Genomic DNA, 112478 nt, shown 5'->3' with positions numbered 1-112478 from the left:
GTCGAGGTCGTCGCCCTGCCGCTGGACGCGCGTGACGTCGCGGGTCATCCGCGGCGGCTTGCCGAGCAGCGTCTCCATCGGCATGTCGATGGCGCGGTCCTCACCGGGCACGTCGTCCGGGCCCTCGGCGAGGACGAGCTGCCCGTCGTCGCGCGCGACGCCGACGACGGCGTGCGGGCAGCGCTCGCGCTCGCACAGGGCGGCGAAGGCCGGCAGCGACTCCGGGGCGATGGCGACGACGTACCGCTCCTGGGACTCGTTGCACCACACCTCCTTCGGCGCGAGACCTGACTCCTCGAGCGGCACGGCCGAGAGGTCGAAGCGCGCGCCGAGGCCGGCGCCGTCGACGAGCTCGGGGAAGGCGTTCGAGAGCCCGCCGGCGCCGACGTCGTGGATCGCGAGGATGGGGTTGCCCTCGGCGCCGAGGCTGCGGCAGTGGTTGACGACCTCCTGCGCGCGCCGCTCGATCTCGGGGTTGCCGCGCTGCACGGAGTCGAAGTCGAGGTCGGCCGCGTTCGAGCCGGCGGCCATCGACGACGCCGCGCCGCCACCCATCCCGATGCGCATGCCCGGGCCGCCGAGCTGCACGAGCAGCGTGCCGGCCGGGAAGACGACCTTCTCGGTGAGGTCGGCGTCGATGGTGCCCATCCCGCCGGCGCTCATGATCGGCTTGTGGAACCCGCGGCGCACGCCGTCGACGGTCTGCTCGTAGACGCGGAAGAAGCCGCCCAGCCCGGGGCGGCCGAACTCGTTGTTGAACGCCGCCGCGCCGATCGGGCCCTCGAGCATGATGTCGAGCGGGCTCGCGATGTGCGAGGGCGCGCCGTACTCCGCACCCTCCCAGGGCTCGTGGGTCCCGGGCAGGTTGAGGTTGGAGACCGCGAAGCCGGTGAGGCCGGCCTTCGGCGCCGAGCCGCGGCCGGTCGCGCCCTCGTCGCGGATCTCGCCGCCGGCACCGGTCGCCGCGCCCGGGAAGGGGCTGATGGCGGTCGGGTGGTTGTGCGTCTCGACCTTCATGAGGACGTGCACCTCGCCGTCGCGGCCGCGGTAGGCGCTCGGGCCGTCGGGGCGCTCGGGCAGCCAGCGGGTGCGCGGGCCGCCCTCCATCACGGACGCGTTGTCCTTGTAGGCGATCACGGTGCCGGCGCCCGCGACCTCCTCGGTGTGCCGGATCATCCCGAACAGCGAGCGCGGCTGGGCCTCGCCGTCGATGACGAAGTCGGCGTTGAAGATCTTGTGCCGGCAGTGCTCCGAGTTCGCCTGCGCGAACATCATCAGCTCGACGTCGGTCGGGTTGCGGCGCAGGCCCGTGAAGGCCTCGGCGAGGTAGTCGACCTCGTCGTCGGACAGGGCGAGGCCGAACTCGCGGTCGGCCTCCTCGAGGGCCTCGCGACCCCGGCCGAGGACGTCGACGTGCGCGACCGGCTCGGCCTCGCGCTCGTCGAAGAGCGCCGCGGCGGCCTCGCGCGAGGGCAGGGCCGACTCCGTCATCCGGTCGTGGAGGACGTCGGCGCAGCGGGCCCACTGCTCGTCGGTCAGGGGCTCGTCGGCGGCGAGGTGGTACTCCGTGACCCGCTCGACGCGGCGCACGTCGACCCCGCAGCTGTGCGCGATGTCGGTCGCCTTCGAGGCCCACGGCGAGAGGGTGCCGAGGCGGGGGGCGACGACGACCAGCGCGGTGTGCGGGGCCTGCGCGACGCCCCCGAAGGGCTCGCCGTAGGTGAGCAGCCGGGCCACCGTGGCGTGGGTGGCGTCGTCGAGCGGCGCGGCGCTCGCGACCCAGTGCACGTGCTGCGCGGAGACCGCGCGGATCTGCGGCGCGGACACCCTCAGCCGGGCGAGCACCCCCGCGGCGCGGAAGGTCGAGAGCGCGGCGCCCCCGGGGACGGTGGTCAGCACGGGGGCGTGCGACGAGGACATGGCGGGTGTCTCCCGAGGGGGTGCGACGCGGTGTGGGCCCTGCCGGGTCAGGGTACCGGCGGGGGGCCCGCCGGCCCCCATCGCGCCGGGTGCCGGGCCTCGACACCTCGGCGACCGCGGTTGTACCGTCTGGTACATGATCGTCGTCGAGCGCGTCGTCGCCCTCCCGCCGGAGCGCCTCTGGCCGGTGCTCTCCGACGTCCGGCGCTGGCCGTCGTGGCTGCCGACCGTCGACGCCGTGACCCCGCACGAGCCCGACCGACCCTTCGGCCCGGGCGCCGCGTACCTCGTCGACCAGCCCGGCCTGCCCCGCGCGACGTGGACCGTCACCGCCTGGGAGCCGGGGCGCTCGTTCACCTGGGAGGCGCGCAGCCCCGGCGTCCGCACGACCGGGACGCACGAGCTCCTCCCCCACGCCGACGGGACGACGGTCCGGCTCGGCATCGCCTGGACCGGACCGCTCGCGCCGCTCGTCCGCATCGTCGCGGGGCGGCGCTCCCGCGGCTACGTCGAGCGCGAGGCCGCCGCCCTCGAGGCCACCGTCCGCGAGCGCGGGGCGTGAGCGCCCGCGAGGAGCTGCTGTCCCGGGCGGTCGCCTGGTTCGCCGAGCACGGTGTCGGTGACACCAGCCTGCGGACGCTCGCCACCGGGATCGGCACGAGCCACCGGATGCTCAACTACCACTTCGGGTCGCGCGAGGGGCTGCTCGCGGCCGTCGTCGAGGCCGTCGAGCGCGCCGAGCAGGAGACCCTCCGCGCACTGCTCGCCGAGGGCGGGGACCCCTTCGAGGCCGGCGCCCGCTTCTGGACGCACGTCGCCGACCGGGCGGCCGTCTTCGCGCCGCTGTTCTTCGAGCTGTCGACCCACGCGATGCGGGGTGCGCCGCACGCCGACCCGCTGCGGGCCTGGCTGCGCGAGGGATGGCGCGAGGCCCTGGCCGCCGGCTACCGCGACCTCGGCGTCGACGACGCGCAGGCGCGCGACCTCGCGCTGCGCTCGCTGGCGATGGCCCGCGGGCTGCTCTTCGAGGTCGCGGCCACCGGCGACCGCGCCGCGGCGGACGCGGCGATGGCGGCCTGGACGGCGCAGGTGCGGCGGGAGGTCGGGGCGGGCTGACGACGTCCGCCGGAAGGAGCCGGGCGGGTCAGGGGCGGCGGGCGCCCACGACGACGGCCGTGCCGTAGCAGTGGATCTCGATGATCTGGCCCTGTCCGACCTCGTTGGAGTCGAAGCGCACCGCGAGGAGGGCGTTGCCGCCGTGCCGCTGCGCCTCGCCGACGACCCGCTCCAGCGCGTGGTGGCGGGCCTCGGCGAGGAGGCGCGTCATCTCGACGACCTCGCCGCGGGCGAGCGCGGAGAACGACGCCGTGACGCCGCGCGCGAGGCCGAGGCTCGTCGCGTAGACACCGGAGACCGCCCCGATGGTCGTGCGCACCTCGAGGTCGGGGAAGTCGAAGGCCGTCGTGACGGGGATCGGCCAGCCGGCCGTGCGCCAGTCGGGCCCCTGCTGCGGTGCGGGCCGGTCGCTCATCGGTCCCCACCGGCGGGTCGGAAGGTCTCTCCGGTCAGGCGCTCGTAGGCCTCGACGTACTTGGCCCGGGTGCGCTCGATAACCTCGGCCGGCAGCGGCGGCGGCGCCTCGCCGGACGCCTTGTCCCACCCGCTGGCCGGCGAGAGCAGCCACTCGCGGACGAACTCCTTGTCGAAGCTCGGCTGGGGGTGGCCGGGCTCCCACTGGTCGGCCGGCCAGAAGCGCGAGGAGTCGGGCGTGAGGACCTCGTCGGCGAGGACGAGCTCGCCGCCCTCGACCCCGAACTCGACCTTGGTGTCGGCGACGATGATGCCGCGCTCCTGCGCCAGCTCGTTGCCGCGGGCGAGGATGCGGGTCGTGAGGTCCCGGGCCTTCGCCGCGAGGTCCGGGCCGACGAGGGCCTCGACCTCGGCGTAGGTCATCGGCTCGTCGTGCTGCCCGGTGGGCGCCTTCGTCGACGGCGTGAAGAGCGGCTCGGGGAAGCGCGAGCCGTCGGTCAGGCCCTCGGGCAGGCGCAGGCCGCTCACCGTGCCGTCGGAGCGGTACTCGCGCAGGCCGCCGCCGGTGAGGTAGGCGCGGGCCACGCACTCGACGGGCAGCATCCCGAGGCGGCGCACGAGCACCGCGCGGCCGCGGACGGCGTCCGGCACGTCGGGCGAGACGACGTGGCTGGGGACGAGGTCGGCCAGCTGCTCGAACCACCAGAGCGACATCCGGGTGAGGACCTCGCCCTTGTCCGGAACCGGGGTCTCGAGGACGAAGTCGAAGGCCGAGATGCGGTCCGAGGCGACGAGGAGCAGGAGGTCCTCGCGCGGGGCGCCGGCGTCGTCGAGCGGCGCGTAGAGGTCGCGCACCTTGCCCGAGTACACGTGGGCGTATCCGTCGAGGACGGGGGCGGCGTCGGGCGTGGGCGTCGAGGCGTCGGCCATGGGCCCATCCTTCCAGCCCCCGGCGCCCCGGGCCGCCGCCCGTCCGGGAACCACCGGAGCGAGACCCGGTCCCACGGGTCCCGCGCGTATCGGGTCACCCGATACGGCCGCGCTCTCCCCCGGAACCGTTCCGGGGTGGAGCGCGCCGTTGTCGGGGGAAGCGGGTCGCCGGCCGCCGGCGACCCGACCATGAAGAGCCAACGGACCCCCGGCTTGATTTGAATAGGTTACCTATGTAAAGTGGAGCGGGTGCACACGGACGACCTCGCCATCGAGCTGCTGCGCTCGGCCGCCGGACTCTCCCGGTGGGCCAGCCGGCACGCCGACCTCGAGATCCCGTGGGCCCAGGCCCGGGTCCTGTCCCTGCTCGACGAGCTCGGCCCGGCGCGCATCACGACGCTCGCCGAGGCCGACGCCACGAGCCAGCCGACGATGACGACCCAGGTGCAGCGGCTCGAGGCCGCCGGCTGGACCGCCCGCACCCCCGACCCGGCCGACGGCCGGGCCACCCTCGTGTCCCTCACCGCCGCGGGTCACGACGCCCTGGCCACCGCCCGGCGCGCCCGCGCCGCGGCCCTGCGCCCGGTCCTCGAGCAGCTGGCCGCCGACCCCGAGCGGCTCCGGGCGGCGACCGCCGTCCTCACCGAGCTGCTCGAGGCGACCCGCACCACCCCCGCCCGGGAGCCCGGCCGCACCGGCTCCTGAGCACCCCGACACCACCCCGACCGAGAGGAACCCCTGCCCATGTGGCGCCAACCGAAGACCGTCTGGAGCGTGGCGTTCGCCTGCGTCGTCGCGTTCATGGGGATCGGCCTCGTCGACCCCATCCTCAAGCCGATCGCCGACGACCTCGGCGCGACCCCGTCCCAGGTCTCGCTGCTCTTCACCAGCTACATGGCCGTCATGGGCGTCGCGATGCTCATCACCGGCTTCATCTCCAGCCGTATCGGCGCCAAGCGCACCCTGCTCATCGGCCTCGCGATCATCATCGTCGGCGCGGGCCTCGCCGGGATGCAGGACTCCGTCAACGGCATCGTCGGCTTCCGCGCCGTCTGGGGCCTCGGCAACGCCCTGTTCATCGCCACCGCCCTCGCGACGATCGTCAACGCCGCCCGCGGCTCGGTCGCGCAGGCGATCATCCTCTACGAGGCCGCACTGGGCCTCGGCATCGCCGCCGGCCCGCTCGTCGGCGGTGTGCTCGGCGGGATCTCCTGGCGCGGACCGTTCTTCGGCGTCAGCGCGCTGATGCTCATCGCCCTCGTCGCCACGTGGGTCACCCTCCCCGCGGCCACCGAGAAGCCGCACCCGACGCCGCTCAGCGCCCCGCTGCGCGCCCTCGGCCACCGCGGCCTCCTGACCGTCGGCGTCACCGCGCTGCTCTACAACTTCGGCTTCTTCACGCTGCTGGCCTTCACGCCGTTCCCGCTCGACATGTCGGCGCACGGCACCGGCCTCGTGTTCTTCGGCTGGGGCCTGCTGCTCGCGCTGACCTCCGTGGTCGTCGCCCCCTGGGTGCAGCGCCACGTCGGCACCTTCACCGGCATCGTCGGCGCGCTGCTCGGCTTCGCGGTCATCCTCGCCGTCATGGCGGTCTTCACCGAGAACAAGACCGTCCTCGTCGTCATGGTCGTCCTCGCCGGTGGCTTCCTCGGCGTCAACAACACGCTCATCACCGAGACCGTCATGAAGGTCTCGCCCGTCGAGCGCAGCGTCGCCTCGGCCGCCTACAGCTTCGTCCGGTTCGCCGGCGGCGCCGTGGCCCCGTGGCTGGCCGGCACCCTCGGCGAGCGCTCGGTCCACATCCCGTTCTGGGTCGGCGCGGGCGCGGTCGTGCTCGCCGTCGCGGTGCTGAGCACCGGGCACTCCTTCGTCCGGGGCATCGACGCCGAGCCCGAGCACGGCGCGGAGCGGATCGACTCCGAGGAGGAGGCGCAGGCCGTGACGATGGGCGCCTGACGCCCCTCGCCCGCACCTCGAGGACGGGCCGCGTGACCACCGGGTCGCGCGGGCCGTCCTCGTCGTCCGTCCGGCGTCGTTCGCCGGCGCGTCGTCAGTCGCCGCGGGCGGCCGCCGGCCAGCGCCGGGCCCCCGGCCCCTCGGTCCCCAGCTCGTCGTCGTGGTTGTAGACGGGGCACGCGCGCAGCGACAGGCACCCGCAGCCGATGCACGACGACAGCCCGTCACGCACCCGCTCCATCGCCTCGATGCGCGCCGTCAGGTCGGCGTGCCAGCGCCGCGAGAGGCGCTCCCAGTCGCGCTTGGTCGGCGCCCGGTCGACGGGCAGGGCGGCGAGCGCCTCGCCGATCTCGCCCAGCCCCAGCCCGAACCGCTGCCCGGCCCGCACGACGGCGATGCGCCGCAGCACGTGCCGCTCGAAGCGCCGCCGGTTCGCGCTGTCGCGCACCGAGGTCAGCAGCCCCTTCTCCTCGTAGAAGCGCACGGTCGGGACGCTGACGCCGGAGCGCTCCGCCACCTCGCCGATGGCCAGCAGGTCCCGTCCGTCCATGCCGGGAGCCTACGCCTTGACCTCAAGCGCACTTGAGGTGTGAGGCTCCCCCCGTGACCACGACCGACCACACCGCCCCGCCCCCCACCGCTCCCGACCGGCTCCTCGACCGCCGGTACCTGCCGCTCGTCGTCGGGGTGGTCGCGCTCGTCACCCTCGCGGCCTTCGAGAACCGGGCCGTGCAGACGGTGCTCCCCGTCGTCGTGCGCGAGCTCGACGGCTGGGCGCTGTTCGGCGCCTCGACCGGCGCATCGCTCGTGACGTTCACGGTCGGGATGGCCCTCTCCGGCGGGTGGACCGACCGCTTCGGGCCCCGCCCGGTGCTCCTGGCTGGCATCGGCGTCTTCGGCGTCGCCCAGGTCGTCTCCGCGACCGCCCCGACGATGGCCCTGTTCGTCGGGGGTCGCGCTCTCTCCGGCGTCGCGGAGGCGCTCATCGACACCGCGCTCATGGTGCTCGTCGCCCAGGCCCTGCCGGAGTCGTTGCGCGCCAAGGTCTTCGCGTCCTTCGCGGCCGCGTGGATCCTGCCGTCGCTCCTCGGGCCGGGGTTCGCCGGCGGCGTCGAGTCGCTCGCGGGGTGGCGCTGGGTGTTCGCCGGCCCCCTGCTGGTCGTCCCGTTCGCCCTCTGGCTCGTGCGCCCGGCGCTGCGCGGCGAGCACCCCTCCCCGGCGGCCGTGGCCGACGACGGCGCCGGGGCCCGGCTGGCGGCGTCGTTCGCCCTCGCCGTCGGGCTGGCCGTGACGACCTTCTCGGCGCCGCTGCTCGACGCCCCGGACACGCGGCCGGCGGGCCTCGCGGCCGTCCTCGCCGGGGGCCTCGTCGTCGTCCTCTCGGCGGCCCGGGCCCTGCCCCGCGGCACGGCCCGCCTGCGCGCCGGCGTCCCGGCCGTCGTCGGCCTGCGGATGCTCACGGCCGCCGCGTTCACCGGCGTCGGGTCGGTCATCCCCCTCATGCTCGTGACGACCCACCACGTCAGCACCGCGGTCGCCGGCGTTTCGCTCTCGGTGACCGGCGTGCTCTGGGCGCTCGGGTCGTGGCTCAACAGCACCGCGTGGGCCCAGGCGCGCACGAGCGCGGCGGCGCGCATCCGCACCGGCGGCCTGCTCATCGCGCTCGGGTCGGTGGGGCCGCTGCTCCTCGCGCTCGACGTGGTCGACCTCCCCGTCGGGATGGTCGGCTGGGCGGCCGCCGCGACGGGGATGGGCATCCTCTCGCCGGTCCTGTCGACCGAGCTGCTCGCCCTCGCGCCCGAGGCGGAGCGCGGCCGGGCCAGCGCCACGCAGGGGCTGGGGTCGTCGACCGGCGTCGCCCTCCAGACCGCGCTCGTCGGCGGCGTCGTCGCCTGGTTCGGGCCGGAGATGGACGGGCCACGCTTCGCCGCGCTCATGGGCGTCGGGGCGCTCGTCGCGCTCCTCGTCGCGCTGGGGGCCGGGCGGGTGCGCCCCGCCCGCGGTGACGCGGCGCCGCGGCCTGCGTAGCGTGGGCCCATGGACCTGCGCATCTTCACCGAGCCCCAGCAGGGCGCCACGTACGACGACCTCCTGGCGGTGGCCCGCGCGGCCGAGGACCTCGGGTACGACGCATTCTTCCGGTCCGACCACTACCTGCGGATGTCCGGTGACGGGCTCCCCGGCCCGACCGACGCGTGGACGACGCTCGCCGGCCTGGCCCGCGACACCACGCGCATCCGCCTCGGGACGCTCGTCACCTCGGCGACCTTCCGGCTGCCCGGCCCGCTGGCCGTCACGGTCGCCGGGGTCGACCAGATGAGCGGCGGCCGGGTCGAGCTCGGGCTCGGCGCCGGCTGGTTCGAGGCCGAGCACCGCGCGTTCGGCATCCCCTTCCCGCCGCTGAAGGAGCGCTTCGACCGGCTCGAGGAGCAGCTGGCCCTCATCACCGGGATGTGGTCGGCGCCGGAGGGCTCCGAGTACGACCACGACGGCTCGAACTACCCGGTGAGCGGGCAGCCGGCCCTCGTGCGCACGACGCAGCCCGGCGGGGTGCCGATCATCGTCGGCGGGGCCGGCAGACGACGCACCCCGTCGCTCGCCGCCCGCTACGCCGCCGAGTTCAACGTCCCGTTCTCGTCCGTCGACGAGACCGCGCAGCTCTTCGCCCGGGTCGACGCGGTCTGCGAGGAGCACGGCCGCGACCCGCTGAGCCTCGGCCACAGCGCCGCGCAGGTCCTGTGCGTCGGCAAGGACGAGGCCACGCTGCGCCGGCGCGCCGAGGCCATCGGTCGCGACGTCGCCGAGCTGCGCGCCAACGGGCTCGCCGGGACGCCCGAGGAGGTCCGCGAGCGCGTCGGGCGCCTCGCCGAGGCCGGCGCGAGCCGGGTGTACCTGCAGGTCCTCGACCTGCACGACCTGGACCACCTCGCCGACGCGCACGCGGCGCTCACCGCCTGAGAGCGGCGTCCACCGGGCGTCCACCGGGCGGCCCCGGACCTGCCCGGTCGCCGCGGTCAGGCGGGGACGGTGACCTCGCCGCGCTGCGCCTTCTCGGCGATGTCGAGCCGGTGCTGCGAGCCCTCGAGCCCGACCGCGTCGACGGCGGCGTAGACCCGCTCACGGGCCTGCGCGAGGTCGGCGCCCCGGGCGACGACCGACAGCACGCGCCCGCCGGCCGAGACGAGCACCCCGTCGGCGTCGCGGGCGGTGCCGGCGTGCAGGACGTAGGCGTCGGGGTCGCCCGGGACGGCGCCGAGGCCGTCGATGGGGTCGCCGGTGCGCGGCGTGCCGGGGTAGCCCTGCGCCGCGACGACGACGGTGACGGCGTGCTCGTCGGACCAGCGCAGCGGCTCGGCCTGCGCCAGCCGGCCCTCGGCCGCGGCGAGCAGCACCTGGGCCAGCGGCGTGCGCAGCCGGTCGAGGACGACCTGCGTCTCGGGGTCGCCGAACCGGACGTTGAACTCGATGACGCGCGGCCCGCGGCGGGTCAGCGCGAGGCCGACGTAGAGGACCCCGACGAACGGCGCGCCGCGGCGGGCCATCTCGTCGACGACCGGCTGCGCGATGCGGGCGACGACGTCGTCGACGAGGCCGTCCGGCGCCCAGTCGAGCGGGCTGTAGGCGCCCATCCCGCCGGTGTTCGGGCCGGTGTCGCCGTCGCCGATGCGCTTGAAGTCCTGCGCGGGGCTGAGCGGCACGACGGTCTCGCCGTCGCAGAGGCAGAAGAGGGAGACCTCCGGGCCGTCGAGGAACTCCTCGACGACGACGCGGCCGTCGTCCTTGGCCAGGCAGGCGAGCCCGTGCGCGAGGGCCTCGGCGCGGTCGTCGGTGACGACGACCCCCTTGCCCGCCGCGAGCCCGTCGTCCTTGACGACGTGGGGGGCGCCGAGCGCGTCGAGGGCGTCGGCGAGCTCGGCCTCGGTCGTGCAGACGTGGGCCATCGCGGTCGGGACGTCGGCGGCCGACATCACCTCCTTGGCGTACGCCTTGCTGCCCTCGAGGCGGGCGGCGGCCGCCGACGGTCCGAAGCAGGGGGTGCCCGCGGCGCGCACCGCGTCGGCGACGCCAGCGACGAGCGGCGCCTCGGGGCCGACGACGACGAGGTCGACCCCGTGCCGGCGGGCGACCTCGAGGATCCCGTCGGCGTCGGCGACGCCCCCGGGCAGCGGCTCGCACGGGGCCACCGCCTCGATGCCCGGGTTGCCCGGGGCGGCGATGACCGCGTCGAGGGCGGGGTCGAGCGCCAGGGCGCGGACGATGGCGTGCTCGCGGGCACCGGAGCCGATGACGAGGACCTTCACGGGCAGCCACCCTAGGGGCCGCGGGCTCCCCCGTGCACGGTCGACCGGCGCCCGAACGGAGTGCCCCGCCCCCGCTGATGACGCGGCTAGACTGGTGAGTTCCGTGTCCAGCCGATCCTGCGAGGAGACCGCGGCTCCGTGACCACGCACCACCCGGGCCAGCCCGAGGCCTCCCCCGACGTCGAGCGCGAGATCGCCGTCGAGCAGGCGCACGTCGACCGCGTCTACGCCGAGCTCGAGAAGGCGAGCGGGCGCGCCCGCGACGTCGAGGCCGACGGGATGGCCCGCGGCCGCACCGACCGCACCGGCGACGTCCGCGACGAGGAGATGACCGGGCTCTTCGAGCGCGACGCCCTCGTCTTCGCGGCCGCCCGGCGCCGCGCGGCGATCGACACCCAGTACGAGGGCCTCGTCTTCGGCCGGCTCGACCTCGGCACCGAGGACTCGACCGCCGCCCAGCGCGAGGTCCGCCACATCGGCCGCCTCGGCGTGCGCGACGACGAGTACGAGCCGCTCGTCGTCGACTGGCGCGCCCCGGCGGCCACCGCCTTCTACCGCGCGACCCCGGTCGACCCGATGGGCGTCGTGCGACGGCGGGTCCTGCGCTGCCGCGGCGCGCAGGTCGTCGGGGTCGAGGACGACCTCATGGTCCCCGAGGCGCCGGACGACATCGTGGTCGTCGGCGACGGCGCGCTGATGGCCGCCCTGACCCGCAGCCGCGGCACGCAGATGCGCGACATCGTCGCGACCATCCAGCGCCACCAGGACGAGGCCATCCGCGCCCCCTCCCGCGGCGTCACCGAGATCACCGGCGGCCCGGGCACCGGCAAGACGGTCGTCGCGCTGCACCGCGCGGCCTACCTGCTCTACGCCGAGCGCCGGCGCTTCGAGCACGGCGGCATCCTCGTCATCGGGCCGTCGTCCGCCTACACCGCGTACATCGAGCGGGTCCTGCCCTCCCTCGGCGAGGAGTCGGTGGCGCTGCGCGCGCTCGGCGACGTCGTCGACGGCGTGACGGCGGTGCGCCTCGACACCCCCGAGGTCGCGGCGGTCAAGGGCTCGCTCCGCATCCGGCAGGTGCTCGGGCGGCTCGCGTCCCGACCGCCGGTCGGGGCACCGACCACGTTCCGCGCCTTCGTCGCCGGGCACGCCGTCCGGCTCGACGAGGAGGTGCTGCGGCGCGTCCGCTCGGACGTGCTGCGCACCCACCAGCACAACCTCGGCGCCGCGGCCGCGCGGGCCGCGCTGGCCGAGGCCGCGTGGCGCTCGGTGCGCCAGGGCGAGCGCTCGGACTTCCTCGGCGCCTTCGAGGACTCGCGCTCCGTCGACCAGTTCATGTCGTCGTGGTGGCGGCCGCTCGACCCGCGCGAGCTGCTGCTGACGCTCACCGACACCGAGCACGCCTACCGGGTCGGGCGCGGCGTGCTGTCGCACGGGGACGCGGCCGCGCTCGCGGCGTCGTACCGGGAGGCGGTGGCGACCGGCGAGTGGTCGGTGGCCGACGTGCCGCTCGTCGACGACCTGCTCGCCCGCCTCGGGTCGCTGCCCGAGGTCACGCGCGAGGAGAAGGGGTTCTACGACATCGAGGAGCTCGACGACCTGTCGTCCTACGGGGTGCAGGACGTGCGGGCCGGGCTCGGGCGGGCACCGCGTGCCGACACCCGGGCGGTCCTCGCGCCGGGGGATGCCCGGGCACGCCTGATGGCCGGCCGCATCGAGCGGGCCGCGGCGTACGCGCACGTGCTCGTCGACGAGGCGCAGGACCTCTCGCCGATGCAGTGGCGGATGGTCGCGCGGCGGGGTCGGACGGCGTCGTGGACGGTCGTCGGCGACGCGGCGCAGGCGTCGTGGCCGGACCTCGCCGAGGCCGGTCGGGCCCGCGAGGAGGCCTTCGCCGGGCTCGAGCGCCGGCTGTTCCACATGGACACCAACTACCGCAACGCCCGCGAGATCTTCGACCACGCGCGCGACGTCATCCTGCCGCTCGTGCCGGACGCCGACATCCCCGACGCCGTGCGCGAGACCGGGGTGCACCCGGTCGACCGTGCGGCCCCCGAGGGGCTCGTCGACGCGGCGCGCGGCTCGGTCGAGGCGCTGCTCGGCGAGGTCGACGGCTCGATCGCCGTCATCACGCCGCGGCGCTGGGCCGAGCGGGCGTCCGTGCTCGACGGGGCCGGCGACGGGCGGGTGCAGGTCATCGACCCCCTGTCGACCAAGGGCCTGGAGTGGGACGCGACGGTCGTGCTCGACCCGGACGCCATCACCGAGGAGTCCCCCGGCGGGGTGCGCGTGCTCTACGTCGTCCTCACCCGGGCGGCGCACCGGATGCACGTCCTGCGTCCCGCCTGACGCAGCCCGCCCCCGCCGGCCCGCCCCGACATCGCCCGGCCGGGCCGATCTCGCCCGGCCGGCCCCATCTGGTCCGGCTGTGCTCACATGGCCGCGCCGCCCTCATCTCACCCCGCCGCCCTGTCCTGGCACACCGGCACGGCGAGGTCGGGTCGGCACGACGACGTCACGCCGACCCCGCACGTCCGGCCCCGGCGAGAGTGTTCTCTCCCAGCCTCCACCCGCCCGGGGACGTTTACCTGCCACTTCGCAACCATCCGGTCGCACGCCGGGAGGGAAACCTCCCGCGGTGTGAGGACGACCTGCCGTCCCGGGAGGGAGACCTCCCAGGGCGGGAGGGAAACTTCCCGAGGGGGAGGGAAACCTCCCGCGGCGGGAGGGAAACCTCCCGAGGTGCGTGGAGGCTGGGAGCACACACCATCCGGCCGGGCCGATCTCGCCCTGCCGCCCCCACCTCGTCCGGCCGCCCCGTCATGGCACACCGGCATGGCGAGGTCGGGTCGGCACGACGAGGTCACGCCGACCCCGGACGCACGACGCCCCCTCCGGCCGGGTCGGCGGGAGGGGGCGACGTGCAAGCCGACGCGGGGGTCGCTCAGTCGAGCAGAGCGTGCCGCTGGATGATCTCGTGCCGCCCGGGGCCGACGCCGATGGCCGACACACGGGCCCCGATGAGCTCCTCGACGCGCAGCACGTAGCGCTGCGCCGCCGCCGGCAGGTCCTCGAAGGTCCGGCACTCCGACAGGTCCTCCCACCACCCGTCGAGCATCTCGTACACGGGCTTCGCGTGGTGGAAGTCGCTCTGTGACACCGGCATCTCGTCGTGGCGCACGCCGTCGACCTCGTAGGCCACGCACACCGGCACCTGCTCGAAGCCGGTGAGGACGTCGAGCTTGGTGATGACGAAGTCGGTGACCCCGTTGACCCGCGTGGCGTAGCGCCCGATGACGGTGTCGACCCAGCCGCAGCGGCGCGGGCGGCCGGTCGTCGTGCCGTACTCGGCGCCCGTCTTGCGCAGCGTCTCGCCGTCGTCGTCGAACAGCTCGGTCGGGAAGGGACCCTCCCCGACGCGCGTCGTGTACGCCTTGAGGATCGCGATGACCCGCGACACCCGCGTCGGCGGGATGCCGGAGCCGGTGCACGCCCCGCCGGCGGTGGCCGACGACGAGGTGACGAACGGGTAGGTGCCGTGGTCGACGTCGAGCAGCGTGGCCTGGCCGGCCTCGAGCAGCACGTTCGCCCCGGCGTCGAGCGCCTGCTCGAGCACGAGCGCGGTGTCCGCGACCATCGGCCGCAGCCGCTCGGCGTACCCGAGCAGCTCCTCGACGACGAGGTCGACGTCGACGGCGCGGGTGTTGTAGATCTTCACGAGCACCTGGTTCTTGAACCCCAGGGCGGCCTCGACCTTCTGCCGCAGGATGCCCTCGTCGAAGAGGTCCTGCACGCGGATGCCGACGCGGTTCATCTTGTCGGCGTACGTCGGGCCGATGCCGCGCCCGGTCGTGCCGATCTTGCGCTTGCCGAGGAAGCGCTCGGTCACCTTGTCGAGCGTCCGGTTGTACGGCGCGATGACGTGGGCGTTCGACGACACGACGAGCTTCGAGGTGTCGACCCCGCGCGCCTCGAGCCCGTCGAGCTCCTGGAAGAGCACCTCGAGGTCGATGACGACCCCGTTGCCGATGACCGGGGTCACCGTCGGGGTGAGGATGCCCGAGGGCAGCAGGTGCAGCGCGTACTTCTCGCGCGTCCCGTCCTCACCGGCGATGACCACCGTGTGGCCCGCGTTGTTGCCCCCGTTGAACTTGACGACGTAGTCGACGTCGGTGCCCATGAGGTCGGTCGCCTTGCCCTTGCCCTCGTCGCCCCACTGGGCTCCGACCAGCACGATCGCCGGCATCCCGGCTCCTTCCGACACGTGGTGCGCCCGGGACGGCCGTGCCCCGGCGCGGAGAAGGCCCCTCGCGGATCGCGCCGGGGCCTCGTCCACCCCACCCTACCGCGACCGGGCGCCGACCCGGTCAGCGGCGCCGCGCCGCGAGCACCCAGCCCAGCTGGAAGCGGGAGTCGACCCCGTTGACGGCCATGAGCCGCGAGACCCGACGGCGCACCGTCCGCAGGCTCACCCCGAGGTGACGGGCGATCGCCTCGTCCTTGATGCCCAGGCCCAGGAGCTCGACGAGCCGGGGGTCGTCGTCGCCCGCCCCCTCCCCGCCGCGGGGCACCGGCGCCGCGTAGCGCCAGGCGAGGTCGAAGTAGTCGGTGTAGAGGCGCACGACGAGCGGGTCGCGCAGCAGCACGTACGCCGACCCCGGGTCGTCCCAGCCGCCGAGGGCCACGACCGCGGACTCCCCGAACACGGCGAACTCCGTCGAGGTCGCGGGCAGCATCCGCTGGTCCTCGCCGGCCTCGGCCCACACCCCGAGCCAGCGCTGCCCGGCGAGGGTGGTCAGCACGTCGGCGGGGTAGATCGCCCGCTGCGCGTCACCCCGCTCGATGCGCTCGCGGTTGGCCCGCACGGTGGAGTCGTCGAGCGCCGGCCCCCGCTCGACCGTGAGGACGAAGTTGCGCACCATCCCGCGGCTCTCGCGCAGGAGGTGGTTGACGACCGCCGGCGAGACCGACCCCGCGAGCGGCTCGGTGCGCAGGTCGAGGGCCCCGAGGGTGCGGGAGGTCACCTCGGCGAGCAGCCCGGCCGCCTCGTCGAGCTCGCGCTGGCGCGACTCCGTCCGTTCCCGCTCGCGGCGCACGTGCTCCTCGAGCAGCAGCATGACCCTGCCGTCCTCGTGGTCCACCATCGTGCCCCCCGGTCACTCCGCGCACACCCCTGCACGCCCCTGGCGTGGCCGTTACCGGCCAGTGGCCGCCTAGTGTCGCACGTCACAGGAGGGGGCGGGCACGATGGACGGACGCAGCCGAGGACGCAGGGGACCACCGGGCGACGCGCGTTCCGTGCGAGAGCGGAGCGAGAGGCACCCGGTGGTGCGGATCGGCGGCGGGCAGGGCCCGGATGTCGACGACAGCCGGGCCCTCGCCCGGTCCCGACGCCCGGGGATGCCGCCCGCCGGGCCCCGCCTACAGGCCGAGCTCGCGGGCCCCGGTCGCGCTCGCCGCGCGGAGGAACTCGGCGCACCGGTGGCGCTCCTCCTCCTCGCCGATCGCGTCGGCGGCCTTGGCCAGCGCGGCGAGCGCGCGCAGGAAGCCGCGGTTGGGCTCGTGCTCCCACGGCACCGGCCCCTGCCCGCGCCACCCGCTGCGGCGCAGGGCGTCGAGGCCGCGGTGGTAGCCGGTGCGGGCGTACGCGTAGGCCTCGACGGGCCGGTCGTCGGCGAGGGCGTCCTCGGCGAGCACCGCCCACGCGAGGGAGGAGGCGGGCTGGGCGGCCGCGACCTGGTCGGCGGCGACCCCGTCGGCCAGCGGGCGGGCCGCCGGGTCGTCGGGCAGGTGCGTGGGCGGGATGCCGAGGAGGTCGCTGGTGCTCATGGCCCCACGCTAGCCGCCCCGGCCCCCACGACATCCGGGCCCGCCCCCACCCGTCGGAGGGACCCCACCCCCACCCGTCGAGGGAACAGGACACGCCGCCCGGACGAGGGTCCGGACGGCGTGTCCTGTTCGCTCGACGGGGTGGACGGGGTCCGCCCGTCCGCCCCGTCGAGCGAGGGGGCTCGGCGTGATCGGGCTCAGCCCTGGTGGGTCCCGGCGGAACGCAGGTTCTGGCAGGCCTCGACGACGCGCTGCGCCATCCCGGCCTCGGCCTCCTTGCCCCACGCGCGCGGGTCGTACTGCTTCTTGTTGCCGACCTCGCCGTCGATCTTGAGGACGCCGCTGTAGTTCTTGAGCATCCAGTCGGCCACCGGGCGGGTGTACGCGTACTGGGTGTCGGTGTCGACGTTCATCTTGACGACGCCGTAGTCGACCGCGTCCGAGATCTCCTGCGGGAGGGAGCCCGAGCCGCCGTGGAAGACGAGGTGGAAGGGCTTGCTGTCGGCGGCGAGCCCGAGCTCGGCGGCGGCGGCCTCCTGGGCGGCCTGGAGGACCTCGGGGCGCAGCTTGACGTTGCCCGGCTTGTAGACGCCGTGCACGTTCCCGAAGGTCAGCGCGGTCATGTAGTAGCCGTTCTCGCCGGAGCCGAGCGCGCGCACGGTCGCGACCGCGTCGTCCGGGGTGGAGTACAGCTTGTCGTTGATGGCGTTCTCGACGCCGTCCTCCTCGCCACCGACGACGCCGACCTCGATCTCGAGGATGACCCGCGCGGCCTTGCACTGCGCGAGGAGGTCCTCGGCGATGCGCAGGTTCTCGTCGAGCGGCACGGCGGAGCCGTCCCACATGTGCGACTGGAAGATCGGCAGGCCGCCGGCCTTGACGCGCTCGGCCGACGCGGCGAGCAGCGGGCGCACGAAGGTGTCGAGCTTGTCCTTGGGGCAGTGGTCGGTGTGGAGCGCGATGTTGACGGAGTAGTTCTTCGCGACCTCCTCGGCGTAGGCGGCGAGCGCCTTCGCGCCGGTGACCATGTCCTTGACCGTCGAGCCGGACGCGTACTCGCCGCCACCGGTGGAGACCTGGATGATGCCGTCGGAGCCCGCCTCCGCGAAGCCGCGGATGGCGGCCGTGATCGTCGAGCTCGACGTGATGTTGATGGCCGGGTAGGCGAACGAGCCGTTCTTGGCCCGGTCGAGCATGTCGGCGTAGACCTCGGGCGTTGCGATGGGCACGGTGTTCTCCTCGTGACGTGGTGGTGGCCCTACGCCCCCGATCCTTCCACCATCCGCCGTGCGCCGCGCGGGCCTGTCCGTACCTGCGGGTAGGTGGGCGGCCCGGCGCCCGGGGACGACGAACGGGGCGGCACCTGTGCGGTGTCGCCCCGTCGAACGGTCGCCCCCGGTCCCTGCACCGGAGCCGCCCGCCAGCAGGCCTGAGGCCCTCTGTCGTTGGGTGGAACCCCCTGCGGTTTCCGTCCCTGCGTGGGCCCAGTGTGCGCCGTTCCGCAGCCGTTGTCCACGCCTTCGTCGAGGATTCGTCATTCCGGGCGCGGAATCCGCACATCCGTGGGACGGGTGGTGCGCACGGGGTCCGCGGGGCGTCGGAGGCACCTCCGGACCGACCCTTGCGCGCTTCTTGACCGAATCTTCGTCAAACCGGGGCCCCGTCCGGTCGATGCGTCGGGTGACAGATCCCGGCACCCCGCCGGGACGACCACGCACGGAGGTGGGTCGTGGACGACGGGATGGACGAGATCATCCATGAGTTCCTCGTGGAGTCCCACGAGAACCTGGACCAGATCGACGTGGACCTGGTGGCCCTCGAGAAGGACCCCGAGGCCCGCGACCGGCTCGCGCGCGTCTTCCGGGCGGTGCACACGATCAAGGGCACCTCGGGCTTCCTCGGCCTGCCCGTGCTCGAGCACGTCGCGCACGCCGGCGAGACCCTCCTCGCCTCGCTGCGCGACGGCGACCTGTCCCTGACGACCGACCGCGCGAGCCTCCTGCTCGCGACCGTCGACGCCATCCGCGACGTGCTCGCCTCCGTCGAGGCGGGGCACGGCGAGGGAGGCAGCGACTTCTCCGAGCTCGTCGAGGCGCTGCACCAGTCGGTGCTCGACGACACCCCCCTGACCCTCCCCGGCCACGCCGGGGACGGGGTCCCGGGGGCCGGCCAGGCTCTCCCCCCCGCCGGCCACGCCCCCGAGACCGCCGGTGCCGTCGCCACACCCCCCTCCTCGGCGACGGCGCCGGCACCTCCCCCCGCAGCGGCGCCCGCGCCCCCCCCGGCGCCCACCCCGGCGCTCGCCCCCGCGGCGCCTGCCCCCGCGGCGCCTGCCCCCGTCGCCGTCGTCGAGGACGACCGCGACACCGGCGGCCGGCGCGGCGCGGCCGAGTCCTCGGTGCGCGTCGACGTCGCCGTCCTCGACTCGCTCATGCGTCTCGTCGGCGAGCTCGTCCTCACCCGCAACCAGCTCTCCGCCCACGACGGCGCCCCCGGCGCCGGTGTCCAGGGCCGCTCCGCGGCGGCGGCCACCGAGGACGGCCGCATCGCGATGGGCTCGATGATGCAGCGCCTCAACGTCGTGACGAGCGACCTCCAGGACGCCGTCATGAAGGCCCGGATGCAGCCCGTCGACACCGTGTGGGCCAAGTTCCCCCGCGTCGTGCGCGACCTGGCCACGGCCTGCCGCAAGGAGGTCGCCCTGACGATGCTCGGCCGCGAGACCGAGCTCGACCGCGGTCTCGTCGAGGCCATCCGCGACCCCCTGACCCACCTCGTCCGCAACGCCGTCGACCACGGCATCGAGACGCCGGAGGTCCGCACGATGGCGGGCAAGCCGGCCACCGGCACCCTCGTCCTGCGCGCCTCGCACGAGTCGGGCCGCGTCGTCATCGAGCTCGAGGACGACGGCGCCGGCATGGACCCGGACGTCATCCTCGCCAAGGCCCTCGAGCGCGGCATCGTCTCGCCCGCGCAGGCCGCCGCGATGGCGCCGCACGAGGCCTACGCCCTCGTCTTCCGTCCCGGTTTCTCGACCGCCGCGGCCGTCACCAACGTCTCCGGGCGCGGGGTCGGGATGGACGTCGTCAAGACCAACATCGAGGCCATCGGCGGCACCGTCGAGCTCACCTCGGCCGTCGGGCGCGGCACGACCTGCCGCCTCACCCTCCCGCTCACCCTCGCCATCGTCCCCGCGCTCATCGTCGTCGTCGGCGAGCAGCGCTACGCCGTGCCGCAGACCCTCGTGCGCGAGCTCGTCGTCGTCCACGACGGCGGGCACGTCGTCGAGAACGTCGCCGGCGTCCAGGTCCTGCGCCTGCGCGAGCGCCTCCTCACCCTCGTCGACGGCCGCACCGTGCTCGAGGGCCCCGCGGGCCCGCCCGGTGCGATCGTCGTCCTCGACGTCGACGGCAAGGTCTTCGGGCTCGTCGTCGACGAGGTCCGCGACACCGAGGAGATCGTCGTCTCCTCGCTCGGCGAGCACCTCGCCGGGACCGAGGTCTTCTCGGGCGGGACGATCCTGGGCGACGGGGCCGTCGCCCTCATCCTCGACGGGGCCGGCCTGGCCTCGCTCGCCCTGACCGGCGAGCTGCGCGAGGAGCTGCGCGACACCGGGGCCGGCGTCCTCACGAACACCCACGAGGGCGCCCGCCGCCTCGTCGTCGTGCGCGCCGACGGCGAGCGCAACATCGCGATCCCGCTCGACGTCGTCACCCGGCTCGAGGACCTCGACGACGAGAGCGTCGAGCGCCTCGGCGAGGGCTGGGCCGCCCGGTACCGCGGCGGCATCATGCCGCTCGTCGAGGTCTCCGCCCTCGTCAGCGGCCTGCGCGTCGCCGGCCGCGGCTCGCGCGGCACGACCCACGGGGACGGCCGCCGCTCGGTCGTCGTCGTCCACCACGGCGAGCACCCCGTCGGCCTCGTCGTCGACGCGATCCTCGACATCAACGTCGAGGACGGCGACGTCGCCGCCCAGGAGGGCCGGCGCGGACCCGGGGTCGTCGGCGGCGCCGTCGTCGGTGGCCGGCTCGTCGAGATCCTCGACCTCGACGCGGCCGTCCGGGCCGCCGGCACGGCCCTCGCCACCCCCGTCCACCTCGAGGAGGTCCCGGCGTGAGCGCCTCCACCTACGTCACCTTCAGCCTGGGCGAGCACCTCGTCGGCCTCCCGGTCGAGCGGGTCCAGGAGGTCCTCGGCGCCCTGCCGATGACCCCCGTCCCGCGCGCGGACCGCCGCGTCGCCGGCCTGCTCAACCTCCGCGGCCAGGTCGTCACCGGGCTGGACCTGCGGGCCCGCTTCGCGCTGCCCCCGGCGCAGGAGGACGAGAGCGCCGGCACCGTCGTCGTGCGGACGCCGGGCGGCCCCGTCGCCCTCGTCGTCGACCGGATCGGCGACGTCATCCAGGTCGACGGGATGCAACCGCCGCCGGCCACGCTGACCGGCCCGATCCGCGACCTCGTCCGCGGGGCCTACGTCCTCGCCGACTCCCTCCTGCTCGACGTCCGCCTCGACGCTGTCCTCGCCCTCGACCGATGACCGCCACCCAGCCCACCGCGCTCCGGCACCGCCCGGGCACGACCACCCGCCCGCTCCCCGGAGGACACGCCATGTCATCCCGCTCCTTCCCACCCGTCGCCTGGTTCTCGAACCTGCGACTCACCACGAAGATGCTCGTCACCCTCGGCTCGTTCCTCGTGGCCTCCGCCTTCGTCGCGACCGTGGCCATCGGCGGGCTCGGGGCGGCCTCCGCCGCCGCCGCCGGGATCCGCGTGGACGGTGTCCTCGCCACGGTCGCCCTCGGTCGGGTCCACCAGGAGGAGATCAAGTCCCGCCTGCGCCTCACCGAGCTCGCGCTCACCGCGCCCGGTTCGGCCGCGCAGAAGTCGGCCTCCGACGCGCTCGCCGAGACCGACGCCGACCTCACTCGGTGGCGCGCCGAGTACCAGAAGCTCGAGGAGGCCGGTGGCGACGCCGGGAGCACGGGCTGGCGGGACTTCACCGCGAAGTGGGACGCGTTCACGAGCCTGCGCGACACCACGCTCGTCCCCGCCCTGCAGCGCGGTGACGTCGACACCTTCCGCACGCTCATGGCCTCGCAGGGCCAGCCGCTCATCTCGGCCGCGGCCGACGCGCTCGACGCGGAGGAGGCCACCCGGCTCGCGACCGCGAAGCGCGAGGTCGACGCCACCCAGGAGCAGAGCTCCGGCACGGGCCGCACCATCTGGGTCGTGCTCCTGGCCGGCGGGCTCCTCTCCGCCGCCCTGGGCTTCGGGATGATGCGCTCCGTCGGCCGGTCGGTCCGTTCCGTCTCGCGCGGCCTCGAGGCCCTGCGCGACGGTGACCTCACCGTCCGGGCCGAGGTGCTGAGCGGCGACGACCTCGGCGTCATGGCCACCACCTACAACGAGGCCGCGGCCGGTGTCCGGACGATGATCACCGAGATCGCCCGCAACGCCAGCGCGCTCAGCCACGCCTCCTCGACGATGGCGACGGTGACCCAGGGCATGGCCAAGGGCGCCGACAGCAAGGCGAAGACCTCCCGGGACACCGCCGCCGCGGCCCACCAGGTGAGCGCCAACGTCCAGACGGTCGCCGCGGCGACCGAGCAGATGGCCGCCTCGGTGGGCGAGATCGCCCACTCCGCGAACGCCGCCGCCCGCGTCGGCCAGGAGGCGGTCGCCCTCGCGGCGCAGACCAGCCAGACCGTCGCGAGCCTCGGCGAGTCCTCGACCCAGATCGGCACGGTCGTCGAGACGATCGAGAAGATCGCCGAGCAGACGAACATGCTCGCGCTCAACGCCACGATCGAGGCCGCCCGGGCCGGCGAGCACGGCCGCGGGTTCGCGGTCGTCGCCAACGAGGTCAAGGAGCTCGCCCGCGAGACACGCCGCGCGACCGCCGAGATCCAGGTCCGCGTCTCCTCCATCCAGTCCGACGCCGAGGCCGCCGTCGCGGCGATCAGCCGGATCGACGGGGTCGTCGCCCAGATCAACGACCACCAGACGACGATCGCCTCCGCCGTGGAGGAACAGACGGCCACGACCTCGGAGATGTCGCGCAACGTCGCCGACGCCGCGACCGGGACCGGCAGCATCGCCACGAGCATCGCCGACGACGCCGAGGCCCAGTCCCGCGCCGCCGACGGTGTCGCCACCGTGCGGAGCACCGCGAGCGAGGTCGAGTCCATCTCGATGACGCTCCGCGCCGCCGTCGACCGGTTCGCCGTCTGATGCGCGCGCTCGTCGTCGACGACAGCCGCACGATGCGGACGCTGCTCTCGCGCATCCTCGTCGGGATGGGGTTCGAGGTGAGCCAGGCCGGTGACGGCCAGGAGGCCCTCGACGTCGTCGCCGCCGCGGACGCCGCGGGGACGCTGCCGGACGTGTGCCTCATCGACTGGAACATGCCGGTGATGACCGGGCTCGAGTTCGTCGTCGCGGTCCGGGCCAACCCGGCCTGGCGCGACATCAACCTCATGATGGTGACGACCGAGTCCGAGCACGGGCAGATCGTCCGGGCCCTGGCGGCCGGGGCCCACGAGTACCTCATCAAGCCCTTCCCGCCGGAGGCGATCGAGGAGAAGCTCCAGCTCCTCGGCCTCGTGCCCGTGTCATGACCATCCGTGTCGTCCACGTGGACGACTCCCCCACCGTCCGGCGGATCGTCGGCGAGGCGCTGCGCGCCCTGCCCGGCATCGAGCTCGGCGGCCAGGCGGTCAACGGTCGCGAGGGGCTCGCGCTCATCGACGAGGTGCGCCCGGACGCGGTGGTCCTCGACATCGAGATGCCCGTCATGGACGGCATCGAGACGATGCGGGCGCTGCACCGCAGCCACCCGACCCTGCCGGTCATCATGTTCTCGACGCTCACCGAGCGCGGCGCCCGGGCGACCTTCGACGCCCTCGCCGCCGGGGCGCGCGACTACGTGACCAAGCCGAGCAGCGCCGGCGGCCTCCTGGAGTCGGTCGCGACGATCCGTCGCGAGCTCGGGGAGCGCCTCGTCGCCCTCTGCCCCCCGAAGCCGGCCATCCCGGCCGTCCCCGCCGCCCGCGTCCGGGCCCTCGCCGAGCACCCGGCCCGGGGGCGCCAGGCCCCGACCCCGATCGCCCCCGGCTCGCTCCTCACCGAGCACGCCCAGCGCATCGACGTCCTCGCCATCGGCTCCTCGACCGGGGGCCCGGAGGCCCTCGCGGTCGTCCTCGACGGTCTCCCCCGCAACCTCCCCGTGCCCGTCCTCGTCGTCCAGCACATGCCGCCGGTCTTCACCCGGCTGCTCGCCGAGCGCCTCGACCGGTCCGGCGCCCTGCGCGTCGTCGAGGCCACCGACGGCGAGCGGCTGCGGCCGGGGGTCGTCCACATCGCCCCGGGCGACCGCCACCTCACGGTCGTCGGCTCCGCCGGCGCCGCGTCCGTCGCCCTGTCCGACGGCGAGAAGGAGAACCACTGCCGCCCCGCGGTCGACGTGCTCTTCCGCTCGCTGGCCCGGGTCTACGGTTCGCGCACCCTGGCCGTCGTCCTCACCGGGATGGGCGCCGACGGCGCCGCGTCCGCGGGGGACGTCGTGCGCGCCGGCGGCGTCGTCTACGCCCAGGACGAGGCGACCTCCGTCGTCTGGGGGATGCCGGGGCAGGTCGTCGCCCAGGGCCACGCCTCGCGCGTCCTCCCCCTCGGTGCCATCGCCCACACCATCGCCGGCCGCCTCGCCGTCGGCCGGTCCACCCAGGGAGGTGCGGCATGACCGCACTCGACACCGCCGACTTCGACCTCTTCGCCCGGATCGTCATGCAGGACAGCGCGATCGTGCTCGAACGGGGCAAGGAGTACCTCGTGAGCGCCCGGCTGACCCCGGTCGCGACGAAGGCCGGCCTGCCCAACCTCGCCGCGCTCGCCAGCCGCCTGCGCTCGCGCCCCACCGACCCGATCCGCTCCAGCGTCGTCGAGGCGATGACGACGAACGAGACGTCGTTCTTCCGCGACATCCACCCGTTCGACGCCCTCGGCCGGATCGTCATCCCCGAGATCACCTCGACGCCGCGCCCGGACCGGGCCCTCAACATCTGGGCGGCCGCGTGCAGCTCCGGGCAGGAGCCCTACTCGCTCGGCATGACCGCGCTGGAGACGCTGCCGGTCGGCTGGCAGGCCCGCATCACCGCCACCGACCTCTCGCCGCAGATGGTCGAGCGGACCCGGGCCGGGCGCTTCAGCCAGCTCGAGGTCGGTCGCGGCCTGTCGGCGCCCCGGCTCGTCCAGCACTTCCAGCGGGTCGGGACCGAGTGGGAGGCCTCCCCCCAGCTGCGCTCGATGATCCTCGCGCGCACGCTCAACCTCGCGGCGCCGCTCCCGCTGCTGCCCCGCTTCGACGTCGTGTTCCTGCGCAACGTGCTCATCTACTTCGACGTCGCCACGAAGGCCGCCGTGCTCGGGGCCATCCGTGGTGTCCTCCGGCCCGGGGGCTACCTGTTCCTCGGCGCCGCCGAGACGACCCTCGGGCTGGACGCCGGGTTCGAGCGCAAGGCGCTCGGCCGGGCCATGGCCTACCAGCTCACCCAGAGAGGCGGTCCCCGATGACCGACGCCAGCCCCATCGAGGCCGAGTACCTCGACAGCATCGTCTCGACCGTGTGGGAGTCGCTCTTCGGCGAGCCCACGGTCGCGACCCCGGCCACGCCGGCGCCCCCCGACTCGGTCCGGGCGCGGGTCGACATCCACGGCACGTGGAGCGGCTCGGTCGTCGTCAGCTGCACGCGCGACGTCGCGTCCGACCTGACCCGCGACCTCCTGGCCCTGCCCGCGGGCCTGCCGCCGGACGCCGACGAGGTGCGTGACGCGCTCGGCGAGATCGCCAACATCGTCGCCGGCAACGTCAAGTCCCTCCTGCCCGACCACGCGACGCTCGGCCTGCCCGAGGTCCACCAGGACGGCTCCGCCGAGCCGTCCGGACCGGACACCGTCGCCGCCACCTACCTCGCGACCGCCGGCAACCTGCGCGTCGCCGTCACCCCCCTGGAGGCCACCCGATGAGGATCCTCGTCGTCGACGACTCCCGCGTCATGCGCCAGATCGTCACCCGCACCCTGCGCCAGGCCGGCCACGGCGGGCACGAGATCGTCGAGGCCGAGAACGGCCGCGCCGGGCTGGAGGTCGTCGCGTCCCACCGCCCCGACCTCGTCCTGTCCGACTGGAACATGCCGGAGATGTCGGGCATCGAGTTCCTCGAGGCGCTGCGCGCGGCCGGGGACGCGACGCCGTTCGGCTTCATCACCTCCGAGGGCTCCTCGCTCATGCGGGTCCAGGCCCTCCAGGCCGGGGCGCTCTTCCTCATCGGCAAGCCCTTCACGGCCGAGTCCTTCGCCCTGCACCTCGACCCCGTCCTCGGGCGCGGCGTGCACGCCCCCGTCGCGACCGTCAAGGTCGAGGAGCGGGTCGCCGGCCACACCGGGCTGCCCGAGCGCAAGGAGTCGCGCGACCTGCTCGAGCGGCTGCTCGGGCGCGACTGCGCGGTCGACTCCGCCGTCGGCGCCCCGGCCCCCGGCGACGGCCGGACGACGACCGCCGAGCTCGTCGGCGACGACGGCCACCTGGCCGCGCTGTTCGTCGCCGACCACGAGCTGGTCGTCCGCCTGGGCGCGTGCCTCTCCCTCACCCCCGCCCCCGCGGCCGAGGGGCTGGTCAAGGACGGCGAGACGACGCCGCCCGTCGAGTCCGCGTTCTCGGAGGCGCTCAACGTCTTCTCCTCCCTCTTCAACGGTGGCGGCGGCCCCCACGTCCGGCTCGGCCGGGTGTGGTTCGGCCGCTCGACGCCCCCGGCGGAGGTGCTCGCCCCGATGGCGGGCTCGCTGACCCGCGACGACATGGTCGTCACGGTCTCGGGGTACGGGGCCGGCCGGCTCTCGGTCGTGCTCCCGGCCACGGCCGTCGCGACGAGCGGCGCTGCCTGACGCTCGTCCACCCCGACGCAGGCCCGTCGGGACCGGGGCACCCTCCGCGGCGTGGGTAGCGGTGCTCAGGTCCCGGCGGGTCCTCGCGCGTCACGCTGGGGTCGTGCCGACCACGACCGCGCGCGACATCGCCGCCGCCACCCCCGCCTCCCGCCATCGCGTCGTCGACCTGCTGCGCGTCGCCGCCCTCACCGTCGTCGTCCTCGGGCACTGGCTGATGGCGGCCGTCGTCGTGCGCGACGGCCGGCTCGTCACCGGGGCGGTGCTCGACCTCGCCCCGTGGACGCACCCGCTGACGTGGGTCTTCCAGGTGATGCCGGTGTTCTTCCTCGTCGGCGGCTACGCGAACGCGCTGTCCTGGAGGCGGTCCCGTGCGCGCGGGGCCGGGGCGCCGGAGTGGCTCCGGGGGCGCCTGCGCCGGCTGCTCGTGCCCGTCGTGCCGCTGCTCCTCACGTGGGTGGTCCTGCTCGTCGTCGCCGACCTCGCCGGGGCCGACCGGGCCGCGCTGCGCACCGCGTCGCAGGTCGCGCTCGTCCCGACGTGGTTCCTCGCGGCGTACGTCGTCGTCTGCTCGCTGGCCCCGCTGACCCTGCGCCTCTGGGAGCGGTGGGGCTGGGCGTCGGTCGTCGTCGGGCTGGCCGTCGGGGGCCTCGTCGACCTCGTGAGCCTGACGACCGACCTGTGGTGGGTCGGCTTCGCCAACTACGTGCTCGTCTGGGGCGCGGTCCACCAGCTCGGGTACGCCTGGTTCGACGGGCGGCTCGCGGGCACCGGCCGGCGGCTGGCCCTCGCGGCGGTCGGGGGCGTCGGCCTCGTGGCCCTCGTCGCGCTCGGCCCGTACCCGGTCTCGATGATCGGCCTCGACACCGCCGTCGTGAACAACAGCTACCCGACGCGCGTGACGCTCGGGTTCCTCGGGCTGCTGCAGGCCGGGCTCGTCCTGGCCGTCGAGCCCCTCCTCGCCCGGTGGATGGCGCGCGAGCGCCCGTGGGCCGCCACCGTGCGGCTCGGCAGCCGGATGATGAGCGTCTACCTGTGGCACCTCACGGTCATGGCCCTCGTCGTCGCGGGGTCGCTGCTCCTGGGCGGGTTCGGCCTCGGGGCCGAGCCGCTGTCGACGGGGTGGTGGCTGGGTCGGCCGCTCTGGTGGGCGGTGCTGACGGTCCTGACGCTCGGGGTGGTCGCGGTCGTCGGGCGGTTCGAGTCCGTGCGGCCGGTCGCCGGCCCGGTCGATGCGTGGCGCCCCCTGCTCGCGACCGCCCTGGGCTGCGGCGGTCTCGGGCTGATGGCGGCGCAGGGCCTCGTGGCCCGCGACGGCCTGCGGTGGTGGTGGGCGCTGCTCCCGGTCGCCGGGGTCGCGCTCCTGCGCGGCCGGCGGGACGGGTCATCCGGCGGCGAGGGACTGCCGGCGGGCCAGCAGGTGGGCGCGCTCGACGTCGTTGCCGCACAGCCGGATCGCCTCGTCGAAGGCGGCGACGGCGGCGGGGTCGTCGGCACGGGCCAGGAGCTCGGCGCGGACCGCCGCGAGCCGGTGGCTCGCCGGGAGGGCCTCGTCGAGACCGTCGAGCGCGGCGAGGCCGGCGGCGGGGCCGTCGCGCTCGGCCAGGGCCACGGCAGCGGCCAGTCGGGCGCTCGGTGACGGGTTGACCTGCAGCAGAGCCGCGTACGCGTCGCAGATGCGGTCCCAGCGGGTCTCGTCGGCGCTCGGCGCGAGGGCGTGCTCGGCGGCGACGAGCGCCTGGAGCCGGTAGGACTCCACGAGCGGGTCCCCCGACGGCACCACCCCGGCGAGCAGCGCGACGGCCTCGGCGACCTCGTCGTGGTGCCAGCGGCCACGGTCCTGGTCGGGCAGGAGCACGAGCGAGCCGTCCGGCCCGACCCGGGCGTCGCGCCGCGAGTGCTGGAGCAGGACGAGGGCGAGGAGCGCCCGCAGCACCGGCTCCTGCGGCACGAGGGCGTGCGTCACCCGCACGAGCCGGACCGCCTCCCCGGCGAGGTCCGCGCGCAGCAGGTCCGGGCCCGAGCCGGGCGCGTACCCGGCGGTGAACGCGAGGTAGGCGACCTGGGCGACGACCCGCAGCCGGCCCGGGAGCTCGGCCCGCCCGGGCACGGCGTAGGGGATGCCGGCCGCGACGATCTTCTTCTTGCCGCGGGTGATCCGCGCGGCCATCGTCGGCTCCGGCACGAGGAAGAGGCGGGCGATGTCGGCCGTCGTCACGCCGACGACGAGCCGCAGCGCGAGCGCGCTCGCGACCTCCGGCCCGAGCGCCGGGTGGCAGCACAGGAGGACGAGCCGGAGCCGGTCGTCCTCGACGAGACCTCCGGGGTCGACCATGGCCCCTCCTCCTGCCGGCCGCTCCGCCTCGACGACGAGCAGCGGCTCCTTGCGCGCGGCCATCGCCTCGCCGCGCAGCCGGTCGATGACCCGTCGGCGGGCCGCCGTGAGCAGCCAGGCGGCCGGCCGGTCCGGGGCGCCGTCGGCCGGCCAGCGGCGGGCGGCCGACTCGACGGCGTCCCCGAGGGCGTCCTCGACGAGGTCGAGGCGGCGGAACTGGCCGAGCAGGAGCGCGACGAGCCGCCCCCACTCGTCCCGGACCGTCGCCGCGAGGACCTCGTCGGCCGTCACAGCGGGGCGTGGTCGGGGATCTCGACGACGGGGCGGATCTCGACCGTGTAGGTGCTCGGCAGCAGCCGCGCGGCCGCGATCACCGCGTCGAGGTCGGGCAGCTCGACGTCGTAGTAGCCGCCGACCTGCTCGGTCAGCTCGACGAACGGGCCGTCGGTGACGGTGCGCGCGGCGCCCGCACCGGGGCCGAGCGTCGTCGCGGTGTCGGCGTCGGCCAGCGGGGCGCCCGAGATGCGTCGGCCGTGCTCGTCGACGTACCGCTCGAAGGCGTGGTGCGCGTCGGAGTACCCCCGCTGCACCTCAGGCGAGGCCTCGGACCACACGGCGGGCTCGTAGGCGACGAGGACGACGTAGCGGGTCACGACGCACCGCCGTGGTCGTGCTCGCCGTCCTCGACGAGGTCCCGGAACTCGAGGTGCTCACCGCGGGCGGCGAACTCGGTGCACAGGCGCACGAGGTCGGCGCGGTCGTCGGTCTCGAGGAGGTAGAAGCCGACGACCTGCTCGGCCGACTCCGTGAACGGCCCGTCGGTGACGAGCACCCCGCCGGCGTCGTCCGGCCGCATCGACAACGCCCGCTCCGACGGCGTGAGCGGCGAGACCGCGAGGATGCGGTGGCCGCCGGCCGCGAGGTCGCGGTGGAACCGCTCGTGCGAGCGCATCCCCTTCTCGTGCTCCTCGGCCGGCAGCTGCGCCCACTCCGCCTCGGGCGCGGGCAGGAGGACCAGGTGGCGGCTCACGCGGGCCGGTCCTGCGGCTGCACGGTGCGGCGCACCTCGACGGTGTCGCCGAGCGCGGCGATGATGCGGCAGCAGTCCACGAGGTCGTCGAGGTCGTCGGACTCGACCTGGTAGAAGCCGCCGACCTGCTCGGCGGTCTCGGTGAACGGGCCGTCGGTCACAGGCCCCCCGCCCCCGGGGACGCGCTTGGCCTCGCTCGTGGCGTGCAGCTCGGCGCCGCCGGTGATGCGGTGGCCGCGGCGGTGCAGCTCCTCGGCGAAGCGGGTGTACTCGGCGTAGCCGGCGGTGCGCTGCTCGGGGTCCATGGTGGTCCACCAGCGGTCGGCGTCACCGACGATGAGGACGACGTACTCGGGCATCCGGGTCTCCTGGGATCAGGGGCCGCCGTGGTGCGGCCTCACCCCGATGACGCACGGGGCCGGGCGACCTCGACAGGTCTACCGGACTTTCTCGCTCCGCGCGCCGGATGCCGCGCCGTCGCTCCTCAGGCGAGGGCGCCGGCGAGCAGCCGGAGGGTCTCCTCGCGGGCCGGGGCCCGGTCGGCCGGCGTCCCGGCGACGGCGCCCGCGACCGGGTGGACCATCACCTCGTCGACCCCGAAGGTCTGCGCCAGCTCGCGCACCTGCGCGGCGGCCTCGTCCGGCGCACCGACGACCCAGCGGCCGACCATCTCGGCGGCCAGCGCCTCGTGGGCGGCGGGGACCTCCACGGCCTCGGCCTCCTCGACGAGCAGCTGGGCCGCGAGGCGCTGCCCGGTGCGCAGCGCGACCATCGAGCGGACGTTGGGCAGCGCGAGGCGCTGCGCCTCCTGCGTGGTCGACGCGACGACGACGTTGACCGTCAGCAGCGTCCGCGGCTCGGGGTGGGCCTCGGAGGGCTGGTACTGCGAGCGGTAGAGGGCGAGCGCCTCGGCCGTGCCGCGGCCCGAGAAGTGGTGGGCGAAGACGTAGGGCAGGCCGCGCGAGGCGGCGAGGCGGGCCGAGAAGTCGGAGGAGCCGAGGAGCCACACGGTCGGGACCGAGGTGGCGCGCGGGGTCGCCCTGAGGACGTGGTCGCCGCCGGCCAGGCGCAGGCCGACGCCGTCGGGCGACATCATCGCGAGGACGGTGTCGACGTGGTCGGGGAAGCGCTCGGCGGCATCGGCCTCGACGCCGCCCCCACCGCTGCGCAGCGCCCACGCGGTGACCGGGTCGGTGCCCGGGGCACGGCCGAGGCCGAGGTCGACGCGGCCCGGGAAGGCGGCCTCGAGCAGCGCGAACTGCTCGGCGACGACGAGCGGGGCGTGGTTGGGCAGCATGACGCCGCCCGAGCCGACCCGGATGCGCTCGGTGGCGGCGGCGACCATCGCGGCGAGGACCGGCGGGTTGGTCGCGGCGACGGCCGGCATGTTGTGGTGCTCGGCCAGCCAGTAGCGGAGGTAGCCGTGCTCGTCGGCGACCCGGGCGAGGGAGCGGGTGGCGGCGAGCGCGTCGGCGGTGCTCTGGTCGGAGCGGACCGGCGCGAGGTCGAGGACGGAGAGCGTGGGGGTGGTCACCGAGGAGTCAGCGACCTCCGGCCCGGCACTATTCCGTCGGGCCCGCCGCCCGCCCGTGCCCAAACTGACGAAAGTGACGATTGATGCACACCCCGACCCCCGGCGCCGTGCACGAACTGACGAAAGCGACGATTGATGCACACCGCGACCTTCGACTGCGTGCACGAACTGACGAAAGCGACGATTTCTGCACACCGGCCGGCGGGCTACGCCGGCGGGCCGGGGGTCGGGTGCTGGTCGAAGACGTGCCGGCGCACCCAGGCGTGCATCGCGACGGCCGCGGCGGCGCCGGCGTTGACCGACCGGGTCGAGCCGAACTGGGCGATGTGCAGGACGACGTCGCACACCTGCTGCATCTCCTGCGTCAGGCCGGACCCCTCCTGGCCGAGCACGAGGACGCAGGCCCGCGGCAGGTCGTAGGTCTCGAGCGGCACCGACCCGGGCACGTTGTCGACGCCGACGAGCGGCAGCGGCGCCCCGCCCTCCCCCGCGGTCGCCGCCCACGCCGCGAGCGCCGCGGCGTCGGGGTGGTGCACCTCGTGCTGGTAGCGGTCGGTGACCATCGCCCCGCGCCGGTTCCAGCGGCGCTTGCCGACGACGTGGAAGGCCGCGACGTTCGTGGCGTTCGCGGTGCGCACGACCGAGCCGATGTTCAGGTCGTGCCGCCAGTTCTCGATGGCCACGTGCAGCGAGTGCCGGCGCGTGTCGAGGTCGGCGACGACGGCGTCCATCCGCCAGTAGCGGTAGCGGTCGACGACGTTGCGGCGGTCGCCGTCGCGCAGCAGCTCGGGGTCCCAGTGCCCGCCCTCCGGCCACGGCCCCTCCCAGGGCCCGACCCCGACCTCGCGCTCGTCCTCCACGCGCAGCAGGCTAGGCGTGCACGCGGGCGAGGAAGCGACGGGTCCGCTCCTCGCGCGGGTCGCCGAGCACCTGCTCGGGCGGGCCCTGCTCGTGGACGACGCCGCCGTGGAGGAAGCAGACGGTGTCGGCGACCTGCCGGGCGAACCCCATCTCGTGGGTGTTGAGGACCATCGTCATGCCCTCGTCCTTGAGCTCGCGCAGGAGGTCGAGGACCTCGCCGACGAGCTCGGGGTCGAGGGCCGAGGTGACCTCGTCGAGGAGCATCAGCCGCGGCTGGTTGACGAGCGCCCGGGCGATGGCGACGCGCTGCTGCTGGCCGCCGGAGAGGTCGTCGGGGCGGGCGGAGGCCTTCTCCGGCAGCCCGACCCGCTCGAGCATCGCCATCGCGCGCTCCCTCGCCTCGGCCTTCGCGACCTTGTGGACCCGGACGGGCGCCAGCGTGATGTTGTCGAGGACCGACAGGTGGGGGAAGAGGTTGTACGCCTGGAAGACGACCCCCATCCGGGCGCGGACGGCGTCGGCGTCGGCGCGGGGGTCGGTGACGTCCTCGCCGTCGAGGGTGATGCGACCGTCGTCGACGACCTCGAGGAGGTTGACGCACCGCAGCGCCGTCGACTTGCCGGAGCCGCTCGCACCGATGAGGACGACGACCTGACCCTCGTGGACCGAGAGGTCCAGGCCGCGCAGGACCTCGGTCTCGCCGAACGACTTCCGCACGCCCTCGAGCCGCAGCACCTCGCTCACAGCATCCCTCCCGCGCCGTGGAACCCCTGCTTGCGCGCGACGTGGTCGGTCAGCCGCGCCATCGGGATGGTCAGGCACACGAACAGCGCGCCCGCGACGACGTAGGGGGTGAAGTTGAAGTCGAGCGCGGTCTCGATCTGGGCGGCGCGGATGGCGTCGATGACGCCGAGCACCGCGATGAGGCCGGAGTCCTTCTGGAGCGAGACGAGGTCGTTCATCAGCGGCGGTACGACCCGGCGCACGGCCTGCGGGAGGACGACGTGGCGCATCGTCTGCCCGTAGGACAGGCCCAGCGAGCGGGCGGCGGCGCGCTGCGACGGGTGCACCGACTCGATGCCGGCGCGGAAGACCTCGGCGACGTAGGCCGAGTACGACAGCACGAGGGCGCACGCGCCCCAGAACAGGGCCGACGACGGCAGCCCCGACAGCCGCAGCGCGGGCGCCCCGAAGCCGAGGACGAAGATGACGAGCAGCAGCGGCAGGCCGCGGAAGAGGTCGACGTACGCGGTGGCGAAGAGCCTCAGCGGGAAGGCGACCGGGCCGCGGACGGTGCGCATCACGGCCAGCGTCAGGCCGAGGACGGCGATGACGACACCGCAGGCGAGCATCACCCGGATGTTGAGCCACAGGCCGTCGACGACCGCCGGGAAGGACTCGACCGCCTTGTCCCAGTCCAGGAAGGTGGCGCGGACCCGGGGCCAGCCGGGGGAGGTGACGACGAGGGCGACGACGACGCCGACGAGCAGCAGCGTGGAGGCCGCCGAGATGCCGGCCGAGCGCACGGCCCGGCCGCGGCGGTAGCGCCGTCGCTCCAGCTCGAGGGCGGACGGCTGCCCGTCGCCCTCGGTGCTCGGCGCTGCCGGGACGGTCACGACAGCTCGGGGGCGCCCTGGGTCGAGAGCCACTCGCCGACGAGCTTCTCGAGCGTGCCGTCCTCGCGCAGGGCGTCGACGGCGGCGGTGACGCACGGGGTGAGCGGGCTGCCCTGGTCGAGGACGGCGCCGAACTGCTCGGGGGTGCCCTGCGCCGGCAGCTGGCCGACGATGACGCCGTCGTCGAGCTGGGCGGCCGTCATGTAGAAGCCCGTGGGCAGGTCGACGACGATGCCGTCGATCTGCTGGTTCTTGAGGGCCTGGACGGCGAGGTCGTTGGTGTCGAAGACGGCGACCTGCTCGGTGGGGGCGATCTGCTGCGTCGCGGCGGTGTAGGACGTCGTCCCGACCTGCGCGCCGAGCTTGGCGCCCTTGAGGTTGGCGACGGAGGTCTTGCCGTCGATCGGGCTGCCCTTGTAGGTGATGACCGTCTGGCGCACGTCGTAGTAGCCGGAGGAGAAGTCGACGGCCTTGCGGCGGTCCTCGCTGATCGAGACCTGGTTGAGGTCGAGGTCGAAGGTCTTCGGGCCCGGGGCGATGGCCGTGTTGAACGGCACGACCGCCCAGGTCACCTCGTCCCTGGCGTACCCGAGCTTGTCGGCGATCGCGTAGGCGACGGCCGACTCGTAGCCCTTCCCGTTCGCGGGGTCGTCGTCGACGAACCAGGGGCCGTAGGCCGGCTTGTCGGTGCCGACGGTCAGCGTGCCGGCGGTCAGGGTCTTCAGCGCGTCGGGGGTGCAGCCGGCGAGCGGGTCGGACGAGGTGCCGCTCGGCGTCGCGGAGGCGGCGGGCTGCTCGTCGACGGGGGCGCCGCACCCGGCGAGCGCGAGGGCGGCCGCCGCGAGGACGGGGACGACGAAGCGAGGACGTCGGGTCATGCTGGGCTCTCTTCCGGGGGGCGCGGGCGGGGACCTGCGCGTTCACGCGCGAGAGTAGCCGTGGGGGACGGATCGCGTCGCGGTCGTCCACGGATGCGGGGCGATCCGCACGACGAGGCGGCGGCCGCCGGGTGGGACGCCGGGCGAACCCACAGGTCGCGCACAGCGTCGTGCGCCCTCGGGGCCGGGCCGCAGCACCTACCCTTGGGGCCGTGATGCACTCGCTCGGGCCCAACTGGATGGACCCCCAGTACCTCCTCGCCACCTACGGGCAGGCGTTCTTCTGGATCTCGCTGGCCATCGTGTTCGTCGAGTGCGGGCTGTTCTTCCCGATCCTCCCCGGCGACTCGCTCCTGTTCGCGGTCGGGCTGTTCGTCGCGAGCGGTCAGCTCCAGGTCAACCTCTTCGTCGCGATGGGCGCGCTGTTCGCGGCGGCCTTCCTCGGCAACGTCGTCGGCTACGAGCTCGGGCGCGGGCTCGGGGCGCCGCTGCGCAACCGGGACGGGCGGATCATCAAGCGGCAGTACTTCGACAAGACCGAGGAGTTCTTCGACCGCTACGGCGCGAAGGCGCTCGTGCTCGGGCGGTTCGTGCCCATCGTGCGCACCTACATCACCGTCGTCGCCGGCATCGGCCGGATGGAGCGCCGCCACTTCTTCACCTGGTCCGCCGTCGGCGCCGCGCTCTGGGTGGGGGTCGTGACCCTCGCCGGGCACTTCCTCGGCAACGTGGCGTTCGTCAAGGACAACCTCGAGGTCGTCATCCTCGCGATCGTCCTCGTCTCGGTCGTGCCGGTCGTCATCGAGTGGCTGCGCCACCGCCGCTCGGCCGCGATGTCGCCCGCCGAGGCGCGCTCGGAGTCCGACGAGGTCGTCGACGAGCTCGAGCAGCGCCCCTGACCCCGGGTCGAGGTGAGACCCGACCCCCTGACGGTCTGCTTTCACCTCCACCCGGGAGCCGTCGCGCGGTCGAGGTGAAAAGCGACCCTCTGACGGTCGTCTTTCACCTCCACCCAGGAGCCGTCACGCGCGGTCGAGGTGAAATGCGACCCCCTGACGGTCTGCTTTCACCTCCACCCAGGAGCCGTGGCGCGCGTTCGAGGTCAAACCCGACCTTGTGACGGTCGTCTTTCACCTCGACTCGTGACGCCCGACCAGGCTGCATGTCCCCCGCACGCCCGCTGTTGTTCGCTCCTGATCGCGAAACGACCGGGATGACCGGCACTCCTCCACCGCTCGTCCTGGTTGCTCCAGCATCGGACGCGAACGACAGCGGTCGGCAGGGAGCTCTCCCCCCGAGCCCGACGCGTGAGCCCGGCCCCCTGACCCCGGGTTCGAGGTGAAACCCGACCTGCTGACGGTCTCCTTTCACCTCGAACCGCGCGTCAGCCGAGGTCGATGAGCCCGCGGCGGTGGGCCTCGGTGACGGCCGCCGTGCGGTCCTGGACCCCCAGCTTGGCGAAGGCGCGCAGCAGGTGGGTCTTGACCGTCGCCTCGCCGATGAAGAGCTGCCGGCCGACCGCGGCGTTCGAGTGGCCGCGGGCGACGAGCCCGAGCACCTCGACCTCGCGGGCGGTCAGCTCCGGGGCGGCCGGCGCCCGCAGCCGGTCGGCCAGCCGCGCGGCGACCGGCGGCGCGAGCACCGTCTCGCCGCGCGCGGCCCGGCGGATGGCGTCGGTGAGCAGCGACGTCGGGGCGTCCTTGAGCAGGTACCCGCGTGCCCCCGCCTCCACCGCCCGGACGATGTCGGCGTCCGTGTCGTACGTCGTGAGGACGAGCACCTGGGGCGCCGACGGCATCGACCGCAGCCGGGCGGTGGCCTCGGCGCCGTCCATGACCGGCATCCGCAGGTCCATGAGGACGACGTCGGGCGTCAGCCGCGGCACGAGCGCCAGCGCCTCGGCGCCGTTGCCGGCCTCGCCGACCACGTCGAGGTCGGGCTCCTCGCCCAGCACGGCCACCATCCCGGCCCGGACGACGGGGTGGTCGTCGACCACGAGCAGGCGGATCATCGCGGCACCTCCAGGCGCAGGGTCGTCCCCGACCCGGGCACGCTCGTCAGGTCGACCTCGCCGCCGACCTGCGCGGCCCGCGCCCGCACGCCGTCGAGCCCGAAGCCGCCGCGGTCCTCCCCCGTCTCGAACCCGCGCCCGTCGTCGCAGACGGTGAGGACGACGCGCTCGGGCTCGTAGGCCAGCGAGACCGCGACGTGCCCCGCCGACGCGTGCCGGCGGACGTTCGAGAGCGCCTCCTGGGCCGTGCGCAGCAGGACGACCTCGGCGACGCCCCCGAGCGGCGCGGGCTCGCCGTCGACCGTCACGTCGGCGTGCATCCCGGTCTCGCTGCTCACGGCGGCGCCGAGCCGCTGCATCGCCTCGACGAGGGTGCGCGACTGCAGGTGCCCGGGCGTCAGCTCGGCGACGATGAGCCGGGCCTCGGCGAGGTTGTCGACGGCCGTCCGCTCGACGAGCGAGAGCCGCTCCCGGGCCGTCGCGACGTCGCCGCGGGCCAGCGCCGCGTCGGCCGCGCGCGTCAGCGTGACGACCGAGGTGAACCCCTGCGCCAGCGTGTCGTGGATCTCGCGCGAGATGCGCTCGCGCTCGTCCTGGACCCCCCGGTCGCGCTCGACCGCGGCGAGCCGGTCCTGCGTGGCGCGCAGCTCGTCGATGGTCGCTGCCCGCCCCTCCGCCTCGGCGACGATGCGGTTGATGAACAGCCCGAGCGCCAGCGAGAGGCTGAGCGAGATGACCGTGCTGATGAGGATGTTGACCAGGCCCTGGCCGGAGAAGTCGGCCTGCACCCAGCGCAGGCCACCAAACGCGACGAGCGCGATGACGGTGCCGCGCACCGCGTTCGGCACCTCGAGCATCGCCCACATCTGCGGGAAGAGCGCGAAGAAGAGCAGCCAGCTCTGGGTCTCGGGGTCGACCGCCTGGATGCCGAGCAGCGCGACCCAGGCGACCACCTGGTAGGCGACCGCCCACCGTTCGCCCTGGTGGCGCAGCCCCCGCGTCCCGAGGACGACGTAGGCGACCCCGACGACACCGAGGAGCGCGTACGTCGGGAACCGGCCGTGCGGCGGCGCGTCGTCGAGCGCCGTGACGACGACCGCCGCGGCCCAGACGGCGGCGAACACGCCGTGCCAGTAGGGCTCCTGCCGCCGCCACATCGCGGTGAGGTCCTGGCGCGAGCTGCGCTGCTCCTGCACCTCCACGGCGCCCCGGTCGTCCACGTCACCCATCATGACGTCCCGCGGCCCGGACTCACACCGTGCCGCGCTTGAACCACGTGAAGGTGGTCAGGCACAGCACGAGCCCGGCGACCGCCCACGCGGCGAGGACGAGGAGCACCCGCCCCGGTTCCCACGAGCCGGCCATCTCCGCCGAGGCGAGGCCGTCGGGCAGGAAGACGGCGCGCATCCCCTGCGCGATCCACTTGAGCGGGAAGACCGCCGCCACCTGCTGCAGCCACTGCGGGACGTCGGTGAAGGCGATGTAGACGCCGGAGATGAACTGCAGGACGAGCTGCGGGCCGATGACGACCGCGCCGATGGAGCGCGAGGACGCGAGCGAGGAGTACGCGATGCCGAGCACCGTCCCTCCGAAGACGCCGAGCGAGAAGACGCCCGCGAAGAGCAGCCAGCGCCCCCCGGTGTCCGGCAGCGGCACGTCGAACGCGAGGCGCGCGACGAGGAGCAGCAGCACGACCTGGACGAGCGAGGTGCACACGACGAGGCCGACCTTGCCGAGGAAGTACGCGGCCGGCGGCATCGGCGTGGCGCGCAGGCGCTTGAGGGTGCCGTCGTCGCGCTCGGCCGCGACGGACATCGCCATCGTCTGGAAGCTCGTGAGGATGACGCCGGCCGCGACCATCCCCGGGAGGAAGTAGCGGGCGGCGGTCATCCCGGTGCGTGCCGAGTCCTCGAACTGGCTCGAGAAGATGACCGAGAACAGGAGCAGCAGGAGGATCGGGAAGAGGAAGGAGAAGAAGACGGCCTCCTTCTCGCGGGAGTACATCTTCAGCTCGACGCTGGTGCGGTCGAGGCCGACGGCGACGGTGGTCATGCGGGCACCTCCTGGCGCTCGGTGGTGACGTGGGGGGCGATGAGCCCGAGGTAGGTGTCCTCGAGGGACGGCCGGGTGACGGTGAGCTCGGGGACCTCGCCGCCGAACCGCGCTGCGAGGGAGGCGACCTCGGTCGTCGGCGACCCGGTGCGGACGCTGCGCCGGGTGCCCTCCTCCTCCCACGAGACCGTCGCCTCCTGCGACTGCCGACCGCCGAGGGCCGACGGGGTGTCGAGCGCGAGCAGGCGGCCCGCGGCGATGACGCCGACGCGGTCGGCCAGGTGCTCGGCCTCGTCGAGGTAGTGGGTCGTCAGGAGGATCGTCGTGCCGTCGTGCGCGAGGCCGCGGATCAGCTCCCAGAAGTCGCGCCGGGCCTGCGGGTCGAAGCCGGTCGTCGGCTCGTCGAGGAAGAGCAGCTCGGGCCGGCCGACGATGCCGAGCGCGACGTCGAGCCGGCGGCGCTGGCCGCCGGAGAGCCCGGCGATGCGGTCGTCGGCCTTCGCGGCGAGCCCCGTCGCCTCGATGACCTCGTCGACGCCGCGGGCGTCGCGGTAGCAGCGGGCGGTGCTGCGCAGGGCCTCGCGCGGGGTGAGCAGGTCCAGCCCGCCCGAGGTCTGGAGGACGATGCCGATGCGGTCGCGCCAGGCGCGGGAGGCGCCGTGCGGGTCGGTCCCGAGGACGGAGACCTCGCCGCCGTCGCGGTCGCGGAAGCCCTCGAGGATCTCGACCGTCGTCGTCTTGCCGGCGCCGTTGGGCCCGAGGAGGGCGAACACCTCGCCGGCGTGGACGTCGAGGTCGAGGCCGGCGACGGCGCGGTGGGTGCCGTAGGTCTTGGTCAGCTCGCGGATGCGGATGGCGGTCTCGCTCATGCCTCCAGCGTGCTCCGGCGGGACGCGCCGCGGGACGTCCGGGCGGTGGACGCGCCGTCCACCGACCGGTGGACGGCGGCGGTCAGGCGGTGGGGGTGCCGCCGGCGGGCGGCGTGCCCGGGCCGGGCTGCGGCGCACCGGGGTCCGTCGAGGCGGGGGTCGCCGCGGGTGCCTCGCCGGCGGCCGGGCCACCGGCGTACCCGCTCGGCGGGGGGATGGTGGCCTCGCGCTGGCCGAAGTCGACCTTCGGCGCCTCGCGCTGCTCGCCGACCGCCTCGAAGTACTCGGCCCGCTCGATCTTGAAGAGGTTCGCGACGATGTTCGTCGGCACGGTCTCGACCTTCGTGTTGAGGTCGCGGACGGTCGCGTTGTAGTAGCGGCGGGCCGAGGCGATGCGGTCCTCGGTCGAGCTGAGCTCGGCCTGCAGGGCGAGGAAGTTCTGGTTCGCCTTGAGGTCCGGGTAGGCCTCGGCCACCGCGATGAGGCGCCCGAGCGCCCGGCCGAGCAGGTCCTCGCTCTCGGCCTGCTGCCCCGGCGACTGGCCGGGCGACATCGCCTGCGCGCGCGCCGCCATGACGTCCTCGAGCGTGCCGCGCTCGTGCGCCGCGTAGCCCTTGACCGTCTCGACGAGGTTGCCGATGAGGTCGTGCCGGCGGGTCAGCTCGACGTCGATCTGGCGCCACGCCTCCTGGACGAGGTTGCGCAGCCTGATCAGCCCGTTGTAGGCGGCGACCGCCCAGAGGACGAGCGCCAGCACGATGACGACGATGACGATGGTGGCGATCACGGGGTCCTCCGGGAGGGGTGGTGGCGTGCGTCGATCGTAGGGGCCGCTCAGGCGAGCCCGAGGTCCTCGAGGCCGTAGACGTGGCGGTACTCCAGCCCGGCGGCGGCGAACTTCTCGGCGGCGCCGGTGGCCCGGTCGGCGATGGTGGCGACGGCGACGACCGTGCCGCCGGCCTCCTGGACGGCCTGGGCGGCGTCGAGCGGGGAGGCGCCGGTCGTCGAGGTGTCCTCGACGACGACGACGCGCCGGCCCGCGACCGACGGCCCCTCGATGCGCTGCTGGAGGCCGTGCGCCTTGCCGGCCTTGCGGACGACGAAGGCGTCGAGCCGGCCGCCGGCCGCGGCGCTCGCGTGGAGCATCGAGGTGGCGACGGGGTCCGCGCCGAGGGTGAGGCCGCCGACGGCGTCGAAGTCGAGGTCGGCGACGAGGTCGAGCATCACCCGGCCGACGAGCGGGCTCGCCTCGCCGTCGAGGGTGACCCGGCGCAGGTCGACGTAGTAGTCGGCCTCCTTGCCGGAGGAGAGGGTGACCCGCCCGTGCACGATGGCGCGGTCGCGGATGATCTCGAGGAGGCGGGCCCGGTCGGCGGCGATGTCGGTCACGGGCACCACGGTAGGGGGTCGGCCGCGCCGGGGCCGGGCGCGACCGGTCGACGACCGCCCGGCGGCCTCCTGCGTGCCCGCTGGGGTTCAGCGGCGCCGTCGTGGCAGCGGGGTCGGCAGCCACGTCGAGCCGAGGTCGACCGGCGTCACGGCGCTGCCCCACTCCCCCGACCACCCGACGCCGCCGCGCACCAGCGGCTCGTCCGCCGGCCCGGCGGGGTCGGCGCCGTCCCAGATGTCCTCGCCGACGCGCAGCGTGCGCCCGGTCGGGCTCGTGACGACCGCGCGGGCCAGGAGGCGGAGCAGGTCCGGGCGCATCCCGTCGAGCAGGACGCGCGGGCGGTGGCGCTCGCCGTGCACGAGGAGGCGGGCCAGCGTCGGGACGTCGTCCGGGCGCACGCGGGTGCCGGTGAGGCAGAGCCGCTGCACCTCGAGGAGGAGCGCCTGCCGGGCCGCCGCGCCGAGGCGGGTCAGTGCGTGCCGGTGCGCCGTCTCCTGCCAGTCGGCGGGGGCGGTGCGGAGGAGGTGGCGGTACTCGCGGAGCACCGCGGGCTCGGCGGCCGGGCGCACCCTCGCGATGCTACGTCGCGGCCGCGGCGCCGGGAAGCCCCCCGCAGCCGCGGCCGCGCGGGACCGCACGGGCCGGTCGCGGAGGGGGTGGACCGGCCCGTGCGGCGTTCATCCGGCGCGCTCGAGCAGCCGCTCGGCCGCCGCGCCGAGGACCTCCTGCATCTCGGGGTCGTGGTCGTACTGCTCGGCGAGGGCCGCGGCCGCGAGCGCGGCCCCGGTGAAGAGCTGTCCCTCGTCCCAGCCCCGCTGGCCGAGGGTCCTCGGCTTCGGCCACTTCTTCGGCCAGCCGGTCCCGCACCAGTCGTCGATCTCGTCGAGCAGCGCCCGGCCCCCGCCGTCCCGCCCCCCGACGATGATGATCGAGGTCCAGAGCAGCGACTCGAGCATCCGGGCCCCGACGGCCGCCTCCTGCGGCGGCAGCGGCTGCGGGTTGAGCTCGACCTGCTCGTACCGACCCGCGACCCGCCAGGCGGGACCGTGCGGGACGATGGCGTCCCACGCCTGCGGGGGGATGCGCACGACGTGGGCCAGCGCCTTCCAGCTGAGTGCCATGGTGACTCCTTCCGTGTCCCGCCGGTGCGGGTCACCGGGAAGGAGTGGGCAGGCACCTCCGCTGATACGCCCGGCGCCACCCGGCGCCACCCGGCGTCCCCGACGGCGTCGCTCAGCCGCGCCCGCGCAGGCGCTCGACGAGCCGCGCCCCGCCGCCGCGCACGAGGGGGCGCGGGGCCATCCGCACCGCGAGCGAGAGCGCCTTCCACTGCGGCCCCGGGACGGAGACGACCCGACCGGCCGCCGCGTCGGCCAGGCCCTGGCGCGCCACCTCGTCGGCGTCGAGCCACATCCCGCGCGGCACCCCCGGCAGCGCCATCCGGGCGCGCTCGTGGAACTCGCTGCGGGTCAGGCCCGGGCAGACCGCCGTGACGGTGACACCGGTGCCGGCGAGCTGGCCCGCCAGCGCCTCGGACAGCACCGTGACGTAGGACTTCGCCGCCGAGTAGGGGCCGCTCGCCGTGAACGACGCGACCGAGCTGATGTTGACGATGCGTCCGCTGCCCCGCGCGCGCATCGCCCGGCCGGCCGCGTGGCAGGTGAGCAGGACGGCCCGCACCATGACGTCGAGCGCGGCCTCCTCGCGACCGATCTCGTTGTCCAGGAACGGTTGCTGCTGCCCGAGACCGGCGTTGTTGACGAGCACCTCGACCGGGCGGTCCTCGTCCGCGAGGCGCCGGCAGACCTCCTCGGTCTGCGCGCGGTCGGCGAGGTCGGCGACGAGCACCTCGGTCGCGACGCCGTGCCGCGCGCGCAGCTCGGCGGCCAGGCGCTCGAGACGGGCACGGTCGCGCGCGACGAGGACGACGTCGTGGCCGTCGTGGGCGAGGCGCTCGGCGAAGGCGCGGCCGATGCCGGCGGAGGCGCCGGTGACGAGGGCGGTGGTCATCGCCGCACCTCGGTCGCCAGAAAGCCGGTCAGCGCGTCGAGGACCTCGGCCGGCGACTCCTCGGCGCAGAAGTGACCGCCCGGGACGGGGTGCCCGCGCACGTCGTCGGCGTACGACCGCCAGACGTCGAGGACGTCGTAGGTGCGGGCGACGAACCCCTGCTCGCCCCAGAGGACGAGGAGCGGGCAGGCGACGCGCCGGTCGCGGCTCGCGCGGTCGTCGTCGAGGTCCGGGCCGAGGGCGGCGCGGTAGTCCTCGCAGCTCGCGTGGACGGCCTCGGGGGTCGAGAAGCAGCGCACGTACTCGCGCACCGCCTCCTCGTCGAAGACGGTGCCGGGCGCCGACCAGCGGCGCAGCGTCTCGCGGAGGTAGAACTCCGGGTCGGCGCCGACGAGCCGCTCGGGCAGGCCGTCCGGCTGCGCGAGGAGGAACCAGTGGTAGTAGCCGGTCGCGAAGGCGGCGTCGGCGTGCTCGACCATGTGCAGCGTCGGGGCGATGTCGAGGACGGCGAGCCGCTCGACCCGCTCGGGGTGGTCGAGGGCGAGGCGGTGGCCGACCCGGGCGCCGCGGTCGTGGCCGACGACGGCGAACCGGTCGTGGCCGAGGTCGTCCATGACCCGCACGACGTCGGCGGCCATCGCCCGCTTGGCGTAGGTGCGGTGCGCGGGGTCGCCCCCCGGCTTGTCGCTGTCGCCGTAGCCGCGCAGGTCGAGCGCGACGACCTCGTGGCCGGCCGCGACGAGGCCGGGCGCGACGCGGTCCCACATCCGGTGGGTCTGCGGGTAGCCGTGGAGGAGGACGACCGGCGGTCCCTCGCCTCGGCGGGTGACGTGGAGGGCGGGCTCGGCGGCGTCCATCGCCCCAGCCTGCACCGCGGGGACGGGTCGCGAGCGCCGTCGGTGCGCCTCGTTAGGGTTGCCGCGTGCGCATCGCCACCTGGAACGTCAACTCCATCCGCTCCCGCATCGACCGCGTCGAGGCCTGGCTCCAGCGGGCCGACGTCGACGTCCTCGCGATGCAGGAGACCAAGGCCAAGGACGAGCAGTTCCCGTACGAGCGGCTGCGCGCGCTCGGCTACGAGGTCGCGCACCACGGCGTCAGCCAGTGGAACGGCGTCGCGGTCCTCTCGCGGGTCGGGCTGGAGGACGTGCAGGTCGGGTTCGACGGCGACCCCGGATGGGGCGAGCCGCTCGCGCCGGAGGCCCGCGCCATCGGCGCCACGTGCGGCGGGGTGCGCGTGTGGTCGGTCTACGTCCCCAACGGCCGCGCCCTCGACGACCCCCACATGGCCTACAAGCTGACCTGGCTGCGCGAGCTGCGCGACCGGGCGGTCGAGTGGTCCGCCGACGGCACGCCGGTCGCCCTCTGCGGCGACTGGAACATCGCGCCGCAGGACGAGGACGTCTGGTCGATGGAGTACTACCTCGACAAGTCGCACGTCAGCCCGCCCGAGCGTGCGGCGTTCGCGGCCTTCCTCGACGCCGGCTTCGTCGACGTCGTCCGGCCGCACACCCCCGGCGCGTACACGTACTGGGACTACCAGCGCCTCGCCTTCCCCAAGAAGCGCGGGATGCGCATCGACTTCGTCCTCGGCTCCCCGTCCTTCGCCTCGCGGGTGGCGGGGGCGGCCATCGACCGCGAGGAGCGCAAGGGCACCGGCGCGAGCGACCACGCGCCGGTCGTCGTGCAGCTCGACGACTGAGGGGTCGGCCCGCGGGCAGGGCGTGACGGACGTCGGTGGCCGGGGTTACCGTGCGGTGATGACCCGCCCGCCCCACGAGAACGTCGCGACGGTCCTCGTCGACCCGGCGGTGCTCGGCGCGCTCGAGGTGGCCCTCATGCACCTCGACCTGCGGGTCTGGCCGATGGCCACCGCCCCGGTGCCGGGCGACGGGCCGCGCCGGGCGTTCCAGTACCGGCGGCGCGTGCTCACCGCGCGCCGGGGCGCGTGGGACGACGCGCAGGGCTGGGTGCCGGTGTGGGTGTCCTTCGGGGCGTCGTGGCGCTCCGGGGCGGACCCGCTCCCGTGGGCCGCCCACGCCGCGCTCTGGGACGAGCTCGCGCGCTGGGGCGACCGCGTCCGCTACCGCAAGTGGCTGACCGGCGTGCCGCCGCTGCCCGTGCCCGTCGGCGTCGACGGCGCCGGCACGAGCCCGGGCACCCGCCGCCGCGCCTGACCCGCCCGGACGTCCCCGGCCCCACCCGCTCGCCGTCTCGTCCTCGGCGCGCGCTACACCGCAGTACGTCTCGCTGGAGCAGCACTTACTGCGGTGTAGCCCGGACCCGAGGGGTCAGACCTGCTCACGGGGGCAGAACCACGTCGTGCGCCCGCCGACCGTCGCGCGCGCCATCTCGCTGCCGCAGCGCGGGCAGTGCCCGGACGCCCCGCGGTGCGGTACGACCTCGAGGGTGTGGACGCCGCCCTGCCGCACGGCGGTCCGGACGGCCGAGCGCAGCTGCCGCCGGAGGGCGTCGAGGTCGTCCGTCCGCAGGGTGTCGACGGTGCGGCGCGGGTCGACCCCGGCCTGCCACAGGACCTCGTCGGCGAGCAGGTTGCCGACCCCGGCGACCACCGACTGGTCGAGCAGCCGGGCCTTGACGGGCGCGCGCCCGCGGCCGACGCGCTCGCGGAACTCCTCGCGGCCGATCTCGGCGGCGTCCGGGCCGAGGGCGTCGATGTCGGGGTCGAGGCGCACCCGCCCGAGGCGCCGCGGGTCGAGCAGCCGCAGCCGCCCGCCACCCTCGAACGTCAGCGAGAACCGGTACCACTCCTCGCGGGGCGTGCGGGCCGAGCGCCGCGGGGGCACGTAGTCGCCGCCGACGTCGTCACCATCGGGCCCGGTGACGACGATGCGTCCGCTCATCCCGAGGTGGATGCCCAGGGTCGGCGCGTCGCCGCCGAGCTCGCACCACATCGACTTGCCCCGGCGGTGCGCGGCGGTCAGCCGGTGCCCGACGAGGGCGTCCCGGATCTCGCCGTGCCGGTGCGGACGGCACTCCCAGGTGTCCGCGTCGTCGACCTCGACGATGGTGCGGTGCAGACCTCCCCGCTCGATGACGGCGCGGGCGGACTCGACCTCGGGCAGCTCGGGCATCTGCCGATCCTCGCCGCTCGCAGGCGCCCGACCGGCTCCCAGCACCGGATCTCCCGCGAACGTGTGTGAAGAACGTCGGCATGTCGACGTTCTTCACACACGTTCGGGGAGGGGGAAGGGCGGTGCGGGTCAGGCGCGGTCGAGCATCCCCGCGGCGTAGGACGCCTGGCCGACGTGCTGCGTCGCGTCGTTGAGGGCGCTGACGAGCCGGACCGCGAGGGTCACCGGCGGGTCCCAGTCCTCGTCGACGACGCGGTCGAGCGACTCGGGGGTCACCTCGGCCAGCGCGTCGGCGACGAGCGCATACGTGGCGTCGAAGTAGCCGCGGAGGTTCTCGGCGGAGGCCGTGACCGCGAGGACGTCGGCGTAGGACATCCCGTAGCCGTGGGCGCTGGCCGGGAAGGGCAGCCCGAAGCGCTCGAACCATCCGCCCGAGGTCCAGACGACGTCGCGGTCGAAGGCGTCGGCGACGTGGGTGTCGAGGACGCGGGTCAGGTGCCAGACGAGCCAGGCGACGGTGTTGGCGCCCTCGGCGGGCGGCTGCGCGAGACGGTCCTCGGGGACGTCGTCGAGCAGGCCGTGCACGGTGTCGCGCACCCGGTCGAGGACGTCGGTGAGCAGGTCGTTGACGGAGGCCATGGGGCCGACGCTACGCCCGGCGCAGGACCTCGGACGCCCCGCGGTCCGCCCCGTCCGGATGGCTCGGGCGCCGGCCCAGCGTCAGTGCGACGGCGGCGCCGGCGAGCGCCGCGAGGGCAGCCCCGCGGAAGACCGAGGTGACCTGCACGACGGCCGCGGCCCGCAGCGCGTCGGCGTCGGTCGGGTCCGGCAGCGCGGCGACCGCCCCGTAGTAGCGGTGCAGGCCGATGGCCGTGAGCAGCGCGAGGCCGACGACCATCCCGACCATCCGGGCGACGACGACGAGCGAGGAGGCGGCGCCGTGGGTGTCCTCGGACGACTCGGCGAGCGCGGCGTCGTTGACCGGCGCCAGCGCCAGGCCGATGCCGAGCCCCGTGAGCGCGAGCACCGGCGTGGCCGTCCATCCGGACAGGGACGTCGCGCCCCACGTCGACATCACCCCGAGACCGAGAGCGGTGAGCCCCAAGCCCGCCCCGGCGACGACGCCCGGCCCGAGGCGGCGCAACGCCCACCCGCCGGCGAGGGCGCCGACGGGGACGGCGAGCAGGAAGCGGACGAGGACGAACGCCGCCTCGGTCTCGTCGCCGCTGAGGACGACCCGGGCCATGAGGGGCACGTCGACGACGACCGCGACGAGGGCGACCCCGACGAGCAGCGACACGACGAGCGCGCGGACGAGCCGTCCGCGGACCAGTCCCCGCGGCACGAGCGGGGCCACCGCGCGCCGGTGGTGGACGAGGTAGGCGAGCGCGAGGAGCGCGGCGACCGGCAGCAGCGCGTACCCGAGCGGGCCGACGACCTCCTGCTCGGGCCGGGCCGCGGCGAAGGTGAGGACGACGCACCCGAGGGCGCCACCGACGAGGGCGGCCCCGAGCAGGTCGACCCGGCGGACCGCCGACCACCGGCCGCGCAGCCACGCGCCGAGGGCGGCGACGAGGAGCACGAGCGCCACGACACCGACGGGCGTCGCGAGGCGCGAGCTGGCGTCGCCGAAGGGGACGAACGGGACGCCGAGCGACACGCTCGTCACGAGCGCCTCGGGGGCGGCGAGGGCGAGCCAGCCGACGACGGCGGCGAGCATCGCGAGGACGGTCGGGATGACGCGTGGGCGTTGCGGCACACCGCCGCCCGTGACGACGACGGCCCCGGCGAGCACCACCCCGGCCGCGGCGCCGAACCAGAAGATGGCGCGCCAGTCGGCGACCGCGAGCACCGCGGCGCCGAGCACCGGCCCGAGGACGGACCCGAGCTCCTGCACCGCGCCGACGACGCCGAGCGGGATGCCGCGGCGGCCGGGCGGCCAGAGGTCGGCGACGAGCGCGAGCGTCGCGGGCACGAGGCCACCGCCGCCGGCGCCCTGGACGACGCGCCCGGTCACGAGGACCGGCAGCTCGGTGGCCAGCGCCGTCACGACCGACCCGACGACGAAGACGGCGAGGCAGGCGAGCAGGACGCGCCGGCGGTCGACGACGTCGGCGACCCGGCCGACGAGCGGCAGCACCGCGACGTAGCCGAGGAGGAACCCGGAGACGATGGGCGTCGCCCGCTGGAGGGAGTCGATGCCGACCCCGACGCCGCGCATCATGTCGGTCAGCGCGAGGACGACGACGTAGGTGTCGGCGGCCGCGAGCGCGACGGCGACGGACGCCGCGCCGAGCAGGGCCCTAGGGGCGGTCGACGACAACGGGGGCGCCGTACTCGGTGAGCGTCAGCGTGTACGTCGAGTCCGACCCGCCGAAGAACGGGCCGACGAGGGTCGCGGTGCGCAGCTGGTCGGCGTCGGTCAGTCCGTAGGTCACCTTGTACGTGCCGTCGCCCTCGCCGAGGTGGAAGAGGTCCTCGACGCGCTGGGCCGGGAGGGTGCCCGAGATCTGCGTCAGGACGTCGCGGCCGGCCCGGACCTGGCCGCCGGCCGTCGGGGACGCGGTCTCGGGCAGCAGCCCGGCGATGCCCTTGCCGGGGTCGAAGAAGGTCGCCGGGTTGGGGGCGTTGAGGGTCGAGAGGTCGAACGGCTCGAAGTCGGGGGTGAAGAGCTTGAGCCAGGTCTCGTCGCCGATCGCGATGACCTCGACGGTGGCGCCGACGCCCTTGACGGTGCCGGTGATCGTGCCCCGGAACTTCGGCTCGGTGGCGCTGACGACCCCGCCGCCGGTGGCCGCCGTCACGCCGTTCTGGCGCCCGGGGACGTCCGCGCTCTTGAGGTCGAGGGTGACGGTGCCGGCCTTCTCGAGCGTGGCGCGGGCGGCCTCGAGGCGCTGGGTGGGGCTCTTCGCGGGCGCCTCCTGCGCGCCGGAGCACCCCGCGGGGAGCGCGACGGCCGCGGCCAGGAGGAGGGCGGGGAGCAGGCGGGCGCGCATGGCGGTCAGGGTAACCGGCGCGCGGCCGGCGCCGCCGCAGGTCGGCACCGGCCGGTCGGGACCCCGGTTCGTCCACGAGACCCCGGTGCGGGACCGGGGTCTCGTGGACTTCTCGGGGTCACCCCGAGATGCGGGGGCGGGTGGGGTGGCCGGGGTCGCTGCGCGGGTGGGCTCAGGCGAGGGCCAGGCCGTCGCCGGTCGCGTCGAGGTCGACGCGCACGGTGTCACCGTCGCGCACCCGGCCGGCGAGCAGGGCCGTGGCCAGGCGGTCGCCGACCTCCTTCTGCACGAGCCGGCGCAGCGGGCGCGCCCCGTACGCCGGGTCGTACCCGGTCGCCGCGAGCCAGGCCTTGGCGTCGGCCGACACCTCGAGCGTGATCCGGCGGTCGCGCAGCCGGGTCGAGAGCGCCCGCACCTGGAGGTCGACGATGTGGGCGAGCTCGTCGCGCGAGAGCGGGTCGAAGACGACGACCTCGTCGAGCCGGTTGAGGAACTCCGGCTTGAACGCGCCCCGCACGGCGGCGAGCACCGCGTTGCGCCGCGCCTCGGGGTCGAGCGTCGGGTCGATGAGGTACTGCGACCCGAGGTTGCTCGTCATGACGAGGATGACGTTGCGGAAGTCGACCGTGCGCCCCTGGCCGTCGGTGAGCCGGCCGTCGTCGAGCACCTGCAGGAGGATGTCGAACGTCTCCGGGTGGGCCTTCTCGACCTCGTCGAGCAGCACGACCGAGTACGGGCGGCGCCGCACGGCCTCGGTCAGCTGGCCGCCCTCCTCGTAGCCGACGTAGCCGGGCGGGGCCCCGACGAGCCGGGCGACCGAGTGGCGCTCGGAGTACTCGGACATGTCGAGGCGGACCATCGCCCGCTCGTCGTCGAAGAGGAAGTCCGCGAGCGACTTCGCGAGCTCGGTCTTGCCGACGCCCGTCGGGCCGAGGAAGAGGAAGGACCCGGTCGGCCGGTCGGGGTCGGCGATGCCGGCCCGGCTGCGGCGCACCGCGTCCGAGACGGCACGGACGGCCTCGGTCTGGCCGATGAGCCGCGCGCCGATGATCGACTCCATCGAGAGCAGCTTCTCGGTCTCGCCCTGGAGCAGCCGGCCGGCGGGGATGCCGGTCCAGGCCGCGATGACCTCGGCGATGTCGTCGGCCCCGACGCGCTCCTTGACCATGAGGTCGGCGCCACCGAGGGCGGTCTCGGCGGCCTGCGCGGCGTCGAGCTCCTTCTCGAGCGCGGGGATGTCACCGTAGAGGACGCGCGAGGCGCCCTCGTAGTCACCGTCGCGCTGGAGGCGGTCGGCGCGGGTGCGCAGGTCGTCCAGGCGCGCCTTGAGGTCGCCGACGCGGTTGAGGCCCTCCTTCTCGGCGGCCCAGCGGGCGTTGAGCGCGTCGAGCTGCTCGGTCGCGTCGGCGAGGTCGGCGCGCAGCCGGCCGAGCCGCTCCTGCGAGGCCTCGTCGGTCTCGCGGCCGAGGTGCAGCTCCTCCATCTTCAGGCGGTCGACCTGACGGCGCAGGACGTCGATCTCGACGGGGCTGGAGTCGATCTCCATCCGCAGCCGGGACGCGGCCTCGTCGACGAGGTCGATCGCCTTGTCCGGCAGCTTGCGACCGGTGATGTACCGGTCCGAGAGCGCCGCCGCGGCGACGAGCGCGCTGTCCTCGATCTCGACCTTGTGGTGCGCCTCGTAGCGCTCCTTGAGGCCGCGCAGGATGGCGACGGTGTCCTCGACGGAGGGCTCGCCGACGAACACCTGCTGGAAGCGGCGCTCGAGGGCGGGGTCCTTCTCGATGTGCTCGCGGAACTCGTCGAGGGTCGTCGCGCCGACGAGGCGCAGCTCGCCGCGCGCGAGCATCGGCTTGAGCATGTTGCCGGCGTCCATCGCCGACTCCCCGCTCGCGCCGGCGCCGACGACGGTGTGCAGCTCGTCGATGAACGTGACGACCTGGCCGTCGCTGCCCTTGATCTCCTCGAGGACGGCCTTGAGCCGCTCCTCGAACTCGCCGCGGTACTTCGCGCCGGCGACCATCGCCGCGAGGTCGAGGCTGACCAGCCGCTTGCCGCGCAGCGACTCGGGGACGTCGCCGTCGACGATGCGCTGGGCGAGGCCCTCGACGACGGCGGTCTTGCCGACGCCGGGCTCGCCGATGAGGACGGGGTTGTTCTTCGTGCGGCGCGAGAGGACCTGGACGACGCGGCGGATCTCCTCGTCACGGCCGATGACCGGGTCGAGCTGGCCGTCGCGGGCGGCCTGGGTGAGGTCGGTGCCGTACTGCGCGAGCGCCTCGCCGGTCTCGGCCTGCGTCTCGGAGGTGACCGTGCGGCCGCCGCGCAGCTCGTCGATGGTCCGCTCGATGTCGGCCGCGCCGCGCTTCTCGACGGCGGCGAGGTGCCCGGTCTCGGCGAGCGCGAGGAGGACGAGGTCGAGCGCGAGGAAGGTGTCGCCCTTGGCGCGCATCAGCGTGTCGGCCTGCTGGAGGACCGCGACGGCCTCGCGACCGAAGGTCGGCGGCTGGGCGGTGGCGCCGCTCGTCGTCGGCAGGGCGCGCAGCCGGGCGTCGGCCTGCCCGAGGACGTGCTGGGCGCCGGTGCCCGCGGCGGTGAGCAGGGCGTCGGCGAGGGGGGTGTCGAGGCGCACGGCGGCGCTCGTCAGGTGGTCGGGCGTGATCTCGGCGTGGCCGGCGGCCTGCGCGGCGCGCTGGGCGAGCGCGAGGGCCTCCGCGACCTTCGTCGTCGGCTTGAGCTCCATCCGGGTCGTGTCTCCTGGTCGTGCGGTGGGGTGGTGACGTCATCGACAGCAACGCTCACCAAAGTTGAGTGTATTCCGCTCAAGGTGCGCCCGCCACCGGTTCGCGGACCTCCGTCGCCCGCGGACGCGCTCAGCCCGCGGGGTCGGGGTCGTACCAGCCGCCGCGCTCCTCGGCGAGGGCGGCGAAGCGCTCGCGCAGGCCCTGGGCGACCGGCCGGCTCTCGTCGACGACCATCTCCTCGCGCACGAGCACGCCCCACTCGTGGTCCTCGGCGTCGTCCTCGCCGGCCAGCGCCTCCCGCACGACGCGCACGTCGTCGAACCCGTCCTCGCGCAGGCCGTCCGCGACGTCCTCGGCGGTCTCGCGGTCGGGGAAGACGATGAGGTGCTCGGTCATCCGCCGAGTATGGACGGTGCGACGCACCGTGGGCGCCTGGCGGCGACCGGCGCCCGGCGGCCCCGCTAGCGTCGGGGCATGAGCGCCGCGACCGTCACCTCGACCGCCCCCACCTCGGCCGACCGCCTCCGTCAGGTGGGCGTCACGCTCGCCGAGGTCTTCTGCGTCATCGGCACCCTCGTCGGCGTCGGGGTCATCGGCACCCGGGTCGAGGAGTCCTCCGGCGGCGCCCTCGCCGCCGACGCGACCCTCGTCGCGCCCGCCGGGCCGGCCTTCTCGATCTGGACGCCGATCTACATCGGCCTGCTCGGCTACACGATCTGGCAGTGGCTCCCCCAGCAGGCCACCGACCGCCGGCACCGCGCCATCGGCTGGCTCGTCGCCGTCTCGATGGTCCTCAACGCCGCGTGGCTGCTCGTGACCCAGCAGGGATGGCTCTGGGCCAGCGTCGCGGTCATCGTCGCGCTCGCCCTGACGCTCGGCCTGCTCGTCCGCCGGCTCCAGGAGAACCCCTCCTACGGCCACGCCGAGACCGTGCTCGTCGACGGCACCTTCGGCCTCTACCTCGGCTGGGTCACCGTGGCGACGGTCGCCAACGTCACGACGACCCTCATCGAGAGCGGCATCGACCCCTCGGGCTTCGTCGCCGAGGTGCTCGCCGTCGTCGTCCTCGCCGTCGCCGCCGCCCTCGGTGTGCTCTTCGCCCGCAGGCTCGGCGCCCGCTGGGCCGTGGCCGTCGCGATGGCGTGGGGCCTGGGCTGGATCGCCTGGGGCCGCCTGACCGACGAGCCGCGCTCGGCCCTCGTCGGCCTCGCCGCGGTCGTCGCCGCGCTCGTCGTCCTCTCGGCGGTCGCCCGCATCCGCCGCCCGGCCGTCACGGCCTGACCGCTCCCGCAGCGAACGTGGGTGAACCCGCCGGGCCTTCCCGGCGGGTTCACACACGTTCGCGGGGGGACGTCCTCCGGTCGACCGGTCGGTGAACACTGCGCGCAGCGCTTGCCGCGGCCGCCGCGCCCGGGTCGGATGGAGCCGTGGACCCCGGCCGCCTCGTCACCCTCGGCGACTCCTTCACCGAGGGTGTCGGTGACCCGCACCTGCACCACCCCAACGGCCTGCGCGGCTGGGCCGACCGGATGGCCCGCCAGCTGGGGCGGGCCGACCCCCGGTGGGAGTACGCCAACCTCGCGCTGCGCAGCAAGCGGATCGACCAGGTCGTCACCGAGCAGCTCCCCGCGGCACTGTCCCTGCGGCCGACCGTCGCGACCTTCTTCGCCGGCGGCAACGACCTGCTCGCCGTGCGGGCCGACGTCGACGCCGTGCTCGCGCGCTACGACGAGGTCGTCGGCGCGCTGCGGGCGAGCGGCGCGACCGTCGTCGTCTTCACCGCCTTCGACCCCCGCACCGGCCCGCTGCTCGAGCCCCTGCTGCGCCGGGTGCGCGTGTTCAACCACGGCGTGCGCGAGCTCTCGGACGAGCACGACGTCCTCCTCGTCGACCACGCCCGGCTGCGCGAGTACGACGACCCGCGCCTGTGGGCCCCCGACCGGCTGCACATGAACCGCTGGGGACACAAGCGGATGGCCGCCTCCGTCCTGCGCACGCTCGGGCTCGACCACACGCTGCGCCTGCGCACGCTCGACGACCCGCCCTCCCGCACCCCGCTGCGGCAGGTGGTGCGGGAGGAAGCGGCGTTCGTCCGCGGCGAGGTCCTGCCGTTGCTGCGGCGTCGGGCCACCGGACGCTTCGAGGGCGACCTCGCGGCGCCCAAGTGGCCGGAGCCGGTGCGACCGGCCGAGGGCCTCAAGCGGCTCGCGCGCACCCGGGGACGGACCGGCGCGGCCGTCGGCTGAGGTTCGACGCCCCGCCGGCCCGCCGGGCGGCGCCGCCCCCACCCGCGCGCGGCCGGGCCACCGTGGACCATGGACACCCTGCAGCCCGCTCCCGCGACGACCTCCACGACCTCCCTCACCCGCCGCTCGGCCCTGACCGCCGGCGCGGTCGGCGTCCTCGGCGCCACCGGCCTCGCGCTCGCACCGTCCGCGGCGGCCGACGACCGCCACCACGGCGGCCGCCTCCCCGAGACCGTCCGGCTGCCGGACGGCATCCAGCCCGAGGGCATCACCTCCGGCCCCGGCACCACGTACTACGTGGGCTCGCTCAACGACGGGCGCATCGTCACCGGCGACCTGCGCCGCGGGACGAGCCGGGTGCTGCTGCCGGGCGCCGCCGGCCGTCAGCTGCGCGGCCTGCGCTGGGACGCGCGGACCGGCCTGGTCTGGGCGGTCGGCAACGTCGGCACCGAGGCCCACGTGTGGGCGGTCGACGGTCGGCGCGGCACGGTCGTCGCCGACGTCGTGGTCCCGGGCGGCGGGTTCCTCAACGACCTCGACGTCACGCGGGACGCAGTGTGGGTCACCGACTCCCGCGTCGACCGGCTCACCGTCGTGCGGCTCGGGCGGGGCGGGTGGCCGGTCCGCGGCGCCGAGCCGCGCTTCGTCGCGCTCGGTGGCGACTGGCCCGGCTACGACGGGACCAACCTCGCGGCCAACGGGATCCGCGCCCTCGACTCCTGCAGCGCCGTGCTCGACCACAGCACCGCCGGCGGTCTCTGGGTCGTCGACACGCGCACCGGCCGGGTCCGCGAGGTCGACGTGCAGGGCGGCCCGGGCATCATCGGGGGCGACGGCATCGAGCGCTCCGGCTCGACCCTCTACGTCGTCCGCGGCTCGGGCCAGGCCGAGGTCTCGGTGCTGCGGCTCGGCCGTGACCGCCGCGGCTGGGTCGCCCGCTGGCGCGGGGCGCTGACCGACGAGACGCTCGACGTCCCCTCGACCGCGACCCTCGCGGGAGGGTCGCTGTGGGCGGTCAACGCGCGCTTCGGGGTCGCCTCGCCGGCGACCGCCACCTACTGGATCACGCGCCTGCCGGCCCGCCGCTGACCGCGCCACCCCTCCGACTTCTTGCGAGTTCGCCCGCTCGACACGCCTGTCCGCGGCGTGTCGGGCGGCGCAACTCGCAAGAAGTCGGGATGTGGGTCGGTGGTTCTGGGCGTCAGTGGCGCTGCGGGCCGCGCCAGACGACGAGGGCCTGGCTGCGCGCCGCCGACCGCGGGCGCTCCCCGAGCCGCGCTGCGTACACGTCGCCGGCCGGGCTCACGGAGAACACCCGGGTCGTGCGACCGCTGCCGGCCTCCAGTGCGTCGACCTGCGCGCTCAGCTCGGCGACCCGGGCGCGCAGGGCATCCACCTGGTTCTCGAGCTCGAGGATGCGGGCGATGCCGGCGAGCGAGACACCCTCGTCCTGCGAGAGCCGCTGGACCTCGCGCAACAGCGCGACGTCGCGCTGGCTGTAGCGGCGCCCGCCGCCCTTGGTCCGCGACGGCGTGACCAGGCCCATCCGGTCGTACTGCCGCAGGGTCTGGGCGTGCATCCCGGCGAGCTCGGCCGCGACCGAGATGACGAACACGGGGGTGTCGTCGTCGGGGCCGAACGCGGTGACGTCGAGACGGGCCATCGGTGCACCTCCGGTCAGGTCGCGGCCTGCTGGAACAGGGTGGCGCGGGGGTCGGCCCCGGCCTCGGCGTCGCGCAGCGTCTCGACGGCGGCGCGGGCCTCGTCGGTCAGGCGCTGCGGGACGACGACCTGGACGCGGGCGAGGAGGTCGCCCGTGCCGTGCCGACCGGCGACGCCGCGGCCCTTGACCCGCAGCACGCGGCCGCTCGGGGTGCCCGGCGCGACCTTGACGCGCACCGGCGTGCCGTCGAGCGTGGGGACGCTGACGGTCGCGCCGAGGGCGGCCTCGGCGAAGGTGACGGGCAGGTCGACGGTCAGGTGGTCGCCGTCGCGGCCGAACACAGGGTGCTTCTCGACGCTCACCGTGAGGATGAGGTCGCCCTTGGCGGCGCCGGGGTCGCCGTCGCCGCCCTTGCCGCGGACGCGGATCTTCTGGCCGTCGCGCACGCCGGCGGGGATCTTCGTCGTGACGCGCCGGCCCTCGGCCGTCGTCAGCGTCACCGTCGAGCCCTCGACGGCGTCGCGGAAGCCGAGCGTCGTGCGGGCGTTGACGTCCGTGCCGGGGCGGGGCCCCCGCGCGCCGCGGAAGCCGCTCGCGAAGGGGTCACCGCCGCGGGCGCCACCGGCCCCGCCGCCGAACATCTGCGACAGCAGGTCGTTGATGTCCTCGCCGCCAGGCTGGCCGGCTCCACCGGGAGCGCCCGAGGAGAAGCGGACCCGGCTGCCACCGGCCCCACCGCCCCCGAAGGCGCTGAAGATGTCCTCGAACCCGGCCGCCCCGCCGGGACCGCCGGCCCCGGCGCGGAAGCGCGCGCCGCCGCCGGCCATCGACCGGACGGCGTCGTACTCCTGGCGCTGCTTGGGGTCGGCGAGGACGGCGTGCGCCTCACCGACGTCCTTGAAGCGCTGCTCGGCGGCGGGGTCCCCGGCGTTGCGGTCGGGGTGGTGCTGCTTCGCGAGCTTGCGGTAGGCCTTCTTGATCGCCGCCGCGTCGGCGTCCTTCGGGACGCCGAGGATGGCGTAGAAGTCCTTCTCGAACCAGTCCTGGCTGGCCATCGGCGCCTCCTTCCGGTCGCGGTCAGTCGGGGTCGGCGACCGCGACGCGGGCAGGGCGCAGGACCTGCTCACCGGCACGGTAGCCCGGCTGGAGGACGGTGACGACGGTCGTGCTCGTCGCACCCGTCGGGAGGTCGGCGTCGCCGGCCGGCCACGGGGCGTGCATGAGCGCCTCGTGCAGCTGCGGGTCGAACTCCTCGCCCTTGGCGCCGAAGCGCTCGAGACCGTAGCGCCCGAGGGTGCCCTCGAGCTTGTCGGCGATGGCGGCGAAGGGCCCGACGAGGTCGCCGTGCTCGCGCGCGGCGTGGATGTCGTCGAGGACCGCGAGCATCGACTCGAGGACGTCGTGCACCGCACGCTCCTGGACGACGGCGCGGTCGCGGTCGACGCGGCGCTTGTAGTTGACGTACTCGGCCTGGAGGCGCTGGAGGTCGGCGAGCCGCTCGGCCGCGAGGACCGTGTCGGGGTGGCCCTCGCCGGCCGGCGCGGCACCCTCGGCCGGGGCCTCGGCGGGCTCGCCCGCGGGCACCCCGCCGGGGGCGGTGGCCCCGGACTGCGCCGGGGCCGCCTCCTCACCGCGTCGCGGCTCGTCGTTGACCGCCTCGGTGTTGACCGAGTCGTCCATCGAGGAGTCGGTCACTTCTTCTCCTCGTCGTCCTCGACGACCTCGGCGTCGACGACGTCGTCGTCCGAGGCGCCGGCGGTGCTGCTGCCGTCGGTGGACTCCGCGCCGGGGACGTCGGCCGACTCGCCCTGCTCGGCGGCCGCGGCATAGACGGCCGCGCCCATCTCCTGGGAGACCTTGTTCAGCTGGTCGATCTTGGCCTGGATGTCCTCGGTCGAGGCGCCGCTGTCGGGCTTGATCGCGTCCTTGAGCTCGACGAGGGCCGCGTCGACGGGGGCGCGGTGCTCGTCCGCGACCTTGTCACCGGACTCCGAGAGGAACTTCTCGGTCGAGAACACGAGGGTCTCGCCCATGTTGCGCGTCTCGGTCTCGGCGCGACGCTTCTTGTCCTCGTCGGCGTGCGCCTCGGCGTCCTTGACCATCCGCTCGATCTCCTCCTTCGACAGCGCGGAGCCGCCGGAGATGGTGATCTTCTGCTCCTTGCCGGTGCCCCGGTCCTTCGCGGAGACGTTGACGATGCCGTTGGCGTCGATGTCGAAGGTGACCTCGACCTGCGGCACGCCACGCGGCGCCGGCGCGATGCCGGAGAGCTCGAAGGTGCCGAGCGGCTTGTTCTGCTGCGCGATCTCGCGCTCGCCCTGGAAGACCTGGATGAGCACCGACGGCTGGTTGTCCTCAGCCGTCGAGAAGACCTCGCTGCGCTTGGTCGGGATGGCGGTGTTGCGCTCGATGAGCTTGGTGAACAGGCCACCCTTGGTCTCGATGCCGAGCGAGAGCGGCGTGACGTCGATGAGGAGGACGTCCTTGCGCTCACCCTTGAGGACACCGGCCTGGAGGGACGCGCCGAGCGCGACGACCTCGTCCGGGTTGACGCCCTTGTTGGGCTCCTTGCCGCCGGTCAGCTCCTTGACGAGGGCGCTGACGGCCGGCATGCGGGTGGAGCCACCGACGAGGACGACGTGGTCGATCTCGCCGACGGAGATGCCGGCGTCCTTGATGACGTTCTGGAACGGCTGCTTCGTGCGGTCGAGCAGGTCCTTGGTCATCTGCTCGAACTGGGCGCGGGTCAGCGTCTCGTCGAGGTGGATCGGGCCGTTCTCGGACATCGAGAGGTACTGGAGGGAGAGGTTCGTCGAGCTGGCCGACGAGAGCTCCTTCTTCGCCTGCTCCGCCGCGTCGCGCAGGCGCTGCATGGCGATCTTGTCCTTGGACAGGTCGACGCCGGAGGTGTTCTTGACGGTCGTCAGCAGGTGGCCCACGACGCGCTCGTCCCAGTCGTCGCCGCCGAGCTGGTTGTCGCCGGAGGTCGCCTTGACCTGGATGGTCGCGAAGCCGTCGTCGGGGTCCTTGCCGACCTCGAGGAGGGAGACGTCGAAGGTGCCGCCGCCGAGGTCGAAGACGAGGATGAGCTCGTCCTCCTTGCCCTTGTCGAGGCCGTACGCGAGCGCGGCCGCGGTCGGCTCGTTGACGATGCGCAGGACGTTGAGGCCCGCGATCTCGCCGGCCTCCTTCGTGGCCTGGCGCTCGTGGTCGTCGAAGTACGCCGGCACGGTGATCACGGCGTCGGTGACGGTCTCGCCGAGGTAGGACTCGGCGTCGCGCTTGAGCTTCTGGAGGATGCGGGCGCTGATCTCCTGCGCGTTGTAGGTCTTGCCGTCGACGTCGTCGGACGCCCAGTCGGTGCCCATGTGGCGCTTGACCGAGCGGATCGTGCGGTCGGCGTTGGTCACGGCCTGACGCTTGGCGATCTCGCCGACGAGGACCTCGCCACCCTTGGAGAAGGCGACGACGGAGGGAGTGGTGCGACCGCCCTCGGCGTTCGCGATGATGGTGGGCTCGCCACCCTCGAGGACGGCGACGGCACTGTTGGTGGTGCCGAGGTCGATGCCGACTGCACGTGCCATGTGTGGTGCTCCTTGGTGTGGTGCTGGGCCGGGGCGGTGCGCCACGGACCGGGTTGAGTCGTTGTCACTCAAGTTAGCCCCGCCGACCATCCTGCACAAATCGGTGGGACGAAACTTGCGTCCACCTGACTCAACCCATGACAGGGCGGCGGTGTTCCCGATGCGCCCGGAACCCAGGCCGACCACGAAAAGCCCGCACGTGCGGGGATACCGACGCCCGGAACCCAGGCCGACCACGAAAAGCCCGCACGTGCCGGGTTACCGACGCCCGGAACCCAGGCCGACCACGAAAAGCCCGCACGTGCCGGGTTACCGACGCCCGGAACCCAGGCCGACCACGAAAAGCCCGCACGTGCAGGGTTACCGACGCCCGGAACCCGCCCCGACCACGAAAGCCCGCACGCGCGGGGTCCTCGCTCCCGGGCCAGCGCTCGCCGGCTCCGCACCTCCCGACGTAGCCTCGACGCCATGGACGTGCCGGGCCGCAGCGACGAGGACGACGTCGTCCGTCGCGTCGGGGGCTTCGACACCGGGGGGCGGGCGTTCGTCCTGACCCTCTTCGGCGGCGGCGGGCTGGCCCTCGGACTCGCCCTCCCCTGGCTCGCGCGGCTCGCGGCCGAGCAGGAGTGGGTGCCGTTCGGCGGGCCCCTGCGCGCCCTCGGCGCCCCGGACGCGGCCTGGCTCCCCTGGGGCCGGCCGGTCATCGGCCTCGCGGTGGGGCTGGTCCTCGCCGCGTGGGTCCTCGCGCACACCGCGGTGCTCCACGTCTCGCGGGCGGAGGTCCGGGTCGAGCGCTACGGGTCGGTGCAGCGGGTCATCCCGCGGGAGCGCGTCGACGGCGTCCACCGGGACGGCGGGAAGGTGGTCCTCGAGGCCGCCTCCGGGCGCGTCCTCTTCCGTGACGACGTCGAGGGCGACCGCGACGCCGTCCGCGCGGCCTTCGTCGACGCCGGGTACCCGTGGGAGGGGCCACCGGCCTGACCGACGGCCGAGGGCCGAGGGCCGACGGCCGAGGGCGTCAGGGGGCCGGACGGGTGTGCCGGATGGCCACCGTGCACGGCGGCAGGCCGGCGAGGTTGTTCGTCGGGTCGGCGTCGGGGACGGTCGAGAGGTAGGGGAAGAAGGGGTTCTCCTCGTTCTCCGTCGTCACGACGTCGGCCTCGGCCCCGCTCGCACCCCGGACGAAGAACGTGTGGGCCCCGGCCCGCAGCAGGTCCATCACCCGGCTCTTCGTCATCGCCCACGGGCCGCCGTCCGGCAGGACGCCGCCCAGCATGTTGATGTACGGCTTGCGCCCGACCCGCTGGATGCCGGTCACCTGCCAGCGGCCGGGCGGCAGGGTGTCCGCCACCGGCACCCAGTACTCCTCGATCGGCTGCCAGACGTGCCCGTGGAGGGCGTAGTTGTAGGCGGACGCCTCCCGGTGCCCGGCGCCGTGGTCCCAGATCAGCTCGTCGACCGCGAGCCGGCGGTGCGTGTCGCTCGCCTCGAGCTGCTCCTGGCTCCACGACCGGACGACGATGCCCTGGAAGCCGTCGGGGTCGGACGCCTCGACGACGGCGGCGGGGAAGCTCAGCTCGCGGACGATCGCCGAGACGGCCACGTCCTGCGCGTACCGGTTGAGCCGGTCGACCACGCGCGTCATCCGCTGCTGGACGTACTCGGTGGCGACCTCCTGCGGGGAACGGCCCTCGGCGAGACCGCGCAGGATCTTCGCGCCGACCGCGTCGAGGTCGAGGTCGGCGACGGCCTCGGTCAGCTCGGTACGCAGCAGCTCGACGACCTTCGCGTGGGCGGCCTCGGCCCCGTCGTCGGAGGTCATGTCCTCCTCGAGGAGGATCGCGACGAGCACGAGCCGGCCGGGCACCTCGACCCGGTGCCCGGCGGCCGTGACCACGATGGGCTCGAGGGTGGTGTCGAGGTGGCCGACGGCCGCCGGCACCGTGCGGTTCTCGCCGATGCCCATCGAGCCGCCGAGGCTGCCGTGGCTGCCCGGCGAGGACCAGATCCCGGGCGCCCCGTCGAGCGTCGGCGCGTCCGGGCGGTGGGTGATCGTCCGGCCGTCGAGGGTGACGACGACGGTCCACAGGTACGGCTCGCTGTCGCTCTCGTCGGCGCCGTGGTAGCAGAAGAGCTTCTCGAGGCGGAGGCGGACGGGGATGGTGGCCATGGTCTCTCCCGGGGGGCGTGGTGCGGTCACGCGGCAGGAGGCGGCCCGCCGGGTAGGTGATACACGCACCCGTCGACCTGGGCGCTGCGGGCCGGGGTGTCGGACCCCGTCCGTAGCGTGCGGGGATGACCACCCAGGACCAGAACCCCGACCAGACCGAGCCGATCCAGGACCCGCAGGACGCCACGAAGCCGCCGGAGCAGTGGGCGACCGGTGACGAGCCCGCCACCGGCCCCCAGCTGAGCTACCTCTCGACCCTCGCCCGCGAGGCGGGCCGCGAGGTGCCGGAGGGCCTGACCAAGGCGCACGCCTCCGAGCTCATCGACGAGCTGCAGGGCGCCTCGCCGCGGGTCGACCCGCAGGCCTGACGCAGCGCGGCGCCCCGCGTGCGGGTCAGCGCGACCGCACGAGGGGCGCCAGCGCCTCGGCCATCATCGAGACGACCCCGGGCACGTGCCCGTTGGCGACCATGTTGACGACGAGCCCGTCGACCCCGTGGTCGAGCACCCGCTCCTGCAGCTGCCCGGCCACCTCCTGCGGCGTGCCCGCGAACTGCCGGTCCGTGGCGGCTCGTCGCTGGTTCTCGTCCATCGTGTCGAGGTCGACGCCGCGGGCGCGCAGGAAGTCGCGGTGCATCCGGCGGGCCGCGTCGCCGTCCTCGTCCATCATGACGAACGCGAGGTAGCTCGTCTCGAGGGTGGAGCGCTCGCGCCCCTCCTCCTCGCACCGGGCCGCGACCGCTTCGAGCTTGCGCGGGAGGTCCGCGGCGTTGCAGATGAGGTTGAGGTGCGCCGCGTGCCGGGCCGCGTACTTGAACGTCTTCCGCTCTCCCCCACCGCCGATGAGGATGGGCAGGTCGTCACGCAGGCGCGGCTCGTTCATCGCCGACTCGGTGCGGTACCAGTCGCCGGAGACCGTCGGCCGCTCGCCCCGCAGCATCGGCTCGATGATCGAGAGCGCCTCCTCGAGCCGCTGGAAACGGTCGGTGAAGGTGCCGAACTCGAACCCGAGCTGGCGGTGCTCGAGCTCGAACCACCCGGCGCCGATGCCGAGGACGGCTCGCCCCCCGCTCACGAGGTCGAGGGTCGTCACCTCCTTGGCGAGCAGCGTGGGGTTGCGGTACGTGTTTCCGGTGACGAGCGTCGACAGCTGCACCCGCTCGGTGGCCGTCGCGAGCGCGCCGAGGAGCGTGTAGGCCTCGAGCATCGGCTCGTCCGGCTCGCCGATCCCGGGCAGCTGGTAGAAGTGGTCCATCACGAGGACGGCGTCGACGCCGGCCGCGTCCGCCTCCTGCGCCTGCTGGACGACCGTCGGGACGATGCGTGCGGGGTCGCCCCCGGGGTAGCTGAAGTTCGGGACCTGGTAGCCGAGGCGGACGCTCATCCTCGGAACGCTACGCCCGTGACGCCGCCGTCGGGCCGCTCAGAACGGGGGCGACGACGGCAGCGTCGGGCGGCGCCGGCGGTGGCGCGGCGGGACGTCGACGACGAGGTCGCCGGGCGGCCGCCCGCGGGGTCGGTGGACCTCGACGCGGCAGGCTCGGGCGGTCGGCGCAGGGGCGCCGTGCTCGAGGCGGAACTCGAGGGCGGAGTGGGGTGCGTCGCTCGCTCCCAGGCTCGGTGCACGCGGCGGCCGGTCCTCGTCGGACCCGCTGTCGGGGAGGACGACGGGCCGGTGGTCCGGGGGATGGGTGGTGCGCCGCCGCCCGGCGGGGTCCACCCATGTCATCGTCGCGTCGGGATGGAGGAGGGCCGACCATCCCGGCCGCTGCTTCGTGCGGTGATGGCGCCGGCAGAGGCAGACGAGGTTGGTCGCCGCCGTCGGGCCGGCGGGCCACGCCACGACGTGGTCGAGGTCGCAGAACCGGGCGGCGACCTGGCAGCCGGGGAAGCGGCAGCGCCCGTCCCGGGCCCGGACCAGCCGCGCGAGGCGGGCGCCCGGCCGGTAGCCCTCGGTGGTCGGACCGTCGACGGCGGACAGCGCGCCGCTCGCGGGGTCGACCCCGACCCGCCCGAGGTGGTCGGTGCGGCACGACGTCGACGCGACCGCCCGCTCCAGCCAGTCGCGGGCGACGAGGACGGGCTCACCGGGGGCAGCACCGTGCACGGTCACGAGGTCACCCGGCTGCTCGACGGCCCCCGACCGCGCCGACCGGACCGCACCGTCGGGAGAACCGTCCGGAGCGACGGTCACGAGGTGGACCTGGAGGTCGATCGTCGCGCTGCCGGTCACGAGGTCGGTGAGCGCCCGGGCCCGCGCCCGGTCGATGCCATCGCAGGTGCCGTCGGCGACGAGGCGCTGCGCGAGGGCGTCGATGGCGGCCCACGCCCGGGAGGCCTCCTCGGAGGGAAAGGTGCCGAGCCAGGTGTCGGTGCCGGGCTCGTCGACCCATCGCCGCAGCGACGACGCGGAGCGGGCGCGGACGGCCCTGCGCCGCAGGAGGTCCGGCGAGATCCGGGCCAGCACCCGCCGCACCCGCCGGCGCAGGCGGGGAGCGTCCTCGACGCCGAGGAACGCGTCGACGGCCTCGCACACCGTGGCGGCGACCTCCGCCGGGACCTCCTCGAGCTCGTGGGCGACGACGCCGGCCCGGTACCCGTCCACGCGGCCCTCGGTCATCGCGGCGTGCAGACGTCCCAGGCCGGTCGCCGTGCCCGTGCCCTCGGGGCCGTCGGCGGCGCGGCGGACGGCGTCGCGCACCCAGCGCTCGGCGTGCGCGGCGGTCATCCCGAGGACGCCGGAGACGATCGACGGCGCGTCGAGCGAGACGTGGCCGGGAGCCCGGTGGGTCTCGACGAGCTCGCCGGTCCCGAGCACGTGCGGCTCGATCGCCGCGAGCCGCACGACCACCTCGGCCTGCGCCGCCTCGACGACATCGGCCAGGGCCCGGAGCTCGCCGAGAGCGGCCGCCCACTCCTCGCTCGAGCCGCAGGCGACGGTCGGGGACAGGACCTCACGCACCAGCCGGCGTGCCGTGTGCGCCGCCTGCGCGACGTCCCCGGGACCCGGCCCGAGCGTGCTCGTCGATGCCATTCGCTCCCCCTCCCCTCGTGACCCCATCCTACCGCCGAGACATCCGTCGAACAAGGGTTCGACAGTACCAAATCGTCTGCCGCTCAACGACTCTCGCCCATCAAGAGTGCGGCTCGCCGGCCGCCGCCCACCCCTGCGCGGACCCCAGGGGAGCGCTCCCCATGTCCCCCGGGCCCCGCCGGGCCTACGGTGACCGGGACGGCGGCGCACCGGCGCCGCCCCACGAGGGGAGACCACACGACATGGCACGACTGAAGACCCTGGCCGCCGCGCTGGCGGCCGTCACGCTCGGCGGGCTCGTCACCGTCGCGACGCCGGGCGCGGCCGTCGCGGAGGACTCGATGTGCCGCACGACGACCGGCAGCTCGGACTTCTACCCGGGCCCGTCCGCGAGCGCCACGTACGACGACACCTTCCACAACAGCGTCGCGGTCCCGGCCGGCCTCCTCGACGGCCGCTACGTGCCGCAGGGCCTGGCCTACTGGAACGACGTCCGCGGCACCGACGACGTGCTGCTCATCTCGGCGTACCACGACGACAACGGCAACGGCACTCCCGACGGTCCGAGCGCGGTCTTCGGCGTGTGGCTGAGCGGCCCGGACCGCGGCGAGAGCCTCGGCCGGATGCTCATCCCGACCACGCACGCCGGTGGCATCGCCGTCGCCGGGGGGTACGTCTACGTCGGCGGCGAGGGCATCGTCCGCTACTGGTCGGCGTCGGGGGTCAGGTCCGTGCTCCTGGCGGCCAACAACAACCACACCTACACCCCCAAGGACACCCAGGACGTCGCCGGCAAGGCCTCGTTCCTCGGCACCCAGGGCGGGTACGTCTGGACCGGCGACTTCTCGGAGACGAGCCACCAGAGCATGTGGCGCTACCGGCCCAACAGCGACGGCTCCCTCACCTACACGAGCACCAAGCGCACCGTCCCCGCGAAGACCCAGGGGATGACCACCGTCGGGTCCCGGTTCGTCTTCGCGACCTCCTACGGCCGCAACGACCGCGGCAACGTCTGGGTGCGGTCCACCGCCTCCACCGGCGACGTCACCGACGCCACGTCCTTCTGCATGCGCGCCCCCTCGATGATCGAGGGCCTCGCCTACGGGAGCTCGAACGGCAACGCCCACGTCTGGGCGCTCTACGAGAGCGGCGCCTACACGTACAACAAGGGCCTCGACGACCCGCGCAACCCGATCACGAACATCCACTGGGCCGAGGGCTCGACCCTCGCCGGTCTGTACGGCCAGTCCGACTGAGCCGCAACCCGACCCATCCTGACGGCGCCGGATCCCGCGAGGGGTCCGGCGTCGTCGGCGTCAGCGCGCCGGCAGCTCCCAGCCCCCGTCGGTGGCCAGCACGACCCGGTCTGCGGCACCGGCCCGCTCGCGCACCAGCGCGGTGTTGCGGTCGTCGACCGCCGCCACCCAGGCCTGCGCCTCCTGCGGCGTCTTGCCGAACTCGACGTGCCGCGCCAGCAGCCGCTGCCGGCGCAGGGCGTCGTCGCCGTCGACGAACCAGACGGCGTCGAGCGCGGCCCGCGCCTCGCGCCAGTCGCCCTCCAGCAGCAGGTAGTTGCCCTCGGTGACGACGAGCCGCGCTCCCCCGGGCACGACGACGGCCCCGGCCAGCGGCTGCTCGAGGACGCGCTCGAAGCCCGGCGCGTACACGTCGCGCTCGGGGTCCTCGCGCAGCCGGCGCAGCAGGGCCGCGTAGCCCCGCGCGTCGAAGGTCTCGGGGGCGCCCTTGCGGTCGCGGAGACCGAGCCGCTCGAGCTGGACGTCCGCGAGGTGGTAGCCGTCCATCGGCACCTGGGCGACCCACGCGGCCCCGCGCCGCCGCGCGAGCTCGGCGACGAGCGCCTCGGCCAGGGTCGACTTGCCCGCTCCGGGCACACCGGCGACGCCGAGCAGGGCCCGTTCGCCGGCCGTCGTCCGGACGAGCTCCTCGGCGAGGTCGGCGAGCGCCCCGACGCCGGCGGCGCTCACCATCCCGCCTCGTCGAAGGCCCGCTCGGTCAGCTCGCGGCCCAGCGCGATCATCTCCGAGGCGCGGTGGAAGTCCATCGTGCGGCAGGCGTCGGAGGGCACCGAGACGAGGACGTCCGGGGGGTTGCTCGCCATCCGGTAGCGCGTGATGAGCGCGGCCATCGTGTCGAACGAGCGGTTGAAGATCTCGGCGGACGCGAGCTCCTTCGGCGCCGGCGAGAACCCGGGGGCCGAGGCCAGCGCCGGCGAGCCGCCCCCCTCCGTGACCGCCTCGACGTCCTCGGCGACCATCTCGCGGGCGGGCGCCTCGGTCGTCGTGTCGTGCGAGCCACCGCCCATGAGCGCCGACACCCGGTGGGTCAGCGAGCGCACCGAGCCCGCGACGGTGCTCGTCACCCCCGGCGAGCGCACCGGCGCGACGGGCATCCCCGTGCTGTGCCCGGCCTGGAGGCTCACCGCGACGGTGAGGTCGGACATGACGGCGGCGGTCGGCTCGATCGGCACCGGGTTCATGAGGCCGCCGTCGACGAGGAGGCGGCCGTCGACGACGATCGGCGTCACGAGGCTGGGGATCGCGACGGACGCGCGGATGGCCGTCGCCATCGGCCCCCGCTGGAACCACACCTCGCGCCGGTGGTTGAGGTCGGTCGCGACCGCCGTGAACGGCACGGCGCAGTCCTCGATGAGGGTGCCGTCGAGGATCTCGCCGACCTTGGCGAAGATGCGCTCGGCCCGGATGGCGCCGCCCCCGCCGAGGTTCATGTCGAGCAGCCGCCACACGTCGTACTGCGTCAGCCCGGTGACCCACTCCGTGTAGGCGTCGAGCCGCCCGGCCGCGGCCAGCCCGCCGACGAGGGCGCCCATCGAGGTGCCGGCGACGGCCACGACCTCGAACCCGCGCTCCTCGATGACCTGGAGCGCCCCGATGTGCGCGTACCCGCGTGCTCCGCCGGCGCCCAGCGCCAGCGCCACGCGTCGACCCGTGCGCTCAGGACCCATGGGCTCAGGGTACGTCGACCTCCCCACCCGCCGGCGCCCGCAGCGATAGCCTCGGGACCGGAGGAGGCACCCATGGACGCAGCACGCGCGGCCCGGCGCACCCCTCCGGCCGACCCCGCCCTCCTGCCGCCCGGCCCGCGCCTGCCCCGCCTCGTCCAGAGCGTCGGGATGATGCGCTTCCGCCACCGCTGGGTGCCCTGGCTGCACCGCCGCTACGGGGACGTCGTGACGGTCCGGCTCTTCCCCAGCACCCGCAACACCGTCCTCGTCAGCGCACCGGACGCCGTCCGCGACGTCTTCGCCGGCGACCCCGCCGTCTTCCGCGCCGGCGAGGCCAACGCCATCCTCGGGCCGGTCATGGGCGAGCACTCGGTGCTGCTCGTCGACGGCGAGGAGCACCGGCGCGCCCGGCGCCTCCTCACGCCCGCCTTCTCCGGCCGGGCGCTGCGCGGCTACGCCGACCTCGTGACGGGGCTGGCGAAGACCGAGGTCGGTTCCTGGACACCGGGGGTCGCCTTCCCCGTGCTCGACCGGATGAACGCCGTCACGCTCGAGGTCATCCTGCGCGTCGTCTTCGGCGTCACCGACGAGGCCCGGCTCGCGCGGCTGCGGCCCCTCGTCCGCGAGCTCGTCGACGTCAGCCCGCTCGTCTTCCTCGGCTGGGCCGTGCCCCGGCTGCGGCGCGTCGGGATGTGGCGGCGGGCGGTCGAGCGCACCCGTGCCCTCGACGCGCTCCTGCACGAGGAGATCGCCGACCGTCGTGCGAGCCCGGACCTCGCCCTGCGCACGGACGTGCTGTCGACGCTGCTGCGGGTCGAGGTCGAGGGCGAGCGCCTGACCGACGCCGAGCTGCGCGACCAGCTCGTCACGCTGCTGCTCGCCGGCCACGAGACGACGGCCACCGCCCTCGCCTGGACCCTCCACGAGGTCGGCCTCGACCCCGCCCTGCGCGCCCGGGCCCGCGCGGCCGCGCGCACCGGCGACGACGACCTCCTCGAGGCGCTCGTCAAGGAGGCGATGCGCCTGCACCCCGTCATCCCCATGGTGGTGCGGGTCCTGCGCGAGCCGGCGCGCGTCGGCGGGGTCGACCTGCCGGCCGGGGCCACCGTCGGCGCCTCGGTGATCCTCGCCCACCAGCGGGCCGCGAGCCATCCCGACCCGTTCGCGTTCGACCCCGGCCGCTTCGTCGGCGGGCAGCCCGCCCCGCACACGTGGATCCCGTTCGGCGGCGGGGCGCGCCGGTGCATCGGGGCGTCGTTCTCGCTGATGGAGGCCGTCGCGGTGCTGCGGGAGGTCCTCGTCGCGTACGACGTCGAGTCGGTGGCGCCCGAGGGTCCGCGGGTCCGCAACATCACGAGCGTGCCCCGACACGGCGCGCGGGTCACGGTGCGCTGAGCCCGGACCGGGCCGAGTCCGCCGAAGGTCCCACGCACGGGCCCCCACGTCGAGGACGATGGAGGCGTGAAGGGAGGCGCCATGACGACACGACGCCGCACACCGACCGTCCGCGTCCTCGGGGTGGGGGTGGCCGTGCTCGCGCTGGCCGCCGTCGCGGGCTGCTCCTCCGACCCGGACGACCCGGCGCCCGTCTCGACCTCGGCCTCGCCGTCCACGAGCGAGCCGGCCTCCCCGTCCGCGTCGCCCTCGCCGAGCGACTCGCCGTCGGCCACGGCCGACCCCAGCGCCTCGCCGAGCCCGTCGGCGTCGGTGCCCGACGGGTACTCCCTCGACGAGAGGACCAGCGGCGACTGGCCGACCCTCGGCGGACGCGTCGGCATCGGGCTGGAGTCGCGCGTCGCCGGCCACACCACCTACGACCGGGTCGTCTACCAGTTCGCGCGCGACGGGGTGCCCAGCTACCGCGTGCACTACGTCGACGCGCCGATCGAGGACCCGAGCGGCGAGCGCAAGGACGTGCCGGGCGACGCCTGGCTCGAGGTGCTCGTCTCCACCGTCGACATGCCCGGCGAGTCCGCCCCGAGCGCCGACGACCCGCTGCCCCGGACGTTGGAGGGCACCGGCATCGCGGCGGCGCCGGCCATCTGGGGCGGGTTCGAGGGGGTCGGCCAGCAGTTCATCGGCCTCAGGGGCGGTCAGCGGCCGTTCACGGTCTCGGTGCTGGAGAACCCGACCCGGCTCGTCGTCGACATCGCCCGCTGACGCGCGGGCCGCGACCGGTCAGAGGTCGAGGTCCTGGTGCCAGGACTGCGTCCGGTAGTCGGTGACCCAGCCCATCGACGCGTAGAGGCCGTCGGCGCCGGTCGGGCTGTCGGCGTCGACCTCGAGGCCCACCCGGTTGCGGCCGCGCTTGGCGGCGTCGCCGATGACCTGGTGCAGCAGCGCCTTCGCCACCCCGCGGCCGCGGGCCGTCCGGTGCACGCCGATGTAGTCGACGTAGCTGCCGGGGATGCCGTCGGCGTCGGGGCGCAGGACCGACGAGACGACGGCGCCGGCGGGCACCGGCCCCTCCGGACCCTCGACCGTCGCGAGCCACCAGTGGTCCCAGCGGTGGCCGGGGTCCTCGCGCAGCCGCATGACGAACTCGGGGAAGCTCTCGCGGTAGGAGCTGAAGTGGTCCTGGAAGGACTCCTCGAGCACCCGGTGCACCGCCTGGAGGTCCTGCGCGAGCGGCAGGCCGTCGTCGTGACGGTCGACCGGCCGGACGGTGACGCCCTCGCGCGGGCCGGGCAGGCTGCTCGCCTCCTCGGAGGTGACGGGGCGGGTCATCTGCAGCCACGTGCGGGTGTGCCGGTAGCCGGCGGCCTCGAGCCAGCGCTGCTGGCGGGGGTCGTCGGCGTAGGCGCCGGAGTCGAGCAGCGTCGTGCGCAGGCCGCGCATCCGGCCGATGTCGCGGGCGTAGCGCTCGCCGGCGGCGAAGAGGTGCGCGGCGAGGGCATCGGCGGCGTCGTGCTGCGGCGAGACCGTGACCTCGACGAGGGTGCGCCCCGCGGCCCGGTCGTGCACCGACAGCCACGCGAGGAGGCGGCCGTCGGCGTCCTCGACGAGCACCTGGCGGCGGGTCCACGAGCCCGTGCCGGCGAGCTGGACGACCATCGCCTGCGGGTCGACAGCGGAGGAGCCCTTGGCCGCCTCCTGGTGCGCCGCGAGGAGCGCGGTGACGGCCGGGACGTCGTCCACCTCCGGCCGGCGGGTGAGGTAGTGCTCGGGCAGTCCGTCGATCGTCACCTCGGCGTGGCTCATCCCCCCACTCTCCCATCCCCCGATTCGCCCGCGGACGTGTGTGGAGACCGTCGGGATGCCGACGTTCCCCACACACGTCCGGGAGCGCCACCGGGCCGGCCGGCGACCGGGAGGTCGCCGGCCGGCCGGTGTCGCGCCGACCCGGGTCAGCGGTTGTCGAACACCCCGTCGACAAGGCTGGTGCTGCGGAAGGAACCCAACAGGTCACCCTCGCTGCGGTCGAACCCGAAGGTCTGGCCGAAGGCGTTGGCGTCCTCGTCCCGCTCGGTGCGGGTCAGGGTGCCGTCCTCGTCGGAGCGCACGGTCTCGCGCTCGGTCGCCGAGGCGTCCTCACGGGAGAAGGAGCCCGAGCCACCACTGGCCGAGTACGGCGCGGCGAGGTCGAACACCGACGTGCTCGTCGAGCGGGTGGCGGCCTCGTCACGGTCCTCCGTCGAGAAGACGTCCGAGCGCGTGGCGCCGACGGTGCCCTTCGGGTCGGCCGTGAAGGAGCCGGTGTCGAACCCGCCCACGGTCTTCGAGGCGCGGGCCTCACGGGTGGCCTCGGAGCGGGTGCCGTCCTCGTCGGTCACCGTCTCGCGACGGGCGTCCGTCGAGGCGCGCTCGTCGGAGAAGGCGCCGGTGATTCCCTCGAAGGACAGCGGCGAGGAGAACGAGCCCGCGGCCTCGGAGGTCGAGGCCCCGGTGACGTCCTCGTCGTCACGCGTCAGCTCGTCGCTGCGCGCGCCCGAGAGGGCGCCCATCGGGTCGGCGGTGAGCTTGCCGATGCCGACGGAGTAGTCGGTCTTCGACGCGCTCGCCGACTTCGACTCCGACGTGCGGGTGTCGCCGTCCTCGTCGGTGCGGGTGACCTTCTCCTGGTCGGAGGAGGCCTGCTCGTTCGAGCCGGTCAGGTTCAGGCCGCCGACGGAGACGGGCGCCTTCGCCGTGGCCCTGCCCGTGGTGCTCGACGAGGAGCTGCTCTCGTCGGCGTCGGAGTCACGCGAGGTGGCGGACTTCGTGATGGACGAGACCGCCGCGGACGGGTCGGCCGTGATGTCGCCGGTCGAGAGCCCGACCGAGTTCTTCGAGGAGTCCTTCGACGCGCGCGTCGTCGACTCCTCGGAGCCGTCCCGGTCGGTCCGGGTCTCGGTGACCGAGGAGCTCGACGAGCTGCTGCTCGTGGCCCCGAGGTCGATGCCGCCGATGCGGATCGGCGAGGAGAAGGAGGAGTCGGCCGCGTTCTGGGACGCGCTCGAACCCTCGTCGGCGGACGCCATCGCGGCGCCACCGAGGAGCAGGCCGCCGGCGACGGCAGCGGTGCCCAGGGATCGCTTGATCCAGGTGTTCATGTCAGACCTTTCGTCAGGATGTCCTGTGTGCGGCGCACGGAGTCGTCGGGACTCGGGCGCCCTGCGGCTCGGGGAGCCGCGTGGGATCGACCTGACGAGTCAGTCGGGGGCGACGCCGGGCCGGTGGAAGGCCTGGGTCGCGAGGACGGCCACGTGACCCGCGGGGAGCGCGGTGAGGGCCGAGGCGTCGCGCGCCGCCCGGGGGGCGAGCGCGGAGGAGTCGGGGGCGTGCGGGCCGAGGGCCGTCGCGGTGGACCCGGGGGCCGAGGGCGCGGGGGTCGAGGGGACGAGCGGCGTCCCGGGGAGGGCCGGGGCGTGGGGCGTCGGGTCGGTGGGGGCCCCCGTCGTGGCGGTGTCGCGGGTCGCGACGGGACCGCTGTCGGCGACGAGCGCGGAGGCCGAGGGGGTGGGGACCGGGGGCGCGGACGTCGCGGTGGGCGGCGAGGTGACCGACGGCCCCGACGCGGCGTCCGCCGGGGCGTCCGCCGAGGGCTCGTCGGCGGCAGGGGCCGGGCCCGCGGCGGGTCGGTCGACGTCGGGGAGCAGGCCGTCGACCGGGGGGACGGCCTCGGTGACGGGTGCCAGGGCGTCGGTGACGGGGGCGAGCGGCTCGAGCACGGCGTCGGTCACCGGCGCGACGGCCTCGACGAGGGGCTCGGTGACGGGCCTGACGGCCGACGTCACGGGCTCGGCGACCCGCGCGACCGGCTCCACGAGCTGCGCGACGGGCTTCGCCACCGGCTCCACGACCCTCGCGACGGGCTTCGCCACCGGCTCCACGACCCTCGCGACGGGCTTCGCCACCGGCTCGACGACCTGCGCGACGGGCTCGGCCAGGGGCGCGACCGCGGGAGCCGTCACGGAGGCGAGCGTGTCGCTCGCGCGGCCCAGCAGGCCGTGGCCCTCGGCGGCCGAGGCGCTCGGGGCGAGGAGCACGGACAGCACCACGGCGGAGAAGGTCCCGCCCAGCGCGAGCACGACGACGCGGAGCAGGCGCGGCATCAGCGGCGTCATCGTGCTCCCTCCGGTCGGTCCTCGGGTGGCGTCACGAGGGCTTCGGCGCCGTGGGGCCGGCCGGATGGGGTCGCGAACGACTTTCTTGCGGACGACAGGCATCGACCCCGGCCGTCGTCGACGCGCACCCCGCCGTCCTCACCGACCTCCTCTGGCGGATGCCCACGGCCCGCGACGAGAGGCGCGTCCAGGTCTCCGCCGACCGAGCCCGTCCCGCCCCCGACCTCGCCTCCCTCCGCGAACGTGTGTGAAGACCGTCGGGATGCCGACGTTCTTCACACACGTTCGCGGTGAGGGAGGGTCAGACGGGGGTGTCGAGGAGCTCGCGCAGGTGGGCGTCGACCTCGTCGAGGTAGGACTGCTCGAAGCCGAAGAGGCCGAAGTGACCCGCGATGCTGTGGAGCATCCGCACCTCGGCGCCGGGGGTCAGGGCGGCCTCGGGCTCGCAGTCGCGCGGCGGGAAGAACATGTCCTGCTCGATCGGCATGACGAAGACCTTGGCCGTGACGCGCCCGAGGGCCGCCGCGAGGTCGCCGCCGACGTTGCGGGCGACGTCGCCGCGCTGCCACTTCCAGCCCATCGAGAGCAGGGCGTTCGGGTCCATCATCGTGAAGAGCGTGCGGTTGAAGTTCTGCTGGAACTCCTCGTAGGTCGAGAACTCCAGCCCCTCGGCGATCGGCGGGATGCCCTTCCAGAACTCGGTCTTCCAGAAGTCCGTCGTCAGACCCATCGTCGCCCAGATGTCGGCGTGCCGGGTCAGGCCGTCGCGCACGTCCTCGTGCGACGCGTAGTCGCCGCCGCTGAACCCGGGGTCGCTGGTGATGGCGTCCATGAGCGTCTTCGTGAAGAGCGCGTCGTGCGGCGTGTTCTGCGCGGTGCCGGCGATCGGCGCCGCCCGCAGCACCTTGTCGGGGTAGCGGACGGCCCACTCCCACGTCTGCTGCGCGCCCATCGAGCCGCCGACGACGAGCGCGAACCGCTCGATGCCGTAGTGCTCGCGCATCAGCTGCTCCTGCGCGCGCACGTCGTCGCCGATGCGCACCTGGGGGAAGCGGGACATGGCGATGGACGGGTCGTCGGTCGTGTGCGGCGAGGTCGAGAGGCCGTTGCCGATCTGGTTGACGACGGCGATGAACCACCGCGACGGGTCGAGCGCGCGCCCCTCCCCGATGTAGACCTGCCACCACGTCGCGTGCGTCCCGGAGAACCACGTCGGGATCAGGATCGCGTTGTCCTTGGCCTCGTTGAGCTCGCCGAAGGTCGCGACGGCCAGCTGGAGGTCGGGGATGACGCCGCCCTCCTCGAGCTCGAAGCGGCCGACCGACCGCAGCTCGTAGGGGCCCTGCATCTCGGTGGTGTAGAAGGGGTTCTCCAGGGGCATGGCGGGTCCTCTCGTCGCGACGCTGCTGACCCACCCGACGCTAGGCGGCGCGGGCCGCCGGCGGAACCCCCCGACCCGGCCGGTCCTCCCGCGAACGTGTGTGAACACGCCGGTGATCCCCGGCGAGTTCACACACGTTCGCGATAGGAGTGGGTCAGGGGGCCGGGGCGGTGAGGCGGCGGGTGGCGAGGACGCAGAGGGCCCGGGTGACCCGGACGACCTCGGCGAGGTCGACGGACTCACGCGGTGAGTGCGCGAGCCGGACGTCGCCCGGCCCGTACTGGAGCGTCGGCACGCCGGTCGCGGCGTAGAGGCGCAGGTCCGAGCCGTACGGCGCCCCGCCCGCGGCCGGTCGCGGCGCCCCGACGGCCTGGGCCGCGTCGGCGACCTCGATGGCGAGCGGATGGCCCGCCGGCAGCCGACCGGACGCGAACGCACCGCCGGGCCAGGTGACGACCGGCGGGTGCTCCCGCAGCCACGGGTCCCCGGCCGCGGCCTCGGCGACGCACCGCTCGAAGGCGTCGCGGGCGTCCTGCGGGTCCTCCCCGAGCGCCACCCCGTAGCGGCCCTCGGCGACGAGCAGGTCCGGCACGCTGCTGGCCCAGTCGCCGGCGCGCACGGTGCCGACCGAGAGCGCGTAGGGCAGCCCCGACCCGGCGAAGAGCGGGTCGACGTCACGGTTGCGCTCGGCCTCGAGCCGGCGCAGCGCCGCGTGGACGACGCCGAAGGTGTCGAGCGCCGAGACCCCCTCGAGCCGCGTGCTGCCGTGGGCCGCGAGGCCGCCGACCTCGAGCCGGAAGGTCAGGGCGCCGGCGTTGGCGGTGAGCAGCCGGCCGCCGGTCGGCTCGGTGATGACGACCGCGTCACCGGTGTGCCCGCGGCGCAGGGTCGCGAAGGCCCCGAGCCCGCCGTCCTCCTCGCCGACGACCGAGTGCACCGCGAGCCGGCGCTCCAGCCGGACCCCCGAGCGGTGCAGCGCCGCGGCCACCGCGAGGTTCGCGACGAGGCCGGCCTTCATGTCGCAGGCCCCGCGCCCGTGCAGCCGGCCGTCGCGGACGACGGCCGCGAACGGGTCGTCGCGCCACGCGCCGGGGTCGCCGACGGGCACGACGTCGACGTGCCCGTTGAGGACGAGCCCCGGCGCCCCCGTGCCCGGCGTCGTCCCGACGAGCCCCCACGCCTCCTCGCGCGGCGCCTCGAGCCCGGGGAAGCCGGGGTCTGCGAGCAGCGCCGGGAGGTCCTCCGACCACAGGTCGACCTCGAGCCCGGCCCGCTCGAACCATCCGGCGAGCAGGTGCTGGGCCTCGGACTCGGCGGCCGTCCCTGTGACGCTCGGGACGCGCACGAGCGCGACGAGCGAGGGGACGAGGGCGTCCTCGTCGAGGGCGTCGAGGACGCGGCGCTCGACGTCGGTCAGGGTGCTCACGGCGGCACGCTAGACCCCGGCGCTCCCACCCCGCAGGCGCGACCACGTCGAACCCGCGGAATGCCCCCGGCCGGGCACGGGTTGGCCCCTCGGTGACGTCCTCCTCCGCCACCCGCGTCCCCCGGTCCGCCGTCGGCCTGCGCTCCGAGCGGGGGCCGGTGCTCCTCGGGGTGATGCTCTCGACCGGCCTCGTCGCCATCGACTCGACGATCCTCGCGACCGCCGTCCCCGCGGTCGTCGGCGACCTCGGGGGCCTCTCGCAGTTCCCGTGGCTGTTCTCGATCTACGTCCTCGCGCAGGCGGTGTCGGTGCCCGTCTACGGCAAGGTCGCCGACCTCCTCGGGCGCAAGAACGTCATGCTCGTCGGCGTCGTGCTCTTCGTCGTCGGCTCGCTCCTGTGCGGCCTCGCGTGGTCGATGGGCTCGCTCATCGCCTTCCGGGCGGTCCAGGGCCTCGGCGCGGGGGCCATCCAGCCGATCGGGATGACGATCATCGGCGACATCTACTCCGTCGCCGAGCGGGCGACCGTCCAGGGCTACGTGGCGTCGGTGTGGGCGATCAGCTCGCTCGTCGGCCCGACCCTCGGCGGGTTCTTCTCCGAGGCGCTGTCGTGGCGCTGGATCTTCTTCGTCAACCTGCCCCTCGGGGCGGCCGCCGGCTGGATGCTCTGGCGCCGCTTCCAGGAGTCGCCGCGGCCGGTGACCGCCCGCCCGCGCATCGACTGGGCGGGGACGCTGCTGCTCCTGCTCGGCACGGTCGCGCTGCTCGTCGGCCTGCTCGAGGGCGGCGTCCTGTGGTCGTGGGGCTCGCCGGCGAGCATCGGGCTCTTCGTCGGCGCCGCCGTCCTCCTCGTCGCCTTCGTCGTCGTCGAGCGGAACGCCGCCGAGCCGGTGCTGCCGCTCTGGGTCTTCCGGCACCGGGTCGTCGGCGGGGCGATGCTCGTCTCGCTCGTCGTCGGCGTCATGCTCCTCGGCCTGACCTCCTACGTGCCGCTCTACGCCCAGGGCGTGCTCGGCGCCGGCGCCATCGTCGCCGGGTTCGCCCTCGCGGCGATGACCCTCGGCTGGCCGGTCGCCGCCTCCACCTCGGGCCGCCTCTACCTGCGGCTGGGCTTCCGGGCGACGATGCTCATCGGCTCCGTCCTCGCGGTCGCCGGCTCGGCGCTGCTGCTGACGGTCGGCCCGGACAGCTCGGTGTGGCAGCTCGCCGCCGCCTGCCTCGTCCTCGGTCTCGGGTTCGGGTACGTCGCGAGCCCCTCCCTCGTCGCGGCCCAGTCAGCGGTCCCGTGGCACGAGCGCGGGGTCGCGACGAGCGCGTCGATCTTCGCGCGCTCGGTCGGCAGCGCGGTCGGCGTCGCGGCCTTCGGCGCCGTGGCCAACACCGTCGTGCGCGACCGGCTCGGCGGCGCCCCGACCGACCTGGAGTCGCTGCCCTCCGGGGTCCTCGCCCCGGCCCTCGGCGCCGTGTTCGTGGCCGCCGCCGCCGTCTCAGTGACGATGCTCCTCGCCTCGCTCGTCATGCCGCGCGAGGTGCGCGAGGCCGGCGCCGACGACTGAGGCGTACGCCGCGCGCGCGACACGGACGTCATTCCTCGCGCGTGGACCTCATCGGCAGTACGGTTGCGGGGCAGGGGAAGCCGGGTGCGGCGCCGGAGTAGGGACCGGTGCCGCGCCCGGACCTCACGCCCGCCGTGCGCCGGCGGAGGCGACCCCGAGCCACGTGTGCGGGTTGCCGTCCCAGCACCAGCCGAGCTTCGGCGCCCGCCCGCTGATCCACATCGCCGGCACCCGGCGGTCTCCCCGGCGCGAGCCGGACAGCATGAAGCAGCGGTTCTTCTCGAGCAGCTCCGGCGCGTGCGTGACCACGGCGACGCCCTCCTCGACGGTCAGCGGCGTCCGGCCGCGCCCGAGGACGACGGGGAGCGCCTGCTCGGGCCGCACGCCGAGGAACTCCTCGCCCCGGTCGACGTCGAGCAGCAGGTAGGCGTCCGGGGCGGGCAGGACCACCGGCTCGATCGGGCGGTAGGGCGCGAGGCCCTCCGCCCCGTGGTTGCGGTCGACGATGCCCGGCCGGGTGCCCCGCGGCGCCAGCCGCAGGAGGGGGACGGTCTTCTCGGGGTCGACGACCGCCGCGGTGACGACGAGGACGAGCGGGGCGCGTCCGGGCGCGGGCTCGGGCAGGGCGCCGAGCCCGGCCGCGACCTCGCGCAGCGGCTCGAGGCGAGCGGTGAAGGTGGCCTCGGGCTCGCCGGCGAGGGCCGGGTAGCCGAGGCGGAGCAGGGTCTCGACCTGCCGGTCGAGCACGTCGAGCGCGGTGGACGGAGCGGTCTGGACGGCGATGGCGGACCTCCCGGGTCGGTGAGCGGCCATCCTCCAACGCGCCCCGCGGCGCCGGTGTTCCCCGCGGTCAGGCCGCCGGTGCGCCGACCCGGCGGACCGGATGGGTCTCGCGGGCCCGGACCCAGGGCACGACCGCGAGCAGGGTGATGACCCCGGTGACCCCGAAGGCGAGGCCGAAGCTGCCGTGGTCGACGAGCGTGCCGGCGAGGACCGGGCCGATGATCGCGCCGGTGTCGGAGGCCATCTGGAAGGCCGCGAGGGCCGGGCCGCCGTTGCGCTCGCGCCCGACGACGTCGGCCAGCGAGGCCTGCTGCGCCGGGTTGAGCGCTCCGGCCCCGAGCCCGGCGACGACCGAGAAGACGACGAGCAGCGGCAGGTTGGTGGCGAGCCCGGTGCCGAGGGTCGCGAGGCCGGAGACGAGGAGCCCGCCGACGATGAACGGCTTGCGCCCGATCCGGTCGGAGGTGCGGCCGGCCACGGTGAGCCCGACGGCGTTGCCCGCCGCGAAGACCGCGAGCGCGGTGCCGGCGACGAGCGCCTGGTGGGTCTCGCGGGTGGCGGGGTCGAGGGACTGGTCGACGATGACGGCGGCGGCGAAGAGCGGCAGGATCGCGTTGCGGACGCCGAAGTTGGCCCAGCCGTTGGCGAACGCGGACGCGATCGAGGCACGGTAGGCGCTGTCCTGCCACCCGTCGCGCACCCCCATGACCGGTAGGACCGGGGCCCCCTCGGCCGGGCGCAGCGAGGCGTCCTTGAGGAAGACGAAGACGATGCCGGCCGCGAGGAGCAGGGCCGCGGCGTAGACGAGGAACGGCACGCGCAGCCCGAGCCCGCCGAGCAGGCCGCCGACGACCGGCCCGCCGACGCCGCCGATGAGGAAGGCCGAGGCGTAGGCGGACGACACGCGGGCACGGATCGAGGGCGGGGCCAGTCGGACGATGAGCGCGACCGCTGAGACGGTGAACATCACCGACCCGATGCCGCCGAGGCCGCGGAAGAGGAGCAGCTGCCAGTAGGAGCCGGCGAAGGCCGTGGCGCCGGTGGAGACGGCGACGACGACCAGGCCCGCCAGGTAGATCGGCCGTTCGCCGAGCCGGCCGATGAGCCGCCCGCCCGCGGGCGCGAAGACGAGCCGGAAGAACGCGAAGGCACTGACGACGACGCTGCTCGCCGTGGCCCCGACCCCGAAGCTCTGCGCGAAGGACGGCAGGACCGGGGTGATGAGGCCGAAGCCCAGGGCGATGACGAAGGCCGCCGCGATGAGGACCCAGATCTCACGGGGGATGCGGACTCGGGCCTCGGGGGCGCTCACGGGGTCGACGGACACGAGGGTCCAGTATGCCCGCGCCCACCGACGGGTCGGGGCCGCGGTCGGTGCGACCGCGGCCCCGTCTCCACCGGACCGCGCCGGGGGCGACGCTGCCCCCGGGCGGTTCGGGCTCTTCCACGAGGTGGTCTCGACAGCACCCCGTGCCGCCGATCATGTCCCCGCCGGTGCCCCCGGGTCCAGACCCCGGGGCGCTTCTTGACCGCTTCTTGCCACGCGGTCGACGGAGGCCCCCCACCGCGCCGGGCTCAGCGCGCGAGGACGGCCACGACGAGGGGCAGCGCCGCGGCGCCGAGGAGCAGGGTGTCGCGGGGTCGCCACGGCGCCGCCGCCCACCAGGTCCGCCGCCGCGCGGTCGCGAAGCCGCGGGAGTCCATGGCCACCGCCAGCTCGACGGCCGCCCCGAGCGTGCGGACGAGCAGCCCCGTCGTCGACGCGACGAGGTGCCGGGCGACCTCCGCCGGCCGGCGCAGCCGGACCCCGAGTCCGCGGACCCGTCGGGCCCGGCCGATCTCGGTCCAGACGGCCCCGAAGGTGTGGACGCGCTGGAGGGCCGCGGCCGTCGCGACGACCGGGCGGTCGGGCAGGTGCAGGCGCTGGGCGAGGTGGTCGCCGAGCCGGTCGGGGTCGACCCACGGCAGGAGCACCGCCGACGGGACGACGATGACGAGCACCCGCAGGGCGACGGTCAGCGCGGTGTCGACGTCGTGCCCGGCGAGCCACCAGGTCGACCAGCCGGTCGAGAGCGCGGCGAGCGCCCCGGGCAGCGTGCGCAGCAGGACCCGTCGCACCCGGCCGCTCGGCGTCGGGCCCGCGCCGGGCGCCGCGAGGGCGAGCACCGCGAGCACCACCTGGGCCGCGAGGACGGCGAGGGAGGTGCTCCAGTGCGGCGAGACGACCCCCGCGGGGATGCCGAGCATCGCGCCGGCGAGGAGGGCGAGCGGGCCGCAGCGCGCGGCGAGGGGGACGCGGGCCGCCGCCTCCGCCGGCGGGCGCGGCGGGGCGTCGAGGTGGTGCGCCCGGTCCGCGCGGGCGACGACCTCGGCGTCGTGCGTGGCCGCGACGACCGCGCCCCCGGCCGCGCGGTGGGCGGCGACGAGGCCGACGACGGCGGCCCACGTGTGGCGGTCCTGGCCGACCGTGGGCTCGTCGGCGAGGAGCACCGGCGGGCCGTGGTGCAGCGCCGCGGCGACGGCGAGGCGCCGCTGCTCGCCCCCGGAGAGGTGGCGGGGGTCCGCCGCGGCGAGGGGCGCGAGCCCGAGGGCGTCGAGGAGGGCGAGCGCGCGGGCCTCCTCGTCCGGTCCCTCGCGGCCCAGCGCCCGGGAGGTGACGAGGACCTCGTCGAGCACGGTGCCCGCGACGAGGGTCGAGCTCGCCCACTGCGGCACCCAGGCGAGGCGGGCCGCGAGGCCGGGGGCGTCGAGGCGGCGCGGGTCGGCCGCGTCGGGGCCGGGGCCCAGCCGGACGGCGTCGTCGGGCACGGGGTCGAGGAAGCCGGCGAGCGCGGCGAGCACCGTCGACTTGCCTGAGCCGCTCGGGCCGACGAGGACGGTGAGGTCGCCGGCCTCCGCGCGCAGCGGCTGCTCGAGCACCGCCGCCCGCACGGTGCGGGTCGAGCCGTCGACGAGGCGGACGGTGCGGTCCACGGCCAGCGGGTCGGCCGCCAGCGCCGCCTGCCCGGGGGTCGCGGGGACGGGCGCGAGCAGGGCCGGGTCGACGGCGAGCGGGGTGGGCGCCGGCTCGTCCGGCACCCAGAGGCCCATCGCGAGCAGGAGGTCGCGCTCGGTGGCGAGCACCTCGTCGACCGGGCCGTCGGCGGCGACGCGCCCGTCGGCGGACAGGACGACGAGCCGGTCGACGAGCGGGACCCACGGCCCGAGGACGTGCTCGACGACGACGAGCGTGCGCGGGTCGTCGGCCGAGAGGGCGGCGACCGCGGCCCGGACCTCGGCGGCGCAGGCCGGGTCGAGCATCGCCGTCGGCTCGTCGAGGAGGACGAGAGAGGGGTCGAGCGCGAGGGTGCCGGCGAGCGCGAGCCGCTGGGTCTGGCCGCCGGACAGGGCCGAGGTGGGGGTGTCGAGGGGCAGGTCGCCGAGGCCGACGGCCGCCAGCGAGCGCTCGACGACGGCGGGCATCCCGGCCGGGTCGGCGCCGACGTTCTCGAGGCCGAAGGCGACGTCGCGGCCGACGCTCGCGGCGACGACGCCGCTGCCCGGCTCCTGGAGGACGAGCCCGACCGCGCCGGGGCGCTCCCCCGGGGCGACGCCGTCGAGGGTGACCGCGCCGTCGAGGTCGCCCGGCTCGAGGGAGCCGAGCATCCCCGTGAGGGCGCGCAGGAGGGTGGACTTGCCCGCCCCCGACGCCCCGGCGAGCAGGACCCGCTCGCCGGGGCGCAGGGTGAGCGTCACGTCGCGCAGCACGGGCTCGCGCCGGCCGACCGGCCGCCAGGTGAGCCCGGCGACCTCGACGTGGCCGCGCCGCGCGGTGCGCACGGTGTCAGACAGCCCGGGCCTCCCGGACCTCCTGGCCGGCCGGGAACGCCGACAGCGCCCCCGCCCGGGCCAGCTGCCGGGTGAGCAGCCACCCGACCCCGCCCGCGATGACCGCGCCGGAGACGCCGAGCGCCCCGAGGTAGGCGATCTTGTCGCGCAGGACGAGCTCGGCGTACCAGCCGCCGCCCCCGGCGAGGGAGCCGAGGACCGGCAGGTCGGCCCACGAGGCGGGGAACTTGACGACCTCGAAGACCCACTCGAACGGCGCCGAGAGCGCGCCGGCGAACAGGGCCGCGCCCGGGCCCCAGGCCTTGTAGCCGAGCAGCGCGAAGGCGAGCTCGGCGCCGAGGCCCTGCAGGACGCCGCTCACGAGGGTGGACGCCCCCCACTGGGTGCCGGGGAGCATCGAGACGAGCGCGGCGACGACCTCGCAGAAGAGGGCGGCGCCGGGCCGGCGCACGACGAGCCCGCCGACGACGCCGGCGAGGAACCAGGTGCCGGCGAACAGCCCGGTCAGCGGGACGTACGCGACGGTGACGAGCTTGCTCAGGGGCTCGTAGGCGAAGGCCCAGCCCCAGAAGACGATGCCGAAGGCGGCACCGAGGAACGCGACGGTGATGATGTCGACGGTGCGCCAGGACGCCAGGGGCCCGGTCGCGGTGACGGATCGACGCGCGGGGGCGTCGGTGGTGATGGCCATGTGCAGTGCTTCTCCCGTGGTCGGTGTGCGACCTCGGGGAGGGGCGACCCGCCGGCGCGCGACCCCACGGGCCGGCGACGACGGAGCACACCTGAGATTTCCCGACTTCCTCCACCGGTGCTAACCGGATCAGGTTCGAGGGTCTGCGGTCGGACCGCACTCTCAGCGCCTGGGCGCTCCCCTGTCGTTGGACGCCCCGAGCATATCCCCGTCCGCACTACAGTGGCGAGGACCGGTCGGGCAGCCGCCTGACCTGCACAACCATCGAGAGGTACGACCATGGGCAAGCTCGCCTGGAAGCTCCTCGGGACCGGCGGGCCCGTCCTCGCCGGGATCGTCGCCACGAAGCTCGTCAACCTCGTCTGGGCCAAGGCCGGCCAGGACGAGATCAACCCGAAGAACCCCGACGCCCCGGCGGTCAAGGCGCTCGCCTACGCCGCCGCGATGGGCCTGGCCGTCGGTGCCGCCCGGACCCTGACCGAGCGCAAGGCTGCGCAGTACTACCGCCGCTCGGCCGGGCACCTGCCCACCGAGATCCGGACCCAGCCGATCAGCTGACGGCTCCCCCGAGCTCGAGCGCGCGGGCCACGGGCATCCCCGGCCGGTAGGCCAGGTGCTCGTGGCCCGGTGCGTCGAGCACCGCGAGGTCGGCGCGCCCGCCCACCGCGATGCGCCCGACGTCCGGGCGGCGCAGGGCCCGGGCCCCGCCCACGGTCGCCGCGACGAGCGTCTCGGCCGCGGTCATCCGCAGCTCGCGGACGGCGAGGGCGACGACGAACGGCATCGAGGCCGTGTTGCAGGTGCCGGGGTTGCAGTCCGAGGCCAGGGCCACGGAGGCGCCGGCGTCGAGGAGGCGCCGGGCGTCCGGGTAGGGCATCCGCGTCGAGAACTCGACCCCCGGCAGGAGGGTCGCGACGGTGGTGGCGGCCGCGTCGGCGAGGGCCGCGACGTCGGCGTCGTCGAGGAAGGTGCAGTGGTCGACGCTGGCGGCGCCGAGCTCGACCGCGAGGCGCACGCCCGGCCCGGGGCCGAGCTGGTTGCCGTGGACGCGCAGCCCGAGCCCGGCGTCGCGCCCGGCCACGAGGACGGCGCGGGCCTCCTCGCCGGTGAACGCGTGCGGGCTGTTCGGCTCGCAGAAGACGTCGACCCACCGGGCGAGCGGGGCGCAGGCGGCGAGCATCGGGCCGGTCACGAGGTCGAGGTAGCCGGCGCGGTCGGCGCGGGCCTCGGGCGGGACGACGTGGGCCCCGAGGAAGGTGGTCTCGGGGGTGACCTCGCCGGCCAGGCGCAGGGCGCGCACCTCGTCCTCGACGGTCAGGCCGTAGCCGCTCTTGACCTCGAGGGTCGTCGTGCCGAGCGCCCGGGCCTGCGCGACGCGCGCGGCGAGGAGGGCGCGCAGCTCGTCGTCGGTGGCCGCACGGGTCGCCGCCACCGAGACGCCGATGCCGCCGCCGTCGTACGGGGTGCCGGCCATCCGGGCGACGAACTCCGCCGAGCGGTCGCCGGCGTGGACGAGGTGGTTGTGGCTGTCGACGAAGCCCGGGACGACCGCGCGGCCGCCGAGGTCGGTGACGTGGTCGGCGGCCGGCGCCTGCGCGGCGGGGCCGACCCACGCGACGCGACCGTCCTCGACGACGAGCGCGGCGTCGGTCAGGACGCCGAGCCGCTCGTCGGCCGGGGTCGCGAGGTCGTCGACCGGCAGGTCGCCGTCCGGGCCCGCGCAGGTGACGAGCTGCCCGATGCCCGTGACGAGGTGCGTGCCTGCCGAGGTGGGCTGCGCCGCAGCCGGACTCATCGACGCACCGCCGTGATCGCCTCGGCGAGCAGGCGGCCCACGTCGCCGAGCCGGTGCACGCCTGCGCTGACGACGTGCTCGCCCCCGACGACGACGTCCGTCACGTCGGCCGAGGTGGCGGCGTAGAGGAGCTGGTCGAGCGCGGCGCCGGCCGTGCGAGGGCTGTCGGTGCGCACCGCGACGAGGTCGGCGACGTGACCGCCCGCGACGAGGCCGCCGTCGGCCCAGCCGAGCGAGCGGTAGCCGTCGAGCGTGCCCATCGCGAGGAGGTCGAGGGGGGCGAACCGGCCGCGCTCGAGGGTCGTCAGGCGCTCGTGCATCTCGACGCCTCGCACCTCCTCGAAGGGGTCGACGACCGCGTGCTGGTCGGACCCGACGGCCAGGTGCGCCCCGGCGTCGGCGAGCGCACGGGCCGGGCCGATGCCGTCGGCGAGGTCGCGCTCGGTCGTCGGGCAGAACACCGCCGTGGCCTCGGCGCCGCCGATGAGGCGGATGTCGTCGTCGGTCAGGTGCGTCGCGTGGACGAGCGAGGTCTCGGTGGTCAGCAGCCCCTCGTCGGCGAGGAGGCGGGCCGGCGTGCGGCCGTAGAACGACTCGCACGCGAGGTTCTCGCCGGGCTGCTCGGACAGGTGCGCGTGCAGGGGCCAGTGCTCCCGCCCCGCGACGTCACCGACGACGGCGAGGTCGTCGAGCGGCACGGCCCGCACCGAGTGCACGGCGGCCCCGACGCGCCAGTGCTCGTCGGCGGTCAGGGCGCTGACCCGCTCGAGCCATCCCTCGGCGGAGCCGTCGGAGAAGCGCTGCTGCACCGGGTCGAGGGGCACGTGGCCCGAGCCGGTCAGCCCGCCGGAGAGGTAGACCGTGTCGAGGAGGGTCAGCCGGACGCCCGCCGCCCGCGCCGCGTCGACGAGCGCCAGGCCCATCGCGTTGGGGTCGTCGTACGGCGTGCCGCCCGGTGCGTGGTGGAGGTAGTGGAACTCCCCGACGGCCGTGTACCCGGCGAGGACCATCTCGGCGAACACCGCCGTCGCGAGAGCACGGTAGGAGTCGGGGTCGAGCCGGCCGGCGAGGGCGTACATCCCCTCGCGCCAGGTCCAGAAGTTGCCGCCGCCGCCGTGGGTGCGCCCGCGCAGCGCGCGGTGGAAGGCGTGGCTGTGGGCGTTGGCGAGGCCGGGCAGGACGAGACCGCGCAGGACGACGTCGCCCGGCTGGATCGGCTGCTCGGCGAGGACTTCGAGGATGCGCCCGCGCTCGGTCGCGACCCGGACGTGGCGACGGGTGCCCCCGGGGAGCACCGCGTGCTCGCACCAGAACGTGCTCATGCAGCAGGCGGCCCGGCGAGGTCGGTGACGACGGCGGCGAGGGCCGCGACACCGCTGAGGCAGTCGTCGGCCGAGGCCCACTCGTCGGGGCTGTGGCTGACGCCGGTCGGGTTGCGCACGAACAGCATCGTCGTCGGGACGCCGGCGTTCGCGAGGATCCCGGCGTCGTGGCCGGCGCCCGTCCCGATGACGGGGACGCCCCCGAGGAGGGTCGCGATGCGGCGGGTCAGCACCGGGTCGAAGTCGGTGACCGGCGTCCACGACTCCTCGGTGACGAGGGCGTCGAAGTCGGACACGACGTCGCGGACGTCGGCGACCACGCGGCGCACCGCGTCGGGGTCGGTGCCGCGGGCGTCGAGCCAGGCGGTGGCGCAGCTGGCGATGGCGTTGACGCCCCCGGGGACGACCTCGACCTTGCCGACGGTCGCGACGCAGGCGTGCTCCTCGGCCGCGCGGCGGGCGGAGATGATGGCGGCGGCGAGGCCGAGCATCGCGTCCTCGCGCTCGTCGAGGGCGGTGGTGCCGGCGTGGTTGGCCTCGCCGGGGACGTCGATGCGCCAGCGGCCGTGCGGCCAGATGTCGCTGCCGACCCCCACCGCGTGGCCGAGGTGGTCCAGGGCCAGGCCCTGCTCGACGTGCAGCTCGACGAAGGTGCCGACCCGGGCCAGCGTCTCGTCGTCGCGCCCGAGCCACTGGGGGTCGCGGCCGGCGGCGTGCATCGCCTCGGCCATCGTCAGGCCGTCGGCGTCCTTGAGGCCGCGGGCGCGGTCGGGCGACATCGCGCCGGTGATGACGCGGGAGCCGGCGCAGGCGACCCCGAACCGGGCGCCCTCCTCGTCGGCGAAGTTGACGACCCCGACGGGCCGGGCGGGCGCGAGGCCGCTCGCGCGGACCTCGTCGAGCGCCGCGAGCGCGCTGACGACGCCGAGCGGGCCGTCGAACGCGCCACCGTCGGGCACGGAGTCGAGGTGCGAGCCGATGACGAGCCCGGGGGTGCCGGCGGCGACGGCGGCGTCGGGGTCGCCCCACCAGGCCCACTGGTTGCCCATCCGGTCGGTCGTCAGGTCGAGCCCGCGCGCCTGGGCCTCCCCGGCGAACCACTCCCGCAGGTCGTGGTCGGTGCGGGTCCACGCGAAGCGCCGGTACCCACCGGAGTCGGCGTCCAGCCCCACGGTCTCGAGGTCGGCCCACATCCGGCGGAAGGCGAGGGTTCCCCCCGGAGATGCCGACCTGTTGGACATGGACCCCATTGCACCAACTCGGCACGGGGTGTGGTGGCGGAGGTGCACGCCGATTGTCTTGGGTCCGAGACGAGCCCGCCCCGTCACCGGTCCTACGCTGGGCGGATGGATGACGGAGCCGACCGCGCACGCGCCGCCCTCGCCGAGTCGGGCATGGCGTACGACATCACGAGCCACGGCCGGGTCGGCTCGCTCGAGGAGGCGGCCCGGCTGCGCGGGGTCGAGCCGTCGGGCATCGTCAAGACGCTCGTCGTGCGCCGCGGCGACGACGACCACCTCTTCGTGCTCGTCCCCGGCGACCGCGAGATCTCGTGGCCCAAGCTGCGGGCGCACCTCGGGGTCAACCGGCTCTCGATGCCGCCCGCCGACGTGGCGCGCGACGTCACCGGCTACGAGCGCGGCACCATCACGCCGTTCGGGGCGCTGCGCCGGCTGCCCGTCGTCGCCGACGCGACGCTGACCGGCCGGACGGTCTCGATCGGCGCCGGCGCGCACGGCGTGGCCGCCACCGTCGGGGCCGACGCGCTCGTCGCGGTCCTCGACGCCGACGTCGCGGACGTCACCGACCCCGTCACCCCCCGCTGACCCCCGCGCCCCCACCCGACTGATTGCGAGTTCCGCCGCTCGGCGCGCCGTTCGCCCGGCGTGTCGGCGGCGGAACTCGCAATCAGTGGGCATCGGGGGCTCAGGACTCGCGCATCGGGACGCGGACGCCCTGCGCCGCGGCGGTCTGCTCGGCCTCGTCGTAGCCCGCGTCGACGTGCCGGATGACACCCATCGCCGGGTCGTTGGTCAGCACCCGCTCGAGCTTCTGCGCCGCGAGGTCGGTGCCGTCGGCGAGGCTCACCTGCCCGGCGTGCAGCGAGCGGCCGATGCCGACCCCGCCGCCGTGATGGATGGAGACCCAGCTCGCGCCCGACGCGGTGTTGACGAGCGCGTTGAGCAGCGGCCAGTCGGCGATCGCGTCGGAGCCGTCGAGCATCGACTCGGTCTCGCGGTAGGGGCTCGCGACCGAGCCGGTGTCGAGGTGGTCGCGGCCGATGACGACCGGGGCGCTGACCTCGCCGGTGCGCACGAGGTCGTTGATGGCCAGCCCCGCCTTGTCGCGCTCGCCCTGGCCGAGCCAGCAGATGCGCGCCGGCAGGCCCTGGAAGGCGATGCGCTCCTGCGCCCCCCGCATCCAGCGGTGCAGGCGGTCGTCGTCGGGGAAGAGGTCGAGCACGGCGCGGTCGGTGGACGCGATGTCCTTCGGGTCGCCCGACAGGGCCGCCCAGCGGAAGGGGCCCTTGCCCTGGCAGAACAGCGGGCGGATGTACGCCGGCACGAACCCGGGGAAGTCGAACGCCCGGTCGTAGCCGCCCTGGCGGGCCTCGTCGCGGATGCTGTTGCCGTAGTCGAAGACCTCGGCGCCGGCGTCCTGGAAGCCGACCATCGCCTCGACGTGGCGGGCCATCGACGCGCGGGCGCGGTCGGTGAACTCCTCCGGCTTCTTCTCGGCGTACTCGGCCCACTCGTCGAGGCCGATGCCCTCGGGCAGGTAGGAGAGCGGGTCGTGCGCGCTCGTCTGGTCGGTGACGACGTCGATCGGCACAGCGCGGCGCAGCAGCTCGGGGAAGACCGCGGCCGCGTTGCCCTCGACGCCGACCGAGAGGGCCCGGCGCTCGTCCTTGGCGCGCAGCACGCGCTCGACGGCGTCGTCGAGGGAGTGGGCGACCTCGTCGAGGTAGCGGTGCTCGACCCGGCGGTGCAGGCGGGCGGGGTCGACGTCGACGACCAAGCACGCGCCGCCGTTCATCGTCACCGCGAGCGGCTGCGCGCCGCCCATCCCGCCGCAGCCGGCCGTCAGGGTGAGGGTGCCGGCCAGCGTGCCGCCGAAGCGCTTCTCGGCGACGGCCGCGAAGGTCTCGTAGGTGCCCTGGACGATGCCCTGGGTGCCGATGTAGATCCACGAGCCGGCCGTCATCTGGCCGTACATGGTCAGGCCGAGGTGCTCGAGGCGGCGGAACTCCGGCCACGTCGCCCAGTCGCCGACGAGGTTGGAGTTGGCGATGAGCACGCGCGGCGCCCACTCGTGGGTCTGCATGACGCCGACCGGGCGGCCGCTCTGGACGAGCATCGTCTCGTCGGCCTTGAGGTTGGTCAGGGTGCGGACCATCGCGTCGAACGAGCGCCAGTCGCGCGCGGCGCGGCCGGTGCCGCCGTAGACGACGAGGTCGTCCGGCCGCTCGGCCACCTCGGGGTCGAGGTTGTTCATGAGCATCCGCAGCGGGGCCTCGGTGCTCCACTGGCGGGCGGTCAGGGTCGTGCCGCGGGGTGCGCGGACCGGGCGGGCGCCGTCCATCTCGGGTCTCCTTCGTCGCAGTCATCCCACTGTCGCGGTGCTGTGGCGCGAGCGGGAGGCGGCGAGGGCCGGTGGCGTCTGGCATGCGAGACGTGCGGGCGGCGGCTCCGCGTCGAGAGGAGGGAACACGCAGAGCATCCGGCTCGCGCGCCGGCGTGTTCCCTCCCCTCGCGGCGGTCGGGCCGCTTGCCGGAACGGCAACGGGATGCCCACGCGGGACCACCTCCCGGAGCACACTCGGGGCATGACGACGCACGAGGCGCAGCATCCCGGCAGGCCCGAGCCGCACGACGCTGACGGGCCGGACCCCGCGCACGGGTACGCGCTGCGCGACGACGAGTCGGTCTGGGACGCCCGCTACGCCGAGCTCGACCGCGTGTGGAGCGGGGAACCGAACCACGCGCTGACCGTCGAGGCCGCGACGCTGGCCCCCGGCCGCGCGCTCGACGTCGGCTGCGGCGAGGGCGCCGACGCGGTGTGGCTCGCGACGCGGGGATGGTCGGTGACGGCGCTCGACCCGTCCGGCGTGGCCCTGGGTCGCGCGCGGGCGGCCGCCGAGGCGTCGCGGGTGTCGGTCGAGTGGGTGCACGCCGGGCTCGTCGAGGCCGACCTGCCCGTGGGCGGGTTCGACCTCGTGTCGGTGTTCTACCCGGCGCTCGACCTCGAGACCGCGCCGGTCGAGCGGCTGGCCTCGCTCGTCGCGCCCGGCGGGACGATGGTCTTCGTCCACCACGCCGACGTCGACCGCGAGCGGGCGCTCGAGCACGGCTTCGACCCCGACCTGCTCCTCTCGCCGGCGGGGGTCGCCTCGGCGCTCGGCGACGGCTGGGACGTCGTCGGGCCGGAGCGCCGGGCCCGGAGCATCAGCGGCGGGTCGGGCGCGCACCACCACGACGACCTCGTCGTCCGCGCCACCCGCACCTGCTGACCCATCCCCCGCGTCCTCCCGCGAACGTGTGTGAACTCGCCGGGGATCACCGGCGAGTTCACACACGTTCGCGGTGAGGGAGGGGTCGTGCGGGGATGGGGTGCGGGTCAGGCGAGGGGGCCGGTGACCGCCTCGACGACGCGGCGGACGGTGCCGTCGACGACGAGCCCGTGCGCGACCTCGACCTCGGGCGCGAGGAAGCGGTCGGGTCCGGGCGCCGACGCCCCGGCCGCGACGAGCGCCCCGACCACCGCACCGCTGGCGGGCGCCGGCTGCAGCGGCGCGCGCAGCTGAAGACCGCGCGCCGCCGTCAGCACCTCGACGGCCAGCACCCGCGCGAGGCCGTCGACCGACCGCCGCAGCTTGCGCGCCCCGGACCAGCCCATCGACACGTGGTCCTCCTGCATCGCCGAGGACGGGATGGAGTCGACCGAAGCCGGCGCCGCGAGCCGCTTCATCTCCGAGACGATGGCCGCCTGGGTGTACTGCGCGATCATGTGGCCGCTGTCGACGCCGGGGTCGTCGGCGAGGAAGGGCGGCAGGCCGTTGCTGCGCGAGACGTCGAGGAACCGGTCGGTGCGCCGCTCGGACATCGAGGCGACGTCGGCCGCGACGATCGCGAGGAAGTCGAGGACGTAGGCGACGGGCGCCCCGTGGAAGTTGCCGTTGGACTCGACCCGGCCGTCCGGGGTGACCACCGGGTTGTCGACCGCGGACGCGAGCTCCCACCCGGCGACGCGGGCGGCGTGGTCGAGCGTGTCGCGGGCGCCGCCGGCGACCTGCGGCGCGCACCGCAGCGAGTACGCGTCCTGGACGCGCGTGCACTCCTCGGTGCGGTGCGACTCGCGGATCGGGCTGTGCGCCATGACCTTCCGGATGTTCGCCGCCGACACGGCCTGGCCCGGCTGCGGTCGCAGCGCGTGGAGGTCGGCGGTGAAGACGTCGTCGGTGCCGAGCAGCCCCTCGACCGACATGGCCGCGGCGACGTCGGCGACGACGAGCAGCCCGCGCAGGTCGTGCAGCGCGAGGCAGAGCATCCCGAGCATCCCGTCGGTGCCGTTGACGAGCGCGAGCCCCTCCTTCTCCTCGAGCTCGACGGGGGTGAGCCCGGCGGCGGCGAGCGCGTCGGCGGCCGGCATCCGCTCCCCGGCGGCGTCGCGCACCTCGCCCTCCCCCATGAGCGCGAGCGCGCAGTGCGACAGCGGCGCGAGGTCGCCCGAGCAGCCGAGCGAGCCGTACTCGTGGACGACCGGGGTGATGCCGGCGTCGAGCATCCCGGCGTAGGTGCGCAGCGTCTCCTCGCGGATGCCGGTGCGCCCGGTGGCCAGGGTCGCGACGCGCAGGAGCATGAGGGCGCGGACGACCTCGCGCTCGACCTCGGGGCCGGAGCCCGCCGCGTGGCTGCGGATCAGGCTGCGCTGCAACCGGTGTCGTAGGTCGACGGGGATGTGCCGCGTCGCGAGCGCGCCGAACCCGGTCGAGATGCCGTAGTGCGGCACGGTGTCGTCGGCGAGGTCGCGGATGATCCCGCGGGTGCGGCGCACCTCGGCCACGGCGGCGTCGTCGAGGACGACCCGGGCGCCGTGCCGCGCGACGGCGACGACCTGCTCGATCGTCAGCGGGCCGGCGCCGACGACGACGTGCTCGGGCAGGACGGCGGAGGTGGCGGTCATGCCTCCCATTGGAGGGCCGGCGCGCGCTGCCGGCCACCACGCGGGGGGCCATCCTGTCTCGCACCCGAGACCCGGCCGGGCCCCGAGCCGGCGCGCCGGCGTGCCCCACGCGTATCGGGTGACCCGAGAAACCTGCGCCCCACCCCGGAACGGAACCGGGGTGGAGCGCGGCCGTATCGGGTGACCCGATACGCGGGTGACGCGTGGGACGAGGGGGGGCGGCTGGCGGTGGGTCGTGCGGCGGGCGCCGGCGACCGGGCGGGCGTCAGGCGGGGGCGGGGACGGGCGCGCCCTCGGCGGCGGCGACGAGGGCGGCGTACCGGCCCCCGAGCGCGAGCAGCTCCTCGTGCGAGCCGGACTCGACGACCCGCCCGGCCTCGAGCACCGCGATGCGGTCGGCGCGCCGCACGGTCGAGAGCCGGTGGGCGATGGTCACCGTCGTCCGACCACGGGCCAGCTCGTCGAGCGCCGTCTGGAGCGCGCGCTCGGTGGCGGTGTCGAGGGCCGAGGTCGCCTCGTCGAGGACGAGCACCGGCGGGTCGCGCAGGATGGTCCGGGCGACGGCCAGCCGCTGCTGCTCGCCGCCGCTGAACCGGTGGCCGCGCGCGCCGACGACGGTGTCGAGCCCCTCGGGCAGCGACGCGACGAGGTCGGCCACCTGGGCCGCACCGAGCGCCCGCCAGAGCTCGGCCTCGGTCGCCTCCGGGCGGGCGAGCAGCAGGTTGTCGCGGACGCTCGCGTGGACGAGGTAGCTCTCCTGCGAGACGGTGCCGACGACGGACGCGAGCACGTCCGGGTCGAGGTCGCGCACGTCCACCCCGTCGACGGTGACGCGGCCGGTGTCGGGGTCGAGCAGCCGTGCGAGCAGCCCGGCGAGCGTCGACTTGCCCGAGCCGGTCGCCCCGACGAGCGCGAGCGTCGAGCCGGCGGGGACGTCGAGCGTCACGCCCGACACCGCGTCGCGCACCGACCCGGGGTAGCGCACGGTCGCACCCTCGACGCGCACGTGGCCGGCGACCCGTGCGGGGTCCATCGGCACGGGGTGCGTCGGCGCGGGCACGTCCGGCACGAGGTCGAGGTACTCGAACACGCGGGAGAAGAGGGCCATCGAGGCCACCCACTGCGCGGTGACGTTGAGCAGCCCCATGAGCGGGCGGAAGATGCCGCCCTGCAGCGCCGTGAACGCGACGAGCGTCCCGATCGTCATACCGCCCGAGGTCGCCGGCAGCCCGGCCGCGAGGTAGACGAGCGCGGGGATGACCGCGAAGACGACCTGCATCGTCGCCATCCGCCAGCGCCCGGCGAGCTGCGAGCGCAGCTCGAGCCCGACGAGGTCCTCGGAGGTGTCGGCGAACAGGCGGGCGGAGTGTGCGGTCGTGCCGAGGGTCTTCGCGAGGCGGATGCCGGAGACCGACAGCCCCTCCTCGATCTGCGCGTTGAGGTCGGCGAGGCGGCGCTGCTGGCGCGCGGTGACCTCGCGGCGCATGAGCGCGACCTTGCGGGTCAGCCAGATCGCGGGCGGCACGACGAGGAGCGAGAGCAGCGACAGGCGCCACGAGAGGGCCACCATCGCGACGGCGGTGGCGACGGCTGTCGTGACGTTCGAGGCGATGGACGTGGCGGTCGAGGTGACGACGCCCTGCATCCCGCCGACGTCGTTGACCAGGCGCGACTGGACCTCGCCGCCCCGGGTGCGGGTGAAGAAGCCGAGCGACTGGCGCTGGAGGTGGGTGAAGACGGTCGTGCGCAGGCCGTGCATGACGCGCTGGCCGACCTGCGTCGAGAGCCAGGTCTGGACGACGCCGAGCAGCTGCGTCGTGGCGGCGACGGCGACCATCGCGCCGACGGCGAGCAGGAGCAGGCGCACGTCCTGCTGCGGGATGGCGACGTCGACGACCTCGCGGACGAGGAAGGGCTGGGCGAGCCCGACGATGCTCGTCACGACGATGATGCCGACGACGACGGCGATGCGGCGACGGTGCGGCGCGAAGAGGGCGAGGACGCGGCGCAGGCTGACCGGCGCCTCCTCGAGGCGGGCGCGGTCGCGCGGGTCGACGGAGAGGACGCCGCGTCCGCCGCGACCTCCCGCGTCGGGGCGCGCCGCGGGGCGGGGGCGGGTCTGGGTCGGGGCCGCTGTCACGGGCACCCCTCCTTCTCGGTCGGGACTATTGCTGAGGTTACCTCACAATGAGCCCAACGCAGGAGCCGGCACTAGCATTCCCCGCGTGCACGGACCCCGCGACGACCGCCCCGCCGCCGACCTCGACCTCGGCGACCTCGTGATGCGCGTCGCCCGCGACCTGCGCCGCCGGGGGATGGTCGCCTTCGAGCCCTACGACCTCGCGCCGCACCACGCCCGGGCGCTGAGGGTCCTCGGGCACCACGGCTCGATGCGCCTCGGCGAGCTCGCGCAGCACCTGCGCGTCGCGCCGCGCTCGGTCACCGACGTCGTCGACGCCCTCGAGGAGCGCGGGCTGGCCCGGCGCTCCCCCGACCCCGACGACCGCCGGGCCCAGGTCGTCACCGTGACGGACGACGGCGCCTCGCTGCTCGGGCGGGTCGACGCCGCCCGGCGCGAGGCCGCCGAGGCCTCCTTCGCCCGGCTGCCGACCGCCGACCGCGCGACGCTGCGGCGCATCCTCGAGCGCCTCGACGCCGACCCCGGCGCCTGACCCGCACTCCTGACCCGCACCTCGTCGCGGGTCGTCGGGTCGCGCGCCTGCAGACGAACGACGAGAACATGCCGCGCACCCCCGGGGGCGCGCGGCATGTTCTCGTCGTTCGACCGGGTCGGAGCAGGGGGTCCGGGCCGTCGGGGTCAGGGGCGGGTGACGAGCACCCCGTCCTCGTCGGCCCACAGGGTCGCGCCGGGGACGAACTCGACCCCCCCGAACTCGACCGCCACGTCGACCTCGCCGACGCCGTCCTTCGCGGACTTGCGCGGGTTGGTGCCGAGCGCCAGCACCCCGAGGGGCAGGCCGCCGATGGCCACCGAGTCGCGCACGGCGCCGTGGACGACGACCCCGGCCCAGCCGTTGGCGACCGCCGAGCCGGCGATGAGGTCACCGACGAGCGCCGACTCCAGCGAGCCGCCGCCGTCGACGACGAGCACCCGGCCCTCGCCCGGCGTGGCCAGCGTGGCCTTGACGAGCGCGTTGTCGCGGTGGCACCGGATCGTCGCGACCGGGCCGGTGAACTGCCGCCGGCCGCCGACGTGCCGCAGCTGCACCGAGCAGGACTGCAGCGCGTCGCCGTGCTCGTCGTAGAGGTCCGCGGTCGAGACCGCCACCTCGGGCACGCCGCTCACGACTCCGCCTTGACCGCGAGCACCGGGCACGGCGCCCCGAGCAGGACGCGCTGGGCGACCGACCCGAGGATGAGCTTGCCGACGGCGCTGCGGTGCCGCAGGCCGATGACGAGGACGGACGCGCGGTGCGTCGTCGCCGCCTCGACGAGGGCCTCGGCGGCGTCACCGCCCTCCTCGACCTGGACGACCTCGACCTCGACGCCGAGCTCGCGCACGTCGCGGTCGACCCGTCGCAGGTCGTCGGCCGGGGCGCGCCGCGCGTCGACGAGGACGTCGTCGCGCGACATGTTGAGCACGACGAGCGGCTCGGAGCGGCGGCGCGACTCCTCGACGCCGGCGCGCAGGGTGGCCTCGCCGAGGGCGTTGGGGACGTAGCCCACGAGAACGGTCATGCCGAGGGTCCTTGCCACTGGGCGGTACCGGCGAGGGGGACGCCGGGGGGGTGCGCGGGGCCGTCGTCGTCCGGCCCGTCGTCGCCACCACGCCCGCGGCGCAGCAGCTTCGTGACGAGCGGCCAGACGAGCACGGCCGTGATGAACGCGTAGCAGACCCACGCGACCGGGCCGCCGATCAGGCCGGAGACGTCGCCACCGGTGATCTGCATCGACCGGCGCAGGTTGCGCTCGAAGAGCGGCGTGAGGATCGTCCCGACGATGAGCGGCAGGACGGGCAGGCCGAAGCGGCGCATCGCGAACCCGAGCCCGCCGAGGGCGAGCAGGAGGTAGAGGTCGAACGGCTGGCCCTGCACCGCGTAGGCGCCCATCGACGCGAAGAAGAGGATCCCCGCGTAGAGGTAGGGCCGCGGGATGCGCAGCAGCTTGGCCCAGGTGGGCGCGAGCGGCAGGTTGAGCACGAGCAGGAAGAAGTTGCCGATGAAGAGGCTCGCGACGAGCATCCAGACGAGGTCCGGCTCCTTGGTGAGCAGCAGCGGCCCGGGCTCGATGCCGTAGGACATGAACGCGCTGATGATGATGGCCGCGGTCGCGTTGGTCGGCAGGCCGAGGGCGAGCAGCGGCACCATCGTGCCTGCGGCGGAGGCGTTGTTCGCGGCCTCGGGCCCGGCGACGCCCTCGATCGCGCCCTTGCCGAACTCCTCGGGGTGCTTGGTCAGCTTCCGCTCGGTCAGGTAGGAGAGGAAGGTCGGGATCTCGGCGCCACCGGCGGGGATGGCCCCGAACGGGAAGCCCAGCGCGGTGCCGCGCAGCCACGGCTTCCACGAGCGGCCCCAGTCCTGCTTCGACATCCACGGGCGGCCGACGGGGATGACCGTCGCGGCCTTGCGGCGCAGGTGCGCCGCGACCCAGAGCGCCTCGCCGACGGCGAAGATGCCGACCGCGACGACGACGACGTCGATGTTGTCCGCGAGGAAGGGGCTGCCGAAGGTCAGCCGCTGCTGGCCGGTCACGAAGTCGGTGCCCACGAGGCCGAGGGCCAGGCCGACGAGCAGGGCCGCGAAGCCCCGCAGCCGCGAGCTGCCGAGGATGGCGGCGGTGCCGACGAAGGCGACGAGGATGATCGCGAGGAACTCGGGCGGGCCGAGGGAGATCGCGAAGTCGACGACCTGCGGCATGACGAAGACGATGGCCGCGGTGGCGATGGTGCCGGCGACGAACGAGCCGATCGCCGAGGTCGCGAGGGCCTGGGCGGCGCGCCCGGACTTGGCCATCTTGTTGCCCTCGAGGGCCGTGACGACCGACGCGGACTCGCCCGGGGTGTTGAGCAGGATCGAGGTCGTCGAGCCGCCGTACATGCCGCCGTAGAAGATGCCGCCGAAGAGGATGAGCGACTGCTCGACCGGCAGGCCGTAGGTGACGGGCAGCAGGAGGGCGACGGTCATCGCCGGCCCGATGCCCGGGAGGACCCCGACGGCCGTGCCGACGGTGACCCCGAGGAGCGCGATGAGCAGGTTCATCGGCGTGATGACGTCGGCGAAGCCGCCGAGCAGGGCGTTGACGTTGTCCATCAGAGGATCCCCTGGAGGATGCCGGCGGGCAGGTTGACGCCGAGCCCGATGGCGAAGCCGTAGAAGGTGACGAGCGACATCGCGATGCCGATCGCGAGCCCGCGCACGTGGTGGCGGTTGCCGAGCGCGAAGGCCGACAGGGCGAACAGCAGCGCGCCGCTGATGACCCAGCCGAGCGGCTCGATGAGGAGGGCGTTGAGCGCGAAGGCGCCCGCGAGCAGGCCGACCGTCTTCCAGTCGGCGCGCTGGCCGAGCTCGACGTCCTCGCCGGCCTCGGCCTCGCCGACCCCGCCGCGCAGGACGTCGAGGGCGTAGAAGACGGAGACGACGAGCAGCAGCCCGCCGACGACGAAGGGCAGCGCGCGCGGGCCGATCGGGTCGTTGCTGCTCGTCACGTGGCCGATCCGGGCCGCATCGACGACGACGACGACCCCGACGACGGCCAGGGCCGCGCACAGGCCGAGCTGTGCGCGGTCCCTGACCCGGCCGAGGGGACCCGCCCCGGAGGGCGAGGTGCCCTCCGGGGCGGTGGTGGCCTCGGTGCTCATGTCAGGCCAGGCCGAGCGTCTGGAGGAGCTTCGCGACCTCGGCGTCCTGGGCCGTGAGGAAGGCCCCGAACTCGTCGCCGGTCTCGAAGGCGTCGACCCAGCCGCGCTTCTCGAGCTCGGCCTTCCAGCCGGCCGAGGCGTGCATCTTCGTGAAGGCGTCGACCCAGACGGCCTTGTCGGCGTCGGAGAGGCCGGGAGGGGCGACGACGCCGCGCCAGTTGGTGAACTCGAGGTCGATGCCGGACTCCTTGAGCGTCGGCACGTCCGGGAGGGCCGCGACGCGCTCGGCGCTGGTCACCGCGAGGATCTTGACGTCGCCGGCCTCGACCTGGTCGAGGAACTCGCCGAAGCCGCTGGCGCCGAAGGCGATCTTCTTGCCGAGGATCGCGGGGAGGAGCTCGCCGCCGCCGTCGTAGCTGACGTAGCTGACGGTCTTCGGGTCGATGCCGGCCGCCTGGGCGAGCTGCATCGGCAGGAGGTGGTCCGGGCCGCCCGGCGAGGAGCCGCCGCCGACGGCGAGGGACTTCGGGTCCGCCTTCCACGCCGCGACGAGCGAGGTGATGTCCTGGTACGGGGAGTCCTTGGGCACGACGATCGCGCCGGCCTCCTCGATGAGCTTGGCGATCGGGGTGGTCTCCGACAGCTTGGCCTGCGACTTCTGGGTGTACGCGGCGCCGACGACGCCGAGGCCCATCTGCATGGCGAGCTTGCCGTTGCCCTTCTCGTTGACGATCCGCTGGAGGCCGACGGTGCCGCCGGCGCCCGGGAGGTTGAAGACCTGGACGCTGCCGGTGATGTTCTCCTTCTCCATCACCTGGGCCGCGGTGCGGGCGGTCGTGTCGTACCCTCCGCCGGGGCTGTTCGGGACCATGTACTGGAGGCCGGTCGCCGGGGCGCCACCAGCAGAGGAGGCCGCACCCCCGCTGCCCTGGTCCTTCGTGGCTCCGCAGCCGGTGAGGGCCAGCGTGGCCGCGACGATCGCGCCGAGCGCGATGCGGTGGAGTCTCATCGTCGAGATCCCTTTCCTGTGGTGGAGTGGAACGCGATGATCGTGGGCGACCGGTGTGGAGCCTGTCGCGCTTTCGTCCGCAACGGAGGTTGAGTACATAGTGGTCACGCGCCGACGACGCCGGGCGACCCTCGCCGGGCAGCTCTTCGCGCTCCAGCTCGCGATCATCGTCGTCGTCCTCGTGGCGGTCGCGGCGGTCTCGCTCGCGCAGTCGGCGGCCACGTTCGAGCGCACCGAGGGACGCCGCGTGTCGGCCCTCGGCGAGCAGCTCGCGTCCAACCCGCTCGTGCGCGCCAACCTCGACCAGCCCGAGAGCCGCACCGGCCTCGCGACGCTGGCCCTCGGCACCGTCGCCCAGGCGAACGTCACGTCGGTGACCTTCGCCGAGCCCGACCTCGACGTCCGCGTCTCGACCGACCCCTCGCTCGAGGAGCGGCGGCTCCCCCTCGGCGACCCGCGGGTGGCGCGGGGCGGCAGCTGGTCGGGGACGCTGACCGTCGACGGCCGCGACTACCTCGCCTCGCAGGTCCCCGTCCTCGGCGGCGACGACGACGACAAGGACCCCGCCACCCCGACCCGCGCCGGCGAGCTGCTCGGCACCGTCATGGTCGCCGAGGAGGCGCCGACGACGTGGGAACGGTTGCAGGGCACGTCGTCCTACCTGCTGACCTACCTCGGGATCGCGCTCGTCGTCGGCCTCGGCGGGTCGTGGCTGCTGTCCCGTCGCATCAAGCGCCAGACCCGGGGGATGGAGCCGCGCGAGATCGCCGGCCTCGCCGAGCACCGCGAGGCGATGCTCCGGGGCATCGCCGAGGGGGTCATCGCCCTCGACCCGCAGCACCGCATCACGCTCGTCAACGAGGTCGCCCGCCGGCTGCTCGACCTGCCCGAGCACGCGGTCGGCACGTCGGTCGCGGACCTGCGCATCGAGGGGCGCCTGCGGGAGGTGCTCGTCGGCGAGAACCCCCGCGAGGGCGCCGGCGTCGCCCCGGACGACGTCGTGACAGCCGCGCGCGACGAGGTCGTCATCCGGCGTGGGAGGGTGCTCGTCATGAGCACGATGCGGGTGGTCAGCGGCGACCGCGTGCTGGGCACGGTGACGACGATGCGCGACCGCACCGAGATGGCCGACCTCGAGCGCGAGATCGGGTCGTTCCGCTCGACCGCGCACGTGCTGCGTTCGCAGGCACACGAGTTCGCCAACCAGCTGCACACGATCAGCGGCCTCATCCAGATCGGCGAGCTCGACGAGGTCGTCCGCTACGTCGACGCCCTCAGCGAGCAGCGCACCGCCCTCGACCTCGTCGTCACGACGCTCGTCGGCGACCCCACGATCGCCGCGCTGCTCATGGCCAAGGCGGCGACGGCCAACGAGCGGCACATCGACCTGACGATCGCCGACGACTCGCGCCTGGAGCGGCTCGAGGCGCACGACGCCGCCGACGTGGCGACGGTGCTCGGCAACCTCGTCGACAACGCCTTCGAGCACGCGCCGAGGGGTTCTGCGACACCGCCGTCCGTGCGAGTGCGCATCCGCCAGGACGCGAGCACGGTCGAGATCGTCGTCGACGACTCCGGCCCGGGCGTGCCGGACGACCTGCGCGCCACCCTGTTCGAGCACGGCGTGACGACCAAGCGCGTCGACCCGATGGAGCACGGCGTCGGGCTCGCCCTGACCCGGCTGGTCTGCCGGCGGCGCGGCGGCGAGATCGACGTCGAGCGGGTCGACGGCACGACGCGCTTCACGGCCCGCCTGGGGGTCACGACCTTCGTCGACCCACCGGAGGCCGACGAGACCGAGGGGGCCGACGCCTCGAGCACCACGGATGCCGGTGCGCCGCAGGAGGTCCGGCCGTGATCCGGGTCCTCGTCGTCGACGACGACTTCATGGTGGCGCGCATCCACGTCGGCTTCGTGCAGCGCGTCACGGGGTTCGAGGTGGTCGGTGTCGCGCACTCCGGTGCCGAGGCCCTCGCCGCGGTCGAGGAGCTCGCGCCCGACCTGCTCCTGCTCGACCTCTACCTGCCCGACCGCTTCGGCCTCGACCTGCTGGCCGACGTCCACACCGGCGAGCACCCGTGCGACGCCATCGTCATCACCGCGGCCAAGGAGAGCGACGCGGTGCGCGCCGCCATCCGCCTCGGCGTCGCCGACTACCTCCTCAAGCCGTTCGGGTTCGCCGACCTCGAGGACCGCCTGCGTCGCTACGAGGCCCAGCGCGCCGCGCTCGCCCGGGCCGAGGTCACCGACCAGTCGGACATCGACCGGGCGCTGTCGCGCAACGCCTCCCGCAGCGGGCCGTCGGGGCTGCCCAAGGGCCTGAGCCCCGAGACCGCCCGGCTCGTCCAGGGCGCCCTGCGCGAGGCGTCCACGCCGCTGTCGGCGTCGGACGTCGCGGAGGTCATCGGCGTCTCGCGGGTCAGCGCCCGTCGCTACCTCGAGCACTTCGCGTCGCGGTCGGAGGCGGTCGTCCGGCTGCGGTACGGCTCCACCGGCCGCCCGGAGCGCCTCTACGAGTGGGCCGGGGCGGGCTGAGCGCACGGCACGGCTCCCGGGCCGCCCGGGGACCGCGCGCGGGGAGCACCCGTGGTGCCAGACTGCCGCCATGGCGAACGCCCCGGCGGCCGGCCACGCCCTCGACGTCCTCGGCCTCATCGCGCGCCGCGGCGAGCCGGTGCCCGCCGCCGCCATCGCCCGCGACCTCGGGCTGCCCCGCTCGAGCGTCTACCACCTGCTCGCCGTCCTCACCGAGCGCGGCTACGTCCGCCACCTGCCCGACGAGCGCCGCTACGGGCTCGGCCTGGCCGCCTACGAGCTCGGGTCGGCCTACCAGCGACAGGCCCCGCTCGAGCGGATGGCCCGCGGGCCGATGGACCGCCTCGTCGACGCGTGCGGCCACAACGCCCACCTCGCGGTGCTGCACGGCGGCGACGTCCTCTACGTCGTCGAGCAACGAGCCCCCGGACGGCCGCTGCTCGTCACCGACGTCGGAGTCCGGCTGCCGGCCCCGCTCACCGCGACCGGCCAGGCGATGCTCGCGGCCCTGCCGGCCGCCCAGGTGCGCGCCCTCTACCCCGACCGCACCGCGCTCGTGCAGCGCGACGGGCGCGGGCCGGCGTCGACGACCCAGCTGCGCTCGTGGCTGCAGCAGGTGCGCCAGCGCGGGTACGCGCTCGAGGACGGCCTCGTGACACCGGGACTGGGGTCGGTGGCCTTCGCCGTGCTCGACGCCAACGACTACCCCGTGGCCGCCGTCGCGGTCACCTACCCGCAGGGTGACGTCGACGAGGCCGAGCGCGACCGCCTCGTCGCCGCCGTCCGTCGCACCGCCGCGTCGCTCGCCGCGCGGGTGGGGCGCCCGCGCCCCGGTCCGCGGGCATAGCCTCGGGGGATGCGTGCCATCACCGTCCCCACCCCCGGAGGGCCCGAGGCCCTCGTCGTCTCCGACGTGCCGGCGCCCGAGCCGCGCGCCGGTGAAGTGCTCGTCCGCGTCGTCGCGGCGGGCGTCAACCGCGCCGACTCGATGCAGCGCCAGGGCCACTACCCGCCGCCGCCCGGCGAGTCCGAGGTCCCCGGGCTCGAGGTGAGCGGGGTCGTCGAGGCGCTCGGCGAGGGCGTCGAGGGCTGGTCGGTCGGCGACGAGGTCTGCGCGCTGCTCGCCGGTGGCGGGTACGCCGAGCTCGTCCGGGTGCCGGCCGGGCAGCTGCTGCCGGTGCCGGCCGGGGTCGCGCTCGAGGACGCCGCGGCCCTGCCCGAGGTCGCGTGCACCGTCTGGTCCAACGTCTTCCTCACCGCGAACCTCCAGCCCGGCGAGGTCTTCCTCGTCCACGGCGGCTCCTCCGGCATCGGCACGATGGCCATCCAGCTGGCCAAGGCCGTCGGCGCCCGCGTCGCCGTCACCGCCGGCTCCGCCGCCAAGCTCGACGCCTGCCGTGCGCTCGGCGCCGACGTGCTCGTGAACTACCGCGACGAGGACTTCGTCGAGCGCGTCCGCGAGGCCACCGACGGCCACGGCGCCGACGTCGTCCTCGACAACATGGGCGCGAAGTACCTCGGCCGCAACGTCGACGTCCTCGCCGCGAACGGCCGGCTCGTCGTCATCGGCCTCCAGGGCGGCCGCGTCGGCGAGCTCGACCTCGGGAAGCTCCTCGCCAAGCGCGCGGCCGTCATCGCGACCTCGCTGCGCGCCCGCCCGCACGCCGAGAAGGCGGCCGTCGTCGCCGCCGTGCGCGAGCACGTCTGGCCGCTCGTCGAGGCCGGCACCGTGCGCCCGATCGTCCACTCCCGCCACCCGCTCGAGGCCGCGGCCGACGCCCACCGCGAGCTCGAGGAGAGCGGGCACATCGGCAAGATCCTCCTCACCGTCGGCTGACCGCCGGCCGACCACCGGGCCGGCCGCCGGGCGCTCGGGGCGAGCGCGCGGCGGCCGGAGTGCGGTAGACATCGCGGATGCAGCTGACCGCCACGCTCCTCACGGCGCTCGTCGCCGCGATCCACGTCTACATCGTCGTCCTCGAGATGGCGCTGTGGACCCACCCCCGCGGGCGCGCGGCCTTCGGCCTGACCCCCGAGTTCGCCGAGCAGACGAAGACGCTCGGGGCCAACCAGGGCCTCTACAACGGCTTCCTCGTCGCGGCGCTCGTCCTCGGCCTCGTCGGGCCGGCCGACCACCGGTTCGCGTTCGCGGTCTTCGGGCTGGCCTGCGTGGTCGTCGCCGGGCTCTACGGGGCGGCCACCGCGAGCCGGCGCATCCTGCTCGTCCAGGCGCTGCCGGGCGCGCTGGCCCTCGGCGCGCAGCTCCTCGCCCACTGACCCGCGGCCACCGACCCGTCGGCCCCTGGCGACCGCCGACCCGTGACGACCGGGCTCTTCTCCCGGCGACCTGCGCGGGTCCGGGTGCGGTCGCACGCGGACCCGCGCAGGTCGCGCGGAGAAGAGGTCAGTTGACCTGGCGGTCGCGGCCCTCCCAGTAGGGCGCGCGCAGCTTGAACTTCTGGAGCTTGCCGGTGGCCGTGCGGGCCAGCTCGTCGCGGAACTCGACCGACGTCGGCGCCTTGTAGCCGGCGGCCTTGTCCTTGCACCAGGCGATGAGCTCGGCCTCGGAGAGCGACTCCCCCGGCGCGAGCACGACGAGCGCCTTGATGGTCTCGCCCCACTTCTCGTCGGGCACCCCGATGACGGCGACCTCGGTGACGGCGGGGTGGCTGAAGATGACGTCCTCGACCTCGATCGACGACACGTTCTCGCCGCCGGTGATGATGACGTCCTTCTTGCGGTCCGAGATCGTCAGGTAGCCGTCGTCGCCGATGGTGCCGCCGTCGCCGGTGTGGAACCAGCCGTCCTCGAGCGCACGGGCCGACTCCTCCGGCTGCTCCCAGTAGCCCTCGAGGACGACGTTGGAGCGGGCGAGCACCTCGTGGTCGGGCGAGAGGGTGAGGCTCACCCCGAGCGCGGGCGCCCCGGCGCGCACGAGCCGCTCGGCCCGCTCCTCGGGCGTGAGGTCGTCCCACTCGGCGCGGCCGCGGTTGATGGTCAGCAGCGGCGAGGTCTCGGTCAGGCCGTAGATCTGGATGAACTCCCAGCCGAGCTCGCGCTCGACCCGGGCGACGGTCTTCGTGGGGGGCGGCGCGCCGGCGACGATGATCCGGACGCGGTCGCGCCCGGGCACCTCGCCCTCCCACGACTGCGCCGCCTCGAGCACCGCGTTGACGACGGCCGGCGCCGCGCAGAGGTAGGTGACGCCGTGGTCGCGCACCCGGCGCAGGATCTCGGCGCCGTCGACCTTGCGCAGGACGACCTGCTTCACGCCGAGCCCGGTCGCGACGAAGGGCATCCCCCAGCCGTTGGCGTGGAACATCGGCAGGGTGTGGAGGTAGACGTCGCGGTCCGAGACGCCGGCGTGCAGCCCGAAGGTCAGCGCGTTGGTCCAGATGTTGCGGTGGGTGATCTGCACGCCCTTGGGGCGGGCGGTCGTGCCCGAGGTGTAGTTGATGGTCGCCGTCGCGTTCTCGTCCGGCTCCCAGGCGCGGGGCTCGACGCCCTCGGGCGCGAAGAGCGCGTCGTCGTCGCCGAGGACGATGCGGTGCTCGGCCTCCACCGAGGCGAGCGAGGCGTCGACCTCGGGGTCGACGAGCAGGACGCGGGCGCCCGAGTGCTCGACGATGTAGCGGACCTCGTCGGGCCGCAGCCGGAAGTTGACCGGCACGAGGACGCGCCCCGAGCCGCACACCCCGAAGAACGACACGAGCATCCGGGCGGCGTTGTGCGACACGATCGCCACCCGCTCGCCGATTTCGATGCCCAGCTCGTCGAGCCGCGCGGCCTGCCGGCGGGCGAGGGCCGCGACCTCGCCGTAGGTGAGGTCCGGCAGCGGGTCCGCGACCTGGCTCGGCTCGTCGACGACGCCGACGCGGTCGGCGTAGACCGTCCTCGCGCGGTCGATGAAGTCGGTCACGGTCATCGGGACGAGCATCGGGTCTCCTCACGTCATCGGCGGGCTGCTCCGGCCGCCCGGTGCAGCGACGGCCCGGCCATCCTCGGTGACGCGCGCCGCCGGCGCCACTGCCGGGTCGGGTCGTGGTCGCCGGGAGGTCGGGCCGGGCGCCCGAACGGTCGCCGCGCCCGGGGTGCGGGTCCTTGACGCGCCCCCTTGATACTCGGTATACATCTCCTCAGCACGCCGGGGATACCCGGTATCACCAGCACGAGGGAGGCGTCGGATGTCGGTCCGGCTCGGACTCATGGCCCTGCTCGCCGAGGGCGACTCCTACGGCGCGCGGCTGCGCAGCGACTTCGAGGAGCGCACCGGCGGCACCTGGCCGCTCAACGTCGGGCAGGTCTACACGACGATCGAGCGACTGGTCCGCGACGGCCTCGTCGAGCAGGCCGGCGAGGCCGACGCCGAGGGCCGGATCGCCTACCGGCTGACCGCCGCCGGCCACGCCGAGCTCGACGCCTGGTGGACCACCCCGGTCGACCGCACGAGCACCCCCCGCGACGAGCTGACCATCAAGCTCGCGCTCGCGTTCACCGCACCGGGGGTCGACGTCGCCGCGGTCGTCCAGGGCCAGCGCACCGCGACGCTGCGCCACCTGCGCGACCTGACGCGCCTCAAGCGCGGCGCGCTCGACCGGGCGGAGGGGACGGGCGAGGGCGAGCAGGACGGCGAGCAGGGGCTGCCCTGGCTGCTCGTCCTCGAGCACCTCGTCTTCGCCGCGGAGGCGGAGGTGCGCTGGCTCGACCACGTCGAGTCCACGCTCTCCCGCCACGCCCGCAGGACCCCGGCCGGCTCCCGCCGCGCCGCGCACGACACCGCCGGCGACGCGCCGGCCCACCGGGAGGGGACCCACGCATGACCGCACCGCACGTCGTCATCTCCGACGTCACCCGCGTCCACGGCGAGGCCGAGACGCGCGTCGTCGCGCTCGACCACGTCTCGCTCGACATCCACCCCGGCGAGCTCGTCGCCGTCATGGGACCGAGCGGCTCGGGCAAGTCGACCCTGCTCAACGTCGCCGGGGGCCTGGACCGCCCCTCCTCCGGCACCGTGAGCATCGGCGGCGAGGAGCTCGGCTCCCTCGCGGCGCGCGACCTCGCGAAGCTGCGCCGGCGCCGCATGGGCTTCGTCTTCCAGGACTACAACCTCATCCCGAGCCTCACCGCCGCCGAGAACGTCGCGCTCCCGCTCGAGCTCGACGGCGTCCGCGCCCGGCAGGCCCGCCGTCAGGCCCGCCGCACCCTCGACCTCATGGACCTCATGGGGCTCTCGGACCGCTACCCCGACCAGATGTCCGGCGGCCAGCAGCAGCGCGTCGCCATCGCGCGGGCCCTCGTCGGCAGCCGGCGCTTCGTCCTCGCCGACGAGCCGACCGGCGCCCTCGACAGCCACACCGGCGAAGAGGTGCTGCGCGTCCTGCGCGAGCGCTGCGACGACGGCGTCGCCGGCCTGCTCGTCACCCACGAGGCGCGGCACGCGGCGTGGGCCGACCGGGTCGTCTTCCTGCGCGACGGCCGGGTCGTCGACTCGACGGGTGGCGCCGACGTCGCGGAGGACCTGCTGACCTCGGGCGGCGGACGATGAGCACCCTGGCCCCCTCGCGCCCCGCGACCGACGGGTCCGGTTCGCCCGCCCCCGAGCCCGCCGAGCACGGGCGGTTCGCCCAGTGGCGCTCGTCGTGGGCGGTCGCCCTGCGGATGGCCCGGCGCGACGTGCGCCGCCACCGCGGCCGCAGCGCGCTCGTCGTCGTCATGGTGCTCCTGCCGACGCTCCTGCTCTCCACGGTCGTCACGCTCGCCTACACCTCCGACGTGACGGGCGCCGAGCGCATCCCGCAGACGATGGGCACCGGCCAGGCGCTGCTCGAGTGGCCAGACACCGCCCGGACCGTGCAGCTGCCCGACCCGAGCGCCGGCTTCTCGTCGGTCGAGCAGGACGCGCAGCCCGTCCCCGGCTTCGACCGCGAGGCGTCGATCTTCGCCAACGAGGACGCCGTCGCGCGGCTCGTCGGGTCGCCGGTCACGCCCTTCGAGCGGTGGTCGGCGCGCACCACGCTCGGCGAGCGCCGCCTCTCCCTCGACGGCCTGTCCCTCGACGGGTCGGTCGGCCTCGGCGAGAAGCTCGAGCTGACGAGCGGCCGCTGGCCGGCCGCCCCCTCCACCGACCCGGCGACCCCGGCCGAGGTGCTCGTCACCCCCGTGGCCATCGACCGCGGTGTGCCCGGCCGGGGCTCGTTCGAGCTCACCGTCGAGGGCCAGACCCGCACGGTCACCGTCGTCGGGGTGGCCCGCGCCCAGGACCTCTACTCGCAGCCCGCCCTCGTCACCGCCGCACCGCTCGTGCCGGCCCGCTCGGTCGGCAACGGCGGCTGGATCGTCCTCGGCACCGACCCCGTCACCTGGCCCGAGGTCCGCACCCTGGGCGAGTACGGCTTCCGCGTCACCTCGGCCGACGCCCTGCAGAACCCGCCGGCCGCGAGCGCGTACCCCGTCGAGCTGCAGGCGCAGGCGGGCGACGAGTCGCAGCGGACGGGCCTCATGGTCGGCCTCGCCGCCGTCATGCTCCTCGTCTCGACGACCCTCCTCGTCGGCCCGGCCTTCGCGGTGAGCGCCACCCGGCAGCGGCGCACCCTCGCCCTCGCGGCGAGCAACGGCGCCCACACCCCGGTCCTGCGCCGGACGGTGCTCGCGCAGGCCCTCGTCCTCGGCGCGGTCAGCGCCGTCTCGGGCGTCGGGCTCGGCGTCCTCGGGGCGTGGCTCGTGCGTGCCGCCACGGCGGACCAGGCCTACCCGCCCTTCGGCGGACCGTTCGACGTCCGCTGGGGGATGCTCGCCGGCGTCGCCCTCTGCGCCGTCGCGTCGACCTTCGTCGCCGCCCTCGTCCCGGCCCGCCGCCTCGGCCGGCTCGACATCGTCGGGGTCATGCGCGGCCAGAGCGTCTCGCCGCGGCCGAGCCTCGTCGTCCTCGGCATCGGCGTCGTGCTGACGGCCGTCGGCGGCGCGCTCACTCTCGGCGGCACCGGCGTGGTCGACCTCTCCGGCATGACCGGGAACCTCTTCGTCGGCTCGGGCGAGACCCTCGTCGTCGTCGGGGCCTTCGTCCTCATCGTCGGCTCGCTGCTCCTCGTGCCGGTCGCCCTCGCCGGCGTCGGCCGGCTCGGGACCCACCTGCCGACGTCGCTGCGGATGGCCGCCCGCGACCTCGCGCGGCACCGCGCCCGGAGCGCGCCGTCGGTCGCCGCGGTGCTCGCGGTCGTCGCGGGCCTGACCTTCGGCCTCACCGGCCTCGAGAGCGACACCGAGCAGCGCCGGGCGGAGTACCTGCCCGTCACGATCCCCGGCGAGGTCGTCGTCAGCCCGTTCAGCGAGGTGCCGCTGACCGCCGAGGCCCTTCGCTCCGCCGCGCCGGGCGCCGTCGTCACGCCGAACCCGGTCTACGTCGGGGACACCCAGCAGATGCAGGAGGTCCCGCCGACCGAGCCGTACGACGCGCGGTTCGTCAGCGTCGTCCCGGCCGGGTGCGAGGTCGCCGACACCCTCGGCTGGCTCAGCAGCTCGGCCAAGGGCCTCCAGTGCTCCGTCGCCGGCTCCCTGGCCAACGGCTCGGGCGTCGTCCTCGCGCTGCCCGCCGACGAGCTCGTGCGACGCACCGGCCTGAGCGGCGCCGCGGCCGAGCGGGTCCGGCAGGGCGCGGTCGTCCTGCTCGGCGACCGGGACGGCACCGGCGACACCGTCCGAGTCGTCCAGGGCACCTACCGCGTCGACCCGCAGGCCGAGGTGATCGAGGCGCCGCGGGTGCGGGTGACCTCCGACGCGCAGGTCCCCGCGGTCCGCCTCCCGCTGACCCGGGACTCCGCCGGCCGGGTGCTCGGGGCCTCGATGGTCGTCGCCGCGGGCACCCCGCTCACGCAGGGCTGGGACACGACGACGCCGTCGTGGACCGTCCGCGAGGCCGACGGCCGCGCGGTGCCCGACGCGACGGTCGACGCGCTCTCGGAGCGGCTCGGCGACGAGGTCGGCGTGCAGCGCGAGGACGGCTTCCAGCGCGAGGACCGCGTCGTCGTCGCCGTCCTGCTCGGGGTCTTCGCCCTGCTCATCCTCGTCGTCGTCCTCACCTCGACGGCCCTGACCCTCGCCGAGCAGCAGACCGACCAGGCGACGCTCGCCGCGCTCGGGGCCACCCGGGGCACCCGCCGGGTCATGGCGGCCGCGGAGGCGTTCGTCCTCGCCGCCGTCGGCTGCGTCCTCGGCGTCGCGGTCGGCCTCGTGCCGGGCATCGCGATCGCCCGGCCGCTCACCGCCTCCGGCTGGGACCCGCTGACCCAGGCCTCGCGCGACGGCCAGAGCGTCCTCGTCATCCCGTGGGCCGACCTCGCGACGGTCGGGCTGCTCGTCCCCGTCGTCGCGGCCCTCCTCGCCGCGGCGGGCATCCGCCGGGCCCCGCAGGTCACCCGCCGCTCGACCTGACCCCCGGACCCCTGGCAGGGGGATGCCCCCGCCCGCGCCCCACGACGACGGGCGGGGGCATCGTCGTCGAGGCGGTAGAATCGTGCGTTGCACAGGGTCCTCGTGCGCCGTTGGAGGCGGGTTCGGCGCACACTCGCTCCGCCCTACCCGGGCGCAGGACCCCTCGAAGGCAGAGACCCCGTGTCACCGATCGCCAGCTACCGGCGCCTGTTCTCGCTCGCCGGCCCCCTCTACGTCCTCGTCGCGTTCGTCGGGCGGCTGCCCCTCGCGATGAGCCAGATGGGCACCCTCCTCCTCGTCTCCGGCACGACCGGCTCCTACGGGCTCGGCGGCGCCGCGGCCGGCGGGCTCGCCGTCGCCAACGCCGTCGGTGCGCCGTTCGCCGGCTCGCTCGCCGACCGGATCGGCCAGCGGCCGGTCGTCCTCGTGCAGTCCCTCGCCGGCGGCGCCGGGCTGCTCCTGCTCGTCGGGCTCGCCCACGGCGGGGCGGCCTCCGGGCTCGTCATCGCCTCGGCCGCGCTCGCCGGGCTGCTCATGCCGCAGGTCGGCCCGCTGGCCCGCGTGCGCTGGCGCCCGCTGACCCGCCACCAGGGCTCGCAGCAGCCGCGCCTGATGGAGACCGCCTTCTCGTACGAGGGCGCCGCCGACGAGGCGTCCTTCGTCATGGGCCCGGCCCTCATCGGCGTCCTCGCGGTGCTCGCCAGCCCGTCGGTGGCGCTCGTCGTCGCGGCGGTCCTGCTGCTCGGCTTCGGCACGGCGTTCGCGGTACACCACACCGCCGCCCTCACCCTCGCGCACCGGCCGTCGGCCGAGGGCGCCGGCCGGCTCGTCACCGCGACGTTCGTCGTGCTCCTGCTCGCGCAGCTCCTCATCGGCGTCGTCTTCGGGTCGGTGCAGACGGGCACGACCGTGCTGACGACGCTCGCCGGCCAGCCGGGGCTCGCCGGGCTCGTCCACGCGACGCTCGGCATCGGGTCGGTCATCGCGGGCCTCGCGGTCGCGGGCCTCCCGGCGCGCTTCACCGTCCCGTCGCGGGTGCTCGTCGCCGCGACCGGCCTCGCCGTGCTCAGCGCCCCGCTGCTGCTCACCGACTCGGTGCCGCGCCTGTTCCTCGTCGTCCTCGTCCTCGGCTTCGTCATCGCGCCGTACATGATCAGCGTCTTCATGCTCGGCGAGCGGGCGGTGCCGCCGGCGCGCATCGGGACGGCGATGACGCTGCTCGCGTCGACGACCGGGCTCGGCTACGCGATCGGGTCGGCGGTCGCGGGCCGGGTCGCCGACGTCCACGGGCACACCGGCGCCTTCACCGTCACCGTCTCGGCGGGTGTGCTCGCCATGCTGCTCGCCCTCTTCGGTCGTCCGCTGCTCACCCGGGCGACCCCCACCGCGCCCGCGCCGGCCGCGGCCCCGTCCCCCGCGACCGCCTGACCCCGGAGCCCCGAGCCCCCCCCCCCCCCCAGCCCCTGAGTCCCCCGAGCACCACGAATCCCACGCGTATCGGGTCACCCGATACCGCTGCGCCTCACCCCGGAACGGTTCCGGGGTGAGGCGCGCCCGTATCGGGTCACCCGATACGCGAGTGGTTGCGCGCCCCCGGGGGACGGGTTCGACGAAGTCTCGACGAGGTGCATCCGCCGGCGGGGTGAGCGCGGAAGAGGGGGTGTCACCAACCCCCTCCGGAAGGAACGTCATGCGACGAGCCCTCGCCGCCACCGCCGTCGTCGCGGTCGCCGCACTCCCCCTCGCCCTCACGACCCCGGCGTACGCCGCGGACGACGCCAGCGTCGTCGTCGTGCACGGGGTCCCCGGCCTCACGGTCGACGTGTACGGCAGCGCCGACACGACGTACGGCGCCGACGAGGCCCTGCTCGAGGACTTCGAGCCCGGCACCGTCACCGACCCGGTCAAGCTCCCCGCCGGCACCTACAACCTCGCCGTCTTCCCCGCCGGGGACGACCCGAGCGGCGACCCGGCCATCGAGGCGACCGACGTCGAGGTCCCGGCCGGCGCGAACATCAGCGTCGTCGCCCACCTCGACGCCGACGGCAACCCGACCCTCACGCCGTTCGTCAACGACGTCGACCCCGTCGCCGCGGGCCAGGGCCGGCTCGTGGTGCGCCACACCGCCGCCGCCCCGGCCGTCGACGTCCTCGCCGGTGGTGAGGCCGTCTTCAGCGGCCTGACCAACCCGAACGAGGACAGCGCCGACCTCCCGGCCGGCACCGTCTCCGCGGCCGTCGCCCTCGCGGGCACGACCGACCCGGTCATCGGCCCGGCCGACGTCGACGTCGCCGAGGGCACCTCGACGATCGTCTACGCGTACGGCTCCGCCGAGGACGACACCCTCGCCCTGGCCGTCCAGACCATCGGCGGCCTGCACTCCTCGCCGTCCGGCGTCCCGTCCGGCACGGCCGACCTGCCGGCCGACACCACCCCGGCGCTGCTCCTCGGCGCCGCGGGCCTCGCGACGCTCGCCGCGCTCGGGATGGGCCTGCGCGCCCGTCGCAGCCGCGTCTGACCGCACGGCCGACCCCACGGTCGACCCCACGGCGGGCGGTGCCGCACCAGGCACCGCCCGCCCGTCCGTGACCACCCCCGCCCCCAGGAGAGGCCGATGACCGGCTCGACCCCCGGCCGCGGCTGGCGCCTCGGCGCCGTGCTCGCCGCCCTCGTCGC

The 112478-nt window shown here is 75.1% G+C and carries 106 protein-coding genes, 1 pseudogene and 1 riboswitch (2 of these 108 running past the window's edge); of the genes and pseudogenes, 43 read left to right on the top strand and 64 right to left on the bottom strand.

All coding sequences use genetic code 11. From position 1 onward, the window contains the following. A protein-coding gene (purL, locus tag HL663_RS05890; protein ID WP_173027493.1) for a phosphoribosylformylglycinamidine synthase crosses the window boundary here: on the bottom strand, nt 1-1920 show its start. 1980 nt of this gene lie to the left of the window's left edge; the window shows 1920 of its 3900 coding nt (coding positions 1-1920); it begins with the start codon at nt 1918-1920; the stop codon falls past the left edge of the window. 136 nt (nt 1921-2056) lie between these two features. On the opposite strand from purL, the gene HL663_RS05885 reads away from it, so the two are divergent. Both HL663_RS05885 and HL663_RS05880 read left to right on the top strand, forming a co-directional pair. Continuing rightward, on the top strand, nt 2057-2482 hold the full coding sequence (locus HL663_RS05885; protein WP_173027492.1) for an SRPBCC family protein: 426 nt from the start codon (nt 2057-2059) through the stop codon (nt 2480-2482). After that, nucleotides 2479-3036 (top strand): TetR/AcrR family transcriptional regulator, encoded by a 558-nt coding sequence (locus HL663_RS05880; protein WP_173027491.1) that lies wholly within the window; start codon nt 2479-2481, stop codon nt 3034-3036. Before HL663_RS05885 ends, HL663_RS05880 begins: the two co-directional genes overlap by 4 nt. Before the next feature lie 28 nt (nt 3037-3064). Here the strand turns inward: HL663_RS05880 and HL663_RS05875 are convergent, their stop codons facing one another. Both HL663_RS05875 and HL663_RS05870 read right to left on the bottom strand, forming a co-directional pair. Beyond that, nucleotides 3065-3451: a YbjQ family protein gene (locus tag HL663_RS05875; RefSeq protein WP_173027490.1), complete on the bottom strand. Its 387-nt coding sequence runs from the start codon at nt 3449-3451 to the stop codon at nt 3065-3067. Then, nucleotides 3448-4380: a phosphoribosylaminoimidazolesuccinocarboxamide synthase gene (locus tag HL663_RS05870; RefSeq protein ID WP_173027489.1), complete on the bottom strand. Its 933-nt coding sequence runs from the start codon at nt 4378-4380 to the stop codon at nt 3448-3450. Before HL663_RS05870 ends, HL663_RS05875 begins: the two co-directional genes overlap by 4 nt. Nucleotides 4381-4629: 249 nt before the next feature. Between HL663_RS05870 and HL663_RS05865 the strand changes: the two genes are divergently transcribed. Next, nucleotides 4630-5085, top strand: coding sequence for a MarR family winged helix-turn-helix transcriptional regulator (locus HL663_RS05865; protein WP_173027488.1), 456 nt, complete (start codon nt 4630-4632; stop codon nt 5083-5085). A 39-nt stretch (nt 5086-5124) separates the two neighbouring features. Beyond that, nucleotides 5125-6336 (top strand): MFS transporter, encoded by a 1212-nt coding sequence (locus tag HL663_RS05860; protein ID WP_173027487.1) that lies wholly within the window; start codon nt 5125-5127, stop codon nt 6334-6336. Between the two features lie 94 nt (nt 6337-6430). On the opposite strand, the gene soxR is transcribed toward HL663_RS05860, so the two are convergent. After that, nucleotides 6431-6886, bottom strand: a complete 456-nt coding sequence (gene soxR / locus HL663_RS05855; RefSeq protein ID WP_173027486.1) for a redox-sensitive transcriptional activator SoxR — start codon at nt 6884-6886, stop codon at nt 6431-6433. A gap of 53 nt (nt 6887-6939) precedes the next feature. On the opposite strand from soxR, the gene HL663_RS05850 reads away from it, so the two are divergent. Beyond that, a complete protein-coding gene (locus HL663_RS05850) occupies nt 6940-8364 on the top strand; it encodes an MFS transporter (protein ID WP_173027485.1) in 1425 nt (474 codons plus the stop codon). Nucleotides 8365-8373: 9 nt separating this feature from the next. After that, entirely contained in the window at nt 8374-9294 is a 921-nt protein-coding gene (locus HL663_RS05845) for an LLM class F420-dependent oxidoreductase (protein ID WP_173027484.1), read from the top strand. A gap of 56 nt (nt 9295-9350) precedes the next feature. On the opposite strand, the gene purD is transcribed toward HL663_RS05845, so the two are convergent. Continuing rightward, nucleotides 9351-10637, bottom strand: coding sequence for a phosphoribosylamine--glycine ligase (gene purD / locus HL663_RS05840; RefSeq protein WP_173027483.1), 1287 nt, complete (start codon nt 10635-10637; stop codon nt 9351-9353). Between the two features lie 138 nt (nt 10638-10775). Here purD and HL663_RS05835 point away from each other — a divergent pair, with 138 nt between their 5' ends. Further along, nucleotides 10776-12986 carry a HelD family protein gene (locus tag HL663_RS05835; protein ID WP_173027482.1) on the top strand — a complete coding sequence of 737 codons (2211 nt, stop codon included), beginning with the start codon at nt 10776-10778 and terminating at the stop codon, nt 12984-12986. 595 nt (nt 12987-13581) lie between these two features. Here the strand turns inward: HL663_RS05835 and HL663_RS05830 are convergent. From HL663_RS05830 to fbaA, 4 genes are all read right to left on the bottom strand, one after another. Then, on the bottom strand, nt 13582-14883 hold the full coding sequence (locus HL663_RS05830; RefSeq protein WP_173027481.1) for an adenylosuccinate synthase: 1302 nt from the start codon (nt 14881-14883) through the stop codon (nt 13582-13584). Nucleotides 14884-15004: 121 nt separating this feature from the next. Beyond that, on the bottom strand, nt 15005-15754 hold the full coding sequence (locus tag HL663_RS05825) for a helix-turn-helix domain-containing protein (protein ID WP_173027480.1): 750 nt from the start codon (nt 15752-15754) through the stop codon (nt 15005-15007). A gap of 304 nt (nt 15755-16058) precedes the next feature. Further along, nucleotides 16059-16466 (bottom strand): DUF3151 domain-containing protein, encoded by a 408-nt coding sequence (locus HL663_RS05820; RefSeq protein WP_173027479.1) that lies wholly within the window; start codon nt 16464-16466, stop codon nt 16059-16061. Nucleotides 16467-16663: 197 nt separating this feature from the next. Next, nucleotides 16664-17695, bottom strand: a complete 1032-nt coding sequence (gene fbaA / locus HL663_RS05815) for a class II fructose-bisphosphate aldolase (RefSeq protein WP_173027478.1) — start codon at nt 17693-17695, stop codon at nt 16664-16666. A 500-nt stretch (nt 17696-18195) separates the two neighbouring features. On the opposite strand from fbaA, the gene HL663_RS05810 reads away from it, so the two are divergent. From HL663_RS05810 to HL663_RS05770, 9 genes and pseudogenes are all read left to right on the top strand, one after another. Further along, nucleotides 18196-20583 carry a chemotaxis protein CheA gene (locus HL663_RS05810; protein ID WP_286175971.1) on the top strand — a complete coding sequence of 796 codons (2388 nt, stop codon included), beginning with the start codon at nt 18196-18198 and terminating at the stop codon, nt 20581-20583. Beyond that, nucleotides 20580-21002 carry a chemotaxis protein CheW gene (locus HL663_RS05805; RefSeq protein ID WP_173027477.1) on the top strand — a complete coding sequence of 141 codons (423 nt, stop codon included), beginning with the start codon at nt 20580-20582 and terminating at the stop codon, nt 21000-21002. The genes HL663_RS05810 and HL663_RS05805 overlap by 4 nt, the downstream gene beginning before the upstream one ends. Nucleotides 21003-21073: 71 nt before the next feature. Continuing rightward, nucleotides 21074-22696, top strand: coding sequence for a methyl-accepting chemotaxis protein (locus HL663_RS05800; RefSeq protein WP_173027476.1), 1623 nt, complete (start codon nt 21074-21076; stop codon nt 22694-22696). Beyond that, nucleotides 22696-23082: a response regulator gene (locus HL663_RS05795; protein WP_173027475.1), complete on the top strand. Its 387-nt coding sequence runs from the start codon at nt 22696-22698 to the stop codon at nt 23080-23082. The genes HL663_RS05800 and HL663_RS05795 overlap by 1 nt, the downstream gene beginning before the upstream one ends. Nucleotides 23083-23099: 17 nt before the next feature. After that, the gene (locus HL663_RS05790; protein WP_286175970.1) at nt 23100-24203 is read left to right on the top strand and encodes a protein-glutamate methylesterase/protein-glutamine glutaminase; all 1104 of its coding nucleotides are present in this window, start codon (nt 23100-23102) and stop codon (nt 24201-24203) included. Further along, nucleotides 24200-25033, top strand: a complete 834-nt coding sequence (locus tag HL663_RS05785; protein ID WP_173027473.1) for a CheR family methyltransferase — start codon at nt 24200-24202, stop codon at nt 25031-25033. Before HL663_RS05790 ends, HL663_RS05785 begins: the two co-directional genes overlap by 4 nt. Beyond that, on the top strand, nt 25030-25485 hold the full coding sequence (locus tag HL663_RS05780; RefSeq protein WP_173027472.1) for a chemotaxis protein CheX: 456 nt from the start codon (nt 25030-25032) through the stop codon (nt 25483-25485). The genes HL663_RS05785 and HL663_RS05780 overlap by 4 nt, the downstream gene beginning before the upstream one ends. Further along, nucleotides 25482-26402 carry a response regulator gene (locus HL663_RS19450; RefSeq protein WP_216842685.1) on the top strand — a complete coding sequence of 307 codons (921 nt, stop codon included), beginning with the start codon at nt 25482-25484 and terminating at the stop codon, nt 26400-26402. Before HL663_RS05780 ends, HL663_RS19450 begins: the two co-directional genes overlap by 4 nt. Nucleotides 26403-26619: 217 nt before the next feature. Beyond that, nucleotides 26620-27534: pseudogene (locus HL663_RS05770) on the top strand (acyltransferase family protein); the annotation flags it as partial. 252 nt (nt 27535-27786) lie between these two features. Here the strand turns inward: HL663_RS05770 and HL663_RS05765 are convergent. From HL663_RS05765 to HL663_RS05725, 9 genes are all read right to left on the bottom strand, one after another. Further along, nucleotides 27787-29028, bottom strand: a complete 1242-nt coding sequence (locus tag HL663_RS05765) for an RNA polymerase sigma factor (RefSeq protein ID WP_173027471.1) — start codon at nt 29026-29028, stop codon at nt 27787-27789. After that, complete coding sequence (locus tag HL663_RS05760; RefSeq protein ID WP_173027470.1) at nt 29025-29390, bottom strand: YciI family protein; 366 nt, start codon at nt 29388-29390, stop codon at nt 29025-29027. The genes HL663_RS05765 and HL663_RS05760 overlap by 4 nt, the downstream gene beginning before the upstream one ends. Beyond that, complete coding sequence (locus HL663_RS05755; protein ID WP_173027469.1) at nt 29387-29767, bottom strand: YciI family protein; 381 nt, start codon at nt 29765-29767, stop codon at nt 29387-29389. Before HL663_RS05755 ends, HL663_RS05760 begins: the two co-directional genes overlap by 4 nt. Beyond that, complete coding sequence (locus tag HL663_RS05750; RefSeq protein WP_173027468.1) at nt 29764-30126, bottom strand: YciI family protein; 363 nt, start codon at nt 30124-30126, stop codon at nt 29764-29766. The genes HL663_RS05755 and HL663_RS05750 overlap by 4 nt, the downstream gene beginning before the upstream one ends. Nucleotides 30127-30251: 125 nt before the next feature. Next, a complete protein-coding gene (locus tag HL663_RS05745; RefSeq protein ID WP_173027467.1) occupies nt 30252-31301 on the bottom strand; it encodes an LLM class flavin-dependent oxidoreductase in 1050 nt (349 codons plus the stop codon). 206 nt (nt 31302-31507) lie between these two features. Continuing rightward, entirely contained in the window at nt 31508-32161 is a 654-nt protein-coding gene (locus tag HL663_RS05740; protein ID WP_286175967.1) for a TrmH family RNA methyltransferase, read from the bottom strand. A gap of 10 nt (nt 32162-32171) precedes the next feature. Further along, nucleotides 32172-32906: an amino acid ABC transporter ATP-binding protein gene (locus HL663_RS05735; protein ID WP_286175966.1), complete on the bottom strand. Its 735-nt coding sequence runs from the start codon at nt 32904-32906 to the stop codon at nt 32172-32174. After that, the gene (locus HL663_RS05730) at nt 32903-33778 is read right to left on the bottom strand and encodes an amino acid ABC transporter permease (RefSeq protein ID WP_173027466.1); all 876 of its coding nucleotides are present in this window, start codon (nt 33776-33778) and stop codon (nt 32903-32905) included. The genes HL663_RS05735 and HL663_RS05730 overlap by 4 nt, the downstream gene beginning before the upstream one ends. Further along, complete coding sequence (locus HL663_RS05725) at nt 33775-34656, bottom strand: ABC transporter substrate-binding protein (protein WP_173027465.1); 882 nt, start codon at nt 34654-34656, stop codon at nt 33775-33777. Before HL663_RS05725 ends, HL663_RS05730 begins: the two co-directional genes overlap by 4 nt. 215 nt (nt 34657-34871) lie before the next feature. Here HL663_RS05725 and HL663_RS05720 point away from each other — a divergent pair, with 215 nt between their 5' ends. Beyond that, nucleotides 34872-35555, top strand: coding sequence for a VTT domain-containing protein (locus tag HL663_RS05720; RefSeq protein ID WP_173030020.1), 684 nt, complete (start codon nt 34872-34874; stop codon nt 35553-35555). 485 nt (nt 35556-36040) lie between these two features. On the opposite strand, the gene HL663_RS05715 is transcribed toward HL663_RS05720, so the two are convergent. The 10 genes from HL663_RS05715 to HL663_RS05670 all read right to left on the bottom strand — a co-directional run bounded on the left by HL663_RS05715 (nt 36041) and on the right by HL663_RS05670 (nt 43845). Then, entirely contained in the window at nt 36041-36667 is a 627-nt protein-coding gene (locus HL663_RS05715) for a response regulator (protein WP_173027464.1), read from the bottom strand. Further along, entirely contained in the window at nt 36664-37887 is a 1224-nt protein-coding gene (locus tag HL663_RS05710) for a sensor histidine kinase (RefSeq protein ID WP_173027463.1), read from the bottom strand. The genes HL663_RS05715 and HL663_RS05710 overlap by 4 nt, the downstream gene beginning before the upstream one ends. Before the next feature lie 31 nt (nt 37888-37918). After that, nucleotides 37919-38719, bottom strand: a complete 801-nt coding sequence (locus HL663_RS05705) for an ABC transporter permease (protein WP_173027462.1) — start codon at nt 38717-38719, stop codon at nt 37919-37921. After that, nucleotides 38716-39588 (bottom strand): ABC transporter ATP-binding protein, encoded by an 873-nt coding sequence (locus HL663_RS05700; protein ID WP_173027461.1) that lies wholly within the window; start codon nt 39586-39588, stop codon nt 38716-38718. Before HL663_RS05700 ends, HL663_RS05705 begins: the two co-directional genes overlap by 4 nt. Before the next feature lie 82 nt (nt 39589-39670). Then, complete coding sequence (locus tag HL663_RS05695) at nt 39671-40375, bottom strand: LemA family protein (protein ID WP_173027460.1); 705 nt, start codon at nt 40373-40375, stop codon at nt 39671-39673. A gap of 47 nt (nt 40376-40422) precedes the next feature. Continuing rightward, nucleotides 40423-40977, bottom strand: a complete 555-nt coding sequence (gene pyrE, locus HL663_RS05690; RefSeq protein ID WP_173027459.1) for an orotate phosphoribosyltransferase — start codon at nt 40975-40977, stop codon at nt 40423-40425. A gap of 87 nt (nt 40978-41064) precedes the next feature. Next, nucleotides 41065-41547 (bottom strand): hypothetical protein, encoded by a 483-nt coding sequence (locus HL663_RS05685; RefSeq protein WP_173027458.1) that lies wholly within the window; start codon nt 41545-41547, stop codon nt 41065-41067. Between the two features lie 108 nt (nt 41548-41655). Continuing rightward, nucleotides 41656-42099 carry a hypothetical protein gene (locus HL663_RS05680; RefSeq protein WP_173027457.1) on the bottom strand — a complete coding sequence of 148 codons (444 nt, stop codon included), beginning with the start codon at nt 42097-42099 and terminating at the stop codon, nt 41656-41658. Between the two features lie 112 nt (nt 42100-42211). Beyond that, nucleotides 42212-42988: an SDR family NAD(P)-dependent oxidoreductase gene (locus HL663_RS05675; protein ID WP_173027456.1), complete on the bottom strand. Its 777-nt coding sequence runs from the start codon at nt 42986-42988 to the stop codon at nt 42212-42214. Further along, on the bottom strand, nt 42985-43845 hold the full coding sequence (locus HL663_RS05670; RefSeq protein ID WP_173027455.1) for an alpha/beta fold hydrolase: 861 nt from the start codon (nt 43843-43845) through the stop codon (nt 42985-42987). Before HL663_RS05670 ends, HL663_RS05675 begins: the two co-directional genes overlap by 4 nt. A gap of 65 nt (nt 43846-43910) precedes the next feature. Here HL663_RS05670 and HL663_RS05665 point away from each other — a divergent pair, with 65 nt between their 5' ends. Both HL663_RS05665 and HL663_RS05660 read left to right on the top strand, forming a co-directional pair. Continuing rightward, nucleotides 43911-44690 carry an exodeoxyribonuclease III gene (locus tag HL663_RS05665; RefSeq protein ID WP_173027454.1) on the top strand — a complete coding sequence of 260 codons (780 nt, stop codon included), beginning with the start codon at nt 43911-43913 and terminating at the stop codon, nt 44688-44690. Between the two features lie 58 nt (nt 44691-44748). Beyond that, a complete protein-coding gene (locus HL663_RS05660) occupies nt 44749-45165 on the top strand; it encodes a hypothetical protein (RefSeq protein WP_173027453.1) in 417 nt (138 codons plus the stop codon). A 114-nt stretch (nt 45166-45279) separates the two neighbouring features. On the opposite strand, the gene HL663_RS05655 is transcribed toward HL663_RS05660, so the two are convergent. The 6 genes from HL663_RS05655 to HL663_RS05630 form a co-directional block, all read right to left on the bottom strand. Further along, complete coding sequence (locus HL663_RS05655) at nt 45280-46083, bottom strand: DNA-formamidopyrimidine glycosylase family protein (protein ID WP_173027452.1); 804 nt, start codon at nt 46081-46083, stop codon at nt 45280-45282. Nucleotides 46084-46212: 129 nt separating this feature from the next. Further along, nucleotides 46213-46722 carry a mycothiol transferase gene (locus HL663_RS05650; RefSeq protein WP_173027451.1) on the bottom strand — a complete coding sequence of 170 codons (510 nt, stop codon included), beginning with the start codon at nt 46720-46722 and terminating at the stop codon, nt 46213-46215. A 10-nt stretch (nt 46723-46732) separates the two neighbouring features. Beyond that, entirely contained in the window at nt 46733-48406 is a 1674-nt protein-coding gene (locus HL663_RS05645) for an MFS transporter (RefSeq protein WP_173027450.1), read from the bottom strand. Beyond that, a complete protein-coding gene (locus HL663_RS05640) occupies nt 48387-49079 on the bottom strand; it encodes an LppX_LprAFG lipoprotein (RefSeq protein ID WP_173027449.1) in 693 nt (230 codons plus the stop codon). Before HL663_RS05640 ends, HL663_RS05645 begins: the two co-directional genes overlap by 20 nt. Before the next feature lie 172 nt (nt 49080-49251). Next, nucleotides 49252-51822 carry an ATP-dependent Clp protease ATP-binding subunit gene (locus HL663_RS05635; protein WP_173027448.1) on the bottom strand — a complete coding sequence of 857 codons (2571 nt, stop codon included), beginning with the start codon at nt 51820-51822 and terminating at the stop codon, nt 49252-49254. Between the two features lie 130 nt (nt 51823-51952). Next, on the bottom strand, nt 51953-52219 hold the full coding sequence (locus HL663_RS05630) for a ribonuclease E inhibitor RraB (RefSeq protein ID WP_173027447.1): 267 nt from the start codon (nt 52217-52219) through the stop codon (nt 51953-51955). 78 nt (nt 52220-52297) lie between these two features. Here HL663_RS05630 and HL663_RS05625 point away from each other — a divergent pair, with 78 nt between their 5' ends. The 3 genes from HL663_RS05625 (at nt 52298) to HL663_RS05615 (ending at nt 55158) form a co-directional block, all read left to right on the top strand. Beyond that, the gene (locus HL663_RS05625; protein ID WP_173027446.1) at nt 52298-53104 is read left to right on the top strand and encodes a TspO/MBR family protein; all 807 of its coding nucleotides are present in this window, start codon (nt 52298-52300) and stop codon (nt 53102-53104) included. Between the two features lie 146 nt (nt 53105-53250). Further along, nucleotides 53251-54069: an SGNH/GDSL hydrolase family protein gene (locus tag HL663_RS05620; protein WP_173027445.1), complete on the top strand. Its 819-nt coding sequence runs from the start codon at nt 53251-53253 to the stop codon at nt 54067-54069. Nucleotides 54070-54138: 69 nt separating this feature from the next. After that, on the top strand, nt 54139-55158 hold the full coding sequence (locus tag HL663_RS05615; protein WP_173027444.1) for an NHL repeat-containing protein: 1020 nt from the start codon (nt 54139-54141) through the stop codon (nt 55156-55158). A gap of 112 nt (nt 55159-55270) precedes the next feature. Here the strand turns inward: HL663_RS05615 and HL663_RS05610 are convergent, their stop codons facing one another. From HL663_RS05610 to dnaK, 4 genes are read right to left on the bottom strand one after another with little or no spacing between them, the layout of a single operon-like run. Then, on the bottom strand, nt 55271-55732 hold the full coding sequence (locus HL663_RS05610; protein WP_173027443.1) for a heat shock protein transcriptional repressor HspR: 462 nt from the start codon (nt 55730-55732) through the stop codon (nt 55271-55273). Nucleotides 55733-55746: 14 nt separating this feature from the next. Then, nucleotides 55747-56787, bottom strand: coding sequence for a DnaJ C-terminal domain-containing protein (locus HL663_RS05605; RefSeq protein WP_173027442.1), 1041 nt, complete (start codon nt 56785-56787; stop codon nt 55747-55749). Between the two features lie 22 nt (nt 56788-56809). After that, nucleotides 56810-57427, bottom strand: coding sequence for a nucleotide exchange factor GrpE (grpE, locus tag HL663_RS05600; protein WP_286175964.1), 618 nt, complete (start codon nt 57425-57427; stop codon nt 56810-56812). Next, nucleotides 57424-59316 carry a molecular chaperone DnaK gene (dnaK, locus tag HL663_RS05595; protein ID WP_173027441.1) on the bottom strand — a complete coding sequence of 631 codons (1893 nt, stop codon included), beginning with the start codon at nt 59314-59316 and terminating at the stop codon, nt 57424-57426. Before dnaK ends, grpE begins: the two co-directional genes overlap by 4 nt. 468 nt (nt 59317-59784) lie before the next feature. On the opposite strand from dnaK, the gene HL663_RS05590 reads away from it, so the two are divergent. Next, nucleotides 59785-60297, top strand: a complete 513-nt coding sequence (locus tag HL663_RS05590; RefSeq protein ID WP_173027440.1) for a YqeB family protein — start codon at nt 59785-59787, stop codon at nt 60295-60297. A 37-nt stretch (nt 60298-60334) separates the two neighbouring features. On the opposite strand, the gene HL663_RS05585 is transcribed toward HL663_RS05590, so the two are convergent. Then, nucleotides 60335-61486 (bottom strand): hypothetical protein, encoded by a 1152-nt coding sequence (locus HL663_RS05585; protein ID WP_173027439.1) that lies wholly within the window; start codon nt 61484-61486, stop codon nt 60335-60337. Nucleotides 61487-61611: 125 nt separating this feature from the next. On the opposite strand from HL663_RS05585, the gene HL663_RS05580 reads away from it, so the two are divergent. Then, nucleotides 61612-61854 (top strand): DUF3072 domain-containing protein, encoded by a 243-nt coding sequence (locus tag HL663_RS05580; protein ID WP_173027438.1) that lies wholly within the window; start codon nt 61612-61614, stop codon nt 61852-61854. 25 nt (nt 61855-61879) lie between these two features. Here HL663_RS05580 and HL663_RS05575 read toward each other — a convergent pair whose 3' ends face one another. After that, nucleotides 61880-62869, bottom strand: coding sequence for an LLM class F420-dependent oxidoreductase (locus HL663_RS05575; RefSeq protein WP_173027437.1), 990 nt, complete (start codon nt 62867-62869; stop codon nt 61880-61882). Nucleotides 62870-62908: 39 nt separating this feature from the next. Further along, nucleotides 62909-64519 (bottom strand): HNH endonuclease signature motif containing protein, encoded by a 1611-nt coding sequence (locus HL663_RS05570; protein ID WP_173027436.1) that lies wholly within the window; start codon nt 64517-64519, stop codon nt 62909-62911. A 242-nt stretch (nt 64520-64761) separates the two neighbouring features. Here HL663_RS05570 and HL663_RS05565 point away from each other — a divergent pair, with 242 nt between their 5' ends. Beyond that, nucleotides 64762-65775 (top strand): hypothetical protein, encoded by a 1014-nt coding sequence (locus HL663_RS05565; RefSeq protein ID WP_173027435.1) that lies wholly within the window; start codon nt 64762-64764, stop codon nt 65773-65775. Between the two features lie 60 nt (nt 65776-65835). Here HL663_RS05565 and HL663_RS05560 read toward each other — a convergent pair whose 3' ends face one another. Both HL663_RS05560 and HL663_RS05555 read right to left on the bottom strand, forming a co-directional pair. Next, on the bottom strand, nt 65836-66507 hold the full coding sequence (locus HL663_RS05560) for a nucleoside/nucleotide kinase family protein (protein WP_173027434.1): 672 nt from the start codon (nt 66505-66507) through the stop codon (nt 65836-65838). After that, complete coding sequence (locus HL663_RS05555; RefSeq protein WP_173027433.1) at nt 66501-67502, bottom strand: patatin-like phospholipase family protein; 1002 nt, start codon at nt 67500-67502, stop codon at nt 66501-66503. Before HL663_RS05555 ends, HL663_RS05560 begins: the two co-directional genes overlap by 7 nt. A 72-nt stretch (nt 67503-67574) precedes the next feature. On the opposite strand from HL663_RS05555, the gene HL663_RS05550 reads away from it, so the two are divergent. Together HL663_RS05550 and HL663_RS05545 are read left to right on the top strand one after the other, a co-directional pair. Next, nucleotides 67575-68897, top strand: a complete 1323-nt coding sequence (locus HL663_RS05550) for a cytochrome P450 (protein ID WP_173027432.1) — start codon at nt 67575-67577, stop codon at nt 68895-68897. Between the two features lie 81 nt (nt 68898-68978). After that, complete coding sequence (locus tag HL663_RS05545) at nt 68979-69662, top strand: AMIN-like domain-containing (lipo)protein (RefSeq protein WP_173027431.1); 684 nt, start codon at nt 68979-68981, stop codon at nt 69660-69662. Nucleotides 69663-69680: 18 nt separating this feature from the next. On the opposite strand, the gene HL663_RS05540 is transcribed toward HL663_RS05545, so the two are convergent. The 5 genes from HL663_RS05540 to HL663_RS05520 form a co-directional block, all read right to left on the bottom strand. Next, entirely contained in the window at nt 69681-70703 is a 1023-nt protein-coding gene (locus HL663_RS05540; RefSeq protein WP_173027430.1) for a GNAT family N-acetyltransferase, read from the bottom strand. A gap of 146 nt (nt 70704-70849) precedes the next feature. Further along, nucleotides 70850-72034, bottom strand: coding sequence for a hypothetical protein (locus HL663_RS05535; RefSeq protein ID WP_173027429.1), 1185 nt, complete (start codon nt 72032-72034; stop codon nt 70850-70852). A gap of 99 nt (nt 72035-72133) precedes the next feature. After that, nucleotides 72134-73036: a hypothetical protein gene (locus HL663_RS05530; protein WP_173027428.1), complete on the bottom strand. Its 903-nt coding sequence runs from the start codon at nt 73034-73036 to the stop codon at nt 72134-72136. Nucleotides 73037-73349: 313 nt separating this feature from the next. Beyond that, nucleotides 73350-74429, bottom strand: coding sequence for an alpha/beta fold hydrolase (locus HL663_RS05525; protein ID WP_173027427.1), 1080 nt, complete (start codon nt 74427-74429; stop codon nt 73350-73352). Between the two features lie 154 nt (nt 74430-74583). Next, the gene (locus tag HL663_RS05520; protein ID WP_286175963.1) at nt 74584-75855 is read right to left on the bottom strand and encodes an ArgE/DapE family deacylase; all 1272 of its coding nucleotides are present in this window, start codon (nt 75853-75855) and stop codon (nt 74584-74586) included. Nucleotides 75856-75947: 92 nt separating this feature from the next. Here HL663_RS05520 and HL663_RS05515 point away from each other — a divergent pair, with 92 nt between their 5' ends. Beyond that, nucleotides 75948-77411, top strand: coding sequence for an MDR family MFS transporter (locus HL663_RS05515; protein WP_286175962.1), 1464 nt, complete (start codon nt 75948-75950; stop codon nt 77409-77411). Nucleotides 77412-77534: 123 nt separating this feature from the next. Here the strand turns inward: HL663_RS05515 and HL663_RS05510 are convergent, their stop codons facing one another. The 4 genes from HL663_RS05510 to HL663_RS05495 all read right to left on the bottom strand — a co-directional run bounded on the left by HL663_RS05510 (nt 77535) and on the right by HL663_RS05495 (nt 82713). Further along, on the bottom strand, nt 77535-78224 hold the full coding sequence (locus HL663_RS05510) for a DUF5701 family protein (RefSeq protein ID WP_286175961.1): 690 nt from the start codon (nt 78222-78224) through the stop codon (nt 77535-77537). Between the two features lie 37 nt (nt 78225-78261). Next, nucleotides 78262-79521 (bottom strand): MFS transporter, encoded by a 1260-nt coding sequence (locus tag HL663_RS05505; RefSeq protein WP_173027426.1) that lies wholly within the window; start codon nt 79519-79521, stop codon nt 78262-78264. Between the two features lie 248 nt (nt 79522-79769). After that, entirely contained in the window at nt 79770-82013 is a 2244-nt protein-coding gene (locus HL663_RS05500; RefSeq protein WP_173027425.1) for an ATP-binding cassette domain-containing protein, read from the bottom strand. Between the two features lie 4 nt (nt 82014-82017). After that, nucleotides 82018-82713, bottom strand: a complete 696-nt coding sequence (locus tag HL663_RS05495) for an ECF transporter S component (RefSeq protein WP_173027424.1) — start codon at nt 82711-82713, stop codon at nt 82018-82020. Between the two features lie 89 nt (nt 82714-82802). Next, nucleotides 82803-82906, bottom strand: a riboswitch (TPP riboswitch). Between the two features lie 86 nt (nt 82907-82992). On the opposite strand from HL663_RS05495, the gene HL663_RS05490 reads away from it, so the two are divergent. Beyond that, complete coding sequence (locus tag HL663_RS05490; protein ID WP_173027423.1) at nt 82993-83271, top strand: DUF4235 domain-containing protein; 279 nt, start codon at nt 82993-82995, stop codon at nt 83269-83271. On the opposite strand, the gene hutI is transcribed toward HL663_RS05490, so the two are convergent. From hutI to HL663_RS05475, 3 genes are read right to left on the bottom strand one after another with little or no spacing between them, the layout of a single operon-like run. Further along, nucleotides 83264-84508, bottom strand: a complete 1245-nt coding sequence (hutI, locus tag HL663_RS05485) for an imidazolonepropionase (RefSeq protein ID WP_173027422.1) — start codon at nt 84506-84508, stop codon at nt 83264-83266. The two genes, HL663_RS05490 and hutI, sit on opposite strands and share 8 nt — an antisense overlap. Continuing rightward, on the bottom strand, nt 84505-85830 hold the full coding sequence (locus HL663_RS05480; RefSeq protein ID WP_173027421.1) for a formimidoylglutamate deiminase: 1326 nt from the start codon (nt 85828-85830) through the stop codon (nt 84505-84507). Before HL663_RS05480 ends, hutI begins: the two co-directional genes overlap by 4 nt. Further along, complete coding sequence (locus tag HL663_RS05475; RefSeq protein WP_286175958.1) at nt 85827-87071, bottom strand: allantoate amidohydrolase; 1245 nt, start codon at nt 87069-87071, stop codon at nt 85827-85829. The genes HL663_RS05480 and HL663_RS05475 overlap by 4 nt, the downstream gene beginning before the upstream one ends. A 105-nt stretch (nt 87072-87176) precedes the next feature. Here HL663_RS05475 and HL663_RS05470 point away from each other — a divergent pair, with 105 nt between their 5' ends. After that, nucleotides 87177-87656: an aminoacyl-tRNA deacylase gene (locus HL663_RS05470; protein WP_173027420.1), complete on the top strand. Its 480-nt coding sequence runs from the start codon at nt 87177-87179 to the stop codon at nt 87654-87656. Nucleotides 87657-87756: 100 nt separating this feature from the next. Here HL663_RS05470 and hutU read toward each other — a convergent pair whose 3' ends face one another. After that, nucleotides 87757-89412, bottom strand: a complete 1656-nt coding sequence (gene hutU, locus HL663_RS05465; RefSeq protein ID WP_173027419.1) for a urocanate hydratase — start codon at nt 89410-89412, stop codon at nt 87757-87759. A 244-nt stretch (nt 89413-89656) separates the two neighbouring features. On the opposite strand from hutU, the gene HL663_RS05460 reads away from it, so the two are divergent. Further along, the gene (locus HL663_RS05460) at nt 89657-90340 is read left to right on the top strand and encodes a class I SAM-dependent methyltransferase (RefSeq protein ID WP_173027418.1); all 684 of its coding nucleotides are present in this window, start codon (nt 89657-89659) and stop codon (nt 90338-90340) included. Nucleotides 90341-90447: 107 nt separating this feature from the next. Here HL663_RS05460 and hutH read toward each other — a convergent pair whose 3' ends face one another. Continuing rightward, nucleotides 90448-92013: a histidine ammonia-lyase gene (hutH, locus tag HL663_RS05455; RefSeq protein ID WP_502709041.1), complete on the bottom strand. Its 1566-nt coding sequence runs from the start codon at nt 92011-92013 to the stop codon at nt 90448-90450. Nucleotides 92014-92278: 265 nt separating this feature from the next. Continuing rightward, nucleotides 92279-94153 carry an ABC transporter ATP-binding protein gene (locus HL663_RS05450; RefSeq protein ID WP_173027416.1) on the bottom strand — a complete coding sequence of 625 codons (1875 nt, stop codon included), beginning with the start codon at nt 94151-94153 and terminating at the stop codon, nt 92279-92281. An 85-nt stretch (nt 94154-94238) separates the two neighbouring features. Between HL663_RS05450 and HL663_RS05445 the strand changes: the two genes are divergently transcribed. Beyond that, nucleotides 94239-94685 carry a MarR family winged helix-turn-helix transcriptional regulator gene (locus tag HL663_RS05445; RefSeq protein ID WP_286175957.1) on the top strand — a complete coding sequence of 149 codons (447 nt, stop codon included), beginning with the start codon at nt 94239-94241 and terminating at the stop codon, nt 94683-94685. 146 nt (nt 94686-94831) lie between these two features. Here the strand turns inward: HL663_RS05445 and rraA are convergent, their stop codons facing one another. The 5 genes from rraA to HL663_RS05420 are packed head-to-tail and all read right to left on the bottom strand — an operon-like array spanning nt 94832 to nt 98840. Beyond that, nucleotides 94832-95302: a ribonuclease E activity regulator RraA gene (rraA, locus tag HL663_RS05440; protein WP_173030013.1), complete on the bottom strand. Its 471-nt coding sequence runs from the start codon at nt 95300-95302 to the stop codon at nt 94832-94834. 14 nt (nt 95303-95316) lie between these two features. Next, on the bottom strand, nt 95317-95712 hold the full coding sequence (locus HL663_RS05435; RefSeq protein WP_173027415.1) for a universal stress protein: 396 nt from the start codon (nt 95710-95712) through the stop codon (nt 95317-95319). After that, a complete protein-coding gene (locus HL663_RS05430) occupies nt 95709-97283 on the bottom strand; it encodes a tripartite tricarboxylate transporter permease (protein ID WP_173027414.1) in 1575 nt (524 codons plus the stop codon). The genes HL663_RS05435 and HL663_RS05430 overlap by 4 nt, the downstream gene beginning before the upstream one ends. Continuing rightward, entirely contained in the window at nt 97283-97831 is a 549-nt protein-coding gene (locus HL663_RS05425) for a tripartite tricarboxylate transporter TctB family protein (RefSeq protein ID WP_173027413.1), read from the bottom strand. Before HL663_RS05425 ends, HL663_RS05430 begins: the two co-directional genes overlap by 1 nt. Nucleotide 97832: 1 nt before the next feature. Further along, entirely contained in the window at nt 97833-98840 is a 1008-nt protein-coding gene (locus HL663_RS05420) for a tripartite tricarboxylate transporter substrate binding protein (protein ID WP_173027412.1), read from the bottom strand. Between the two features lie 100 nt (nt 98841-98940). On the opposite strand from HL663_RS05420, the gene HL663_RS05415 reads away from it, so the two are divergent. The 5 genes from HL663_RS05415 (at nt 98941) to HL663_RS05395 (ending at nt 103652) form a co-directional block, all read left to right on the top strand. Next, the gene (locus HL663_RS05415) at nt 98941-100698 is read left to right on the top strand and encodes a sensor histidine kinase (RefSeq protein WP_286175955.1); all 1758 of its coding nucleotides are present in this window, start codon (nt 98941-98943) and stop codon (nt 100696-100698) included. Further along, complete coding sequence (locus HL663_RS05410; protein WP_173027411.1) at nt 100695-101375, top strand: response regulator; 681 nt, start codon at nt 100695-100697, stop codon at nt 101373-101375. The genes HL663_RS05415 and HL663_RS05410 overlap by 4 nt, the downstream gene beginning before the upstream one ends. 70 nt (nt 101376-101445) lie before the next feature. Next, complete coding sequence (locus HL663_RS05405) at nt 101446-102222, top strand: IclR family transcriptional regulator (RefSeq protein ID WP_173027410.1); 777 nt, start codon at nt 101446-101448, stop codon at nt 102220-102222. A gap of 9 nt (nt 102223-102231) precedes the next feature. Then, nucleotides 102232-103212, top strand: a complete 981-nt coding sequence (locus HL663_RS05400; RefSeq protein ID WP_173027409.1) for an NAD(P)H-quinone oxidoreductase — start codon at nt 102232-102234, stop codon at nt 103210-103212. A gap of 77 nt (nt 103213-103289) precedes the next feature. Continuing rightward, complete coding sequence (locus HL663_RS05395) at nt 103290-103652, top strand: DUF1304 domain-containing protein (RefSeq protein ID WP_173027408.1); 363 nt, start codon at nt 103290-103292, stop codon at nt 103650-103652. 127 nt (nt 103653-103779) lie between these two features. Here HL663_RS05395 and HL663_RS05390 read toward each other — a convergent pair whose 3' ends face one another. After that, the gene (locus HL663_RS05390) at nt 103780-105300 is read right to left on the bottom strand and encodes an AMP-binding protein (protein ID WP_286175954.1); all 1521 of its coding nucleotides are present in this window, start codon (nt 105298-105300) and stop codon (nt 103780-103782) included. A 259-nt stretch (nt 105301-105559) separates the two neighbouring features. Here HL663_RS05390 and HL663_RS05385 point away from each other — a divergent pair, with 259 nt between their 5' ends. The 6 genes from HL663_RS05385 to HL663_RS05360 form a co-directional block, all read left to right on the top strand. After that, complete coding sequence (locus HL663_RS05385) at nt 105560-106195, top strand: PadR family transcriptional regulator (protein ID WP_173027406.1); 636 nt, start codon at nt 105560-105562, stop codon at nt 106193-106195. Further along, nucleotides 106192-106920, top strand: a complete 729-nt coding sequence (locus HL663_RS05380; RefSeq protein ID WP_173027405.1) for an ABC transporter ATP-binding protein — start codon at nt 106192-106194, stop codon at nt 106918-106920. Before HL663_RS05385 ends, HL663_RS05380 begins: the two co-directional genes overlap by 4 nt. Beyond that, nucleotides 106917-109802 carry an ABC transporter permease gene (locus HL663_RS05375; RefSeq protein ID WP_173027404.1) on the top strand — a complete coding sequence of 962 codons (2886 nt, stop codon included), beginning with the start codon at nt 106917-106919 and terminating at the stop codon, nt 109800-109802. Before HL663_RS05380 ends, HL663_RS05375 begins: the two co-directional genes overlap by 4 nt. A 180-nt stretch (nt 109803-109982) precedes the next feature. Further along, nucleotides 109983-111230, top strand: a complete 1248-nt coding sequence (locus HL663_RS05370; protein WP_173027403.1) for an MFS transporter — start codon at nt 109983-109985, stop codon at nt 111228-111230. Between the two features lie 262 nt (nt 111231-111492). Beyond that, on the top strand, nt 111493-112320 hold the full coding sequence (locus tag HL663_RS05365) for a DUF4397 domain-containing protein (RefSeq protein WP_173027402.1): 828 nt from the start codon (nt 111493-111495) through the stop codon (nt 112318-112320). Between the two features lie 96 nt (nt 112321-112416). Continuing rightward, nucleotides 112417-112478, top strand: the 5' end (the start) of a protein-coding gene (locus HL663_RS05360; protein ID WP_173027401.1) for a class F sortase. Its footprint extends 649 nt past the window's final position; the window shows 62 of its 711 coding nt (coding positions 1-62); its start codon is at nt 112417-112419; its stop codon lies off the right edge, out of view.

Origin of the sequence: Arthrobacter sp. NEB 688, assembly GCF_013201035.1 — a bacterium.
Taxonomy (GTDB): Bacteria; Actinomycetota; Actinomycetes; order Actinomycetales; family Dermatophilaceae; genus Phycicoccus.
The sequence above is the reverse complement of the archived record's forward strand: the minus strand, read 5'-3'. Positions and strand labels throughout refer to the sequence as shown.

What these genes read in the sequence shown, in the direction of transcription:
- HL663_RS05795 (WP_173027475.1), top strand. Translation starts at nt 22,696, where the DNA reads ATGCGCGCGCTCGTCGTCGACGACAGCCGCACGATGCGGACGCTGCTC.
- HL663_RS05560 (WP_173027434.1), bottom strand. Translation starts at nt 66,507, where the DNA reads ATGGTGAGCGCCGCCGGCGTCGGGGCGCTCGCCGACCTCGCCGAGGAG.
- HL663_RS05660 (WP_173027453.1), top strand. Translation starts at nt 44,749, where the DNA reads ATGACCCGCCCGCCCCACGAGAACGTCGCGACGGTCCTCGTCGACCCG.
- HL663_RS05700 (WP_173027461.1), bottom strand. Translation starts at nt 39,588, where the DNA reads ATGAGCGAGACCGCCATCCGCATCCGCGAGCTGACCAAGACCTACGGC.
- HL663_RS19450 (WP_216842685.1), top strand. Translation starts at nt 25,482, where the DNA reads ATGAGGATCCTCGTCGTCGACGACTCCCGCGTCATGCGCCAGATCGTC.
- HL663_RS05610 (WP_173027443.1), bottom strand. Translation starts at nt 55,732, where the DNA reads ATGGCCCGTCTCGACGTCACCGCGTTCGGCCCCGACGACGACACCCCC.
- HL663_RS05580 (WP_173027438.1), top strand. Translation starts at nt 61,612, where the DNA reads ATGACCACCCAGGACCAGAACCCCGACCAGACCGAGCCGATCCAGGAC.
- HL663_RS05430 (WP_173027414.1), bottom strand. Translation starts at nt 97,283, where the DNA reads ATGGACAACGTCAACGCCCTGCTCGGCGGCTTCGCCGACGTCATCACG.
- HL663_RS05475 (WP_286175958.1), bottom strand. Translation starts at nt 87,071, where the DNA reads ATGTCCAACAGGTCGGCATCTCCGGGGGGAACCCTCGCCTTCCGCCGG.
- HL663_RS05425 (WP_173027413.1), bottom strand. Translation starts at nt 97,831, where the DNA reads ATGAGCACCGAGGCCACCACCGCCCCGGAGGGCACCTCGCCCTCCGGG.
- HL663_RS05545 (WP_173027431.1), top strand. Translation starts at nt 68,979, where the DNA reads ATGACGACACGACGCCGCACACCGACCGTCCGCGTCCTCGGGGTGGGG.
- HL663_RS05785 (WP_173027473.1), top strand. Translation starts at nt 24,200, where the DNA reads ATGACCGCACTCGACACCGCCGACTTCGACCTCTTCGCCCGGATCGTC.
- HL663_RS05630 (WP_173027447.1), bottom strand. Translation starts at nt 52,219, where the DNA reads ATGACCGAGCACCTCATCGTCTTCCCCGACCGCGAGACCGCCGAGGAC.
- HL663_RS05625 (WP_173027446.1), top strand. Translation starts at nt 52,298, where the DNA reads ATGAGCGCCGCGACCGTCACCTCGACCGCCCCCACCTCGGCCGACCGC.
- HL663_RS05495 (WP_173027424.1), bottom strand. Translation starts at nt 82,713, where the DNA reads ATGGCCATCACCACCGACGCCCCCGCGCGTCGATCCGTCACCGCGACC.
- HL663_RS05845 (WP_173027484.1), top strand. Translation starts at nt 8,374, where the DNA reads ATGGACCTGCGCATCTTCACCGAGCCCCAGCAGGGCGCCACGTACGAC.
- HL663_RS05385 (WP_173027406.1), top strand. Translation starts at nt 105,560, where the DNA reads ATGTCGGTCCGGCTCGGACTCATGGCCCTGCTCGCCGAGGGCGACTCC.
- HL663_RS05540 (WP_173027430.1), bottom strand. Translation starts at nt 70,703, where the DNA reads ATGAGCCACGCCGAGGTGACGATCGACGGACTGCCCGAGCACTACCTC.
- HL663_RS05635 (WP_173027448.1), bottom strand. Translation starts at nt 51,822, where the DNA reads ATGGAGCTCAAGCCGACGACGAAGGTCGCGGAGGCCCTCGCGCTCGCC.
- HL663_RS05405 (WP_173027410.1), top strand. Translation starts at nt 101,446, where the DNA reads ATGGCGAACGCCCCGGCGGCCGGCCACGCCCTCGACGTCCTCGGCCTC.
- HL663_RS05640 (WP_173027449.1), bottom strand. Translation starts at nt 49,079, where the DNA reads ATGCGCGCCCGCCTGCTCCCCGCCCTCCTCCTGGCCGCGGCCGTCGCG.
- HL663_RS05875 (WP_173027490.1), bottom strand. Translation starts at nt 3,451, where the DNA reads ATGAGCGACCGGCCCGCACCGCAGCAGGGGCCCGACTGGCGCACGGCC.
- HL663_RS05830 (WP_173027481.1), bottom strand. Translation starts at nt 14,883, where the DNA reads ATGCCGGCGATCGTGCTGGTCGGAGCCCAGTGGGGCGACGAGGGCAAG.
- HL663_RS05390 (WP_286175954.1), bottom strand. Translation starts at nt 105,300, where the DNA reads ATGACCGTGACCGACTTCATCGACCGCGCGAGGACGGTCTACGCCGAC.
- HL663_RS05565 (WP_173027435.1), top strand. Translation starts at nt 64,762, where the DNA reads ATGGCACGACTGAAGACCCTGGCCGCCGCGCTGGCGGCCGTCACGCTC.
- HL663_RS05720 (WP_173030020.1), top strand. Translation starts at nt 34,872, where the DNA reads ATGCACTCGCTCGGGCCCAACTGGATGGACCCCCAGTACCTCCTCGCC.
- HL663_RS05435 (WP_173027415.1), bottom strand. Translation starts at nt 95,712, where the DNA reads ATGACCGTTCTCGTGGGCTACGTCCCCAACGCCCTCGGCGAGGCCACC.
- HL663_RS05650 (WP_173027451.1), bottom strand. Translation starts at nt 46,722, where the DNA reads ATGGCCTCCGTCAACGACCTGCTCACCGACGTCCTCGACCGGGTGCGC.
- dnaK (WP_173027441.1), bottom strand. Translation starts at nt 59,316, where the DNA reads ATGGCACGTGCAGTCGGCATCGACCTCGGCACCACCAACAGTGCCGTC.
- HL663_RS05860 (WP_173027487.1), top strand. Translation starts at nt 5,125, where the DNA reads ATGTGGCGCCAACCGAAGACCGTCTGGAGCGTGGCGTTCGCCTGCGTC.
- HL663_RS05655 (WP_173027452.1), bottom strand. Translation starts at nt 46,083, where the DNA reads ATGCCCGAGCTGCCCGAGGTCGAGTCCGCCCGCGCCGTCATCGAGCGG.
- HL663_RS05750 (WP_173027468.1), bottom strand. Translation starts at nt 30,126, where the DNA reads ATGCCCGAGTACGTCGTCCTCATCGTCGGTGACGCCGACCGCTGGTGG.
- HL663_RS05530 (WP_173027428.1), bottom strand. Translation starts at nt 73,036, where the DNA reads ATGCCGCGCCTGCTCCGCGTCGTCGTGCTCGCGCTGGGCGGGACCTTC.
- HL663_RS05510 (WP_286175961.1), bottom strand. Translation starts at nt 78,224, where the DNA reads ATGGCCGCTCACCGACCCGGGAGGTCCGCCATCGCCGTCCAGACCGCT.
- HL663_RS05480 (WP_173027421.1), bottom strand. Translation starts at nt 85,830, where the DNA reads ATGAGCACGTTCTGGTGCGAGCACGCGGTGCTCCCCGGGGGCACCCGT.
- HL663_RS05615 (WP_173027444.1), top strand. Translation starts at nt 54,139, where the DNA reads ATGGACACCCTGCAGCCCGCTCCCGCGACGACCTCCACGACCTCCCTC.
- HL663_RS05800 (WP_173027476.1), top strand. Translation starts at nt 21,074, where the DNA reads ATGTCATCCCGCTCCTTCCCACCCGTCGCCTGGTTCTCGAACCTGCGA.
- HL663_RS05605 (WP_173027442.1), bottom strand. Translation starts at nt 56,787, where the DNA reads ATGGCCAGCCAGGACTGGTTCGAGAAGGACTTCTACGCCATCCTCGGC.
- HL663_RS05705 (WP_173027462.1), bottom strand. Translation starts at nt 38,719, where the DNA reads ATGACCACCGTCGCCGTCGGCCTCGACCGCACCAGCGTCGAGCTGAAG.
- HL663_RS05680 (WP_173027457.1), bottom strand. Translation starts at nt 42,099, where the DNA reads ATGGCACTCAGCTGGAAGGCGCTGGCCCACGTCGTGCGCATCCCCCCG.
- HL663_RS05725 (WP_173027465.1), bottom strand. Translation starts at nt 34,656, where the DNA reads ATGACCCGACGTCCTCGCTTCGTCGTCCCCGTCCTCGCGGCGGCCGCC.
- HL663_RS05670 (WP_173027455.1), bottom strand. Translation starts at nt 43,845, where the DNA reads ATGGACGCCGCCGAGCCCGCCCTCCACGTCACCCGCCGAGGCGAGGGA.
- HL663_RS05380 (WP_173027405.1), top strand. Translation starts at nt 106,192, where the DNA reads ATGACCGCACCGCACGTCGTCATCTCCGACGTCACCCGCGTCCACGGC.
- HL663_RS05365 (WP_173027402.1), top strand. Translation starts at nt 111,493, where the DNA reads ATGCGACGAGCCCTCGCCGCCACCGCCGTCGTCGCGGTCGCCGCACTC.
- HL663_RS05820 (WP_173027479.1), bottom strand. Translation starts at nt 16,466, where the DNA reads ATGAGCACCAGCGACCTCCTCGGCATCCCGCCCACGCACCTGCCCGAC.
- HL663_RS05780 (WP_173027472.1), top strand. Translation starts at nt 25,030, where the DNA reads ATGACCGACGCCAGCCCCATCGAGGCCGAGTACCTCGACAGCATCGTC.
- hutI (WP_173027422.1), bottom strand. Translation starts at nt 84,508, where the DNA reads ATGAGTCCGGCTGCGGCGCAGCCCACCTCGGCAGGCACGCACCTCGTC.
- HL663_RS05470 (WP_173027420.1), top strand. Translation starts at nt 87,177, where the DNA reads ATGGATGACGGAGCCGACCGCGCACGCGCCGCCCTCGCCGAGTCGGGC.
- HL663_RS05555 (WP_173027433.1), bottom strand. Translation starts at nt 67,502, where the DNA reads ATGGGTCCTGAGCGCACGGGTCGACGCGTGGCGCTGGCGCTGGGCGCC.
- hutU (WP_173027419.1), bottom strand. Translation starts at nt 89,412, where the DNA reads ATGGACGGCGCCCGCCCGGTCCGCGCACCCCGCGGCACGACCCTGACC.
- soxR (WP_173027486.1), bottom strand. Translation starts at nt 6,886, where the DNA reads ATGGACGGACGGGACCTGCTGGCCATCGGCGAGGTGGCGGAGCGCTCC.
- HL663_RS05395 (WP_173027408.1), top strand. Translation starts at nt 103,290, where the DNA reads ATGCAGCTGACCGCCACGCTCCTCACGGCGCTCGTCGCCGCGATCCAC.
- HL663_RS05585 (WP_173027439.1), bottom strand. Translation starts at nt 61,486, where the DNA reads ATGGCCACCATCCCCGTCCGCCTCCGCCTCGAGAAGCTCTTCTGCTAC.
- HL663_RS05400 (WP_173027409.1), top strand. Translation starts at nt 102,232, where the DNA reads ATGCGTGCCATCACCGTCCCCACCCCCGGAGGGCCCGAGGCCCTCGTC.
- HL663_RS05715 (WP_173027464.1), bottom strand. Translation starts at nt 36,667, where the DNA reads ATGATCCGCCTGCTCGTGGTCGACGACCACCCCGTCGTCCGGGCCGGG.
- HL663_RS05535 (WP_173027429.1), bottom strand. Translation starts at nt 72,034, where the DNA reads ATGAACACCTGGATCAAGCGATCCCTGGGCACCGCTGCCGTCGCCGGC.
- HL663_RS05375 (WP_173027404.1), top strand. Translation starts at nt 106,917, where the DNA reads ATGAGCACCCTGGCCCCCTCGCGCCCCGCGACCGACGGGTCCGGTTCG.
- HL663_RS05590 (WP_173027440.1), top strand. Translation starts at nt 59,785, where the DNA reads ATGGACGTGCCGGGCCGCAGCGACGAGGACGACGTCGTCCGTCGCGTC.
- HL663_RS05885 (WP_173027492.1), top strand. Translation starts at nt 2,057, where the DNA reads ATGATCGTCGTCGAGCGCGTCGTCGCCCTCCCGCCGGAGCGCCTCTGG.
- HL663_RS05870 (WP_173027489.1), bottom strand. Translation starts at nt 4,380, where the DNA reads ATGGCCGACGCCTCGACGCCCACGCCCGACGCCGCCCCCGTCCTCGAC.
- HL663_RS05525 (WP_173027427.1), bottom strand. Translation starts at nt 74,429, where the DNA reads ATGCCCCTGGAGAACCCCTTCTACACCACCGAGATGCAGGGCCCCTAC.
- HL663_RS05420 (WP_173027412.1), bottom strand. Translation starts at nt 98,840, where the DNA reads ATGAGACTCCACCGCATCGCGCTCGGCGCGATCGTCGCGGCCACGCTG.
- HL663_RS05675 (WP_173027456.1), bottom strand. Translation starts at nt 42,988, where the DNA reads ATGACCACCGCCCTCGTCACCGGCGCCTCCGCCGGCATCGGCCGCGCC.
- hutH (WP_502709041.1), bottom strand. Translation starts at nt 92,013, where the DNA reads ATGACCGCCACCTCCGCCGTCCTGCCCGAGCACGTCGTCGTCGGCGCC.
- HL663_RS05825 (WP_173027480.1), bottom strand. Translation starts at nt 15,754, where the DNA reads ATGCTGCTGCTCGAGGAGCACGTGCGCCGCGAGCGGGAACGGACGGAG.
- HL663_RS05490 (WP_173027423.1), top strand. Translation starts at nt 82,993, where the DNA reads ATGGGCAAGCTCGCCTGGAAGCTCCTCGGGACCGGCGGGCCCGTCCTC.
- HL663_RS05550 (WP_173027432.1), top strand. Translation starts at nt 67,575, where the DNA reads ATGGACGCAGCACGCGCGGCCCGGCGCACCCCTCCGGCCGACCCCGCC.
- HL663_RS05460 (WP_173027418.1), top strand. Translation starts at nt 89,657, where the DNA reads ATGACGACGCACGAGGCGCAGCATCCCGGCAGGCCCGAGCCGCACGAC.
- HL663_RS05570 (WP_173027436.1), bottom strand. Translation starts at nt 64,519, where the DNA reads ATGGCATCGACGAGCACGCTCGGGCCGGGTCCCGGGGACGTCGCGCAG.
- HL663_RS05575 (WP_173027437.1), bottom strand. Translation starts at nt 62,869, where the DNA reads ATGAGCGTCCGCCTCGGCTACCAGGTCCCGAACTTCAGCTACCCCGGG.